Source organism: Microbacterium sp. SLBN-111 (assembly GCF_049739645.1).
Classification (GTDB): Bacteria; Actinomycetota; Actinomycetes; order Actinomycetales; family Microbacteriaceae; genus Microbacterium.
The window spans coordinates 2049884-2163992 of the sequence record NZ_JBMGQH010000001.1 but is presented as its reverse complement, the minus strand read 5'-3'; the positions used below and the strand labels follow the sequence as shown (position 1 = coordinate 2163992).

Annotated in this window: 106 protein-coding genes, 1 tRNA gene and 3 pseudogenes (2 of these 110 cut by a window edge); 50 read left to right on the top strand and 60 right to left on the bottom strand. The window is 72.0% G+C overall.

Annotation, left to right across the window (positions count from 1 at the left end; genetic code table 11):
• The 6 genes from resB to RKD05_RS09965 all read right to left on the bottom strand — a co-directional run.
• On the bottom strand, nt 1–1258 hold the 5' portion of the coding sequence (gene resB / locus RKD05_RS09990; protein ID WP_424709766.1) for a cytochrome c biogenesis protein ResB. Its footprint begins 443 nt before the window's first position; 1258 of the gene's 1701 nt are visible here — the first part of the coding sequence; its start codon is at nt 1256–1258; its stop codon lies off the left edge, out of view.
• A gap of 40 nt (nt 1259–1298) precedes the next feature.
• Entirely contained in the window at nt 1299–2048 is a 750-nt protein-coding gene (locus tag RKD05_RS09985; protein ID WP_424709765.1) for a cytochrome c biogenesis CcdA family protein, read from the bottom strand.
• Entirely contained in the window at nt 2045–2650 is a 606-nt protein-coding gene (locus tag RKD05_RS09980; RefSeq protein WP_082822727.1) for a TlpA family protein disulfide reductase, read from the bottom strand. The genes RKD05_RS09985 and RKD05_RS09980 overlap by 4 nt, the downstream gene beginning before the upstream one ends.
• Nucleotides 2650–3294 (bottom strand): histidine phosphatase family protein, encoded by a 645-nt coding sequence (locus tag RKD05_RS09975; RefSeq protein ID WP_424709763.1) that lies wholly within the window; start codon nt 3292–3294, stop codon nt 2650–2652. Before RKD05_RS09975 ends, RKD05_RS09980 begins: the two co-directional genes overlap by 1 nt.
• Nucleotides 3295–3391: 97 nt before the next feature.
• A complete protein-coding gene (locus RKD05_RS09970) occupies nt 3392–4081 on the bottom strand; it encodes a DedA family protein (RefSeq protein WP_424709761.1) in 690 nt (229 codons plus the stop codon).
• Between the two features lie 88 nt (nt 4082–4169).
• Nucleotides 4170–4562 carry a hypothetical protein gene (locus RKD05_RS09965; RefSeq protein WP_424709759.1) on the bottom strand — a complete coding sequence of 131 codons (393 nt, stop codon included), beginning with the start codon at nt 4560–4562 and terminating at the stop codon, nt 4170–4172.
• Nucleotides 4563–4630: 68 nt separating this feature from the next.
• Between RKD05_RS09965 and RKD05_RS09960 the strand changes: the two genes are divergently transcribed.
• The 5 genes and pseudogenes from RKD05_RS09960 to RKD05_RS09940 all read left to right on the top strand — a co-directional run bounded on the left by RKD05_RS09960 (nt 4631) and on the right by RKD05_RS09940 (nt 9298).
• Entirely contained in the window at nt 4631–5374 is a 744-nt protein-coding gene (locus RKD05_RS09960; protein WP_424709758.1) for a hypothetical protein, read from the top strand.
• Complete coding sequence (locus RKD05_RS09955) at nt 5371–6627, top strand: adenosylhomocysteinase (RefSeq protein WP_424709756.1); 1257 nt, start codon at nt 5371–5373, stop codon at nt 6625–6627. Before RKD05_RS09960 ends, RKD05_RS09955 begins: the two co-directional genes overlap by 4 nt.
• On the top strand, nt 6624–7937 hold the full coding sequence (locus RKD05_RS09950; protein WP_424709755.1) for an amidohydrolase family protein: 1314 nt from the start codon (nt 6624–6626) through the stop codon (nt 7935–7937). The genes RKD05_RS09955 and RKD05_RS09950 overlap by 4 nt, the downstream gene beginning before the upstream one ends.
• Nucleotides 7930–8400, top strand: a pseudogene (locus RKD05_RS09945) (LLM class flavin-dependent oxidoreductase); the annotation flags it as partial. The gene RKD05_RS09950 and the pseudogene RKD05_RS09945, both read left to right, overlap by 8 nt.
• Nucleotides 8401–8524: 124 nt before the next feature.
• Nucleotides 8525–9298 (top strand): LLM class flavin-dependent oxidoreductase, encoded by a 774-nt coding sequence (locus tag RKD05_RS09940; RefSeq protein WP_424709754.1) that lies wholly within the window; start codon nt 8525–8527, stop codon nt 9296–9298.
• A gap of 45 nt (nt 9299–9343) precedes the next feature.
• Here RKD05_RS09940 and RKD05_RS09935 read toward each other — a convergent pair whose 3' ends face one another.
• Nucleotides 9344–10339 (bottom strand): nucleoside hydrolase, encoded by a 996-nt coding sequence (locus tag RKD05_RS09935; RefSeq protein ID WP_424709752.1) that lies wholly within the window; start codon nt 10337–10339, stop codon nt 9344–9346.
• 179 nt (nt 10340–10518) lie between these two features.
• Between RKD05_RS09935 and RKD05_RS09930 the strand changes: the two genes are divergently transcribed.
• The 5 genes from RKD05_RS09930 to RKD05_RS09910 all read left to right on the top strand — a co-directional run bounded on the left by RKD05_RS09930 (nt 10519) and on the right by RKD05_RS09910 (nt 16089).
• Nucleotides 10519–11757, top strand: coding sequence for a sugar ABC transporter substrate-binding protein (locus tag RKD05_RS09930; RefSeq protein ID WP_424709750.1), 1239 nt, complete (start codon nt 10519–10521; stop codon nt 11755–11757).
• Complete coding sequence (locus RKD05_RS09925) at nt 11754–12701, top strand: carbohydrate ABC transporter permease (protein ID WP_424709748.1); 948 nt, start codon at nt 11754–11756, stop codon at nt 12699–12701. The genes RKD05_RS09930 and RKD05_RS09925 overlap by 4 nt, the downstream gene beginning before the upstream one ends.
• Nucleotides 12698–13579, top strand: coding sequence for a carbohydrate ABC transporter permease (locus tag RKD05_RS09920; protein WP_424709746.1), 882 nt, complete (start codon nt 12698–12700; stop codon nt 13577–13579). The genes RKD05_RS09925 and RKD05_RS09920 overlap by 4 nt, the downstream gene beginning before the upstream one ends.
• 41 nt (nt 13580–13620) lie before the next feature.
• Nucleotides 13621–14961, top strand: a complete 1341-nt coding sequence (gene aspS, locus RKD05_RS09915) for an aspartate--tRNA(Asn) ligase (RefSeq protein WP_424709744.1) — start codon at nt 13621–13623, stop codon at nt 14959–14961.
• Between the two features lie 72 nt (nt 14962–15033).
• The gene (locus RKD05_RS09910) at nt 15034–16089 is read left to right on the top strand and encodes an ABC transporter ATP-binding protein (RefSeq protein ID WP_424709743.1); all 1056 of its coding nucleotides are present in this window, start codon (nt 15034–15036) and stop codon (nt 16087–16089) included.
• 9 nt (nt 16090–16098) lie between these two features.
• On the opposite strand, the gene RKD05_RS09905 is transcribed toward RKD05_RS09910, so the two are convergent.
• From RKD05_RS09905 to RKD05_RS09880, 6 genes are all read right to left on the bottom strand, one after another.
• Nucleotides 16099–16401, bottom strand: coding sequence for a Dabb family protein (locus RKD05_RS09905; RefSeq protein ID WP_424709741.1), 303 nt, complete (start codon nt 16399–16401; stop codon nt 16099–16101).
• A complete protein-coding gene (locus RKD05_RS09900) occupies nt 16398–16676 on the bottom strand; it encodes a glutaredoxin family protein (protein WP_424709740.1) in 279 nt (92 codons plus the stop codon). The genes RKD05_RS09905 and RKD05_RS09900 overlap by 4 nt, the downstream gene beginning before the upstream one ends.
• A 29-nt stretch (nt 16677–16705) precedes the next feature.
• The gene (locus RKD05_RS09895) at nt 16706–16999 is read right to left on the bottom strand and encodes a rhodanese-like domain-containing protein (RefSeq protein ID WP_063255990.1); all 294 of its coding nucleotides are present in this window, start codon (nt 16997–16999) and stop codon (nt 16706–16708) included.
• 85 nt (nt 17000–17084) lie between these two features.
• On the bottom strand, nt 17085–17183 hold the full coding sequence (locus RKD05_RS09890; RefSeq protein WP_003792170.1) for a 30S ribosomal protein bS22: 99 nt from the start codon (nt 17181–17183) through the stop codon (nt 17085–17087).
• A gap of 83 nt (nt 17184–17266) precedes the next feature.
• Nucleotides 17267–17458 carry a helix-turn-helix domain-containing protein gene (locus RKD05_RS09885; RefSeq protein ID WP_022877899.1) on the bottom strand — a complete coding sequence of 64 codons (192 nt, stop codon included), beginning with the start codon at nt 17456–17458 and terminating at the stop codon, nt 17267–17269.
• A 139-nt stretch (nt 17459–17597) separates the two neighbouring features.
• The gene (locus tag RKD05_RS09880) at nt 17598–17993 is read right to left on the bottom strand and encodes an ArsR/SmtB family transcription factor (RefSeq protein WP_022877900.1); all 396 of its coding nucleotides are present in this window, start codon (nt 17991–17993) and stop codon (nt 17598–17600) included.
• Nucleotides 17994–18087: 94 nt separating this feature from the next.
• Between RKD05_RS09880 and RKD05_RS09875 the strand changes: the two genes are divergently transcribed.
• Both RKD05_RS09875 and RKD05_RS09870 read left to right on the top strand, forming a co-directional pair.
• Nucleotides 18088–19503, top strand: coding sequence for a potassium transporter TrkG (locus RKD05_RS09875; protein ID WP_051038606.1), 1416 nt, complete (start codon nt 18088–18090; stop codon nt 19501–19503).
• On the top strand, nt 19496–20167 hold the full coding sequence (locus tag RKD05_RS09870) for a potassium channel family protein (RefSeq protein ID WP_228161392.1): 672 nt from the start codon (nt 19496–19498) through the stop codon (nt 20165–20167). Before RKD05_RS09875 ends, RKD05_RS09870 begins: the two co-directional genes overlap by 8 nt.
• On the opposite strand, the gene RKD05_RS09865 is transcribed toward RKD05_RS09870, so the two are convergent.
• Together RKD05_RS09865 and proC are read right to left on the bottom strand one after the other, a co-directional pair.
• Nucleotides 20164–20451: a DUF1905 domain-containing protein gene (locus RKD05_RS09865; protein ID WP_424709738.1), complete on the bottom strand. Its 288-nt coding sequence runs from the start codon at nt 20449–20451 to the stop codon at nt 20164–20166. The two genes, RKD05_RS09870 and RKD05_RS09865, sit on opposite strands and share 4 nt — an antisense overlap.
• 1 nt (nt 20452) lies before the next feature.
• Nucleotides 20453–21298, bottom strand: a complete 846-nt coding sequence (gene proC, locus RKD05_RS09860) for a pyrroline-5-carboxylate reductase (RefSeq protein WP_424709736.1) — start codon at nt 21296–21298, stop codon at nt 20453–20455.
• 100 nt (nt 21299–21398) lie between these two features.
• On the opposite strand from proC, the gene RKD05_RS09855 reads away from it, so the two are divergent.
• A complete protein-coding gene (locus tag RKD05_RS09855; RefSeq protein ID WP_424709734.1) occupies nt 21399–22511 on the top strand; it encodes an alpha/beta fold hydrolase in 1113 nt (370 codons plus the stop codon).
• Between the two features lie 10 nt (nt 22512–22521).
• Entirely contained in the window at nt 22522–23451 is a 930-nt protein-coding gene (locus RKD05_RS09850; protein ID WP_424709732.1) for an LLM class F420-dependent oxidoreductase, read from the top strand.
• Nucleotide 23452: 1 nt separating this feature from the next.
• Here RKD05_RS09850 and tadA read toward each other — a convergent pair whose 3' ends face one another.
• Nucleotides 23453–23914 carry a tRNA adenosine(34) deaminase TadA gene (gene tadA / locus RKD05_RS09845; RefSeq protein ID WP_424711808.1) on the bottom strand — a complete coding sequence of 154 codons (462 nt, stop codon included), beginning with the start codon at nt 23912–23914 and terminating at the stop codon, nt 23453–23455.
• A gap of 86 nt (nt 23915–24000) precedes the next feature.
• Here tadA and upp point away from each other — a divergent pair, with 86 nt between their 5' ends.
• Nucleotides 24001–24633, top strand: a complete 633-nt coding sequence (upp, locus tag RKD05_RS09840; RefSeq protein ID WP_063255975.1) for a uracil phosphoribosyltransferase — start codon at nt 24001–24003, stop codon at nt 24631–24633.
• Nucleotides 24634–24654: 21 nt separating this feature from the next.
• Here upp and RKD05_RS09835 read toward each other — a convergent pair whose 3' ends face one another.
• Entirely contained in the window at nt 24655–28203 is a 3549-nt protein-coding gene (locus tag RKD05_RS09835) for a TM0106 family RecB-like putative nuclease (RefSeq protein WP_424709730.1), read from the bottom strand.
• Between the two features lie 107 nt (nt 28204–28310).
• Between RKD05_RS09835 and RKD05_RS09830 the strand changes: the two genes are divergently transcribed.
• The gene (locus RKD05_RS09830; RefSeq protein ID WP_424709728.1) at nt 28311–30371 is read left to right on the top strand and encodes an NAD(+) synthase; all 2061 of its coding nucleotides are present in this window, start codon (nt 28311–28313) and stop codon (nt 30369–30371) included.
• 10 nt (nt 30372–30381) lie between these two features.
• Here RKD05_RS09830 and RKD05_RS09825 read toward each other — a convergent pair whose 3' ends face one another.
• The gene (locus RKD05_RS09825; RefSeq protein WP_424709727.1) at nt 30382–30879 is read right to left on the bottom strand and encodes a DUF427 domain-containing protein; all 498 of its coding nucleotides are present in this window, start codon (nt 30877–30879) and stop codon (nt 30382–30384) included.
• A gap of 103 nt (nt 30880–30982) precedes the next feature.
• Here RKD05_RS09825 and RKD05_RS09820 point away from each other — a divergent pair, with 103 nt between their 5' ends.
• The 4 genes from RKD05_RS09820 to RKD05_RS09805 all read left to right on the top strand — a co-directional run bounded on the left by RKD05_RS09820 (nt 30983) and on the right by RKD05_RS09805 (nt 33076).
• Entirely contained in the window at nt 30983–31180 is a 198-nt protein-coding gene (locus tag RKD05_RS09820; RefSeq protein ID WP_424709725.1) for a hypothetical protein, read from the top strand.
• Nucleotides 31177–31326, top strand: a complete 150-nt coding sequence (locus RKD05_RS09815) for a hypothetical protein (protein ID WP_022880341.1) — start codon at nt 31177–31179, stop codon at nt 31324–31326. The genes RKD05_RS09820 and RKD05_RS09815 overlap by 4 nt, the downstream gene beginning before the upstream one ends.
• A gap of 71 nt (nt 31327–31397) precedes the next feature.
• Nucleotides 31398–32342 carry an aldo/keto reductase gene (locus RKD05_RS09810; RefSeq protein WP_424709724.1) on the top strand — a complete coding sequence of 315 codons (945 nt, stop codon included), beginning with the start codon at nt 31398–31400 and terminating at the stop codon, nt 32340–32342.
• 176 nt (nt 32343–32518) lie between these two features.
• Nucleotides 32519–33076, top strand: coding sequence for a nucleoside phosphorylase (locus RKD05_RS09805; protein WP_424709722.1), 558 nt, complete (start codon nt 32519–32521; stop codon nt 33074–33076).
• 15 nt (nt 33077–33091) lie between these two features.
• On the opposite strand, the gene RKD05_RS09800 is transcribed toward RKD05_RS09805, so the two are convergent.
• The 7 genes from RKD05_RS09800 to RKD05_RS09770 all read right to left on the bottom strand — a co-directional run bounded on the left by RKD05_RS09800 (nt 33092) and on the right by RKD05_RS09770 (nt 40065).
• On the bottom strand, nt 33092–34579 hold the full coding sequence (locus RKD05_RS09800) for an MFS transporter (protein WP_424709720.1): 1488 nt from the start codon (nt 34577–34579) through the stop codon (nt 33092–33094).
• Nucleotides 34580–34648: 69 nt separating this feature from the next.
• Nucleotides 34649–34831 (bottom strand): hypothetical protein, encoded by a 183-nt coding sequence (locus RKD05_RS09795; RefSeq protein ID WP_424709718.1) that lies wholly within the window; start codon nt 34829–34831, stop codon nt 34649–34651.
• Nucleotides 34832–34840: 9 nt separating this feature from the next.
• Nucleotides 34841–37897, bottom strand: a complete 3057-nt coding sequence (locus RKD05_RS09790) for an AAA family ATPase (RefSeq protein ID WP_424709716.1) — start codon at nt 37895–37897, stop codon at nt 34841–34843.
• Nucleotides 37894–39048, bottom strand: a complete 1155-nt coding sequence (locus tag RKD05_RS09785) for an exonuclease SbcCD subunit D (RefSeq protein ID WP_424709715.1) — start codon at nt 39046–39048, stop codon at nt 37894–37896. Before RKD05_RS09785 ends, RKD05_RS09790 begins: the two co-directional genes overlap by 4 nt.
• A gap of 102 nt (nt 39049–39150) precedes the next feature.
• Nucleotides 39151–39468: a hypothetical protein gene (locus RKD05_RS09780; RefSeq protein ID WP_424709713.1), complete on the bottom strand. Its 318-nt coding sequence runs from the start codon at nt 39466–39468 to the stop codon at nt 39151–39153.
• A 2-nt stretch (nt 39469–39470) separates the two neighbouring features.
• Nucleotides 39471–39680, bottom strand: coding sequence for a hypothetical protein (locus RKD05_RS09775; protein ID WP_022879687.1), 210 nt, complete (start codon nt 39678–39680; stop codon nt 39471–39473).
• Nucleotides 39681–39771: 91 nt separating this feature from the next.
• Entirely contained in the window at nt 39772–40065 is a 294-nt protein-coding gene (locus RKD05_RS09770; RefSeq protein ID WP_424709712.1) for a GNAT family N-acetyltransferase, read from the bottom strand.
• 427 nt (nt 40066–40492) lie between these two features.
• Here RKD05_RS09770 and RKD05_RS09765 point away from each other — a divergent pair, with 427 nt between their 5' ends.
• From RKD05_RS09765 to RKD05_RS09755, 3 genes are read left to right on the top strand one after another with little or no spacing between them, the layout of a single operon-like run.
• Complete coding sequence (locus RKD05_RS09765; RefSeq protein ID WP_424709710.1) at nt 40493–41251, top strand: winged helix-turn-helix domain-containing protein; 759 nt, start codon at nt 40493–40495, stop codon at nt 41249–41251.
• A 52-nt stretch (nt 41252–41303) separates the two neighbouring features.
• Nucleotides 41304–42287: a DNA-3-methyladenine glycosylase family protein gene (locus tag RKD05_RS09760; RefSeq protein ID WP_424709708.1), complete on the top strand. Its 984-nt coding sequence runs from the start codon at nt 41304–41306 to the stop codon at nt 42285–42287.
• A 31-nt stretch (nt 42288–42318) separates the two neighbouring features.
• The gene (locus tag RKD05_RS09755; protein WP_022879690.1) at nt 42319–42540 is read left to right on the top strand and encodes a hypothetical protein; all 222 of its coding nucleotides are present in this window, start codon (nt 42319–42321) and stop codon (nt 42538–42540) included.
• A 1-nt stretch (nt 42541) separates the two neighbouring features.
• Here the strand turns inward: RKD05_RS09755 and RKD05_RS09750 are convergent, their stop codons facing one another.
• Nucleotides 42542–43513 carry a GNAT family N-acetyltransferase gene (locus RKD05_RS09750; RefSeq protein ID WP_424709707.1) on the bottom strand — a complete coding sequence of 324 codons (972 nt, stop codon included), beginning with the start codon at nt 43511–43513 and terminating at the stop codon, nt 42542–42544.
• A 93-nt stretch (nt 43514–43606) separates the two neighbouring features.
• Between RKD05_RS09750 and RKD05_RS09745 the strand changes: the two genes are divergently transcribed.
• Nucleotides 43607–43897: a DUF4287 domain-containing protein gene (locus RKD05_RS09745; RefSeq protein ID WP_424709705.1), complete on the top strand. Its 291-nt coding sequence runs from the start codon at nt 43607–43609 to the stop codon at nt 43895–43897.
• A 3-nt stretch (nt 43898–43900) separates the two neighbouring features.
• Here RKD05_RS09745 and RKD05_RS09740 read toward each other — a convergent pair whose 3' ends face one another.
• Entirely contained in the window at nt 43901–44515 is a 615-nt protein-coding gene (locus RKD05_RS09740; protein WP_424709704.1) for a MerR family transcriptional regulator, read from the bottom strand.
• A gap of 71 nt (nt 44516–44586) precedes the next feature.
• On the opposite strand from RKD05_RS09740, the gene RKD05_RS09735 reads away from it, so the two are divergent.
• Nucleotides 44587–45096 (top strand): DUF4188 domain-containing protein, encoded by a 510-nt coding sequence (locus RKD05_RS09735; RefSeq protein ID WP_424709703.1) that lies wholly within the window; start codon nt 44587–44589, stop codon nt 45094–45096.
• Here the strand turns inward: RKD05_RS09735 and RKD05_RS09730 are convergent.
• The 10 genes from RKD05_RS09730 to RKD05_RS09685 form a co-directional block, all read right to left on the bottom strand.
• On the bottom strand, nt 45090–46400 hold the full coding sequence (locus tag RKD05_RS09730; RefSeq protein ID WP_424709702.1) for an FAD-binding oxidoreductase: 1311 nt from the start codon (nt 46398–46400) through the stop codon (nt 45090–45092). The genes RKD05_RS09735 and RKD05_RS09730 overlap by 7 nt on opposite strands.
• Nucleotides 46397–47446 (bottom strand): LLM class flavin-dependent oxidoreductase, encoded by a 1050-nt coding sequence (locus tag RKD05_RS09725; RefSeq protein ID WP_424709701.1) that lies wholly within the window; start codon nt 47444–47446, stop codon nt 46397–46399. The genes RKD05_RS09730 and RKD05_RS09725 overlap by 4 nt, the downstream gene beginning before the upstream one ends.
• The gene (locus RKD05_RS09720; protein ID WP_424709699.1) at nt 47443–48429 is read right to left on the bottom strand and encodes a ketopantoate reductase family protein; all 987 of its coding nucleotides are present in this window, start codon (nt 48427–48429) and stop codon (nt 47443–47445) included. Before RKD05_RS09720 ends, RKD05_RS09725 begins: the two co-directional genes overlap by 4 nt.
• On the bottom strand, nt 48426–49538 hold the full coding sequence (locus RKD05_RS09715) for an LLM class flavin-dependent oxidoreductase (RefSeq protein WP_424709697.1): 1113 nt from the start codon (nt 49536–49538) through the stop codon (nt 48426–48428). Before RKD05_RS09715 ends, RKD05_RS09720 begins: the two co-directional genes overlap by 4 nt.
• A 30-nt stretch (nt 49539–49568) precedes the next feature.
• A complete protein-coding gene (locus RKD05_RS09710; protein ID WP_424709695.1) occupies nt 49569–51188 on the bottom strand; it encodes a dipeptide ABC transporter ATP-binding protein in 1620 nt (539 codons plus the stop codon).
• A gap of 4 nt (nt 51189–51192) precedes the next feature.
• Nucleotides 51193–52041 (bottom strand): ABC transporter permease, encoded by an 849-nt coding sequence (locus RKD05_RS09705; protein ID WP_424709693.1) that lies wholly within the window; start codon nt 52039–52041, stop codon nt 51193–51195.
• On the bottom strand, nt 52038–53045 hold the full coding sequence (locus tag RKD05_RS09700; protein ID WP_424709692.1) for an ABC transporter permease: 1008 nt from the start codon (nt 53043–53045) through the stop codon (nt 52038–52040). Before RKD05_RS09700 ends, RKD05_RS09705 begins: the two co-directional genes overlap by 4 nt.
• 10 nt (nt 53046–53055) lie before the next feature.
• Nucleotides 53056–54702, bottom strand: a complete 1647-nt coding sequence (locus tag RKD05_RS09695) for an ABC transporter substrate-binding protein (RefSeq protein ID WP_424709691.1) — start codon at nt 54700–54702, stop codon at nt 53056–53058.
• 226 nt (nt 54703–54928) lie between these two features.
• The gene (locus tag RKD05_RS09690) at nt 54929–56071 is read right to left on the bottom strand and encodes an acyl-CoA dehydrogenase family protein (protein WP_424709689.1); all 1143 of its coding nucleotides are present in this window, start codon (nt 56069–56071) and stop codon (nt 54929–54931) included.
• A 156-nt stretch (nt 56072–56227) separates the two neighbouring features.
• The gene (locus tag RKD05_RS09685; RefSeq protein WP_424709688.1) at nt 56228–57103 is read right to left on the bottom strand and encodes a LysR family transcriptional regulator; all 876 of its coding nucleotides are present in this window, start codon (nt 57101–57103) and stop codon (nt 56228–56230) included.
• A gap of 180 nt (nt 57104–57283) precedes the next feature.
• On the opposite strand from RKD05_RS09685, the gene RKD05_RS09680 reads away from it, so the two are divergent.
• Both RKD05_RS09680 and RKD05_RS09675 read left to right on the top strand, forming a co-directional pair.
• Nucleotides 57284–57646, top strand: a complete 363-nt coding sequence (locus tag RKD05_RS09680) for a carboxymuconolactone decarboxylase family protein (RefSeq protein ID WP_022879704.1) — start codon at nt 57284–57286, stop codon at nt 57644–57646.
• The gene (locus RKD05_RS09675; protein WP_424709686.1) at nt 57639–58499 is read left to right on the top strand and encodes a sulfurtransferase; all 861 of its coding nucleotides are present in this window, start codon (nt 57639–57641) and stop codon (nt 58497–58499) included. The genes RKD05_RS09680 and RKD05_RS09675 overlap by 8 nt, the downstream gene beginning before the upstream one ends.
• Nucleotide 58500: 1 nt before the next feature.
• Here RKD05_RS09675 and RKD05_RS09670 read toward each other — a convergent pair whose 3' ends face one another.
• Nucleotides 58501–59826 (bottom strand): flavin monoamine oxidase family protein, encoded by a 1326-nt coding sequence (locus RKD05_RS09670; RefSeq protein WP_424709684.1) that lies wholly within the window; start codon nt 59824–59826, stop codon nt 58501–58503.
• A gap of 48 nt (nt 59827–59874) precedes the next feature.
• On the opposite strand from RKD05_RS09670, the gene RKD05_RS09665 reads away from it, so the two are divergent.
• A complete protein-coding gene (locus RKD05_RS09665) occupies nt 59875–60507 on the top strand; it encodes a LysE family translocator (RefSeq protein ID WP_424709683.1) in 633 nt (210 codons plus the stop codon).
• A 136-nt stretch (nt 60508–60643) separates the two neighbouring features.
• On the opposite strand, the gene RKD05_RS09660 is transcribed toward RKD05_RS09665, so the two are convergent.
• From RKD05_RS09660 to RKD05_RS09650, 3 genes are all read right to left on the bottom strand, one after another.
• Nucleotides 60644–62113, bottom strand: coding sequence for an amino acid permease (locus tag RKD05_RS09660; RefSeq protein ID WP_424709681.1), 1470 nt, complete (start codon nt 62111–62113; stop codon nt 60644–60646).
• A 72-nt stretch (nt 62114–62185) separates the two neighbouring features.
• Nucleotides 62186–63538, bottom strand: coding sequence for a type II toxin-antitoxin system HipA family toxin (locus tag RKD05_RS09655; protein WP_424709679.1), 1353 nt, complete (start codon nt 63536–63538; stop codon nt 62186–62188).
• Nucleotides 63531–63809 (bottom strand): helix-turn-helix domain-containing protein, encoded by a 279-nt coding sequence (locus tag RKD05_RS09650; protein ID WP_424709677.1) that lies wholly within the window; start codon nt 63807–63809, stop codon nt 63531–63533. Before RKD05_RS09650 ends, RKD05_RS09655 begins: the two co-directional genes overlap by 8 nt.
• 360 nt (nt 63810–64169) lie before the next feature.
• On the opposite strand from RKD05_RS09650, the gene RKD05_RS09645 reads away from it, so the two are divergent.
• Nucleotides 64170–64790 (top strand): histidine phosphatase family protein, encoded by a 621-nt coding sequence (locus tag RKD05_RS09645; RefSeq protein ID WP_424709676.1) that lies wholly within the window; start codon nt 64170–64172, stop codon nt 64788–64790.
• 13 nt (nt 64791–64803) lie between these two features.
• Here the strand turns inward: RKD05_RS09645 and RKD05_RS09640 are convergent, their stop codons facing one another.
• Genes RKD05_RS09640 through RKD05_RS09625 form a run of 4 tightly spaced genes read right to left on the bottom strand, consistent with a single transcriptional unit; the run spans nt 64804 to nt 71781 of the window.
• Entirely contained in the window at nt 64804–65484 is a 681-nt protein-coding gene (locus RKD05_RS09640; protein ID WP_424709675.1) for an ABC transporter ATP-binding protein, read from the bottom strand.
• A complete protein-coding gene (locus RKD05_RS09635) occupies nt 65481–66344 on the bottom strand; it encodes an ABC transporter ATP-binding protein (protein ID WP_424709673.1) in 864 nt (287 codons plus the stop codon). The genes RKD05_RS09640 and RKD05_RS09635 overlap by 4 nt, the downstream gene beginning before the upstream one ends.
• Nucleotides 66344–68839, bottom strand: coding sequence for a hypothetical protein (locus RKD05_RS09630; RefSeq protein WP_424709672.1), 2496 nt, complete (start codon nt 68837–68839; stop codon nt 66344–66346). Before RKD05_RS09630 ends, RKD05_RS09635 begins: the two co-directional genes overlap by 1 nt.
• The gene (locus RKD05_RS09625) at nt 68836–71781 is read right to left on the bottom strand and encodes an FtsX-like permease family protein (RefSeq protein WP_424709670.1); all 2946 of its coding nucleotides are present in this window, start codon (nt 71779–71781) and stop codon (nt 68836–68838) included. The genes RKD05_RS09630 and RKD05_RS09625 overlap by 4 nt, the downstream gene beginning before the upstream one ends.
• A gap of 312 nt (nt 71782–72093) precedes the next feature.
• Between RKD05_RS09625 and RKD05_RS09620 the strand changes: the two genes are divergently transcribed.
• The gene (locus RKD05_RS09620; RefSeq protein ID WP_424709668.1) at nt 72094–72519 is read left to right on the top strand and encodes a MarR family winged helix-turn-helix transcriptional regulator; all 426 of its coding nucleotides are present in this window, start codon (nt 72094–72096) and stop codon (nt 72517–72519) included.
• Nucleotides 72520–72627: 108 nt separating this feature from the next.
• Here RKD05_RS09620 and RKD05_RS09615 read toward each other — a convergent pair whose 3' ends face one another.
• Entirely contained in the window at nt 72628–74124 is a 1497-nt protein-coding gene (locus RKD05_RS09615; RefSeq protein WP_424709666.1) for an L-serine ammonia-lyase, iron-sulfur-dependent, subunit alpha, read from the bottom strand.
• A gap of 146 nt (nt 74125–74270) precedes the next feature.
• Between RKD05_RS09615 and RKD05_RS09610 the strand changes: the two genes are divergently transcribed.
• Nucleotides 74271–74343: transfer RNA gene (locus RKD05_RS09610), tRNA-Arg, on the top strand.
• Nucleotides 74344–74418: 75 nt separating this feature from the next.
• Here RKD05_RS09610 and RKD05_RS09605 read toward each other — a convergent pair.
• Nucleotides 74419–74787, bottom strand: coding sequence for a hypothetical protein (locus RKD05_RS09605; RefSeq protein WP_424709664.1), 369 nt, complete (start codon nt 74785–74787; stop codon nt 74419–74421).
• 1 nt (nt 74788) lies between these two features.
• Nucleotides 74789–75019, bottom strand: coding sequence for a hypothetical protein (locus RKD05_RS09600; RefSeq protein ID WP_424709662.1), 231 nt, complete (start codon nt 75017–75019; stop codon nt 74789–74791).
• A 245-nt stretch (nt 75020–75264) separates the two neighbouring features.
• On the opposite strand from RKD05_RS09600, the gene RKD05_RS09595 reads away from it, so the two are divergent.
• Nucleotides 75265–77691: a hypothetical protein gene (locus RKD05_RS09595; RefSeq protein ID WP_424709661.1), complete on the top strand. Its 2427-nt coding sequence runs from the start codon at nt 75265–75267 to the stop codon at nt 77689–77691.
• Between the two features lie 203 nt (nt 77692–77894).
• On the opposite strand, the gene RKD05_RS09590 is transcribed toward RKD05_RS09595, so the two are convergent.
• The 6 genes from RKD05_RS09590 to RKD05_RS09565 all read right to left on the bottom strand — a co-directional run bounded on the left by RKD05_RS09590 (nt 77895) and on the right by RKD05_RS09565 (nt 86648).
• On the bottom strand, nt 77895–78890 hold the full coding sequence (locus RKD05_RS09590) for a hydroxyacid dehydrogenase (RefSeq protein ID WP_424709659.1): 996 nt from the start codon (nt 78888–78890) through the stop codon (nt 77895–77897).
• On the bottom strand, nt 78887–82111 hold the full coding sequence (locus RKD05_RS09585) for a glycoside hydrolase family 3 C-terminal domain-containing protein (protein ID WP_424709658.1): 3225 nt from the start codon (nt 82109–82111) through the stop codon (nt 78887–78889). Before RKD05_RS09585 ends, RKD05_RS09590 begins: the two co-directional genes overlap by 4 nt.
• Before the next feature lie 152 nt (nt 82112–82263).
• A complete protein-coding gene (locus RKD05_RS09580; RefSeq protein WP_424709656.1) occupies nt 82264–83337 on the bottom strand; it encodes a LacI family DNA-binding transcriptional regulator in 1074 nt (357 codons plus the stop codon).
• A gap of 47 nt (nt 83338–83384) precedes the next feature.
• Entirely contained in the window at nt 83385–84344 is a 960-nt protein-coding gene (locus RKD05_RS09575) for a carbohydrate ABC transporter permease (RefSeq protein WP_424709655.1), read from the bottom strand.
• Nucleotides 84337–85284 carry a carbohydrate ABC transporter permease gene (locus RKD05_RS09570; protein ID WP_424709653.1) on the bottom strand — a complete coding sequence of 316 codons (948 nt, stop codon included), beginning with the start codon at nt 85282–85284 and terminating at the stop codon, nt 84337–84339. Before RKD05_RS09570 ends, RKD05_RS09575 begins: the two co-directional genes overlap by 8 nt.
• Nucleotides 85281–86648 (bottom strand): ABC transporter substrate-binding protein, encoded by a 1368-nt coding sequence (locus RKD05_RS09565; protein ID WP_424709651.1) that lies wholly within the window; start codon nt 86646–86648, stop codon nt 85281–85283. The genes RKD05_RS09570 and RKD05_RS09565 overlap by 4 nt, the downstream gene beginning before the upstream one ends.
• Before the next feature lie 133 nt (nt 86649–86781).
• On the opposite strand from RKD05_RS09565, the gene RKD05_RS09560 reads away from it, so the two are divergent.
• The 3 genes from RKD05_RS09560 (at nt 86782) to RKD05_RS09550 (ending at nt 89156) form a co-directional block, all read left to right on the top strand.
• Entirely contained in the window at nt 86782–87783 is a 1002-nt protein-coding gene (locus RKD05_RS09560; RefSeq protein WP_424709649.1) for a LacI family DNA-binding transcriptional regulator, read from the top strand.
• Nucleotides 87780–88709, top strand: a complete 930-nt coding sequence (locus tag RKD05_RS09555; RefSeq protein ID WP_424709647.1) for an alpha/beta hydrolase — start codon at nt 87780–87782, stop codon at nt 88707–88709. The genes RKD05_RS09560 and RKD05_RS09555 overlap by 4 nt, the downstream gene beginning before the upstream one ends.
• A gap of 111 nt (nt 88710–88820) precedes the next feature.
• A complete protein-coding gene (locus RKD05_RS09550; RefSeq protein ID WP_424709645.1) occupies nt 88821–89156 on the top strand; it encodes a hypothetical protein in 336 nt (111 codons plus the stop codon).
• Between the two features lie 7 nt (nt 89157–89163).
• Here the strand turns inward: RKD05_RS09550 and RKD05_RS09545 are convergent, their stop codons facing one another.
• The 5 genes from RKD05_RS09545 to RKD05_RS09525 all read right to left on the bottom strand — a co-directional run bounded on the left by RKD05_RS09545 (nt 89164) and on the right by RKD05_RS09525 (nt 94667).
• Nucleotides 89164–90276, bottom strand: a complete 1113-nt coding sequence (locus RKD05_RS09545) for an NAD(P)-binding domain-containing protein (protein WP_424711806.1) — start codon at nt 90274–90276, stop codon at nt 89164–89166.
• Nucleotides 90277–90342: 66 nt separating this feature from the next.
• On the bottom strand, nt 90343–90957 hold the full coding sequence (locus RKD05_RS09540; RefSeq protein WP_424709643.1) for an asparagine synthase: 615 nt from the start codon (nt 90955–90957) through the stop codon (nt 90343–90345).
• 48 nt (nt 90958–91005) lie between these two features.
• The gene (locus RKD05_RS09535; protein WP_424709641.1) at nt 91006–91434 is read right to left on the bottom strand and encodes a YdeI/OmpD-associated family protein; all 429 of its coding nucleotides are present in this window, start codon (nt 91432–91434) and stop codon (nt 91006–91008) included.
• Nucleotides 91435–91575: 141 nt separating this feature from the next.
• Nucleotides 91576–94005 carry a glycoside hydrolase family 2 TIM barrel-domain containing protein gene (locus tag RKD05_RS09530; protein ID WP_424709640.1) on the bottom strand — a complete coding sequence of 810 codons (2430 nt, stop codon included), beginning with the start codon at nt 94003–94005 and terminating at the stop codon, nt 91576–91578.
• A complete protein-coding gene (locus RKD05_RS09525) occupies nt 94002–94667 on the bottom strand; it encodes a TetR family transcriptional regulator (RefSeq protein ID WP_424709638.1) in 666 nt (221 codons plus the stop codon). The genes RKD05_RS09530 and RKD05_RS09525 overlap by 4 nt, the downstream gene beginning before the upstream one ends.
• Before the next feature lie 186 nt (nt 94668–94853).
• Here RKD05_RS09525 and RKD05_RS09520 point away from each other — a divergent pair, with 186 nt between their 5' ends.
• The 15 genes and pseudogenes from RKD05_RS09520 to RKD05_RS09450 all read left to right on the top strand — a co-directional run bounded on the left by RKD05_RS09520 (nt 94854) and on the right by RKD05_RS09450 (nt 113585).
• Nucleotides 94854–96380 (top strand): ABC transporter substrate-binding protein, encoded by a 1527-nt coding sequence (locus RKD05_RS09520; RefSeq protein ID WP_424709637.1) that lies wholly within the window; start codon nt 94854–94856, stop codon nt 96378–96380.
• A 62-nt stretch (nt 96381–96442) separates the two neighbouring features.
• Nucleotides 96443–97384 (top strand): ABC transporter permease, encoded by a 942-nt coding sequence (locus RKD05_RS09515; RefSeq protein ID WP_063258829.1) that lies wholly within the window; start codon nt 96443–96445, stop codon nt 97382–97384.
• A complete protein-coding gene (locus tag RKD05_RS09510) occupies nt 97381–99243 on the top strand; it encodes a dipeptide/oligopeptide/nickel ABC transporter permease/ATP-binding protein (protein ID WP_424709635.1) in 1863 nt (620 codons plus the stop codon). Before RKD05_RS09515 ends, RKD05_RS09510 begins: the two co-directional genes overlap by 4 nt.
• Nucleotides 99240–100073 (top strand): ATP-binding cassette domain-containing protein, encoded by an 834-nt coding sequence (locus RKD05_RS09505; protein ID WP_424709634.1) that lies wholly within the window; start codon nt 99240–99242, stop codon nt 100071–100073. The genes RKD05_RS09510 and RKD05_RS09505 overlap by 4 nt, the downstream gene beginning before the upstream one ends.
• Nucleotides 100074–100268: 195 nt before the next feature.
• Nucleotides 100269–102551 carry a beta-glucosidase family protein gene (locus RKD05_RS09500; RefSeq protein WP_424711805.1) on the top strand — a complete coding sequence of 761 codons (2283 nt, stop codon included), beginning with the start codon at nt 100269–100271 and terminating at the stop codon, nt 102549–102551.
• Entirely contained in the window at nt 102548–103672 is a 1125-nt protein-coding gene (locus RKD05_RS09495) for a serine hydrolase domain-containing protein (protein ID WP_424709632.1), read from the top strand. The genes RKD05_RS09500 and RKD05_RS09495 overlap by 4 nt, the downstream gene beginning before the upstream one ends.
• A complete protein-coding gene (locus RKD05_RS09490; RefSeq protein WP_424709630.1) occupies nt 103669–105183 on the top strand; it encodes a family 43 glycosylhydrolase in 1515 nt (504 codons plus the stop codon). The genes RKD05_RS09495 and RKD05_RS09490 overlap by 4 nt, the downstream gene beginning before the upstream one ends.
• Nucleotides 105180–105917, top strand: a pseudogene (locus RKD05_RS09485) (alpha-L-rhamnosidase N-terminal domain-containing protein); the annotation flags it as partial. The gene RKD05_RS09490 and the pseudogene RKD05_RS09485, both read left to right, overlap by 4 nt.
• A gap of 89 nt (nt 105918–106006) precedes the next feature.
• Complete coding sequence (locus RKD05_RS09480; protein WP_424709628.1) at nt 106007–107998, top strand: family 78 glycoside hydrolase catalytic domain; 1992 nt, start codon at nt 106007–106009, stop codon at nt 107996–107998.
• A 15-nt stretch (nt 107999–108013) separates the two neighbouring features.
• On the top strand, nt 108014–109804 hold the full coding sequence (locus RKD05_RS09475) for a DUF5605 domain-containing protein (protein ID WP_424709626.1): 1791 nt from the start codon (nt 108014–108016) through the stop codon (nt 109802–109804).
• Nucleotides 109801–110556 carry an SDR family NAD(P)-dependent oxidoreductase gene (locus RKD05_RS09470; protein ID WP_424709625.1) on the top strand — a complete coding sequence of 252 codons (756 nt, stop codon included), beginning with the start codon at nt 109801–109803 and terminating at the stop codon, nt 110554–110556. The genes RKD05_RS09475 and RKD05_RS09470 overlap by 4 nt, the downstream gene beginning before the upstream one ends.
• Nucleotides 110557–110689: 133 nt before the next feature.
• Nucleotides 110690–111097 (top strand): DUF4383 domain-containing protein, encoded by a 408-nt coding sequence (locus RKD05_RS09465; RefSeq protein WP_022880532.1) that lies wholly within the window; start codon nt 110690–110692, stop codon nt 111095–111097.
• A 2-nt stretch (nt 111098–111099) separates the two neighbouring features.
• On the top strand, nt 111100–111621 hold the full coding sequence (locus RKD05_RS09460; protein ID WP_424709623.1) for a hypothetical protein: 522 nt from the start codon (nt 111100–111102) through the stop codon (nt 111619–111621).
• A 124-nt stretch (nt 111622–111745) separates the two neighbouring features.
• Nucleotides 111746–112571, top strand: a pseudogene (locus RKD05_RS09455) (oxygenase MpaB family protein).
• Between the two features lie 465 nt (nt 112572–113036).
• Nucleotides 113037–113585, top strand: coding sequence for a DUF1992 domain-containing protein (locus RKD05_RS09450; protein ID WP_424709622.1), 549 nt, complete (start codon nt 113037–113039; stop codon nt 113583–113585).
• A 160-nt stretch (nt 113586–113745) separates the two neighbouring features.
• Here RKD05_RS09450 and RKD05_RS09445 read toward each other — a convergent pair whose 3' ends face one another.
• Nucleotides 113746–114109, bottom strand: the 3' portion of a protein-coding gene (locus RKD05_RS09445) for an aldolase/citrate lyase family protein (RefSeq protein ID WP_424709620.1). The gene runs 467 nt beyond the window's last position; 364 of the gene's 831 nt are visible here — the last part of the coding sequence; the start codon falls outside the window, past its right edge; its stop codon occupies nt 113746–113748.

Genomic DNA, 114109 nt, shown 5'->3' with positions numbered 1-114109 from the left:
GGTCGAGGGTGTACACCGAACGCGGGGTTCCGTTGTCGATGCCGAGGTCACCGGCGTACACGCGGAGCGTGAGCACGGGGTACTCGAGGTCGCCGTACGTCGAGGTCAGGGCGCCGGACGTGAGCGTGTCCATCGTGGGGTAGAAGAACCCGATGAGGCCCAGCTGCTGCGGCATCCCGTCGGCGACCTTGATCACGCCGAGCGAGGTCATGTTGGCATCCTGGGGAAGGAAGGCCACGGAGTCGTGGAACACCTCCACGCCCTGGGCGTTGCGGATCGTCACGGTCGGCGCGTAGCCGTTGCCGAGGAGGTAGACGCGGTCGCCCTGCACGTCGAGCGGGTGGTTGACGCGCACCTGCCCCTCCTGCTGCTGGCCGTCGGGCGTGAGGGTGGTGACGTTGGCCGCGAAGTCACCGGCCTGCCCCGAACCCGGCTGCCCCGGCGGAACGTACGTGACGTCGAAGCGGTCGAGCGTCATCGAGTACGGCGCGAGGGCGTTGGTGTTCACGAACCGGCCGGGGTTGAAGGAGGAGTAGTCGAGCAGGCTGTTCGTGAAGGCCTGACCCTCGACCAGGACCCGCTGCCCGGTGTACGTGAAGCCGCCGCCGACGCCCACCGCGATCAGCACGCCGACTAGCGCCGCGTGGAAGACGAGGTTGCCGGTCTCGCGCAGGTACCCGCGCTCCGCGGAGACCGAGAACGCGCCGCGCCCGTCGTACCGGGCGATGCGGTAGCCGCTCTTGCGCAGCTGCGTCGCGGCGGTCTCGACGGCGGATGCCGCGATCGAAGAGGCATCCTGCCCCTCGGGAACCGACACCGTCACGGAGCGGTGGTCGTCCAGACGCGAGAGCCGCGCAGGTGTGCGCGGAGGCTGCGAGCGCAGCGCCTTCCAGTGGTGCTTCGTGCGCGGGAGGACACAGCCGATGAGCGAGATGAACAGCAGGATGTAGATCGCCGAGAACCACGGCGACGAGTACACGTCGAAGAGGCTGAGCTTGTCGAGGACCGGCGCGAGGTCGGGGTTGTCGGTGAAGTACTGCGTGACGCCGTTCGGGTCGGCGCCGCGCTGCGGCACGATCGACCCGGGCACCGCCGCGATCGCGAGCAGCAGGAGCAGCACGAGCGCGGTGCGCATGCTCGTGAGCTGCCGCCAGCTCCACCGGAGCCACCCGATCACGCCCAGGCGGGGCGACGTGATGTCGTCGCCGGAGGGCGCGGCGGAATCGGCGTGATCGGACGGGCGCAGCGGGTCGGTCACGGTGGCTCCCCGATCGGGACGAGAACGGTCGGACGGAGAGTCAGAGCGGGAGTTGGACACCCTGCATCACCCCCTGCAGGCTCGACATCCACGAGCCCCACAGCCCGGTCACCATGAGGAGACCCAGCACGATGAGCAGTGCACCGCCGATGAGGTTGACCACGCGGATGTGCCGGCGGACGAACGCGACCGAACGCGTCGCCCACCCGAAGCCGATGGCGAGGAGCAGGAACGGGATGCCGAGCCCCAGGGAGTACGCCAGCCCCAGCAGCGCCGCCCGCCCGGGGTCGCCGAGGTTGTACGACACGGAGAGGATCGCGGCGAGCGTCGGGCCGATGCACGGCGTCCAGCCCACGCCGAGCGCGATGCCCAGCAGCGGTGCGCCGACGAGACCGAGGCCGCCGCGGGCCTGGAACCGGACGGTCCGCTGCGCGAGGCCGAAGAGCCCGATGAAGACGAGCCCGAGCACGATGATGACGACGCCCATGATCCGGGTGATGACGTCGGCGTAGCGGAGGAAGAACGCCCCGGCGGTCCCGCCGAGCACGTTGACCGCCATGAAGACGAGCGTGAATCCGGCGATGAACAGCAGCGTTCCCAGCACGAGGCGCGAGCGTCCCGGAGTGGATGCCGATCCCCCGCGCGGCGCGACGGCCCCGCCGATGAAGCCGAGGTATCCCGGCACGAGGGGCAGCACGCAGGGCGAGAGGAACGAGATCAGCCCCGCCGCGAGGGCGACGGGCAGCGCGAGCCAGAGCGCCCCGTCGAAGACGAGAGCTCCCGGGTTCACGCGCTCTCCGCGACCACGGTCTGCACCATCGCTTCGAGGATGGATGCCTCGGGCAGCTCGCCGATCACACGCGCGGCGACGCGCCCCTGGCGGTCCAGCACGAGCGTCGTGGGGGTGGCGTTGATGGGCGTCTTGTCGGCGAAGGCGAGCTTGAGCTCGGCGTCGCTCACGGCCATGAGGCTCGAATAGGACACGTCGTTGTCGCGCGCGAACGACAGCGCGGTGGCGGGCTGGTCGTACGTGTTGACGCCGAGGAAGGCGACGTCCTGCCCCTGGAACGACTGGTAGGCCTGCTCGAGGCGCGGGGCTTCCACGATGCACGGGCCGCACGTGGCGTACCAGAAGTTCACGACGAGCACCTTGCCGGCGTAGTCGGCGCTCGTGGCGGTCGACCCGTTGTCGAGGGTGCCCGAGAACTGAACCGGTTCCCCCCGCTGATCGGGGGCGATCTCCTGCGTCTGGAACCCGTTCGCGGCGATGTAACCCTTGTTGTCGCCGGCGCGGTACTGCTCGGCGAGCGGGTCGGCGCTGCACGCAGCCAGACCCGCCACGAGGGCGAGCGCGGCGGTGGCGGCCGCGGCGGCGGAGAGGATTCGGCGCATCAAACGGCTCCTACGTCGACGGCTCCGGCCGTGGCGGCCGGCTCGGCGTACGCTACCTCGACCCAGCGCGCGGAGCCGTCGGCGCCGTCTCGCCGTTCGAAGCTCGTCACGCTCGACAGCGCGCAGCGGCGCTTGCGGGGGTCGTGGCGGGTGGGCTGCTGGGAGAGCGCGAGGTGCGTCACCCAGATGGGGAGCTGGTGCGAGACGACGACCACGTCACCCGACGGCACGCGCTCCCACGCGTCGGTCATCGCCTCGGTCATGCGCGCGACGATCCGGTCGTACGGCTCGCCCCAGCTCGGCACGGCGGGGCGCGACAGATGCCGCCAGTTCAGCGGGTTGGCCAGGGCCTTCTTCATCCGCCGACCCTCGAACACGTTCGTCGGCTCGATGACCCGGTCGTCGATGAACGGCTCGATGCCGAACAGCTCCACGAAGGGCTGCGCGGACTCGCGCGTGCGCTGCAGCGGCGAGACGACGAGCGCACCGATCGGCCGCTCGAGGCCGTGGACGTACTCCGCGGCCTGACGGGCCATGCGGCGTCCGTCGACGCTCAGTCCGAATCCGGGGAGCCGACCGTAGAGCACGCGGCGGGGGTTGTGGACTTCCCCGTGGCGCACGAGAAGGAGGCGGTCGGCGGGCACCCGTCAAGTCTACGCGGCGGGTCTTGTGGGCCGGCTGAGCGAGGGATGCCGTTGGTTCGACGGTGTTCTACCCGGGATGGCCCCCGGATGCCCGGCGTCAGGCGTCGCGCCGCGAGGCCAGCAGCGACCGCACCCGCGCGTACAGGAACCACGCGATCCCCACCGCGACACCGCCGATGACGACGTACTGCAGGATGTCGGCGTACTGCTCGATGACGTGCCAGTTCTCGCCGAGCAGGTAGCCCGCGAGCACGAAGATCGTGTTCCAGATGAGGCTTCCGGCGGCGGTCAGCAGACCGAAGCGCCACAGCGGCATCTTCGCGACGCCCGCGGGGATGGAGATGAGGCTGCGGAAGATCGGCACCATGCGTCCGAAGAACACGGCCTTGCCGCCGTGCCGTTCGAACCACGCGACGGTGCGGTCGACGTCCTCGGGGTGCAGCAGCGGGACCTTCGCCGCGATCGCCCGCAGGCGGGCGGCGCCGAGCCAGCGCCCCAGCCCGTAGAGCGCGAACGCGCCCACGACGGAGCCGAGCGTGGTCCACAGCAGCGCCTCGAACAGCGTGAACGACCCGCGGCTGGCGGTGAGCCCCGCCATCGGCAGCACGACCTCGCTCGGCAACGGCGGGAAGAGGTTTTCGAGGGCGATCGCGATGCCGGCACCGATCGGGCCGATGATCTCCATGAGCGAGACGGCCCACTCGGAGAGCGACGTGAGCCACGACTGCTCGCCGGACGCGGAGCCGGATGCGGGCGCGGCCCGCAGGGTGAGGGTGCTGTCGGTCATCGGGTGCCTTCGCGCTCGGTGATCGGCCGCCCGTCCGGACGCCCGCCCGAAGCCTAGAGCCGCCGCCTCCGCGGGACCTGTGAACGGATCAGGATGCCGAGATCCCGGCGCTCACGATCGCCGCGGCGACGAACCAGGTCGCGGCCATGAGCACGATGCCGGCGAGCGGCACCCAGAACGTGATGCGGTGGCGGACGAGTCTGACGATCGAAATGACGACCGCGACCAGCAGCACGACCCACGGGGCGATCACCGCGGACCAGAACCCGACGTTCATGACGCCGTAGTCGCAGTTCATCGACCCGCACGCGTCCGCGGCGAACGCGAGGAAGAACCCGGCGTACGAGCACGCGAGCGCCGCGAGCGGTAGCAGCACGAGGAAGACGATCGTGAGAGCCAGGTCCCATCCCCGTCGCGCCGGTCGCGCCGCCGGTTCGGGCCGCAGCGTCCGGTACGAATCCGGGGAGAGGGAATAGGTCACGCGCGCCATCCTAGAGATCCGGCGTCATCGATTCGCGCTGCACCGACCTCGCGCCGTACGTTCGAGCCGTGCCGTCCTCCTCGTCCGCCCTTCCCGCCGGGCTCGACGGTGGATTCCCGATCACCCGCGGCCTGCTCGCCGCCCGGTCGGTCGAACCCTCCGTCCTGACCTACGGCGTGGCGCTGCCCGCCCTCCCGTCCGCGCTGCGCGCCACCCTGCGCGAGAGCTGGGGCCTCGACGTCTCCCCCGACGTCGACGGCCCCGACCCGCTCGCGTCGCGGGCGTTCGGCATCCTGTACGCGCACGTCCGCGCCGAGCAGGTCGTGCTCGCCGTCTCGGCCCGAACGAACCTCACGCTCGCCGGGAGCACCGTGCGGATCGTCGGCGACGGCCCGCTCGCGACGGCGCTCACGACGGTGCTGCGACGCCTGGGCACGGCCGTCGTGCGCGCGACGGACGACCCCGTCGAGCGGCTCGCCGCGCGGCTCGACGGCGTCCGCGTCGAAGCCGTCGCCGACACCGGCACCGCGCACCTCACGCTCCTCACGGGCGTCGGCCACGACGGCGTCGCACCGACGGCGGTCGCCGGCCTCGTCGCAGACGCCTCCCCCCGACCGGTGGATGCCACCGACCTCCCGTCCCCGCGCCCGCACGTGCGCACGACCCCGAACGGAGCGCTCGTGGAGATGCCCTCCCCGCTCCCCGTCGAGGGCGAGCACCCCACGGCGGCCCAGCTCCACCTCGCCGATGCTCTCGTCGCGGCCCTGATCGCCGACGACGAGCCCGCCTTCGCCACGGCGGTGACCCCATGAGCGGCCGGATCGCCGACCCGTCGCTGTGGCGCTCGGGCCACGACCGCATCGAGTGGGCGCGCGCCCACATGCCCGTGACGACCGCGCTCGCGGCTCGCCTGACCCGCGACGGCATCGTCGCGGGCGTCCGCATCGGCGTGTCCGACGTGCTCGAGCCGAAGACGGCGACGATCGCGCTCGCGCTCGCAGAGGCCGGCGCCGACGTGACGGTCACCTCCGCCGGCCGCAACACCGACGACGCCGTCGCCGCCGCCCTCGCCCACGCCGGACTCCCGGTCTACGCCCGCGCCGACGCCGACCGCGCCGAGGACCGCGCGAACGCCCTGGCCCTCCTCGACCACCGGCCGCACGTGATCGTCGACGACGGAGCCTCCACCATCCGTCTCGCGCACCTCGAGCGCCCCGACGTCGTCGACGGCATGCGCGGCGCGACCGAGCAGACGACGTCGGGCGTCCGGCCGCTGCGCCGGATGGAGGCCGAGGGCGCGCTGCGCATCCCGGTCGTCGCGGCGAACGACGCGCGCTCGAAGTCGCTGTTCGACAACATGCACGGCACCGGCCAGTCGGTCGTGTTCGCGGTGGCCGACGTCGCCGACCGCTCCTTCCGCGGGGCGACCGTCGCGGTGGTCGGGTTCGGACGCGTCGGCACCGGCATCGCGCAGCACGCGGCCGCCCTCGGGGCACGCGTGGTCGTGAGCGAGACCGATCCGGTCGCCGCCCTCCAGGCCGCGTTCGCCGGTTTCGAGGTGCAGACGCTCGCCGAGGCCGTGCGGCACGCCGACATCGTCATCTCGGCCACCGGCATCCGTCACACGATCGACGTCGCCCACCTCGACGCGCTCCGCAGCGGAGCCGTCGTCGCCGTGGGCGGCGGTGTCGGACAGGAGATCGCCCTGGATGCCGCCCACGCAGCGGGGGCCGTCGAGATCTCGCGCACGGGCGCCGTCTCGGTGCTCCGGATGCCGAGCGGCGCGGAGGTGCGCGTCCTCGACGACGGCAACTGCCTCAACGTCAGCGCGGCCGAGGGCAACCCCGTGGAGATCATGGACCTCTCCTTCGGCGTGCAGCTCGCCTCGGTCGCCCACGTCCTCGCGACGCCCGACCTCGCGCCGGGCGTGCACGAGCTCCCCCGCGCAGCCGACGATGAGGTGGCCGCGATCGCCCTCGCGTCCTTCGGCGGGACCCTCGACGCCCCCTCCGCGGCGCAGCAGGCGTTCCTCGCCGCGTGGAACCCCGACGGAGACGAAGAGTGACGGTCATCGTCCACCGCGCACCGGTCGTCCTCTCCCCCGGCTCGGCCGCGCGGGCGGACGGGCTCGCACTGAGCGACGGCGCCGTCGCCATCGAGGGCGACCGCATCCTCGCCGTCGGCCCCGCCGACGAGGTGCTCGCCGCCGCCGGCCCCGACGCGGTGATCCACGAGTGGGACGGCGCGCTCACGCCCGGCCTCGTCAACGCCCACACGCACCTGCAGTACAGCGACATGGCCGCCGTCGGGCTCGCCGCGCACGACGGCTTCGAGTCGTGGATGAGCGCCTTCATGGAGCTGTACCCCCTCCCCCGCGACTGGGGGACGTCGGCGGCCGCGGGCGCTGCCCTCGCTCTGCGCTCCGGCACGACGGCGGTCGCCGAGATCGTGACGGACGCCGCCGCCGGATCCGCGGTGCACGACGCGGGCCTGCACGGCATCGCGTTCTGGGAGGTCCTCGGCTGGACCGAACGCGCCTGGAACGTCGACGGCGAGCGCACGGTCCGCACGCAGCTCGCTGCTCTCCCGACGCCGCCGGCCACCGGCCTCTCGCCGCACGCGATGTACTCGCTCGACACCGCCGTCCTGCGCGAACTCTCCCGCCTGGCCCGGACGCTCGGCGTGCGCCAGCACATCCACGCGGCGGAGTCGGCGTGGGAGGACGCGTACGTCCGCTCGGGCACCGGTGACCTCGCCGAGCGCTGGCGCGCCAACGGCCGCGGCGAGTTCGCGCTGCTCCGCAACGGCGGCGCCGGCACGGGCGTCATCCGGTACCTCGACGACCTCGGCGCCCTGACCCCGTCGACGCACCTCGCGCACGGGATCTACGTGGATGCCGATGACCGGGCGCTCCTGCGCGAGCGCGGGGTCAGCGTGGCCCTGTGCCCGCGCTCGAACGCCGTGATCGGCCTCGACCCGGCGCCGGTCGCGGCGTACCTGCGCGAGGGCAACGCGATCGCGGTCGGCACCGACTCGCTGTCCTCCTCCCCCAGCCTGTCGCCGTGGCACGACGTGGCCGCGCTGTACGACATCGCCCGCGCCCAGGGCTACACCGACGACGACCTCCACGTCCGCCTGTTCGCCGCCGCGACGACCGGCGGTGCACACGCCCTCGGAATGGATGCCGACACCGGAGCGCTCCGTGTCGGAGCCCGCGCCGACCTCGCCGTCTTCCCCGTCTCGTCGGTCACCCCGCGCGACGCTCTCACCGAGCTCGTCGAAGCCGGACCCGCCGAGGCCTCCCTCACCGTCGTCGGCGGACGCGTCCGCTGGGCGACGACGATCGACCACGAACGGACCACCGCCCATGTCTGACCCCCGTCCCCTGCTGTTCGGCCTGTACGAGCAGGCCTGCGTCGGCAACGGCTCCTCCGCCGCGAGCCTGTGGACGCACCCCGCCGACGACCGGCTCTCCGCGACCTCCCTGCGGTATTGGCTCGACCAAGCCCGGCGGGTCGAAGAGGCGGGGATGGACCTGTTCTTCTTCGGCGACGTGCTGGGGCTCTACGACACGTACCGCGGAGGAGCGGAGACGGCGCTCCGGCACGGCGTGGAGATCCCGGCGCTCGACCCGATGCTGCACATCCCGGCGCTCGCGGCGGTCACCGACCGCCTCGCGTTCGGCACCACGGTGTCGACGACGTACGAGCACCCGTTCGCGCACGCGCGCCGCTTCTCCACGCTCGACCACCTGACCGCGGGTCGCATCGGATGGAACGTCGTGACCTCCTACCTGCCGGGTGCCGCGGCGAACTTCGGCCTCGACGTCCTCGCGCACGACAGCCGCTACGACCGCGCCGACGAGTTCCTCGACGTCGCGTACGCGCTGTGGGAGCGCAGCTGGGACGACGACGCGTTCGTCGGCGACAAGGCATCCGGGGTCTTCGCCGATCCCGCCGAAGGTGCACCGCATCGATCACGTCGGCGAGCACTTCCGCGTCGCCGGTCCGCACCTGGTCACGCCGTCGCCGCAGCGGACCCCGGTCATCATCCAGGCCGGGTGGTCGCCGCGCGGCCGCGAGTTCGCCGCGCGCCACGCCGAGCTGATCTTCGTGGGCGACTCCGACCCCGTCGCCGTGCGCGAGGGGCTGGCCGGCATCCGTCGGCGGGCCGAGGAACTGGGGCGGGATGCCTCCCAGATCCGCGCCGTGGTCGGCATGAACCTCGTGGTCGCCCCGACCGCGATCGCCGTGCAGGAGAAGATCGACTCGCTCCAGGCCCACTACGCCTCGGAGGCGCAGCTGGCCGCGTACGCCGGCTGGGGCGGGATCGACTTCTCGCTGTACGCCGACGACGAGCCGCTCGTGAAGCGCGCGACGAACGCGACGCAGACGAAGGAGACCCGCAGCGACGCCCCGGTGCTCACCGCCGGCGACGTCCGCCGCCAGTTCTCGCGGGTCACCGCGTTCGCGGACGACCGCTTCCTCGGCACGCCGGACACCGTCGCCGACGCGATCGGGGCGTTCGTCGAGGAGTCCGGCGTCGACGGCTTCCTGCTGCACCCGTTCCTGTCGCCCGGCTCCGTGGAGGACTTCGCGGGACTCCTGGTCCCCGCGCTCCGCGAGCGGGGGCTGTACGGCGGGTTCCCGCAGGACGGCACGTTCCGCTCGCGCCTGCGCAGCGACCGCCGCGACCGTCTCGGCGACGACCACCCGGCCCGCTCCGGCGCCCGGTGAGGGCCCGGCGCCGCGGTCAGCCCGGCGCCGACCGCGGCGCCGCGGTCAATCCTGCGGTGCGGGTCCCGTGGAGAGCGCCTGGACGAACCGGCGCAGGAACTCGGTGCCGTCGAACGCCGTGACCGCGCGGATCGTCGGCCCCTCCGGGCTGCCCCACACCAACGGCAGGCCGTCGTGCGTAAGGGCGATGCGGGTGGCGAGCGAGTCCGCGTAGGGCGTGAAGTCGACCGGCCCTTCGATCCAGCTCGTCACGATCTCCGGCCGGTGGAGCACGACGGTCGCGAGGCCGTCGTGGGCCGAGGAGATCCGACGCCCCCACTTGTACTGGTAGAAGTCGTTGTACGCGTCGAGCACCTCGCCGGCGAACGTCGCCCAGGGCGTCCCGACGCCGCGCAGCACCGCGAGGACGTGCTCGTCGAGGATCGCGGTGGCCGTGACGTTCACGCCGACCATGATGACGTTCCCCGCGTTGCGCGCCCCGAACACGATCTCGGCGGCGCGACGGTCGTTCGCGGTGTTCGCGTCCGTCAGTGTCGCCCCGCCCGGCGCCGGGTAGGGTCCCGCGCCGCCCATGATCACGACCGAGCGGAACTTCAGGAACAGGTCGGGGTCGCGCTCGAGGGCCCGCGCGATGTTGGTCAGCGGTCCGAGCGGGTGGAGGTCGACCTCCCCGGGGTTCTCCGCGGCGATGCGCACGATGGCATCCACCGCGCTCTCCTCCTCGACGCGCAGCTCCGCGCGCTCGAAGCGGTCGCCGAGGCCGTCGGTGCCGTGCACGAAGTCGGCGATCGATGCCTCGCCCTCGATCGGCGTGGCCTCGCCCAGGTGCACCGGGATGTCCTCGCGCCCGGCGAGTCGCAGCACGGTGCGGACGTTGCGCGCCGAGTCGACGACCGGCGTGTTGCCGTAGATCGTCGTGATGGCCTCGATCCGCACGTCGGGCTGGGCCAGCAGGTACATCAGGGAGTGCGCGTCGTCGAGACCCGTGTCGGTGTCCACGAGGACGCGACGGACGGAAGGGACGGAAGAAGGGGATGCCATGCTCTCACCCTGCCGGTTCGTTCCGTGCGACACGGCCGGGTGTTACACCGCGTGACACGTTCGTTCCCTGTTCGTCACGACGAGACCTCAGAGTGAAGGATGACGCGGGCGGCCCCGACCCGCGTCCACACAGCACATGTCGACCGACGCCTCCGGCGTCGTCGGGAACGGACACGATCATGGCATCCACGGCTCAGCGACTGCGTCGCGTCGCCCTGCCCGCGGCAGGTCTCACCGCGGCCCTCGCCCTCACCGCCTGCTCCGGCGGCCAGGCTGCTCCCGCGGCCACCGACGGCTTCGACGGCGTCAAGCTCACGGTGTGGAACAGCATCGACTTCGAGCCCTACCAGGGCCTGCAGAAGCAGTACTTCGAGTCGTGCGCCGCCGACCTCGGCATCACCGTCGACGTCGAGACCCAGTCCGGCGACTACACCACCAAGCTCCTCCAGGCCGCGGGCGCCAAGTCGCTCCCCGACGTGGCGCTCCTCTCCACCGACACGCAGCTCCCCCAGCTCGCCTCGCAGGGCGTGCTCGCCGACCTCGGCCAGTACGACATCACCACCGACGGGCTGGCCGACAGTGTCGCCGGCCTGGGCACGTACCAGGACACCCTCTACGGCCTCCCGGTGCAGGTCGAGGATTACGCGATCTTCTACAACAAGGCCGCGTTCGCCGCCGCCGGTGTGTCCGAGACCGCCCCCAAGACCTTCGACGACCTCGTCAAGCTCGCCGGCTCCCTCACCACCGCGGACCAGAAGGGCATCGTCCTCCCCGGCATCGCCGGCGACGGTTCGACCCCGGTCTACTTCCTGCCGTTCCTCCTCTCGGCCGGCGGCGACCCCGCCGACCCGACCGGTGCCGGATCCGTCGCGGCGGTCGACCTCTACAAGAACCTCGTGGCGAACGGCTCGCTGTCGTCCGAGTTCGTCAACTGGGGCTGGGACTCGATCGACCAGTGGACCTCGCAGAAGGCCGCGCTCACGGTCTCGGGTCCGTGGAACCTCGTCGACACCTCGATCCCGTTCGAGTGGGGCACGTTCCCCTTCCCCACCGCCAAGGCCGGTGAGTCCTCGAAGGTGAACCTGCTCGGCTACGTCTACGGTGCCGCAGCGAACTCGGACGCCAAGAAGGAGGCGGCCGCGGCGGCGCTCATCAAGTGCCGCGCCTCGGAGGAGAACCAGATCGACACCGCCGTGCAGGGCGGCTACATCCCCGCGCTGAAGACGGCGCAGGACGCCTTCGTCGAGAAGGTCCCCTCGGCCGCTCCGTTCGTGGACGCCGTCGACGGCGCCTACAACTCCGCGCAGCTCGGCACCGAGTGGAACACCCTGCAGCAGCAGTACGTCGATGCCATCCAGGCCGCGACGGTCGGCGGTCAGACGGCCCAGGCCGCGCTGGAGCAGGCCAGCGGCAAGTGACGGCGGACACGCTGACGACGACCGGCCGGCCGGGGGCTCGCACCCCCGGCCGGTTCCGGCGTTCTCTGGCGGCGCGTCAACGCGGTGAGCTGTGGGGCTTCCTCGCCCCGGCCATCGTGTTCTTCGTCGTCTTCTTCCTCTTCCCCCTCGGGTACGGCGTGTACATGAGCACGACGAACTTCACGACGGGGACCTTCATCACCGGCCGCGCCCCCTTCGTGGGGACCGCGAACTTCGAGGCCGTCCTCGCCGAGCCGGTGACCTTCCGCGCCCTCGCGAACACGCTCACGATCACAATCGTCTCGGTCGTCGTGGAGCTCGTGCTCGGTCTCCTCCTCGCGCTGCTGTTCGCGCGGCGCTTCCCCGGAAGCCGGTGGCTGCCGACGCTCATCCTCCTGCCGTGGCTGCTTCCCGCCGTGGTCGTCGCGACGGTCTGGAAGTCGCTGCTCGCGGGCGACGGCCCCATCAACGACGTCCTCGGGTCGATCGGCATCCCGGTCGAGGCGTGGCTCGCCAATCCCGCCACGGCCCTGCCCGCGGTCATCGTCGTCGCGGTCTGGGCGAGCCTGCCGTACTGGGCGACGATCCTCGGCGCCGCGCTCAAGCAGGTGCCCGCGGAGCAGCTCGAGGCCGCGCAGCTCGACGGCGCAGGGGCGTGGCGCCGCCTCGTCTCGATCGTGATCCCGACGATCTGGCCGGTGATCTCCGTGCTCGTCGTGATGAGCGTCGTCTACACGCTGCTCATCGTCGACCTCGTGCTCGTCCTCACCGCCGGCGGTCCCGCCAACAGCACCGTCACCCTCGGACTGCTGTCGTACCGGCAGGCCTTCCAGCAATTCCAGTTCGGACTCGGCGGCGCGTACGGAATGTTGCTGCTCGGCATCAGCATCCTGTTCGCGATCGTGTACACCGTGATGTCGATGCGCCGGGAGCGTGACGAATGACCGCGACCCTGCCCGCCGCCCCCGCCGTGGTCTCCGCCGAGCCCGCGGCCGCCGCCGTGACCGCGCGCCGCCGCCGTCGCGGCTGGACGTGGACCGTCGTCACGGTCGTCGTGCTCGCGGTGTACCTCTTCCCGGTCTACTGGATGATCTCGGCCTCGCTGCAGCCGTCCGCGAACTCGACCGACACCGCGTGGTTCCCCACCTCCCCGGGCCTCGGCGGATACGAGAAGGCGCTGGACGACGCCGGGATCGGGGGCCTGCGCGTCTCGGTGCTCGTGTCGCTCGGCTCCGTCCTCGTGACGCTGCTCGTCGCGATTCCCGCCGCGTACGCGCTGAGCCGTCTCCGCTCCCGCGCCGTGAGCATCGCGCTCATCCTGCTGCTGCTCGCGCAGATGATCCCGAGCGTGGTCCTGGCGACCTCGTTCTACGCGATGTTCAACTCCTGGGGTCTGCTGAACACGTTCATCGGACTGATTCTCGCCAACTCCACCGCGGGCGTGCCCTTCGCCGTGATCGTCATGCGGGCCTTCATGCTGCGCCTGGATGCCGAGGTCATCGAGGCCGCGACCGTCGACGGGCTGGGGCCGCTGGGCGTGCTGTGGCGCATCGTCGTGCCGCTCTCGCGCAACGCGATCGTCACCGCGGGCGTCTTCGCGTTCCTCTTCAGCTGGGGCGACCTGCTGTTCGGACTGACGCTCGTCAACCGCAACGAGATGTACCCGATGTCGGTGCTGATCCTCGCGCTGTCGAACTCGAACCTGAACACGTGGGCAGCGACCATGGCGGCATCCCTCATCGCGAGCGTGCCCGCGCTCGTCGTCATCCTCGCCGCTCAGCGGCACGTCAAGGAGGGTCTGACGGCCGGCTCCGGCCGCTGAGGCGCGGGCGCCCACCCGCCCCGCACGTAGACTGGCTTCTCGTGAGCGAACGCGTCCTCGTCCAGCAGCTGAAGTCCCTTCCCGCCGGCCCCGTCTCGGTGTCGGGGTGGGTCGAGACCGTCCGCGATCAGAAGAAGGTGCAGTTCGTCGTCCTCCGCGACGAGACCGGCGCCGTCCAGCTGGTCAACCCGGCGACGCGTCCGTCGGAAGAGGCGGGCGAGCAGGATGCCACGGCCCTGGCCCTCACGGAGACGATCGGCGGACTGGCCAACGGCACGTTCCTCACCGTCCACGGCGAGCTCAAGCACGACGAGCGCGTCAAGCTCGGCGGCGTGGAGATCAAGATCGGCGAGCTCGAGATCGCCGCCGCGGCCAACCCCGAGACGCCGATCGCCGCCGACAGCGGTCTGGACAAGCGCATGGACTGGCGCTTCCTCGACCTCCGTCAGCGCCGCAACAACCTCATCTTCCGGGTGCAGACGACCCTCGAGCACGCGATGCGCACCTACTGGGTCGAGCGGGACTACATCGAGATCCACTCGCCCAAGCTCATGGCATCCCCGTCGGAGTCCAACGCCGAGCTGTTCGAGGTGCCCTACTTCGAGGACAAGACGGCCTACCTCGCGCAGAGCCCCCAGTTCTTCAAGCAGATGGCGCAGGTCGCCGGCTTCGGCAAGATCTTCGAGATCGCGCCCGCCTTCCGCGCCGACCCCTCCTTCACGAGCCGCCACGCGACCGAGTTCACCTCGGTGGATGCCGAGATCAGCTGGATCGACTCGCATGAGGACGTCGCGCGCATGCAGGAAGAGCTCCTGCAGACCGCGTTCCAGGCGGTCAAGGACAAGCACGGCGACGAGATCCAGGAACTCTTCGGCGTCGAGGTCCAGGTGCCGACCCTCCCGTTCCCGCGCATCCCGCTCGCCGAGGCCCGCGAGATCGTCGCGGCCCGCGGCTACGACATCCCGCGCACCGACGGCGACCTCGACCCCGAGGGCGAGCGCCAGATCGCCGCGCACGTGCGCGAGGCGTTCGGTCACCAGTTCGTCTTCGTGACCGACTACCACCCGGAGATCCGCGCGTTCTACCACATGCGCGACCCCGAGACCGGGCTGACGAAGTCGTACGACCTGCTGTTCAACGGCGTCGAGATCACCACGGGCGCGCAGCGCGAACACCGCGTGGACATCCTCGTGGAGCAGGCGAAGGAGAAGGGGCTCGACCCCGAGCACCTCGACTTCTACCTCGACTTCTTCCGCTTCGGAGCTCCCCCGCACGGCGGGTTCGGCATGGGCCTCGCGCGCGTGCTGATGCTGCTGCTCGGCGAATCGTCGATCCGCGAGGTCACCTACCTCTTCCGCGGCCCGACGCGTCTCGCCCCCTGAGTTCGCCCCCGCGACGCCCGGGGTTCACTCGCCGGGCCGGGTGAGGTCACTCCGCTCGCCTACCGTTTCGGCATGGTCGTCGACAGCGCCGCGCTGACCGTCCCCGCGGACGGTTCCTCGGGCGCGGGCTGGAGCATCCGGCTCGACGACGTCGGGCGCGTACGCGGCGGGGAACGCGTCGTCGACGGGGTCGAACTCCACATCGCGGGGGGCACGATCCTCGCGATCGTCGGCGAGTCCGGCTGCGGCGCGACGACCCTCGCGAACATCATCGCCGGGCGCGAGCGGCCCGACGAGGGTGAGGTGCGCATCGACGGACGCGCACGACCCGACGCCCCCCGACTCGCCGCGGTCTTCACCGACGTCGCGCCCCGGTTCGGTCGGGTGCGCGACGTGGTCCTGCCTCGGGCCGGTGGGAACCCCCGCGTCGCCGCCGAGGTCGACCGGCTCCTCACGCTCGTGGAACTCCCCGACCCGGACGCCCCCGTCCGCCGGCTGTCCCGCGGCGACCGCCAGCGTCTCGCGATCGCCCGCGTCCTCGCGACGGAGCCCCGCGCTCTCGTTCTGGACGACGCGCTGAGCGCACTGCACACCTCGGCACGAGAGCGCCTCCGCGACGCCCTCGTGCGAGAGCTGCGTCGTCGCCGGACGACCACCGTGTGGGTGACGCGCGACACGGCCGAGGCGATCGCCGTCGCCGACCGCGTGATCGTGCTGCACCACGGCCGGATCGCCGCCGACGGCACCCCCGAGCAGGTCTACGCGCGCGCCGACGAACCGGCGGTGGCCGCGGTCCTCGGGCCGGTCGACACCGTACCCGGGATCGTGGAGGGCTCCGTGGTGGACGTCTGGGGGCAGCACCTGCCGCTCGCGGCCTCCGCGCACGACGGGCACTGCGAGGTGCTCATCCGTCCGGAGAACGTCGTGCTCGTCGCGCCGGAAGCCCCCGGGGTCGACGGCGTCGTCGAGGAGAGCACGTTCCTCGGGCACGTACGTCGATCTCGGGTACGCACGAGCGACGGCAGCCTCGTGCACGTGGAGCACGGCGCGCAGGCACGCCTCGACGACCACGCCCGCGTCCGGATCGCGCTCGCGCCCGTCCCGGTGACGACGCGCCCCCTCAGCTGAGGGCGGGCCTCAGGCGGGGAAGTCGATGCCGGCGCGCTCGGTGACGACGGAGCGGACGAACGCCGCGACCTCCTGGTGCGCAGGGTGCACCTGGTAGCGCTCGAGCGCATCCACGTCAGCGAACTCGCTGACGAGCACCACGTCCCAGTTGGTCTGCGGGTAGGCGACGTTGCGCCCCACCTCGAGGTGCTCGATCTCGGTGATCACGCCGCGGAGCGACAGCAGGCGCTCCTCGATCTGCTCCGCGTGCAGGGCACGGGTGTCGGCGTCATCCGCCGCGAGCTTCCAGAGGACGATGTGACGGATGCTCACGCAGAGGCTCCTTCGGGGTCGGCCGCGAGGAGCGCGGCCCGCAGACGGTCGGCGGAGACGCGCCAGTGCGTGTGCAGCTCTCCGTCGATGAGGACGACCGGGATCTTCTCCCACCACTGCTCGTACAGCGCGGCATCCTCGGCGATCGAGGCCCGTTCGACGACGACGTGGTCCGCGACGTCATCGGGGAGCTCGGCGAGGACCGTCTCGACGATCTGCTCCGCGACGTCGCAGAGATGACAGTCGGGTTTGGCGATCAGCGTGAGGGTCGTCACGCCACCCATCCTAGGAGGGCGGGCGCGGGTCAGGATTCGACGTCGTACCCCGCGGCGATCCACTCGCCCGTGCCGCCCTCGACGTTCGTGGCGTCGTGGCCGCGCGCCGTGAGCGCCTCGACGACCCGCGCGGAGCGGCCGCCGGCCTGGCAGATCACGTCGAACGCGCCGTCGGGCAGCTGGTCCAGGTTCTCGCCGAGCGTCGACATCGGCAGGTTCACCGCACCGGGCACGTGGCCGGAGGCGAACTCGTCGACCTCGCGCACGTCGATGAGCGGACGGTCGCGTCCCTCGTGCAGATCGTGGACCGAGATGGACTGCATGTGTGCTCCTCGAGAGGACGGGATGATCGGATGCCGCATACACGAAGCGCCCGTCGGATGACAGGCGCTCGGTGTGGTGGTCGCTTTACTTCTTGTTGCGACGCTGGTGACGAGTCTTGCGAAGCAGCTTGCGGTGCTTCTTCTTCGCCATGCGCTTACGGCGCTTCTTGATGACAGAACCCACGGAAAACCTCACTAAGTCGGGGTCTGGGTGCCGATGTCGGCTCCCGGGAACGGGCAGGCGTTGGAAAAAGGCCTCGGACTAGTCTAGCCGACGTCGGAGACCGGACGCTGCACAGCCTCAGCGACGGCGGATTCGGGCACCCGGTAGCTCCGGCCGAACCGCACGGCGGGCAGCTCCCCCGCGTGCACGAGCCGGTACACGGTCATCTTCGAGACGCGCATGAGGTCCGCGACCTCCGCGACCGTCAGAAACCGCACGTCGGGCAGCTCCGCCATCGATCACCCTTCGCCAGGGTGACCCTCACCCTCTGATGTGGGACACACTCTAGGGTCTGGCTGCAACGCGTGTAAACCTATGGGGCCTCTGTGACGGAAGTGTGTATGGGCTACCGCGTTCCGATGACCGAAAGGCCGCTCAGCGGCCGGGCAGCTTGCGGAACGCCGAGGTGACGGAATGCTTCACCGACGCCGCGGCACGACCCACGACCTCCGCGGCATGCACGGCGGACTCCGGAAGAGCCGGCTCGTTCTCGACGTCGATGGAGAAGAACGGCACGAGCCAGTCGTCGACCTCGTCGAGCGGGGCGACCGCGAGGCTGTAGTAGCGGTGCTGCCCCTCCTCGCGCACGGACACGAGTTCCGCCTCGCGCAGGACCTTGAGGTGCTTCGACACGGTGGGCTGACTCACCCCGAGCGCGTGCACGATCTGCGAGACGCTCGTACCCCGCTCGCCCCCGGTGGCGCGGTCCAGAAGAAGCTGAAGGATGTCGCGACGCGTTCCGTCAGCGATCACGTCGAAGATGTCCGCCATGGCATTAGGTTAGCCGCGAGCCCGCCCGAGTACCATGATTCGGGTTCCACCCCGAAGGGAGCGACGCATGGCGGCGACGCCCGAAGAGGTGAGTATGTCGATGCGGGTACGCCGCATCGCCTACCGGGCATGGGACGGACTCCGTGATCTGACCACCGCGTCGCCGGCTCGTTTCGCGGTGCTGGTGTTCGTCGTCCTGATCCTGCTGTTCACGGCGCTGTTCTCCCTCCCGGCCGCGGCCGCCGACGGCCAGCGGACCCCGCTCGCCGACGCACTCTTCACCGCGGTTTCGACGATCTGCGTCACGGGCCTGTCCACGGTGAACATGTACAGCCACTGGTCGCCGCTCGGGCACGTGATCACCTACCTCGGTGTGAACGTCGGCGCGCTCGGCGTCCTGACGCTCGCGTCGATCCTCGGACTCGTGATCTCCAAGCGCCTCGGCCTGCGCGCCAAGCTCATCGCGGCGGGCGACAGCAATCCGCTGCGCGCGCACGGCGGACCGGTGAACGAGGGCCAGACCATCCGCCTCGGCGAGGTGGGTCAGCTGCTCCGCACCGTGGCGCTGTCGACCCTCGCGATCGAGGCGGGCCTCACCGTCCTCATCTACCCGTCGCTCGTGGTCGGGGGCATCGACCCTCTCGTCGCGCTGTGGGAGGCGCCGTACTACGCCGCGATGGCCTTCACCAACACGGGGTTCGTGCCCAACGCGGACGGCCTGGCCCCGTTCGCGCAGGACTACTTCCTGCTCACGGTCCTCATGATCGGCGTCTTCCTCGGCTCGATCGGCTTCCCGGTGATCTTCACGCTGTGGCGGCACTGGTGGCGCTTCCGCCTGTGGTCGCTCCACGCGAAGCTCACGATCATCACCACCGTGGTGCTCTTCGTCGCGGGCGCCGGCGTCATTCTGCTGCTGGAATACGACAACCCGCTGACGTTCGGCCGCATGGACGCGTGGGACACGACGTTCCAGGCCTTCTTCCTCTCGGCGATGACGCGCTCCGGCGGGTTCTCGGTCGTGAACATCGGCGATCTCAACGGCGCGACGCTCATCGTCGGCTCGATGCTCATGTTCGTCGGCGGGGGCTCGGCATCCACCGCGGGCGGCATCAAGGTCACGACCCTGGCGGTCCTCGCCCTCGCGGTCTGGTCGGAGGCCAAGGGCCGCCCGTCCGTGCAGGCGTTCGGCCGCCGGATCCCCAGCGACGTGCAGCGCGTGGCGCTCTCCGTCGTGGCGTGGGGCGCGACGATCGTGGCGATCTCCACCGTCACGATCAGCCGCATCACCGACGCGCCGATCGAGTACGTCCTGTTCGACGTCATCTCGGGCTTCGCGACCGTGGGACTGTCCACGGGCCTCACGGCAGAACTCCCCGACCCCGCGGTCTACGTGCTCGCCCTGACGATGTTCATGGGGCGCATTGGTACTGTGACACTCGCCGCGGCCGTCGCGGCATCCTCCCGTTCGCAGCTGTACGCGCTGCCCGTCGAAAGGCCGATCGTTGGTTGAACGGATCCGCAGCGACGCGCCCGTCCTCGTCATCGGACTCGGGCGCTTCGGCGCGGCGTGCGCCGGCGAGCTCGACCGCCTCGACCGAGAGGTGCTCGCCGTCGACGGCAACCTCGACCTCGTGCAGAAGTGGTCGGAGCGTGTCACGCACGCGGTCCAGGCCGACGCGCGCAACATCGATGCCCTCCGGCAGATCGGAGCGCAGGACTTCCAAGTGGCGGTCGTCGCGGTCGGCTCGCTCATCGAGGCATCCGTCCTCATCACCGCGAACCTCGTCGACCTGAAGGTGCCGCAGATCTGGGCGAAGGCGGTTTCGCAGTCGCACGGCAAGATCCTCGCCCGCGTCGGCGCGAACCACGTCATCTACCCCGAGGCCGAGGCCGGCGAGCGCGTCGCGCACCTCGTCAGCGGCCGCATGCTCGACTTCATCCGGTTCGACGACGACTTCGTGCTGGCCAAGATGTACCCGCCGAAGCTCGTGCGCGGCGTGGGGCTGAACGAGTCGGGCGTGCGCACGAAGTACAACGTCACGGTCGTCGGCGTGAAGAGCCCCGGCCGCCCCTTCCGCTACGCCGAGGCGAACACCGTGGTGACCAATCACGACCTCATCATCGTCTCGGGCACGAACGGCGACATCGAGCGGTTCGCCGCGCTCGATCGCTAAACCGCGATCTCCAGCACCACGCTCACCGTGTCGTCGACGGCGAGGTGCTCGGCATCCTGGAGCGCCTTCTTGATGGGCACGACGTACGCGCCGTCCTTCGGCCAGAGCGATGTCGTCACACGGGTGGCGCCGATCGTCACGGCGACGGGGATCATCCCCCATCCGTAGGTGACGACGGGAGCGACCTCGGCAATGGCCTGGGCTTCGGCGGGCGGCACGGTGACGAAGTGGTACGGCGCGGGTCCGCGCCAATACCAGATCGTGCCCTCGAACCGCAGACGCATGTCAGGCCCCGGCGGCGAGTTCCTTGGCCCGGGCGAGAGCGGCCTCGGCCGCTTCGGTGAACGTGTCGTCGAGGTGGGCGGACTGGAGCACGGCGACCGCGCGCTCGGTCGTGCCCTTCGGGCTCGTGACGCGGCGGCGGAGTTCGGCAGGGTCCACATCCGAGGATGCCAGGAGCGCCGTCGCCCCGATGAACGTCTGCTCCGCCAGGAGGCGCGCGGCGTCGTCGTCGAAGCCCATGCGGACCGCGGCCTTCGTGAACTCCTCGATGAGGAGGAAGACGTACGCCGGGCCCGAGCCCGAGATCGTGGACAGCGCGTCGATCCGGGACTCCGGCACCTCGACGACCTGGCCGACCGTCTCGAACAGCGCGCGCACGAGCGCGACGTCGTCCGCGGTGGCCGCGGCGCCGGCGGCGAGCCCCGTGACGCCCTTCCCCACGAGCGAGGGCGTGTTGGGCATCGAGCGCAGCGTGGCGACACCGTCGCCGAGGTGCTTCGCGAACGTCGCGAGGGTCACTCCGGCCGCGAGGCTCACCACCACCGCGCCGGGGCGCAGGTGCGGGGCGATCTCGTCCAGCAGGTCGGGGACCATAGCGGGCTTCACGCCGATGAGGATGACGTCGGCGGATGCCGCGGCCGCGATGTTGCCGTCCGGGGCGGCCTCGAGCGCGACGCTCGTCACACCCTCGAGCTCCGCGAGTTCGGCGGCCTTCGCGATCGACCGGTTGGTCGCGGTGACACCGCCGCCGGTGAGCCCCGCCGCGACGAGTCCGCGGAGGATCGCCCCTCCCATGGAACCTGCGCCGAGGAAGGCGAGCGGGGGCAGCGTGGGAGTGGCATCCGTCATGCACGCAAGTCTACGAAGCCTGAGTGCGGCGGATAGGGGCGAGCGTTAGAGTCGGAGCGCGTCCGTACCGGGGCGGACGCGAGCGACACGGAGGACCACCATGACTCTCTTCGACGGCATCACTTCGCGGCTGATCGAGACCGGTCGGCTGAGCGTCAACGTGCTCGAGCGCGCGACCGACGATCCCGCCACGGCCCCCGAGCAGACGGTGGTCTTCGTCCACGGGAACGTGTCGTCCTCGCTCTTCTGGCAGGAGATCATGCAGGACCTGCCGAGCGACCTCCGGGTGCTCGCGGTCGACCTGCGCGGCTTCGGCGGCACCGAGCACGCCCCGATCGACGCGACCCGCGGCGTGCGCGACTTCAGCGACGACCTCCACGCGACCCTCGAGACGCTCAGCATCCCGACCGCGCACCTCGTCGGCTGGTCCATGGGCGGTGGCGTCGTGCTGCAGTACGCCCTCGACCACCCCGTGCTCTCGCTCACTCTGCAGGCGCCCGTCTCGCCGTATGGCTTCGGCGGCACGCGCCGCGACGGCTCGCGGCTCACCGACGACGACGCCGGCGCGGGTGCGGGCGGCGCCAACCCCGACTTCGTGCAGCGCCTCATCGACCACGACACGACGGACGACGCCCCGACCTCTCCGCGGTCCGTCTTCCGCTCCGGCTACGTCGCGCCCGGGTACACGAGCGACCACGAGGACGTGTGGGTCGAGTCGATGCTCACGACCTCGACGGCCGGCGGAAACTATCCCGGGGATGCCGTGGCCTCGCCGAACTGGCCCGGCTTCGCCGCCGGGACCATCGGCGTGCTGAACACCATGGCGCCGAAGTACTTCGACGTCTCGGGCATCGTCGACCTCGCCGAGAAGCCCCCGATCCTCTGGATCCACGGCACCGCGGATGCCATCGTCTCGGACGCCTCGTTCTACGACTTCAACCACCTCGGCGCCCTCGGCATCGTGCCCGACTGGCCCGGCGAGGAGGTCGCGCCCGCGCAGCCGATGGTGTCGCAGACGCGCGACGTGCTGGACGCGTACGCCGCCGCGGGCGGAGAGGTCACCGAGATCGCGGTGGAGGGCGCCGGGCACGCCCCGCACCTGGAGCGGCCGGCGCAGTTCCGCCAGGCGCTGCTGACGGTGATCGGCTACGTGGGCCGTCCCGCCGACCCCGCCCCGCCCACCGAGGCGATCATCCTGCGTTCGGCCGACTGAGAGGTCCCCCGTGGAGTACTGCCTGTTCACCGAGCCCCAACAGGGCTTCTCGTACGACGACCAACTCGCCTTCGCGCGCTCGGCCGAGACCCACGGCCTGGACGGCTTCTTCCGTTCCGACCACTACCTGCGGATGGGTGAGGGCGATCCGCTGCCCGGCCCCACCGACGCGTGGACGACCCTCGCCGGCCTCGCCCGCGAGACCTCCCGCATCCGCCTCGGCACGCTGGTCTCGTCGGTGACGTACCGGGTTCCCGGCATCCTGGCGATCCAGGTCGCGCAGGTCGATGCGATGTCGGGTGGCCGCGTCGAACTGGGCCTCGGTACCGGCTGGTTCGAGGCGGAACATGCCGCGTACGGCATCCCGTTCCCGCCCCGCCGATTCGACCTGCTGGAGGAGCAGCTCGCCGTCGTGACGGGCCTGTGGTCCACCCCGGCCGGGGAGACGTTCTCGTTCGAGGGCGAGCATTACCGCCTGGATGCCGCACCCGCGCTGCCGAAGCCCGTCCAGTCCCCCGTCCCGGTCATCGTCGGCGGCGGCGGTCCGAAGCGCACGCCGGCCCTGGCGGCGCGCTTCGCGACGGAGTTCAACATCGGCTTCGTCGCGGAGGACGTCGTCGCCGAGAAGTTCGCCGTCGTGCGCGCGGCGTGCGAGGACATCGGTCGCGACCCCGCGTCGCTGAAATTCTCGGTCGCGCTGCCCACGATCGTCGGCACGGACGACGCCGCGATCGAGCGCCGCGCGGCCGCGATCGGTCAGACGCGCGCGCAGTTCGACAACGGCGCCAACCTCATCGGGCGACCCGAGCAGATCGCCGAGAAGGTCGAGCGTCTGCGGGCCCTGGGTGCAGAGCGCGTGTACTTCCAGCTCCTCGACCTGCGCGACGTCGATCACGCCGACGAGGTCGGCGCCGAGCTGCTGCCGCTGCTGCCCCGCTGAGTCAGGGCGCCCCGTCGTGGCGGGGCGCTCCGTCGCGGCGGTGCTCGAAGAAGTCCCGGAGCAGGAGGGATGCCTCCGCCTCGGCGACTCCGCCGACCACCTCGACGCGGTGCGGCAGACGTCGGTCGCGCAGAACGTCGTACAGCGACCCGGCGGCTCCGGCCTTGGCATCCCAGGATCCGAAGACCACGCGCGGAACCCGCGCCTGCAGGACGGCCCCCGCGCACATCACACACGGCTCGAGGGTGACGACGAGCGTGCAGCCGGCGAGGTGCCAGGTACCCAGGTGCGCGGCGGCTTCGCGCAGCGCGACGACCTCGGCGTGGGCGGTCGGGTCGTTGGTGACCTCGCGGAGGTTGCGACCCTCGCCGATGACCTCGCCGGTGGGTCCGAGCACGACCGCCCCGACGGGCACATCGTCGTGGGTCGCGGCGTCGCCGGCGAGCGCGAGCGCGCGGCGCATCGCGGCGAGGTCGGCGTCGGTGGGGGTCACGGGGCTCCGGAAAGACGGGGGCGGAACGACGGGGTCGAGCGGCTAGCCTTGAGCCTATGCGTGTCCACGTCGCCGACCACCCCCTCATCACCCACAAGCTCACGGTGCTGCGCGACCGGCAGACCTCGTCGCCGGTGTTCCGTCAGCTCACCGAGGAGCTCGTGACGCTGCTGGCCTACGAGGCCACCCGGAACGTGCGAGTCGACCCCATCGAGATCCAGACGCCCGTCACGACGACGCAGGGCGTGAAGATCAGCGAACCGCGTCCGATCGTGGTGCCGATCCTGCGCGCGGGCCTCGGGATGCTGGAGGGCATGGTGAAGCTCCTCCCCACGGCGGAGGTCGGGTTCCTCGGCATGATCCGCGACGAGGAGACGCTGCAGCCGTCGACCTACGCCGAGCGCCTCCCCGACGACCTGAGCGACCGCCAGTGCTTCGTGCTCGACCCGATGCTCGCCACCGGCGGCTCGCTCGGTGCGGCGATCAAATTCCTCTTCAACCGCGGCGCGCAGGACGTCACCGCGATCTGCCTGCTCGGCGCGCCCGAAGGTGTCGCGGCGATCGAGAAGCAGGTCGAAGGACACGACGTCACGCTGGTGCTGGGTGCCCTCGACGAGCGCCTCAACGAGAAGGGCTACATCGTGCCCGGACTCGGCGACGCGGGCGACCGCCTGTACGGCACGGCCTGACACCGGGCCTTCGCCGGGCCCTCAGCCGTCCGATCCGGCTCCGGCGCCGACCAGGCGCGCGAAGGCGCTGAGGCGCGCCACGCCCTCGGGGGTGCGCGGGAGGTCGTCGAGGAGCGACGGCGAGTACAGGACGTAGGCGGCCTGCATCGCCCGCGAGATCGCGACGTTGATGCGGTTGCGCAGCAGCAGGAACTCCAACCCGCGCGGCGCCTCCCGACCGGACGACGCCGCGAGCGTGAGGATCGCCACGACCGCCTCCTTACCCTGGAACCGGTCGACCGTGCCCACCGGCACGTCGGCGTATCCCGCGGCGGCGAGCGCCTCCTCCACGGCGACCTGCTGCGCGTTGTACGGCGTGATCACGATGATGTCGTCGGCGCGCAGCGGACGCGGCGGGTGGATGACGGCGTCGTCGCCGGCCGCCCCGTCGGCTCCGACCCACTCCCGGCCGACGAGATCGGCTACCAGGGCGACCACGGCCGCGGCTTCCTCGGGCGAGGCCGTCGCGTTGCCGCGGTGGCGGACCGCGACGGGGTGCAGGCCGGGCTCGACGCCCGCGAGCGTCCGCAACGCCGTCGAGGGGTGGGCGGCGAGGCGCCCCTCGTACGACAGCCGCGACACCGGCCCGGCGACCGCCGGGTGCATGCGGCGCGTGCGGGCGAGGAAGTACCCGAACTCCGCGGGGACGACCTCGGCCCCGTCGATCACCCACCCGAGCGCCGACGTGTCGACGGGCTCGGGGTGCGTGCCCTGGCTCACCTGCGGCAGCTGCTGCGGGTCACCGAGGAGAAGCAGCCGCGTGGACGCGAGCGAGACGGCGATCGTGGATGCCAGCGAGAACTGCCCCGCCTCGTCGATGACGAGCAGGTCGAGGCTCCCCCGCGGGATACGGCCCTCATGGCTGAAATCCCACGCCGTCCCCCCGACCACGAATCCGTGCGCGGCGTTTTCGGCGGCGAAGGCGGGGACGCCGTTCTTCGGCAGAACCGTGAAGGAGTGTTCCGCACCCGGGTCTTTCGGGGCCTTGCCGACGCGCGCGGCGGGGACGCCGGCGGCGATGACCTGGTCGAGCATGTGCTCGACCGTGGCGTGCGACTGCGCCACGACCCCGACGCGGTAGCCGCGCTCGGCGACGAGTCGCGCGATGACGTGGGAGCCTACGTAGGTCTTGCCGGTCCCCGGCGGGCCCTGGACGGCGAGGTAGCTGTGGTCGAGGTCGGCGACGCTGCGGGCGATCGCGGTGACCTCGTCGTCCCCCGGTCTGCCGTCGACCGCGGTCACGGGGGCGAGCGCGCCGGACCGCGTTCGCGGCGGCCGCCGACGGAGGATGTCGGCCGCCGGTCCTTCGGGGAGCGTCGGGACCGCGGCGAGCACGGCATCCGCCCAGGCGTCGATGGCCTTCTGCTGGTTGTCAACACGAGGCGGGGCAGGCGGCGTCAGCGCGATGGGGAGGTAGTCCCAGGTGACGCCATCCACGGCCGTCTCCTCAATGATCGCGCCGTCGTCGAGAACCTCACGCACGGTGGCATTCCGCGCCGCATGAATCCATCGCGGACGGGTAGGAAGGGGAAATGTCACCGGTAGGTCATAAACGGCGAACGACTGCGTGTCGGTCCCCAGTCGGCTCCCGGGTGCGAACTCTCCGTGAAGCTCGATGAGACGACGTTCGAGCCCTCGCCCGGACTCCGGGAAGTGCCAGTCGCTGACGACACGCGAGCGATCCGGGTCGACAATCAAGACATCTCGGTTGTCTTCCCAGATCGACGTAGGCTCGCGCAACCTCAGATAGTGGGTAGCCCAGAACGACTTGGACTCCCGCGGGTAGTAGTCGATCGCGGCGGCGGCGAGGCGCAGGGCCGTCGCGTCGGGCTCGGCGGCATCGGCCGCCCACCGCTGCAGCGCGGTCGCGCGCGGCGACGGCTCGTACGCCTGCTCGTCGGGTTCGGCGCCGCGCGCGGGCATGGCCCCGCCCTCGCGCGCGCGCTCGACGAGCCAGTCGCGCAGGCGGCGGGTGGAGACGCAGTCGTAGCGGTTGTAGTCGGCCAGGTCGTCGAGCACCCGCTGCGCGGCCTCGACCTCGCCGTCGGCGGCGAGCGCCCGCGCCTCGACGTACTTCACGATGGAGTCGTCGCCGCGCTGCACGTCGCTCGTGCGCACCTCGTCGCCCATGTAGAGCGGCTCGAGCTTCTTGATGGAGTACGACCGCGAGCCCACGCGCAGTGCGCGGCGCACCACGGGGTACAGGTCGACGAAGACGCCGTCGCGCAGCAGGCGGTCGACATCGCCCTCGCGCACGCCGTAGCGCGCCGCCATCGTGAGCAGGTGCGTGGGCTCGTACGGCGCGTAGTGGTAGATGTGCATGTCGGGGAACTGCTCGCGACGCACCGCCACCATGTCGAGGAAGCGCTCCAGCGCCGTGCGTTCCTCATCGAACGTGTGCGCCCAGAGCGCTCCGTAGCGTTCGCGCGTATCCACCCAGCCGAACAGGTAGTCGATGCCCCACTGTTCGCGATCGCCCTCGGTGTAGAGCGGGTCGCCCTCGAAGTCGAAGAACAGGTCGCCGTGGTCGGGGCGGGGCAGGACGCCCAGCGCTTTCGGGGCGACGACCTCGAAGGTCGGCACGACGTGCTCGCCGGCGCCGCCGTCGCCCGCGGGGCTCTCCAGCTGCAGCCGCGCCTGCGTGCGGAGGGACACGAACGTGTCGACGCTCATGCCCTGCGGTGCCGCGGGCGCGTCCGCCAGCGCGTCGATCGTGTGGATGCCACCGGCCCGCAGCCGATCGCGCTGAACGGGGCGCATCCCGGCGACCAGCAGCAGGTCGCGGTGCGCGACCACCTCGATCTCGCACGTCGCGCACCGGCCGCACGCGACGACCGCGAGATCGCCGCGGGGATCGCCCCACGGTACGACGGGACCGGCCGCGCCGAGCTCGACGCGGCGATCGGCGATGAGGGCGCGGAGGCGCGCGCGGCGCAACTCGAACACCGGCAGGAGGTCGTCGACGCGGTGGGTGCTCGTGCCGCCGTCGCCGAGCAGCAGCTGCACCTCGTCGGAGCGCGTGACGCCGAGACGGTCGAGCTGGTCGACGTATGCCGCGAGCTGCAAGAGGGCGGTGACGCGGGCGCGGCGCGCGAGCTTGGTGTCCTGCACGATCCACGGCCGCGGGCCGCCGTCGCTCGCGTCGGGCTCCCGCACGAGGAAGTCGGCGAAACCGACGAACTCGCCGGTCGCGAAGGCCGCCTGGTAGACGACCTCGGCGGTCGGGTCGGCGAGCGCCGCGTCGGTGAGGCGCACGGCCTCGGCGAGCGCCGCGGCGTCGGAGGATCGGGCGGCGGGGATCTCGCGGACGGCCGCACCGAAGTCGCGACGGTAGTCGTCGAGCACGCGCAGCTCGTGCGCGGTGCCGAGGGCTGCGGCGCGTTCGAGCGTGGCATCCTCGGGGTCGGGCACGGCCTCGATGCGGCCGATCTTGGCGTCGATCGCCCGGAGCCAGGCGAACTCGCACTCGGCTGCCGCTTTGAGGTCGCTGGCGCTCCAGACGATCCGGGCTTCTTGCTCGATGTACCGCATGATGGTCAACGCTAATCGGGGCCGCCGACATCGCCGGTCGCACTGTCCACACCCCCTCCCCGCGCACGCACCGCCGCGGTGTCCGCGCCACCTGACAGACTGGAGCGGTGATCACCGAGCTGCCGTTCGAGAACGTCTACCGGCACGGCTTCGCGCGCGTGGCGGCGTGCACGATCCCCGTGGCCGTCGCCGACCCCGCCACCAACGCCGAAGCGGTGCTCGCCTCGGCGCGCGAGTGCGACGCCGAGGGGGTCGCGATCGCGGTCTTCCCCGAGCTCTGCCTGTCGGGGTACGCGATCGACGATCTCGTCATGCAGGATCCCCTGCTGGATGCCGTGGAGGTCGCCGTCGCGCGGGTGGTCGCGGCATCCGTCGATCTCCTGCCCGTCCTGCTCGTCGGGGCGCCCCTGCGCCACGGCAACCGCCTCTACAACTGCGCCGTCGTCGTGCACCGCGGGCGCATCCTGGGGGTCGCGCCGAAGTCGTACCTGCCGACGTACCGCGAGTTCTACGAGCAGCGCTGGTACGCCCGCGGTGACGACACCGCCGGCCAGCACATCACCGTCGCCGGTGAGACCGTGCCCTTCGGCACCGACCTGCTGTTCGACGCCGTGGACGTCCCCGGGCTGACGCTGCACGCCGAGGTGTGCGAGGACGTGTGGGTGCCGATCCCGCCGTCCTCCCCCGCCGCGCTCGCCGGTGCCACGGTGCTCGCCAACCTCTCCGGCAGCCCCATCACGATCGGACGCGCCGACGACCGCAGCCTGCTGTGCCAGTCGCAGTCCCTCCGGTGTCTCGCGGCCTACGTCTACGCCGCCGCGGGTCAGGGCGAGTCGACCAACGACGTGTCGTGGGACGGCCAGACGATGATCTACGAGGGCGGACAGCTCCTCGCCACGACCGAGCGGTTCCCCGACGGCCCGCGGCGCAGCGTCGCCGACGTCGACCTCGACCGCCTGCGCCAGGATCGCCTGCGCCAGGGCACGTTCGAGGACAACCGCCGCACGGCCGGGACCCCGTTCCGCACCGTGACGTTCGAACTCGCGCCCCCGGCCGCCGACCTCGGACTCCGGCGCGCGCTCGACCGCTTCCCTTTCGTCCCCGACGACCCCGCGCGTCTGGCGCAGGACTGCTACGAGGCGTTCAACATCCAGGTGTCCGGGCTCGTGCAGCGGCTCGAGGCGATCGGCCGCCCGCGCCCCGTCCTCGGCGTGAGCGGCGGGCTCGACTCGACCCACGCCCTGCTCGTGATCGCCCGCGCGATGGACCGCATGGGCCGCCCGCGCAGCGACATCCTGACGTACACGCTCCCCGGTTTCGCCACGAGCGAGAAGACGAAGCGCAACGCGATCGCCCTCGCCGAAGCGGTCGGCGCGACGATCGAGGAGATCGACATCCGCCCCGCGGCATCCGAGATGCTCTCCAGGATGGGCCACCCGTTCGCCGCGGGCGAGCCGGTGCACGACGTCACGTTCGAGAACGTCCAGGCGGGTCTGCGCACCGACTACCTCTTCCGCCTCGCGAACCAGAACGGCGGCATCGTCATCGGGACGGGCGATCTGTCGGAGATCGCGCTGGGCTGGTCGACCTACGGCGTGGGCGACCAGATGAGCCACTACTCCGTGAACCCGGGCGTGCCCAAGACGCTGATCCAGCACGTCATCCGGTGGGTGATCTCGGCCGGAGAGCTCAGCGCCGCGACGGTCGAGGTGCTCCAGGCCGTGCTCGACACCGAGATCAGCCCCGAGCTGGTGCCGGCCGGACAGGACGGCAAGATGCAGTCGACCGAAGACCGCATCGGCCCGTACAACCTGCACGACTTCACGCTGCATCACGTGCTGCGCTTCGGCTTCCGGCCGTCGAAGATCGCGTTCCTCGCCGCCAAGGCGTGGGAGGACCCGGATGCCGGAACCTGGCCCGCAGGCTATCCCGAGGGCGCGCGGCCGTCGTACGACCTCGTCACGGTCGCGCGGTGGATGGAGGTCTTCCTGCAGCGGTTCTTCGGGTTCGCGCAGTTCAAGCGCACCGCCATCCCGAACGGACCCAAGGTCTCCCCCGCGGGCTCGCTGTCACCGCGCGGCGACTGGCGCGCACCGTCGGACGGGAACGCCCGCGCGTGGCTCGCGGAACTCCACGCCGCGATTCCCGAGGCGTTCGCGAAGGACTGAGGCGCGCGCCTCACCAGCCCATCGAGCCGGGGATTCCTTTGAACGGCCCGGCGAGATCGTCGGTGACCCACCCGCCGTAGAACCCGCCGGGCTGCGGCCGCACGGTCTCCCCCGCGACGATGCACCGGTCCATCGGTGCGGCGTACACCGCGACGCGGTCCGCGAGCACCTCGTAGCCGGGCATCGGACTCGGATAGTTCCACGCGGCACGCTCGGCGACGACCCCGCCACCCCCGTGCACGTCGAAGTACCGCGCACCGCCCTTGAACTCGCAGAACGACGCGCCCTGACCGAGCGTCAGCGCCTCCCCGAAAGCGGCGATCGGAAGATAGTAGACGGGCGGGTGGCTCGTCTCGAGCACGCGCACGACATCGTCGGTGTCGACGATCCGGATGCCACCGAAGTCGATCTGCACGCGCTTCGGAACCCGCTCCACCCGGGGTGGCCGCGGATACTCCCACACGGATTCCTGGTCGGGTCGGACGGGGTCGGGAACGGGACGCGCCATGGATCCACGGTACGCCGCGCCGGCGTCGCGAGGGTCGGCCGTGATCGAAGCGTGGCTCGGACGGTCACAGCGGTTCGATAACCTAGGGCCAGGAGGGGCACGAGTGAGCGGCAAACACGGCACCGGAATCAGTCGGCGGTACCGCGTCTACCAGGTGGGCGGGATCGTTGTCGGCGTGCTGTTCCTCGGGCTCGGCATCGCCGCGCTCCTCGCGGGCGGCGGCCCCGTGATCGCCGCCATCGCCGGAATCGGAGGCCTCGCCGTGATCATCGTGTCGATCGTGATGATGGTGCGCTCGTGAGCGTCCCCGACGACAACGGGCAGGACGACAAGCCCCGCAAGTACCCGCGCGGGCAGGTCGTGATCTGGATCGCGGTGTCCGCGGTCGGCCTGTGGCTGCTCGGCAGCGGACTCATCGGCATCCTGTCGGGCGGCTCGGGCAACTGACGGCGCGGCGGGAATTCCCCGCGGATGGGGTCGTTGTCTCGAAGGCACCCATTCCCGAACGGAAGGCCATCATGACGCGCATCGGTCGCAGCGACCTCGACATCCGTCCCCTCTCCCTCGGAGGCAACGTCTTCGGCTGGACGGCCGACCGAGACACCTCCTTCGCCGTGCTGGACGCCTTCCACGCCGGTGGCGGCGACTTCATCGACACCGCGGACGGCTACAGCCACTGGGCGCCCGGCAACTCGGGCGGCGAGAGCGAGACCCTCATCGGTGAGTGGCTCGCGAGCCGGAAGCCCGAGAACGTCGTCGTGGCCACGAAGGTCAGCACGCACCCCGACTTCCGCGGTCTCTCCGCGAAGAACGTCCGCGCCGCCGCGGAGGCCTCCCTGAAGCGCCTCGGCGTCGACGCGATCGACCTGTACTACGCGCACTTCGACGACCCCGAGACCCCTCTGGAGGAGACGGTCGGCGCGTTCGCCGAGCTCGTGTCCGACGGGCTCGTGCGGTACGTCGCCGTGTCGAACTACACCGCCGAGCGCATCCGCGAGTGGATCTCCCTCGCCGAGGCCGCCGGCGCCGACCTGCCCGTCGCCGTCCAGCCGCACTACAACCTCGTGCACCGCACCGCGGTCGAGAGCGAGATCGTCCCCGTCGCCGAGGAGTTCGGCCTCTCGCTGGTCCCGTACTACGCGCTGGCCAGTGGCTTCCTGACGGGCAAGTACCGGACGACAGATGCCGCGGGCGATTCGCCCCGCGCCGGCGGGGCCGCGAAGCTCGCGACGCCCGCGGGTCTCGCCGTGATCGACGCGCTCGAGGAGATCGGGAACGCGCACGGCGCCTCGATCGCGACCACGGCACTCGCGTGGCTGCGCGCTCGCCCGACGGTCGTCGCTCCCATCGCGAGCGCGTCGCGTCCCGAGCAGGTGGCGGACCTCGTGGCGAGCATGTCGCTCGAGCTCTCGGGCGACGAGATCGCTCGCCTCGACGAGGTGTCGGCGGCCGCGCAGGACTGACTCTGCGACGGGGGCGGATGCCACTCCGCCCCCGTCGCGGCACATCCTCAGCGATCTGCGCCGTGTCAGCGGCATCCCGAGATTTCGGCTGACGTTGCGCGGATCGCGGAGAATGCGCGACCCGACCGCGGGGTCGCGCGTCGTCGCGCGGCCCCGCGGTCGGTCAGAATGGGGAGGTGAAGCTCCTCGTCGCCGCCCACGCGTCCGAATTCGTCGCCTTCGAACCCGACATCCCCGGTTTCGACACGCTGCTGACCGGCGTCGGCAAGATTCCCGCCGCGTACGCCCTGACGCGCGCGCTGTGCGAGGGCGCGTACGACGAGATCGTGGTCGTCGGCACCGCGGGCGCCATCGACCCCGACCTCGAAGGCGGCATCTACGACATCTCCGCGACGATCCAGCACGACGTGAAGGGCCTCGACGGCACCTTCGGTGAGCACGTCTGGCTGCCCGCGCGGGTCGACATCGCTCCCGAAGGCGTCGTGATCGCCACCGGCGATCACTTCGTCGACGACGCCGACGCCGTCGCCCTCATCCGCGGACTCGACGCGCGCATGGTCGACATGGAGTCCTACGCGCTCGCGTGGGTCGCGCAGCAGTTCGACGTGCCGATCCGCATCCTGCGCGCCGTCTCGGACCGTGCCCAGGACGGCGCGACCGAGCTGTGGGACGACGTCGTCGAGCGCTGCAGCCACGAGCTCCGCGCGAAGATCCGCGAGCTGTACGGGGTCTAACGGCTCCCGTGCTGCTTACGGCGTCTGCGAACCTCGGCGCGCACGACCGGCGAGGTCGACGACGCCGACGATGAGGGCGAGCCCCAGGAACACCCCGACGGCGATCAGGCCGCTGGCGTACGCGTCGTGGAACACCACGAGCGTGTCGCGGCCGTCCTGCTCGCGGTACACCGTCGCGTAGAACAGCGCGAGGGCGATCGCCGTCCCCACGGCCGTGCCGATCCGCTGCCCCAGCTGTCCTACCGAACCGGCGACCCCGCCGCTCGAAACCGGGATGTCGGCCAGCGTGAGCGTCTGATTTGGCGAAATGACGAGGCCGCCCGCGAGGCCGCCGAAGATCATGACGCCCGCCATCGCCCACGGCGTCCACTCGGACGGGGTCGTCAGCGCCACGACGGCCAGAGCGCCCGCGGTGACGACCATCCCGAGGATGCCGACGACCACGAGGGGACGCCCGAACCGGGTGACGAGGTTGCCTCCCACCCAGGAACTCCCCGCGGATGCCACGGCGAACCCGATCGTGACCATCCCGGCGAACACCGGCTCGAGCCCCAGCCCGCCCTGCAGGAACAGGGTGCCGAGCAGGAACATGGCCGGCACGGCCGAGAAGTATGCGGTCGAGATCAGGATGCCGTTGCGATATGAGCTGAGCGAGAAGATCGACAGCGGCATCAGTGGCATCCGTCCGCGATCGGCGTAGCGGCGTTCCCAGAAGATGAACGCCGCCGCGAAGACGACCGACACGACGAGCAGCCACCAGCGGCGCGGGTCGTCGTCGGGCGACCCGGTGGTGAAGAGGAACGGCCACATGAGCGCGACGATCGTGAGCCCGAAGAGGATCACGCCGATCGGGTCGAGATCGAGCGCGCGATGCGACTTCGTCCGGGTGCTGGGAAGCAGCCACGCCGCGAGCACGATCACGATCACCACGAGCGGGATGTTGATCCAGAAGATGAGCCGCCAGCCGTCGGTCGGGCCGCCGAGCGCGATGAGCAGTCCGCCGAGCGTCGGGCCGAGCGCCGTCGCGATGCCGATCGTCGCACCGAAGAGGCCGAACGCGCGCCCGCGTTCCTTGCCCTGGAACAGCTGCTGCACGAGTCCCAGCACCTGCGGCATCTGAATGCCGGCCGCGACGCCCTGCAGGAGGCGGGCGGTCAGCAGGACCGTGGTGTTGGGCGCGAGGGCGCACACGAGGCTCATCACCAGGAACAGCGACAGGCCGACGAGGAACAGCACGCGCCGCGACCGCAGGTCGCCGAGGCGACCCGCCGGAACGAGTACGAGACCGAAGGTGAGAACGTACCCCGAGACGACGAGCTGCAGCTCGGTCGGACCCGCGTGCAGCGCCGTCTCGATGGACGGCAGCGCGACGTTGACCTTCGTCAGGTCGAGGATCGTCAGCGCCGCGACGGAGACGGCGATCCAGTACGCCCGCCAACGGTGGCGGGGCGAGAGCTGGATGTCCTGTGTCGGTGGGTGGGGAGACGAAGGTTTCTCAGGCATCGTCCTTCACGCTACTCGCGCGCGAGGACGCGGGGGCGGGGTTGCGCCGGCGGGGTTGCGCCGACGCGGTCAGTCGTCGCCGCGCCGGGCGAAGACGGCTCGGAGGATCAGGAACACGATGACCGCGACGACCGCGACCACGACGAGCCGGAAGACGAACGCGATGAGCGAGAACAGGACGTTCACGAGGATCCAGGCGATGACGACGGCCGCGATGACTCCGAGGACGGTCCACAGCGTGCTCTTGCGCATGATCACAGCCTAGGCGAGCGCGCCCACCGCATCCTGGCGGATCACGCTCGGGCCGCGCGGCGTCGCGGTCACGCGCACCTGGGCCGGGAGCTGATCCTTCATCGACGCGACGTGGCTGATCACCCCGACGGTGCGACCGCCCTGACGCAGTTCGTCGAGGGTCCGCATCGCCAGATCCAACGTCTCGTCGTCGAGGGAGCCGAAGCCCTCGTCGATGAACAGGGTGTCGAGTCGGATGCCACCCGCCCGCGCCGTGACCACCTCGGCGAGCCCGAGCGCGAGTGCCAGGGAGGCGAGGAACGTCTCGCCGCCCGAGAGGGACTGCGGCGGGCGACACTGTCCGGTGAAGGCGTCCATGACCTCGAGCCCGAGTCCGCTCGCCGCACCGCGGGCGGCAAGGGCGTCTGTGTGCTGCAGGCGGTAGCGGCCCGCCGACATGTGGTCGAGGCGGAGGTTCGCGGCATCCACGATCTCCTCCAGCTCGGCGGCGAGCACGAAGGTCTCGAGCGTCATCCGGCGGGTGTTGGGGGCGCGCCCGGCCACCGTGTCGGCGAGGCGTGCGACGACCGCGTGTTCGTCCGACAGCCGAGCGACGGCGGAACTGCCCGCGTCGGCCCGCTCGGCGAGGTCGCGCACGTGTGTCGCCGCCGCCGTCGCCGCGGCATGCGCTGCGGCCGCCGACTCGACCGCGGCGCGCGCGTCGAGGACCGCGGCCGCCACGGGGGCGAGGTCGATCGGGTCGTCGGGCGCACCGACGAGGTGGAGCTCGAGATCGAGCAGGCGACGACGGGTGGCGGCCAGGCTCGCGTCGTGATCGGCGACGGCCGTCTCCAGGCGCCGGCGCTCCCCGGGCTCCCGCAGGGCCGCGCGCACCTCGGCCTCGTCGGAGAACGTGCTGGCGGCGAGCATCTCGTCGAACGCGGCGCGCGCCTCGACGACGGCACGGACGCGCGTTTCGTGCTCGGCCCGCGCGGCGATGACCGCCCGCACGGCATCGCGCCGCGCGCGCAGGTCGCGGCGACGGTCGTGGACCGTCGGGAACTCCGCGCGAGCCTCGGCCACCGCGGCGCGCAGCGTCTCGGCGCTCTGCGAACGCAGGGCGAGCTCCTGCCGGGCGTCGGCGAGCTCGTGGCGGAGTCGCTCGCTCTCCGCGGCATCCGTCGCCTCCCGTTCGAGGAGGGCGACGCGTTCCGCGGCGAGGCGTGCGTGCTCGGCCGCGTCGGCCTGGGCGCGGGCCGAGGCCTCGTCGATCCGGTCGCGACGCTCGCGCAGCTCGGCGACGGACTGGCCACCGGCCCGCGCTGCGGCCAGCGCGTGGGCGTCCCGCGTGATGCGCGCGGCGTCCGACGCGAGCCGGTCCTGCTCGTTCGCGGCGTCCTTGCGCTCCTCCGCCGCCGCGATCTCGGCGTCCGTGACGGGGTCGCCGGTACCGACCGCCGGGGCGGGGTGCTCCCTCGACCCGCACACGGCGCACGGCTCGCCGTCGACGAGGGCGTGGGCGAGTTCGCCGGCCGCACCCGCCAACCGGCGTCGCAACAGCGCGCTCCAGGCCTCGACCGCGCGCTGCAGGTCGTCGGCGCGGACGAGCGCCGCCAGGTCGGCGGTGTCGCGCTCCTCGGCGAGACGCTCGGCCTCGAGCGCCGCTTCGAGCCGACGGGCGACCTCCGCTTGCTCCGCGGTCGCGAGGTCGCGGCGCGCGGTCGCGTCGGCCAGGGCCGCGAGCCGTTCGTCCAGGGCGTCGCGCGCCGACGGAACCGCCGCGAGCCGGGCGGAGACCTCGTCCGCCTGGCGCGCAGCGCGGTCGACCGCCGCCTGCCGCGCGGTGACGTCGGTCTCGATCTCGGCGAGGTCGTCCTCGAGCGCGAGCGTTTCGTCCACCCGCGCGAGCAGCGCCGTGAGGTCGTCGTCGCGGGCGGTGAGGGCGACAGCGGAGTCGAGGCCCGTCTCGCCGACGCGCTCGGCGGCGGCCACCGCCGCGCGCCCCGCGGACTCCGCGGCGGGGAGCGCACGTTCGGCGCGGCCGACGGCGTCCAGGGACGCGCGGAGCTCCTCCGCGCGCGCGGCCGTGCCGAGCTCGGCGCGCGCGGCGTCGATTCGTTCGGTGTCGGCCTCGAGAGCCTCCAGCTGCGCGCGGGCGGCGCGGCGCTCGACCTGGCGTCCGTGCAGCGCGGTCGCCTCGCGCTCGGCCGCGAGAGCGGCATCCAGGGCGCTCTTCGCCGCCTCGCGCTCGTGGGCGGCCGCCTCGACCCGATACTCCATACGCTCGACGGCGCGGACCACGTTCGCGAGTCGTTCGTCGAGCGTCGGCGCGGGACCGTCGGTCGACGCGACCTCCGCGACGCCGACCGGCGCCCCATCCGTCCCGGCGACGGCATCGGACCCGCGCGCCGCGTCGAACGCCGCGATCATGCGCTCGGCTTCGTCGAGCAGCGTGGACACCTCGGTGCCCTCGGCCGCAAGGCGCTCGTGCGCGCGCTTGCGGCGATCGTCGAGGGCCGCGGCGTACTGCTCGTACGACCGCGTGCCGAAGAGCGTGCGCAGCAGCGCCTGGCGCTCGTCGTTCTTGGCGAGCAGGAAGCGCGCGAAGCGGTTCTGCGCGAGCAGGATCACCTGGAGGAACTGCTGCTGGGTGAGACCGAGGACCTCGTCGAGCCGCGCGGCCACGTCGACCGGTCGTGCGGCGACGCCCGTCCAACCCTCGGGTTCGAGCACTTCGAGGCTCGCGCGATGGGGTTCCTTCGTCGTGCCCGAGCCGTTGCGCTTGGGGCGCTCGTACTCGGGCGACCGCGTCACCCGCCACCGACGTCCCTCGGCGGTGAACTCGACCGTCACGTTCGTCGGGTCGTCGAGTCCGCAATGGTCGCTGCGCAGCCGCCGTTCGGCGCCGTCGTACCGCGGCACTCCCCCGTACAGGCCGTAGCAGACACCGTCGAGCACGCTCGACTTCCCCGCGCCCGTCCGCCCGGCGATGAGGAAGATCCCGTCGTCGGCGAACGCGTCGAAGTCGACCACCTGACGTTCCAGGAACGGGCCGAAGCCCTCGAGTTCGAGCCGGTGCAGCTTCACGACCGGGCCTCCGCCACGGTCCGGGCGTCGAGCACGTCGCGGATGAGGTCGCGCTCCGCCTCGGACGCCCCCTCGCCCTCACGGACGTGAGCGAGGAACGCGTCGATGATCTCGGTCTCGTCGCGCGCCGCCCGGACGCGGCGCGCGTAGCCGAGCCCGTCGTCCTTCCGAGACTCCGCGGGGTGATGCGCGACCGTGGCGCACCAGGGGAACCGCTCCTGCAGACGACGCATCGGGTCGATCTGCGGCGTGGCGTCGGTGTACTCCGCGCGCACCCAGTGATCGACGAACGCGTCGTACGCGGGGCCGCCGAGCAGCTCGTCGAAGGACGCACGCAGCGTGACGAGAGGGCGCGGCACCGGCAGGTCGAGCCACTCGACGGATGCCAGCCCCTCGGCATCCAGTTCGACGAGCCACGAGCCGCGCGGCTTGCCCGCCTCGCCGAAGCTGTAGTGCAGGGGCGCGCCGGCGTACCGCACGCGGTCGGAGAGCTGCTGACGCCCGTGGATGTGGCCGAGGGCGACGTAGTCGGGACCGTCGAAGGCGGGGAGCGGCACGTTGTCGAGGCCGCCCTGGCGGATCTCGCGTTCCACACCGGGAGTCGCCTCGACCCCCGCGGCGAAGCAGTGCGCCAGCGCGACCGAGCGCCCGCCGCGCGACGTGAGGTCGCGGCGCACGAGATCCATCGCGTGCCCCATCGTCTGGGCCTGGCTGCGGAGTTCGACACCCTCCCAGGAGTGCCGGACGATCGCCGGCTCGAGATACGGGATGCCGTAGAAGTGCACGGGTCCGTGTGCGTCGGCGATCGTCACCGGCGTCCCCACGGACAGCGGGTCGGTGAGGACGGTGATCTCTTCGCGCAGCAGCGCGGACTGGAAGCCCAGGCGTGCCGCCGAATCGTGGTTGCCGGACGTGACGACGACCCGCGCCCCGGCGTCGGCGAGAGCGACGAGCGTTCGCGTCAGCAGCGGATAGCACGCGGCGGAGGGGGCGGCGGAGTCGAAGACGTCACCCGCGACGAGGACGACGTCGACGTCGTTCTCGCGCACCTGCTCGACGAGCGCGTCAAGGACCTCGGCGAGGGCGTCGAGGGTCGAATGGCCGTGGAACGAGCGCCCGATGTGCCAGTCGGAGGTGTGCAGGATCCGCATGCACACACGGTACGTCGGGCCTCCGACATCGGTGCTCAGCCGGCGCGCGGGTCGCTCGCGCCGGCCGAGGTCGCCGAGGGCCGGACAGGCTCATCGACGGGGTCAGCCGCCGGAAACCTCCGCCGCGAGCGCGCGGATGCGGTCGTCGCCGAGATCGAGCCCGATGTCGGAGAAGCGCTGACGCAGGACGTCGGCGATACGTTCCTCGGAGGCGTCCCCCACGTCGGCGCGCGTCTGCACGACGACTCCGGCGATGCGTTCCTCGTCGGTCGTGGTGTGCGTGTCCATCGCGGGAGCGGACTGCTCGTCGGGGCGCGTGACCTTGCCGTCCTCGTGGACGGCGCCTCCGACGGAATCCGCGGGCGACGCGCCGCCTTCGGGGCCGTTCGCGGGTTCGGGGCTGTGCGTGTGGTCGGTCATGTTCACTCCTCCGTGCTCATGTCGGGATCGATGCCCTGGCTCGCGGCGTCCCCCTCGATGGGGTCGGACGGCTCGGCGTCGTTCAGGCGCGGGGAACCCTTCGCGTGGTCGTTCTGCTCCGCCGTCTCGGTGTCGGCGACGTCGCCGCTCTCCCAGCCGCCGGGCGGGTTCGCATCGATGACACCTTCGGGAAGGTCGTTGTCGTGGGTCATGCCATCCCCTTTCACCCGGTCCAGCCTGGTCGCCGGGCGCGCCGGATCGCCGGGGGTTGACGGCCCCGGGGCGCGCGGGTAGCGCGACGCGTCAGCTGCGGGCGTGGAGGAGGTGCGCGCGCTCGGGGTGGGCCTCGAACCACTCGCCCACGTACCAGCACACGGGCAGGATCTCGCGGTCGCCCGCCTGCTCGATGGCATCCACCGCGTGCTCCACCACGACGGCCGCGTAGCCGCGTCCGCGGAACGTCGGGATCGTGAAGGCACGGGTGAGGGCGATCGTGCGCCCGTCGTCGCGGTAGTCGAGAACGGACACCAGGTCGTCGCCGTCGTGCAGGGTGTAGCGCGAGGCGTCCCGGTCGTCGGCGAAGCGCAGGTCGGTCATGGCACCACGGTACGCCGCTGCAGCCCACCCGGCGCCGAGAGCGCAATGTGCTCGGTCCGGAACCGATATGTGACGAAAGATGAAGCAGGATGCCACATTCCTCAACGTCATCATTTGACGCCGAACGGCACGGTAGGTCATAATCAGCCGCATGACTGTCAACGCGCTTGCTCTGTCCGCCCGGGAGGCGAACGGGACTGCCGGCATGATGATGCCCGGCCGCGTTGTCATGTGTTGTCGAATGTGCCGCTAACAGCGACCCTCGCTCTGCCGACCTCGAGCTTCTGAACGCTCGCGTCGACACCCGGTCGTTCGCGGCACGCGTCGATCACGCGTACCCGGACACCGCGCTCTGGCCCTCGGCCACACACCTCCCGCAGAACCCCGCATCTGACGCCCGGGTTCACCACTGAAGGACACCTTCCTCATGTCGATCTCCGCCGTTCTCGACCGCCCCGCCCCCTCGACCACCGCCGCTGCCGCCGCCGTCCGCCCGCAGCCGGTCCGCCGCCCCGTCGCACAGCCCGCCGCCGCGGCCGCCGTTGCGACCCCCGCGGCCCCCGCCCGCCCCGCGCTTCCCGCCGGAACCGCGCCGCGCGGCTTCGCCCTCTACGTCGGCATCGACGAAGCCAAGGCCGCCGAAGCCGGCGTGAGCCTCGGCACGCTCGTCGAGGCCCTGCGTCGCACGCTGAGCGAACTCGCCCCGGCCGCCGAGACGTACGCGACCGTCGCCCTCGCTCCCGCCGGTGCCGGTGGCCGCGACGTCGACGTCGTACGCCTCGCTCTGCACGAGCCCTCCGCGGTCGCCCGCACGAAGGAGGAGCCGGCCGAAGAGGACCGCGCCCCCCGCGGCGTCGTCGTCGACATCTCGCGCAAGCGCGTGCTCATCGACGGCGAGTCGGCCGCCTTCACCTTCAAGGAGTTCGAGCTGCTGCAGTACCTCGTCCTCCGCGAGGGCCGCACCATCGAGCGCACCGAGCTCGTGTCGTCCCTGTGGGAGGGAACGACCGACGACGAGGCTCCCGGTGAGCGGACGATCGACGTGCACGTGCGCCGCCTGCGCGCGAAGCTCGGCATCTACGAGGACATCGTGCGCACGGTGCGCGGCGTCGGCTACCGCTTCGACCGCCACGCCGACGTCTCGATCCGCTACGGCCACGGCACGCCCTCGCCCGACCGCTTCTGATCATCGCGCCCCGTCCGGCCGCGATGTCGGTGGGGCGACGTAGGGTGTCGGCATGAGGTCGACCCGGGTACGTGCGCACCAGCGCGACCCGCGCCCGCCGGTCACCGACCCCCTCCGCACCGAGTACCGTCCCCGCACCCCGGTCGATCTCGATCGCACGATCACCGCGCAACGCCACGGCCGCAACGACCCCACCTTCGTGGCGACCGGAGCGCTGAGCGCCGGCGGCGTCGTCTGGCGCGCGAGTCGCACGCCGACGGGCGTCGCGACCCTGGCCCTCCGCTGCCGAGCGGACGGCACGGTCCTCGCCGCCGCGTGGGGCCCGGGCGCCGCGTGGGCACTCGACCAGTTGCCCGCGCTCTGCGGCGCGCACGACGACCCCGACGGCTTCGACGCGTCGCGGCATCCCTCCGTTGCCGAGTGGCACCGACGGCATCCCGACCTCCGGATCGGTCGCACCGACCTCGTGTTCGAGGCGCTCGTCAGCGCAATCATGGAGCAGAAGGTCACCGGGCTCCAGGCGTTCTCCGCGTGGCGCAGCATCGTGACCTGGTACGGCGAGCGCGCTCCCGGGCCGACGCCGCAGCCGATGTTCGCCCCGCCCGACATTGAGGGATGGCGACACGTGCCGTCGTGGGCGTGGCACCGCGCGGGTCTCGAGCCACCCCAGTCCCGCACGATCGTCGAGGCCGCGCGACGCGGCGCCTCCCTCGAGCGCGCTGCCGCCGAAGCCGCCGACGGCGAGGCGCGCGACCGCGTCTTCATCAGCCTGCGCGGCGTCGGCGTGTGGACGAGCGCCGAGACGCGCATCCGCGCGTTCGGAGATCCGGATGCCGTGAGCATCGGCGACTATCACCTCGCTCACCAGGTGGGCTATGCCCTCACCGGCCACCGCACCGACGACGACGGCATGCTCGAGCTGCTCGAGCCGTTCGCGGGGCACCGCCAGCGCGTCATTCGGCTGATCTACGCGGGAGCCGCGCTGGAGCCGCGGCGCGGCCCTCGGCTTCACCCCGAAGACCACCGCGATCGCTGACGAGATCCAGGCCACCCCTAGGCTGAAGCGCATGACGCAATCCGGAACCGGCTGGCCCCGCGGACGCACCTACTGGCTGTTGGGTTCGGTCGTCCTCTTCGCCGGGGGCGTGCTCTTCGGCCTGGTGTTCCAGAACGTCTGGCTCGGGGTGATCCTCGCCGCGGTGGTGTCCCTCGGGTGGCTCATCGCGTTCGAGTCGAGCCGCGGCCGCAACGTCGGAGTGAACGACCCCGACAACGGCGTCGAGCTCTGAATCAGGACGCCCACTCCGAGACGAACAGCGCGCAGGTCGTGTCGTAGTAGTCGTCGGTGAACCCGGCGGGCTGCATCCCGATCCGGGTGGCCACCGCCTGGGACGCGACGTTGTCGGGGTGGGTCACGGCCACGACACGGCGGATGCCGGTGTCGTGGGCCAGCGCGAGCACCGCCGCGGCGGACTCCGTCGCGTAGCCCCGACCCCCGGCATCCGGGTGGAAGTGCCAGCCGATCTCGATCTCCTCCGGCGCTCCCCTGCCCGCGCCCGCCGACCACGGGATCGGCTTCAGGAGGATCGCCCCGAGCCGCGTGCCGTCGAGGGTCGTGACCGCCCGGATGCCGAGCACCCCGTCGGCGCGCGCCGCCCAGCGCTCGAGCAGGTCGTCGACCTCGTCGGCATCCGTCATCGTCCGCCCGTCGCCGATGTACCGGCGCACCTCGGAACGGCGGTACAGATCGAACAGGAACGCGCGGTCGTCGGCGGAACGCGTCCACTCGCGCAGCACCAGGCGCTCGGTCGCGAGGTGCGTCCGCCGCATCGGGAGGTGCGGGATGCCGTCCTCGGCGAACGGCTCCCCCGCGACGACGAACCCGAACCGGCCGTACCAGCCCGCGAGCTGCGCCTGCGCGTCCAGGAGGATCGGGATGCCGGGCGCCTCGGCGTCGAGGACCTCGATCGCGGCGCGCATCAGGTCGCCCGCCAGCCCGCGTCCGCGCGCGGCCGCGGCCGTCGCGACGCGGCCGATCCGGTTGTTCCGCTCCTCGCGCAGGATGCGCAGGGTCGCGAGCACGGCGCCCGCGGTGTCCTCGGCCCACATCAGCTCGGCGCCGGGCTCGATGTCACGGCCGTCGATCTCGGGGTAGGCCGCCTCCTGCTCGACCACGAAGACGCTCACCCGCAGCCACAGCAGGCGGTACAGGGTGAGCGGGGTGATCTCTGCGACGGGCGCGCGGTGAAACGTGACGGCCATGCCTCGACGCTATCGCGCCGCCTCGCTAGCCTGGCCCCGAGCGCCGCTCGCTTCCCCCGACACCGCCGTCCCCGCACCGACACAGGAGAAACGATGTCCTTCCAGGCCTACCTCGACGCGGTCGAGAAGAAGACCGGACTCACCCCGCGCCAGCTCGTCGACCTCGCGCAGGACCGCGGGTTCGGCCCGGGCACGAAGGCGACCCCGATCCTGGAGTGGCTCAACGAGGACTACGACCTCGGGCGGGGCCACGGCATGGCGCTCGTGCACGTCATCACCAAGGGACCGCGGATCAGCGACACCCACGTCGGCTCGGGCGGGACGCACAGCGATCCGAGCGACACGCTGTGGCTCGATGGCGCAGCGACGAACCCGAACCGCTGACGGTCAGTCGTGGCCGAAGCGGCGTGACGCCGCGATCTGCTCGGCGACGCGACGCAGCGCGAGGATGAGCGGCTCGACGAGGGCCGTGCCCAGGACGACGTAGCGGAGGGCCGCCTCGGCGGAGTCCGTGGGGGTCGCGTCGAGTTCCGCGGCGGCGATCGCCCCGAGGTGTTCGACGTACGCGTCGAGCACCGACTCGGGGACCGTGAACCCCGCACGATCGAGAGCGTTCAGCGCTCGCGCGACCGCGGCGACCTGCGCGGGGAAGCAGTCCTCGGGGTCGCCCCCGAAGCGTCCCAGGAGCGCCCGGGCGGGTCCGAGGTCGAGCGCGTCGTCGTCGAGGCCCGGAGGATTGACGGCCGCACTGGCGGCGCCGAGCAGGTCGTACGGGTGCTCGGGTGGACTCTCGAGCACCGCGACGACATTGCGGACCCCGGCGATCCCCACCCCGGCATCCACGAGGGCGCGGATGACCCCTAACCGCCGGACGTGCTCCTCGCCGTACGTCGCCTGGGTCGCCGAGGTGCGCTCCCCCTCGGGCAGCACCCGCTCGCGCAGGTAGTACTTGATCGTCGCGACCGAGACGCCGCTGCGGGCGGAGAGTTCCGAGATCCGCATGGATTCCCCCTTGACTGGATACCTGCACTATCCAACACTAGATAGTGACACTATCGAGTGAGGACGGAGCCATGGCATCCATCAATCCGGGGCGGATGACGCACCGACACGACGGCGAACTCGTCGTCTTCCACATCGGCATGACCATCAACAAATGGTGGCGGCCCGACGCCTGGCTCCCCGTTTTCGGGGAGATGGGCCCGATGCTCCGCGAGTTGAGCATGGACCCCGAGTCCGGACTCCTGGGTTTCACGATGCTGGTCGGCGCGCGGGGCCCATACCTCGTGCAGTATTGGTCGTCGCTGGAAAAGCTGTACGCCTACGCGTCGGCGCCCACCCAGGCGCACAGGCCCGCGTGGACGCGCTTCAACCAGCGCGCGCGGAAGGCGGCCGGGGCCGTCGGCATCTGGCACGAGACGTACCTCGTCGACCGCGCCGAGTCGATCTTCGTCGCCACTCCGCCCATGGGGCTGCCGCGGGCAACCACGATCGTTCCCGTGGGCTCGCGGCACGATCGCGCGGCGGCGCGGGCGGCCGACGGGCGCACCACCGCGCGCCCGTCGGCCGACCAGGCTCAGTAACCGCTGCCGGGATTCAGGATGCCGAGCGGATCGAACACCCGCTTGATCTCGTCGTGCAGCCGCACCACGTCGTCGCCGAGCTCCCGTCGCGCCCACTCACGCTTGAGGCGGCCGACGCCGTGCTCGGCCGTCACGGTGCCCCCGAGCGACAGGGCCAGGGCGAAGATGTCGTCGGCGGCGCGGACGGCGGCCACGGGGAGTTCGCCGTCCCCGTGCTCGACCACGATGATCGGGTGCAGGTTGCCGTCACCGGCGTGGCCGAAGACGAAGATCGGAACCGCGTGCCGGTCGGCGATCGCCCGGATGCCGCTAATCGCCTCGGCGAGCCGGCTGCGGGGCACCGCGATGTCCTCGATCAGCGGGCGGCCGATCCGCTCGAGGGCGGGCAGGGCCTGACGTCGCGCGTTGAGCAGGTCGGCGGCGCGCTCGGCATCCTCGGTCCACTCGTGGTGCGCGGCGGTGGGGGCGATCGCCTCGATCACGACCGCCATCTCCTCCGCCGCGCCGAAACCGTCGGTCTGCGCGAGCAGTAACGCTTCACCCCGGGCGCGGAGGTCGGTGCCCTCCGCGGCGTCGATCGCGGCGAGCGTCGCCCCGTCGAGGATCTCCAGCACCGCGGGGCGCGCACCGCTCACGGCGATCGCGGCGACCGCGTGCGCGGCGTCCTCGAGCGAAGCGAAGAACGCCGAGGCCGTGGCCAGGCGTCGGGGCGCGGGGAGCAGCCGCACGCGCGCGGAGACGACGATGCCGAGCGTGCCCTCGGACCCCACCACGAGCCCCGCGAGGTCGTAGCCCGTGACGCCCTTGATGGTCGGGCGGCCGAGCCGCACGAGCGAACCGTCGGCGAGCACCACGTCGACGGAGAGCACCGCGTCGCGCGTCACGCCGTACTTCGCTCCGCGCAGGCCCCCCGCGTTCGTGGCGATGTTGCCGCCGATCGTGGAGATGCCGACACTGCCCGGGTCGGGCGCGTACAGCAGGCCGTGGTCTCGGGCCGCGGCATCCAGGTCGGCCGTGATGACCCCGGCTTCGACCTCCGCCGTGCCGTCCACCGGGTCGATCGCCCGGATGCGGTTCAGCCGCGACAGGTCGAGCACGATCGCACTCTCCCCCGCCACGGCTCCCCCGGCCAGGCCCGAGCCCGCACCGCGCGTGATGAGCGGGACGCCGGATGCCGCCGCCCGGCGCACCGTCTCCTGCACCTCCGCGACGTCGCGCGCCACGACGATCTCGGCGGGCTGCCCGACCGGGCGCAGTCCCGAACGGTCCAGGGCGCGGTCGATGTCGGTCGCGGGAACGCTCATGCGGACACCTTTCGTTCGGCGCGGAGGGCGGGGAGGACGTGCTCGGCGATCTCCTCGAGCACGCGCGTGCTCTCGGCGAGCGCGAACTCGGGCGGCAGGAACGCGATGAGGTCGTCCGCCTCGGCGACCGCCGGGTCGGCGAGCAGTGTATCGATGACCGCCGACGGATCGCCGTGGATGACGGGACTCATCGTGTACGCGCCGGGCGGAGCCGCCGTCGGGGCGACCGCACCCCGCGGCCGGGAGGCGGCGGGACCATTCGCGCGCCGATCAGCGTCGTACGCGGCGTAGCGGCGTGCCCGCTCGGGCGACGTGGTCGGCAGGATCGACCGGCTCACCGAGACTCGCGCGCGCTCGACGCTGGGGTGGAGGGCACGGAAGACCTCGATCGCCGCACGCTGCTCGGCCTCGTACTCGGCGATGTCGCCGGTGAGGATCGTGCTGAGCATGAGGTTGATCCCGCGCTGCCCGACCCGCTCGGCCGAGGCGACCGAGCCCGCGCCGTACCAGGTGCGCGCGAGCAGGTCGGTGCTCGCGCCGCGCACGGTGAGGGGATCGCCGTTGGGCGCCGTTCCGACGGCTTCGCCGCGCAGCGCTCGGAGGAAGGCATCCAGTCGGGTGAGGGACTGCTGACGTCCGTCGTTCGGCTCCTGTCCGAACGCGCGATCGAATCCCCCGAGCCCGGTTCCGAACCCGAGTTCCAACCGGCCACCGCTGAGGTGGTCGGCGGTGGAGGCGGCCTCGGCCAGCAGGATCGGGTCTTCGTACCGGATGCCGATGATGGCGGTGCCGAGTCCGATGCGGGCGGTGTGCTGGGCGACGACCGGCAGGAACACCAGCGGCGCCGCCAGGTAGTTGTCGAAGTGCCGCTGGTATACCCAGCCCCGATCGAAGCCGAGGTCCTCGGCCTCACGGAACAGCGTGATGCCGTCGCGGAGGCCCTCCGCCGTACGCCCCGACGCGAACGGGACGCGGGTGTGGAAGCCGATGTTCAGCTCGCGGGCGGACGTGCCCACGGACGGCACCGAGACCGTGGGGGCGCTCACGAGGCCACCCCCGTCCGGGTGGCGTGGGCGACCTCGGCCGGCAGGGGCACGCTCCCGGGACGGTCGCCGCGCGCGGCCAGGATGCCGAGCGCGCGCTGGAGCGCCTCGGCCAACGGCACCGTTCCCCCCGCCTGGCGGGCGAGCAGCACGAGGTCGCCGACGAGGTAGTCGCTCTCGACGCTCGTCCCGCGCTCGAGGCTCTGCCACGTCGACAGGCGTCCGGGCACGTGGCCGGGGACGTCGTCGATGGGGAGGAACCCCTGCTCGGCGGGGGCGACGGCCAGGTCGAGCCGCGCGAAGAGCGCCTCCGCTTCGCGCCGCAGCGCGTCGGTGGCGGCATCCCGCTCTTCCGCGTCAACGGCGAAGACCTCGACGACGTTGCGCAGGTTGCCGAGGAGCTTGCGCCGTTTCGTGGCGGCGATGTCGTCGACGAGGGATGCCGCGAAGCCCGCGCGGGCGAGATCCTCCCGCACGGCCTCGACGAGCGGGGCACCCTCGACCGTCGCCGCGCCCACGCGCGCGACCCCGATCGTCGGCCACGAGGGCGAGACGACCTCGCCCGGACGCAGGTGGCTCGCGGCGATCCCGACGGACACGCCGACGACGGCGGCCGACCGCCGGGCGGCGATCGCCTCCGCGGACAGTCCGTTCTGGAGCGTGACGACCGGGAGGTCTGCCACCGCTCCGCCGCCGCTCAGCGGCCTCCACGCGATCGCGGCCAACGCCTGCTCGGCATCCTGCGCCTTGACGGCGAGCACCACGGAGTCACCCTCGGCCGGCTCGGCCTCGTCGATCGACCCGACGACGTCGACCCGGACCGTCTCGTCACCTCGCGGGCGGCGGACGGTCACGCCCCGCTCGCGGATGACGTCGAGCGCGGCGCCCCGGGCGACGAGCACGGCCGGGAGCCCCGCCGCCTGCCACTGGGCAGACAGCAGGGCCCCGAGCGCACCCGCGCCGACGATCAGTCGGCGGCCGGTCACGCGACGTTCCGTCGCCCGAACACGATCTCGGGGTCGATGCCGCGGCGCGCGACCTCTTCGCGCACGAGCGGGATCACCAGGCGACCGGCATCCACCGCGTCGTTCAGGTCGCCGAGGGTCGGCAGCGACACGATGTCGGCGCCGAGTTCGACGTACCGGACGATGGCCTCCGCCACCGTCTCGGGCGAGCCGACGAGGAGCGACGACGCGCCACCGGATCCGGCGACCCCGCGCGGGGTCCAGAGGACGCCGCCGTCGTGCTCCTCGGCCTGCTCCGAGATCTCGCGCAGGCGCACGGAGCCGATGTTCGTCCGGTTGAGGTCCTGCACCTTCTCGTAGAACGGGCGGGCGGCCTCGAGGATGCCACGGGCCTTCTCGCGCGCGAGCGCGTCGGTGGCCGCGACCACGGGGCGGAACGTGACCCAGAACCGGAGGCGGTCGGTGCGCCCCGCGGCGCGGGCGTGCGCGTAGACGCGGTCGATCTGCTCGGCGGTCTGCGCCAGCGGCTCGCCCCACAGGGCGAAGATGTCGGCGTGCGCTCCGCCCGACGCGTAGGCGAACTCGCTCGAGCCGCCGAGCGACACCGGGAGGGCACCGCCGGAGAACGTCTGGTAGCCGGGGCCGAAGTCGTCGAAGCGGTAGAACTCGCCCTCGTGCGAGAACGGCGCCTTCTCCGTCCACACGCGCCGCAGCAGCTGGATGAACTCGGACGAACGGCGGTAACGCGCCTCCTTGTCGAGGTAGTCGCCCTGCCGCGCCTGCTCGTCGTCGCTGCCACCCGAGATGACGTGGATGAGCGCGCGACCGCCGGAGAGCTGGTCGAGGGTCGACAGCCCCTGTGCGGCCACCGTCGGGAACGCCGAGTTCGGGCGCACCGCGACGACGGTCTTCAGCTTCTGGGTCGCGGCGAGGACCGTGGCGGACAGGGCGTACTGGTCGGCGCTGGCCGAGGCGTACGGGATGAGCGTGTAGTCGAAGCCGTACGCCTCGATCGTGCGGGCGTAGTGGCGGAGCCAGTCCACGTCGATGGGCGTGGTGAAGGTGTTGCCGCCCGGAGCGACGGACCCCGGGGGGCGGCTGCCGACCATGTTGACGAATTCGACGGGCATGAGAGTTCCTTTCTCGCGGGAGCGAAGGGTTCAGACCGTGACGGGCACGGCGCGTCGGATGCCGCTCGGGTCGGGGACCGCGGCGACGAGAGAGCGGGTGTACGGGTGCTGCGGGTTCTCGAGCACCTCGGCCGCGGCGCCGTGCTCCACGACGCGGCCGTGACGGAGCACCGTGACGGTGTCGGCGATCTGCCGCACGAGCGCGAGATCGTGCGACACGAACAGGTAGGTGAGCCCCCGCTCGACCTGCAGTCGTGCCAGCACATCGAGGATCTCGGCCTGCACCGTGACGTCGAGCGCGCTCGTCGGCTCGTCGAGCACGAGCACGTCGGGTTCGAGGACGAGAGCGCGGGCGATCGCGACGCGCTGGCGCTGACCGCCCGAGAGCGCTGCGGCGCGGCGACCCCACAGGTGCTCGCGCAGGCCCACCGCGGTCAGCGCCGCACGGGCTGCCTCGCGTCGCTCGCGCCGGTCGACGACGCGGTACCGGTCGAGGGGCTCGCGGACGAGGGTCTCGACGTGCCACGACGGGTCGAGCGACGTGAACGGGTTCTGGTACACCAGCTGCAGGTGGCGCCGCACCGCGCGGAGGTCCGCGCGGGACCGCCCGTGCACCGACTCTCCCGCGACGCGGAGGTCACCGGCATCCGGGGTCTCGAGCCCCAGGAGGAGCCGCACGGTCGTCGTCTTGCCCGAGCCGGACTCGCCCACGAGCGCGTGCGTGCTGCCGGCCGCGACCTCGAACGAGACGTCGTCGACGGCGCGCAGCTCCTCCCCGCCGACGCGGAACGTCTTCACGACGTCCGACACCCGCACCGCGGGGCGGGCCGGATCGATGCGGCGCCCGGCGAGGACGGCGCGGTAGCGATCGGGCGACAGGGCGGGGACATCGGCACGCAGCGCGGCGGCGTACTCCGAGCGCGGGGCCGTGAAGACCTCGGCCACGGGCCCCGACTCCTGGATGACGCCGTCCCGCAGCACGACGAGATCGTCGGCGCGCTCGGCGGCGAGGGCCAGGTCGTGCGTGATGAGGAGCAGACCGATGCCGAGAGACGTCCGCAGCTCGGTGAGGAGATCGAGGATCCGCTTCTGGATCGTCACGTCGAGGGCGCTCGTGGGCTCGTCGGCGACCAGCAGCGCGGGTTGCGGCAGCACGGCGAGCCCGATGAGCACACGCTGGAGCATGCCGCCGGAGAGCTGATGCGGGTACGAACGGTACACCCGCTCGGGGTCGGCGAGACCCACGCGTGCGAACACGTCGAGGATGGCGGCCCGGCGGCGCGCGGCATCCCGTTCCCCGGTGAGGGCGGCGGCCTCGTGGGCCTGCGAGCCGATCGTGCGGACGGGGTTGAGGGCGGATGCCGGATCCTGGGGCACGAAGCCGAGCCGGCGCCCGCGCAGCGGACGGAACCGGGCGAGCGAGAGCGCGAGAACGTCGTCACCTTCGAGCAGCACGCGCCCCTCGGCGCGACCGGAGTCGCGCGGGAGCAGACGCAGCACGGCCTTCGCGATGGTCGACTTGCCGGAGCCGGACTCGCCGATGAGGGCGAGACTGCGGCCGCGCTGCAGGTCGAACGACACGTCGCTGACGACGCGACGCCCGCCGTACGACACCGACAGGTCGCGAACGGAGAGGAGGGGTTCGGTCACGGCTTCAGTCCTTCGCTCGCAGCCAGCGGCTGACCCGGTTGATCGAGAGCACGACGACGACGATGACCGCCGACGGGGCGTAGACGAGCCACGGGCTCGACACGAGGTAGTCCTTGCCCGCCGACACGAGCAGTCCCCAGTCGGATGCCGGGGGCGGGTCGCCGTAGCCGAGGAAGGCGAGCCCCGCGATGACGAGGATCGACACCCCGAACTGCAGCACGGCGAGCGACAGCACGGACCGCGAGGCGTTGGGGAGGACGTGCGTGAGCAGCACGTGCCACCGCGATCCGCCCTGCAGCTGTGCGGCCTCGACGTACACGGTGCCGCGGACCTTCAACGCTTCCGACCGCATCACGCGGGCGAAGACCGCCACGGCCGAGACGCCGGTGGCGATGGCGGCGTTGATGGTCTCGAAGCCGAGCGAGCTCACGACCACGACCGCGAGGAGGAAGCTCGGGATCGCCAGCAGCACGTCCACGACGCGCGCCGTGACGACGTCGACCAGCCCGCCGAAGAACCCGGCGACGAGTCCGAGCAGACCGCCGACGACGACCGCGATGCCCACGGCCACCAACGCGCTCAGCACCGAGGAGCGCGTGCCGTAGATGATGCGCGCGAGGAGGTCGCGTCCGAGGTTGTCGGTGCCGAACCAGTGCGCCGCACTCGGCCCGAGGAGTTTCTCGCTCGTGTCTCCGACGGCGGGGTCGTAGCCGGTGAAGAGAGAAGGAGCCACGGCCCACGCCGTGGCGATGAGGATGACGAGGAACGCCACCGCCACGGCGACGGGGACGCCGCCCCGGCGACGTCCGGCGGAGTCCGCGCCCGCGAGCACGGGTGAGAGGACGGCGGTCATCGGACGCTCGCTTTCTCGGGGAGGGCCGCGTCCCCGGCGGGGGCCGGAAGGGCGACGCGCCGCGGCTGCAGGAGCGAGACGCGCGGGTCGAGGAGGGGGTAGAGGAGGTCGGCGATGAGGTTCACGGCCACGAACACGACAGCGGCGAGCGCCACGACGGCTTGCAGCACCGGCAGGTCCTGCGTCGTCACAGCCGTCTGCACGACGCTGCCGATCCCCGTACGGCCGAAGACCGTCTCGGTGATGAGGGCGCCGCCGAGCAGCTCGCCCACGGTGAGCGCGATGATCGTGACGACCGGCAGCGCCGAGGGCTTGAGCAGGTGCGCGAAGAACAGCCGCGCCCGCCCGAGCCCTCGGGCGTAGGCGACGACCGCGTAGTCCTCGCCGAACTCGTGGTCGAGTCCGGTGATGAGCACCTGCGCGATCTGGGCCGACACCGGGATGCCGAGCGCCACCGCCGCGAAGAACGTGGCGACCGGGGCATCCGGGTCGATCACCGAGAACAGGCTGAGCTGGAAGGCGAAGACGTTCAGCAGCAGCAGGCCGATGACGAAGTTCGGGACCGAGAGGAAGAGGGCCGGAACCGAGCGCAGCAGCTGCGCCGCCCGGCGCGGGAGCACCTGGGTGCCGTACGCGACGGCGAACGCGAGCACCAGGGCGACGCCCAGCGCCGACGCCGCCAGAGCGAACGTCGACGGCAGGGCGTCTCCCACGATGGTGGCCACCGGCTGGCTCGACCTCAGCGAGATCCCCAGGTCGCCGCGGACGAAGCGCCCGAGCGCCTCGACCAGCTGCACCCACACCGGGCGGTCCAGTCCATAGAACTCCACCATCTTCTGGATCTGGTCTTCGGTGAAGCCGTTCTCGGGGTTGCGCAGCGTGCTCGTCAGCGGATCGCCGGGGAGCACGCTGATCACCACGAAGGTCAGCACGTAGGCCAGCAGCACCACCACGACCGCTTGGCCGAGGCGCTTGGCCGCGAAGACCGGATAGGCGGAGTTCATCGGGCTCGTCCTACTTCTGCAGCCAGGCGGTCGCGTAGTCGGCGATCGCGACGCCGTTGTACGTGACGCCCTGCAGCTTCGGGCTCTGGACGTAGATGCGCTGCACGATCTGCGTGATGGGCACGAACAGGCCCTGCTGGAGCACGTACGTCTGCAGCTCGTCGACCGCCTTGGCGCGGGTGTCCTTGTCGGTCGCGCGGGCGATGCGGTCGCGCAGGTCGTTCAGCGTCGTGTCCGTCTGGCCGAGACCGAACCAGTTCTCGCCCTTGTTGGCGTCGGTGAGGATGCCGGCGACGGTTCCCACGTCGATGAAGGACCGGGTGACCTCGTACAGCGGCGTGTTGGCACCGACCTTGACCTTCTCGCCGAAGGTGGCCACGTCGTACGTCTGCACCGTCACGGCGAAGCCGAGGTCGCCGAGCTGCTGCGACACGAGTTCGTCGATCGACGCGGATGTCGCGAGGTAGGGGTTGGCGTAAAGGGTCACGGCCAGGGGCTGCCCGTCCTTGGTGCGCTTGCCGTCGGCGCCCTTGACCCAGCCGGCCTCGTCGAGGAGGGCGGCTGACGCTTTCGGGTCGTACGCGAAGTCGGACGAGTGGTCGGTCGCCTCGGGGACGCCGCTCTGGATGAAGCCCGTCGCGGCCTCCCAGCCGTCGGTGTAGACGGTGTCGAGGATCTGCTGGCGGTCGATGCCGTGCTGGAGCGCCTGGCGCACCTTGACGTCGCCGAACGGTGCCGCCTGCACGTTGACGGCGTACCCGTTCGTGAAGCCGAGGTAGCGCGGCAGGCCCGCGACGAACCCCTTGTCGGTGAGGCTCGCGATCTCGCTCGGCTGGACGTTGTAGATGACCTGCGCCTGGTTCGCGCTCAGCGCGCCGATGCGGGTGCTGGACTCGGCGACCTGCTTGTAGGTGAGCGTGTCGAGGTAGGCCGGGCCCGTGTGTCCGAGGGCTTCGGGGCCCCAGTTGTAGTCGGCGCGCTTCTCGAGCACGACGTCGTCGCCGTCGGCCCAGCTCTTGATCGTGAACGGACCCGAGCCCGAGAAGTTGTCGAGGTTGCCCTGGTCCTGCTTGCTCAGGGCGAGCGTCTTCGGGGAGACGAGGATCGAGCCGTGGTACCCGAGGGTCGGGATGAACCCGAGGGTCGAGGCGGAGAAGGTCACCGTCACGGTCTTCGCGTCGACCGCGGTGGCCTTCTGGTAGGTCTTCGGGAACAGGCCGATCGGCGCGATGCCCTTGTCGGGGCTGCCGAACGCCCAGTAGTCGAGGTTCGCCACCACCGCGGCGGCGTCCAGCGGCGTGCCGTCGGAGAACGTGACGCCGTCCTTCAGGTGCAGCGTGAACTCGGTGGCATCCGTGTTCTGGTCCCAGCTCTCGGCGATCCAGGGCGAGACGGCGCCCTTGTCGTCGACGTAGACGAGCTTGTCGGTGACCTGGCCCCAGATGTTGCCCTGGTAGCTGGAGATCGAGCTTTCGTTGGGCACCCAGCTCGTCCCGAGCGAGTTGATGAGGAAGACGACGTCGCCGCCCTCGGTGGGAGCGGCGCTCGTGGGGGCGGCCGCGGTGGTCGTGCCGGCGCATCCGGCGAGGAGGGTCAGGGACAGGGCGAGGGCGGCGCCGAGGGCGGCACGCCGTCGGCGCTTCAGGGGCTGTGACATGGGCTGTGTTCCTTGGTCGGGGCCGACCGCCGGGCGCGGTCGGGAACTCTCCAGCGAGTCTCAGCGGGCCGCGCGGGAGCGTCCAACGACGAGGGCGGATGAGAAACGATCGGTGCGGATGATGGATGCCGAAACCCCCGGGATCCGCGGGATTCCGGGGGTTTCGAGGGTTCCGGGGCCGGTCGTGCGCCCGTGCGGGCGGCGGCTCCGATGACGCCGTGTTGCGTCAGACGCCGAGGACCTTCCGTCCGGCGCCGAGCAGCGCCTGGTCCTCCTGGGGCGGGTGCACGCGCGAGGACAGCACGTCGCGCAGGTGACGCTCGAGGGGGTTGTGGCGGCTGAGGGCCGGATTGCCGAGCGCAGCGACCGCGGCTTCGACGGCGGCGATCGCCGAACGGACGATGAGGACCTTCGCCAGCGGGACGCGAGCGACGGCGTCGGGGTCTCCGGCCACCGCCTTCTCGGTCACGCCGTACAGGAGCGTCTCGGCCTGGACGAGCTGAGCCTCGATCTCACCCGCGACGGTCTGGATGCGCTCCGTCGTCGCGATCGGCCGCCCGAGACCCGCGGGGACCCGGTCGTGGGCGAAGCGCGTGAAGAAGTCCTGCGCGGCACGGGCGACGCCCACGTACAAGGCGGCGTGCGTGAGGCCGAGGGCGCTGGCCTGAGCGGCCGGGTCGCGGTAGACCCCCGTGTACGGGATCTCGAGGAAGTGGTCGGCGGGAGCCTCGACGTCGTCGTAGACGACGTCGTGCGTGGAACTGGCGCGGAGTCCCAGGTGGTCCCACGTCGGGATGATCGTGATCCCGGGGGCGTCGCCGCGGACGATGAGGTGGCCGACGCGCGGCTCCGGGTCGTCGGTCTTCGCCCAAACGAGGTGGTAGTCGAGACCGGTGCTGGCGGTGACGTAGGCCTTCCGCCCCGTGAGGGACCAGCCCGTGGCGGTGCGCCGGACGGTGGTCGCGGGGAGTCCGCCGCGCGCGGGGGCGCCGAGCTCGGGTTCGGCGCGCGCGGTGTTGATCGAGACGGGACGCTCGGCCGTCTCGGCGATGACCCGCTCGTACAGGTGAGCGGGCCACACGTCTCGGTCGATCTGCGCGATGTGGGTCGCGAGCGTGTTCGCGACGATGAGGGCGACCGAGGGGTCGCCGCGACCGATCGCCTGCAGGATGCGCAGGCGCTCGAGGGCGTCGACCTCGTCACCGCCGAAGCGTGCGCCGATCACGGCCTGGAACACGCCCGCCCGGTGGACGGCGTCGAGACCCTCGGCGGGGAAGCCGCCCGAGCGGTCGTAGCGCTCGGCGGTTTCGGCGACGGCGGAGGTGAGGGCGTCGAGGTCGACGCGCGAGAGGGTCGGGGAAGCAGTCATGCTCCCCATGCTCCGCGCGCGGGAGCGGTCGCGTCCAACAGCGATCCGCGAACCGCATCCATCGGGGTTTCCGATGAGCGGGAGGCGGTTGCCGGGGGCGCCGGCCGGGGCGCGGGGCGGGGTGCCTGTGCGAGGGCGTAGTTCCGGTTCCGTGCTTCAGGCCGGGATGGCGTGGATGTGCCGGCGGACGGCGAAGAACCCGTCGAGGGATGCCAGAGCCGCCTGCTCCACGTCGGGTTCCAGCCCGCGCCGCGTGATGAGCCGCACGAAGATGCGGCCGAGGTCGGGGAAATCGCGTCGGACGACGAGTCCAGCGGGAGCGCGGCCCGCGGTGGGGAGCACCGCGACGCCGAGGCCCGCACGGGCGGCGGCCATGACGCCCTCGAGGCTGCCGGACTCCGCCGCGATGTCGACGCGCGCGCCGATGTCGCCGAGCTCCTGCAGCGCGCGCTGACGCATGCCGCACGGCTCGACGTACGCCACGAGCGGCACGGCCTCGCCGTGAGCCGGCGGCTGCCACGACGGCGACGCGTACCAGTTGAGCGGAAGCTCCCCCACCTCGACGCCCGCGACGGTCGAGCCCGTGTCGAGCACGACCGCGAGGTCGATGGTGCCCTTGGTCACGGCATCCGTCATCTTGGTGGAGCGGTCGATGTGGAACTGCACCTGCCGGTCGGGGAACGCGCGGCGGAGGGTCCCGAGGAGTTCGGGCAGGATCTGCTCGGCGGCCGTCTCGGTCGAGCCGACGACGATCGTCCGGGCGCGCGTGACGTCCAGGCGCGCAAGCGCCTCGTCGTGCACCGCCAGGATGCGGCGGGCCTCGGCGAGCAGCTTCTCGCCCGCGAGCGTGAAGCGGGCACGGCGGCCGTCCCGCTCGACGAGCGGCTGCTGCAGTCGCTTCTCGAGCGACCGGACGTGCTGGCTCACCGTCGGCTGGCTCATGTGGAGAGCCACCGCGGCACGGCCGAATCCTCCGCACTCGTCGATGGCGACGAACGTGCGGAGTTGGATGATGTCCAGAGTCTCGGCCATCCCTGGACGATAGACGCGCGCACGCCTCGCGCGCTCGCGCGAGGTCACGCGCGTTCACATGGCATCCATCGCGCCCGGCGATGAGTGGTCATCACGGACCCGGCATTGCTCGATCGCGGGCGCGGTTCCTAGGCTCGGACGGGTGCGCGCCCACGGAGCGGCGCGCGACAGGAGTGAGAGATGAGCGACTTCTTCGACCGCGAGGGAGACCGCGCGTACACGCGGGACTACAAAGAAACGACGCCGGACGTGCTGGCGGCGTTCACGGCCTTCAACGACACCGTCTTCGCGCCCGAGGGCCGCGAGATCCCGCTGAAGTTCCGCGAGCTCATCGCCCTCGCCGTGGGCATCACGACGCAGTGCACCTACTGCATCGACGGTCACTCGCAGGCTGCGGTCCGCGCGGGCGCATCGAAGGCCGAGCTCGCCGAAGCCGCCTGGGTCGCCACCGCGATCCGCGCCGGTGGGGGGTTCGCGCACGGTCGTCTGGCGTTCAAACTGTCCGGCATCCACGACCACGACTCGGTGCACGCGCATGTCTGACGTCCTCGTCACCGCGACCGAACTGCGCGACGCCCTCGCGGCGGGGCGCTTCGCCGACGGCGGTCCCGCGCGGGTGCTCGATGTGCGCTGGCGCCTCGACCGTCCGGACGGGCTGCCCGAGTACCGCGACGGGCACATCCCCGGCGCGCAGTACGTCGACCTCGACCACGAGCTCGCGGCGCACGGCGCGCCCACCGAGGGTCGGCATCCGCTTCCTCCCGTCGAGGCGCTGCAGGAGGCGGCCCGGCGCTGGGGCATCGACGACGGCGACACGGTCGTGGTCTACGACGACCTGAAGAACCTCTCGAGCGCGCGCGCCTGGTGGCTGCTGCGCTACGCCGGCGTCGCCGACGTGCGCCTGCTCGACGGGTCGCTCCGGGCGTGGACCGACGCCGGGTTCGAGGTGGAGACGGGGGATGCCACGCCCCCCGCGCCCGGGTCCGTGACGCTGACCTACGGCGCGCTGCCCGTGCTGCCGCTCGACGACGTGGCCGGGTTCGCCGACGGCGGCCTGCTGCTCGACGCGCGTGCGGGCGAGCGCTACCGCGGCGAGGTCGAGCCGATCGACCCGCGGGCCGGCCACGTACCTGGGGCTGTGAGCGCCCCGACGACCGAGAACGTCGGCGCCGACGGGCGCTTCCACGACCCGGAGGCGCTGCGCGCGCGCTTCACCGAGCTCGGTGCGCTGCCGGGCGTCGAAGTGGGCGTGTACTGCGGTTCCGGCGTGACGGCGGCGCACCAGGCTGTCGCGCTCACGCTCGCCGGCTTCACGCCGAGGGTGTTCCCGGGGTCGTGGAGCCAGTGGTCCAACCACCCGGAACTCCCCGTCGCGACGGGCCCCGAGCCGCGCTGAGTCAGGCCCACAGCTCCTCGATCGGCACCGCGCGGCCGAGCACGTGCTCGGCGGCGCGGTGCCCCGAGAGCAGTGCGCCGGGAACCGTCGCGGGGTCGTCGCCCCACGTCGCTTCGCCGGCCAGGTGCAGGACGCCGCCGACCGGTGCGGCGAGTTCGTCGTGGTCGGGGCCGACCGACCCGGGCTTCATGTAGCTGTAGGAACCGCGCGCGAACGGATCGTCCTGCCACCGCGTGACGACGACGCTCTCGGGCTCGGGAATGCCGTCGCCGAAGAGGCGCCGCAGTTGCGCCATGGTGGACGCGGCGATCTCCTCGTCGGTCCAGTGCCGTGTGGCGACCGCCGCCGGGCCGGCGGCGAAGGTCAGCAGCGCCGCCTCGTCGTGGATGCGGCCCAGGTCGTACCAGGAGTGCCACCACTCCCCCTCGTCCCCGAACTGGCGGATGCCGTACACCCCGGCATCCCAGAACCGCTCGGGGAAGCGCAGCACGACCTTCTCGAAGGCGTTGGCCGCGAGAACGCCGAGCACGCGCTGGTGCGTGTCGGGGAGCGGGGGTGTGATCGTGACGTCGCCGGATTTCAGGACGCCGATCGGGAGCGTGACCACCGCCGACGCGCCGGAGAACGTGCCGCGATCGGTCGTGACGGTGACCCCCGCGTCGGACCAGTCGATCGCGGTCACGACGTGCTCGAGGCGGACGTCGAGGCCCGCGGCGAGGTTCGTGGCGAGTTCGTCGTAGCCGCGCGGGAAGACGACCTCGATCCCGTTGACGGTGTCGTCGTCGAGGCCGTGCGCCCCGAGCACCGACATGTGGACGCCGTATTGCTCCTCGGCGCGGCGGCCGTTGTACTCGCGCACGCGCTGAGCTCGGTCGGGGGCCCAGTCGCGGGCGGCGAGCGCCTCCTCGACGACGTCGGCGTAGGTGGCATCCGGAGCCGAGCGAGCGATGACGTCGACGAGGTCGGCGTTCAGGGCGCGGACGTCGTCGGCGAAGGCGCGGATCTCGTCGGGGTCGAGTCGCTCGCCGTCCGGGCCGAAGTAGGTCAATGGCCGACTGTCGGGCTGGTAACCGCCGACGGTGAACTCGGCCATCGGCATCCCGAACGCGCGGGCGGCCGCCTCCACGGGGCTGTCGTCGATGCCGTGGATCCAGGACGCGCCCCGGTCGGTGACGTGGTGCCCGTCGCGCTGCGAATGGACGCGACCGCCCACCCGGTCGCGGGCCTCCAGGACGATGACGCGCTGCCCCGCGCGGGTCAGGAGCCGGGCGGCCGACAGTCCGGCGATGCCCGCTCCCACGACGACGGTGTCGAATCGGTCTTGCATGACGGCTCCCTCGGGTAGACGACCGTGTGACGAGGCTAGTGTGAGCGCATGATTCCGTGGGAGAACCTGGTGGCGTTCGTGCTCGCCTCGGCCGTGATCATCGTGATCCCGGGACCGAGCGTGCTGTTCGTCATCGGCCGGTCGATCGCCCTCGGGCGCCGGGCCGGGGTGCTCAGCGTCGTCGGCAACTCCCTCGGCACGATCCCCGCGGTCATCGCCGTCGCGTTCGGCGTCGGGGCGATCGTGGCGTCGTCGGTCGTCGCCTTCACGGTCGTGAAGATCGTCGGCGCGGTGTACCTGGTGTGGCTCGGCATCCAGGCTATCCGGCACCGCCGGGACGGCGCCGCCTTCGCCGCGGTCGGGACCCGCTCGACGTGGACGCTGCTGCGTCAAGGGATGGTCGTCGGGGTGACGAACCCCAAGACGATCGCGTTCTTCGTCGCCGTGCTGCCGCAGTTCGTGTCCCCCGCAGCCGGACCGGTCTGGGCGCAGATGCTCGCGCTCGGGCTGCTGTTCCAGGCCATGGCGCTGATCTGCGACAGCACGTGGGCGCTCGCGGCCGGGACGGCCCGGGCGTGGTTCGCGCGGTCGCCGCGGCGGATTTCGGGGCTGGCCGGGGCCGGTGGGGTCATGATGATCGGACTCGGCGGCGCGCTGGCGCTGACGGGGGCGAAGAGCTAGCGATGCGCGTGCCGCACACGCCGAGGCGGCCGCGGCACGAACTCAGCGATTCGCGCAAACTCAGCGGCATCCGCAGAAATCGCACGGAGTTTGTGCAGATCACTGAGATCGTGCGGATCACCGAGCCTGTGGAGCGTCAGTCGACCTCGTCGACCGGCGCCTCCTCATTGACCGGCACCGGCCGCACCCCGCGTCGCCCGTAGCGCACCCAGAAGTACCCGTAGCAGAGCAGGACGAACGGGATGCCGAAGTACAGCGCCGGAGCCTGATCGGGGTCGAACGCGATCGCGACGATGGATGCCGTCAACAGCACGAACGCGAGGATCGGGACCGCCGGGTAGAACGGCGTCCGATAGGCGAGAGTCGCCGGATCTCCCCCGCCACGCACGAACGCCCGGCGGTGGAAGAACTGCGCCGCGACGATCGACATCCACACGGCCACCGCCGCGAACCCGGCGATCGACACGAGCACGAGGTAGACCGTCTCGGCCGCGATCACGCTGGAGATCAGCGACACGAGCCCGATCGCCAGGCTCACGAGAAGCGCGACGATCGGGATGCCACGCCGGGTGAGGCGCGTGAACGTGCGCGGCGCGTACCCCTCCTCGGCGAGAGAGAAGAGCATGCGCGCGCACGAGTACAGCCCACTGTTCCCCACCGACAGCAGCGCCGTGATGACGACGAAGTTCATGATGTCCGCCGCGTAGGGGACGCCGACGTACTCGAAGACGTCGACGAACGGGCTCGAGCTGAGGCCCGCCTTCTCGTACGGCAGGAGGGCGGCGATCACAGTGATCGACAGGACGAACAGCACGAGCAGCCGCAGCACGGTCGAGCGCAGAGCGCGGGGGATGTTGCGGCCGGGATCCTTCGTCTCGCCCGCGGCCACACCCACGAGCTCCGCGCCGCTGAAGGCGTAGAACACGGCGAGCGAGGTGATGAGCACGCCCCCGAGCCCCGCGGGGAGCAGCCCCTCGGGGGTCAGGAAGTTGCTGAACAGCACCGCCTCGTGCGGCGACGACGACAGCGGGGTGAACCCGAAGATCGCCAGTCCGCCGAGCACGATGAGCGCGACGATCGCCAGCACCTTGATGAGCGAGAACCAGAACTCGGTCTCGCCGAACACGCGGGCCGAGATGGCGTTGAGGGTGAACAGCACTGCCGCGAAGACGAGGCACCACACCCACACGTCCACGCTCGGGAACCAGCGCTGCATGAGGATCCCGGATGCCGTGAACTCCGACCCGAGGGCGACCACCCAGCACAGCCAGTACAGCCACGCGGTGGCGAACCCCGTCGCCGGACCCATGGTGCGCGCCGCGTAGATGTGGAGCGATCCCGAGACCGGGTAGACCACGGCGAGCTCGCCCAAGCACACCATGACGAGCCACACGACGAACGCGCCCAGCAGGTACGCGAGCACCGCGCCGAGGGGTCCGGCCTGGTGGATCGTGTAGCCCGAGCTGAGGAAGAGCCCCGAGCCGATGACACCGCCGAGGGCGATCATCACCAGGTGTCTGGCATCCATCGCCCGACGAAGGGAGCGCGGCGGCGCCGTTGCGCTGGTGTCGGTGGGCAGGGCGGACGAACCCGGGGAGGTTGTCATGGGGGGACTCGCAATCGTGGAGAGGCCGGGAGCGGGGGCTCGCACGGCCGACCGTTCGGCTCTCGGACCGAATCACGGCGCACGCCAGGGTAACGGATGCCGGGGGCGTCGACGCGAGTCGTCGATCGAGGTCACGCGTCTCGATGTACGGGATTGTCCCAGCGCCACCCGCCGGGACCACCCGATGCCGTGACACTCGGATCGAAGGTTCCGTCGCCGGCGTCTCCGGCGGCGCGGCCGGCGAGCAGATTCTCCGTGTAGCCCGTCACCAGATGCTGGAGGCCGGGGTGGGCGGCGGGAGAGGGCCGCTCCGCAGCAGCGATGGCGCGAATCTCCTCGAGCGCGTCGGTGATGGTCCGCACGGGGCTGCGCACGCCCCAGGAGGCGAACTCGCTCACGAGGTGGGGCGCTCGTCAGCAAGCGATGCGAGAACTCCCCGCCCACTGCCAACGCCATCTCCCCATCGAGGTCGAGGTGGAACGCTTGGGGCACCACGTCATACATCGGCGCGAGACGGGAGGTGCCGTCAGGAAGGTGAATGAGGGAGATGTTCTTCAGGTGCATGTCGAGGTTGCCGACGGCCACCGACAGCACGACCATCCTCATCAGCCGTGTCCGGTCGCCACGGCTGAGGTCCTTCGCGACGTCCCGGAGGGGTGCGCCTCGATACCTCTCGTACTTTTGTCGGCCCGACAAGCCGAGGATCTGGTTGAAGTCCTCCTGGTGAATGCGACCGGTGGGCGCCCGCGGATCGCGGTCGTAGCGCTCGATGACCAGGGCGGAGGTGTCTCCGAAGGTGGTCAAGGAGGTTTCAAAATCAGCGAGGCCCATCTGCCGGGCGAACCGTGAACCGTACTCCTCGTCGAAGATCACCGTCGGGCGTTTCCGCACGATCGGCTTGATGATGTGCGTACTGGGGTATCCGTCCAGCGCGCGCCCCCAGCCGTTCTCGGTGCGCACCAGGACGATCTTGTTCTGCACGCCGGCCAGAGACGACTTCCCTCGTCGTGGCACGTTGCCCAGCGGCGCCGTACTCACGTCGGCGAGCATCCGCTCGATCTCCATCTCATCGACGGACTCGACCGCCGGCGTCTTGGGCTCTCCTGGGAGGGTGGGATCCCAGATCTGCACCGCGCCGGCGACATCCCGGCCGTAGACACGCAGCATGCCGATCACATCGTCCGGAGAGAGCCCTGCGAGGGCGGCGAGCTCATCGCGCAGGTCCCCCTCCGGCAGCAGCTCTGCGAAGAAGTTCCGCTCGGTGGCGCGCGAACGCGATCGCGGGACGCCCAGAGGGATCGCACGGGAGAGGATCGTGCTTCCGAGGCCGTGCTTCGCGACGGCGGCGGGGGCGGCGTGGAAGGAGCCAGCCTCGTCCAGCGTGCCGATGAGCTCGCCATAGAGCTCGACGTTGAGATCAGCCATCGTCGCGCCCCGAAGCGCTCGCATCGAGGTCGAGCGTGGTGCCACGCTCGGGAATGTCGATGTAGAGGGTCGCACCGAGCTCGTCCACGGTCTCCAGCAGCCGCACGATCGCGGTGACCCGCTTGCCCGACTCCATTTCCGAGATGTAGCGCTGGCTCGTCTCCAGCCGTTCGGCCAGCTGAGTCTGGGTCAGGCCGGACCGCTCGCGCGCAGCGCGCAGGACGATACCCAAGATCGTGGGGTCGCTGATGCGGGAGAGCGTCATCGCCATTACCTTTCTGTAATACGGCGAACTCTACTACGTTTTCGTTATATCCCCGCGCTATGCGGAAAACGTAGTACCCCCGCACGGCAACGCCCTTCGGCGGTCCAGGCTCACGCAGCCTCCCATGCCACGCCTGCGACCGAACTGATGAGGACGCTATGAAATCACGAAAAGATAACGGCGCCTCTTCCGCTCCGTTATCTCACCGTTATAGAGTGCTCGCACGGTAGTTGTTTTGCTGTGGCAGCTACCGGACATGTGATTGCAGGACACTCTGGTGCAGGGAAAAGGGCCGGTCGACACTCCTCGACCGGCCCTTCGTCCGTCTCCGGCCGCTGATCCCCTCCCGCGAGGGAGGATGGGTGAGTGAAAGATGAGGATCTGACCGACCCCGACGGGCGCCTCGTGCTCGTGCGCCACGGCGAGACCGAATGGAGCCGCACGGGCCGGCACACCGGACTCACCGACATCCCGCTCACCGAGACCGGTGCGTACAAGGCCGAGCTCGCCGGCACGCTCCTGGCGACACGGCACTGGGACCTGGTGCTCACGAGCCCGCTGCAGCGGGCGGTCGAGACCGCCGCTCGCGCCGGATACCCGCGAGCTGAGATCGAGCCGCGCCTGGTCGAGTGGGACTACGGCGCGTACGAGGGGCTCACGACTCCCGAGATCGACGCGCAGCTGGGTCGTCCGTGGACGATCTGGCAGGCCGGCGCCCCCGCGGGCGCGACGCCCGGCGAGACCGTCGAACAGGTCACCGCCCGCGCGGAGTCGCTCCTCGACGAACTGCGTCCGCGCGTCCGCGCCGGCGAGCAGGTGCTGCTGTTCTCGCACGCGCACTTCCTGCGGGCGCTCGCGGGCGTCTGGCTGGGCCTCACCGCCGGCGGCGGACGCTACTTCGTGCTCGGCACCTCGGCCGTCAGCGAGCTGGGCTTCGAGCACGGCTCCGAGGTCATCACGCAGTGGAACCACGTGCGCGGACGCTGAGCCGGCGCCGCGATCAGGCCCCGGCGAGCCGGCCGTCGTGGATCGCGACGACCCGGTCCGCGGCGTCGGCCACGGTCGGATCGTGCGTCGCGACGAGCGCCGTCATCCCGTCGCGCCGCGCGCGTTCGCGGATCAGGGCGACGATGGATGCCGCGGTCACGCTGTCCAGCTGCGCGGTGGGTTCGTCCGCGAGGAGCACGCGCGGACGGTGCACGAGCGCCCGCGCGACGGCGACGCGCTGCTGCTGACCGCCGGAGAGTTCGTCCGGACGCTGACCCGCGTGGTCCGACAGGCCCACGGCCTCGAGCATCTCGGCGACCCGGAAGCGCCGTTCGCGCGCCGCCGCTCCGCGAGCGCGCAGGGGCAGCTCGACGTTCTCGGCCGCCGTCAGGAACCCCACGAGCGGGAACTCCTGATCGACGTAGCCCAGGGTCGTGCGCCGCAGCTCCGCCACCTCGCTCTCGGGCGCGCCCGTCACCCGACGGCCGCCGACCCACGCCTCCCCCGCGTCGGGATCGTCGAGGCCCGCGGCGAGCCGCAGCAGAGTGGTCTTGCCCGAGCCCGACGGTCCGCGGAGCACGACGAATTCGCCCGCCCTCGCTGTGACGTCCGCGTCGACGAGCGCCGTCGTCCGCGCGGCGCCGACGCCGAAGGTCCGGGTGAGCCCCGTCAGCCGAATCGTCTCGTCGCTCATCTCTCCTCCTCCGCCGGCTCGACCCGGACGTGATCGCTCTCGAGTTGCAGGCGGACCCGGTCCCGCATGCCGAGGCGGTCGATGTGCTCCCGCGGCAGCTGCAGCCGACCCGCGCGGTCGAGCACCGCGTATTCGCGCGCATGGTCGCCGACCTCGCCCCCGCGCCAGACCTCGACCGCCGTCCGCCCGTCCCGGATGCCGACCGTCCGGCGCACGTGGTCGGCGACACCGGCGTCGTGCGTGACGATGAGCACCGTCACCCCCGACTGCTCGTTCACCTCGCGCAGCGCCTCCAGCACCTGCGCGGAGTTCGCGTCATCCAGCTCGCCGGTCGGCTCGTCGGCGAAGAGCACGCGGCATCCATTCGCCAGTCCCAGGGCGATGGCGGCGCGCTGCCGCTCGCTGCCGGTCACCTGCCCCGGCCGCCGGTCCGCCACGGCGGTGACGCCGAGCAGGTCGAGCACCTCCGCCGCCCGCGCCGCGCGTCGGGAGCGCGGCACGCGCCCGACCGACAGCGTCAGGTCGAGGTTCTCCGCGATCGTGAGGTGCGGAAGGAAGTTGCGGCCCGTCTGCTGCCACACGAAGCCCGCCGTCGTCCGGCGGTACTCCGCGCGCTGCCGTGCGGACATCGCCAGCAGATCGTGACCCGCGACGCGCGCGGTGCCGGCGCTCGCGACGTCGAGGGCCGAGAGGATCGCGAGCAGCGTCGACTTGCCGGAGCCGGACGCACCGACGATCGCGGTGAGCTCCCCGCGCTCCACCCGCAGGTTCAGTCCCTGCAGCGCCTGCACCTCCACCCCCGCCCCGCGGTAGATGCGGACCAGGTCGATGCATTCGATCTCCGGTGCCGTGTGCTCCATCAGTCCTGCCCCTCTCTGCGTCGGCGACCGTGTCGCGCGGCGATCGCCGCGACCCCCACAGACACCCCCACCACGACGGCGGCCACGGCCGCCGCCGTACCCACCGTCGTGAGCACCACGAGCGGCGGGATCTCCGCCGCGATCCCGAGCCGTTCCCCGAGGCCGCCCGCCCCCGCGATCACGACGATCGCCGCCCACCCGACGCCCCCGCCGAGCAGCGCGGCCGCCGCGGCCAGCGGAACCGACTCGGCGAGCACGAGTCCGCGCGCCCGCGTCACACCGATCATCGACAGCACGGCGGCCGTGCGTCGCCGTTCGGCACCCGCGGCGAGCACGTCGAAGACCGCCAGCGCGAGCGCGGCCAGCACCGCCACCGCGGACGCGCCTACGAGCACGTGCGACAGAGCGGATGCCGTGGGGAGAGCGGCGCGGAGGGCGGCCTCGCTCGCGACGTCGACGATGTAGGCATCCGGCCGGGCGGCGCGCAGGTCGGCGGCGAAGCCGGCGATGTCGACGCCGGGCTGCACGCGGATCAGGTCGCACACGGAGTCGGCCGGCGCGTCGAGGGCGTCGGCGACCACGGCGTCGACGAGCACCCACGCCGGATCGGCGGTCGGCAGGGCGTCGTCGGGGGCGACGGCCGCGGAAGCCACCGGGCGCCCACCCACCTCGAGGGCGCCGGCCAGCACCTCCGCGGCCGAGGCGGACAGGATCACCGGAGCCCCGTCCCCCGCCCCCGACGGCGCAGGGATCGTCGGCTGTACGCGGCGGAGGTCGTCCGTGTCCGCCGCGAGCACCGTCACGGCGCGCAGCCGCCCGTCATCGGTCACGGGGATGCCGGACAGCGTGCGCAGCGACACGGACGCGGCCGCTCCCGCCGGGAGGGCACCTCCGGTGCCACCGCACGCGCGCACATCGGCGCCGATCGTCCGCTCGGACGCCTCCGCGATGCCCGCGTCCGCGACCTGGAGCAGACCGACGGCCGAAGTCAGCGTGGCCACGGCGATGACGACGCCGGTGATCGAGAGCACTCGTGCGCCGCCGCGCGCGAGGCGCGAGATCGCGAGGGAGACGCCGATCCGGTTCCCTCGCCACGCGCGACGCGCCCCGGGGGCGAGGACGAGCCCGATCACGCGGGCGAGTACGACGCTCGCGGCGAGCGCGATCAGCAGGGGCGTCGCCGCCAGCAGCGTGTCGGTTCCCGACTCCGGCAGACCCCGCGTGACCGTGAGAGCGACCGCCGCCGCGGCGAGCGCGACGAGCATCCCCTCCGCGGCGATCCGCACGATCGGCGGGACGGTGCGCGGTTCCACGCCGAGCACGGCGACGCCGGCGGCGAGCGCGGCTGCCCCCGTGGCGGCCCCGAGCGCGACGAGGAACCCCGAGGGAGTGGCATCCGGGGTGAGGACGAGCGCCAGCGCCCACCCCACCGCCGCACCCGGAACGGAGGCGAGGAGCATCTGCCCGCCCGCGGTCCCCGCCGTCCGCGCCCGGCCCGACCCGCGCGCCGACAGCAGGACGCGCTCGGATCGGCGCCGGCGCTCGGCCGTGGTGACCGCGACCGCGCTCACGAGGACGGCGGCACCCCACGGGGCCGAGACCAGCACCGCGGTGAGGGTCTCGAGCGCGCGCTGCTGCGCTTCGAGGTCGTGCAGCAGGGCCGAGAGCCGGGTCGAGACCGTGACCGGATACCCGTTCGGGAGAGTGGCTCCCTGCGCCGATGCCTTGTCGGCGGCACGCGCGAGAGCGGACTCGTCGACGGCCGTGACGGACCCGCCTTCCACGGGGAACGAGGCGACCAGCTGGACGCGAGCGAGGGCTCCGGCGAGCGCCGGGACGGATGCCGGGTCGACGTAGGCGCCGCCGGTGAGCAGGTCGTCGGTGGCGTTCACGCGCTCCGACGTGGGTCGAGCGAACACCCCCTGGGTCGCGGGAAGCGCCCGGTCGGAGTCCACGATCGCCGTAACCTTCGCGGTCACCTCGGTCCCCGCGAAGGTGCTGCCGGGGACGGCCCCGAGCCGGTCCGCCACATCGCGTTCGAGCGCGATCTCGACCGGCCCCTGACCCGACCACGCGGCCGGCGCGACGCCCTGGACGACGGTCCACGATGCCTGCAGCACCGGCGCGGAGCCGAAGCGCAGCCGGACGAATCGCCCGTCGGCCGCGGCGGCGGTCACGTCGGGAAAAGCGAGGATCCACCTCGGTTGACCGAGAGCCGACCGGAGCGGCTCGTCGACGCGACCCGGGTAGTCGCCGAGCGCGGAGGCGATGTCGTCGACGGACCCGGCGTCCAGGAACTCCGCGTCGAGGTCCGAGCTCCACACCACCGTCGCGGCTTCCGAGCCCTCCGCCAGCGCCAGGTCGAGACGCCGGTCGGCGACGCCGTCGAGGTAGCGCGGGACGAGGACGAGGGATGCCACGACCACCGCGACCGCGAGGCACACGAGGCTCCACGCGACGAGGTGCGGGCGGAGGAGCCGCCGACCCAGCCTCATTGCCCGGCCTCCCCGGGCGCGGTGCCGCGGCGGACCGCGACGGCGAGGGTGACGCCCGCGGCCGCGGCGACGAAGCCAGCACCGAGAACGACGGCGACCCACGGGTCGACGCTCACGGTGATCGCCACCGGCTTCGGGAGCGCACTCGTGACCATCGCCGGCAGCAGCGTCGCTGCGGTGAGGGCGGCGGCGAACGCGCCGACGACGAGACCGCCCGCGACACTCGCCGTCGCTTCACCGACCCGGAGACGGCGGCGGGCCGTGGCATCCAGTCCCGCCGCGCGCAGGGAGGCGGCCTCGGTCCGGCGCGAGCGTCGCGCGGCCACGGCGGCGGCCGCGAGCCCGGCAAGCGCGAGCACCGCCATCCCGGCCGCACCGCACCACAGCATCACGACGGCCGTCGAGAGGACGCCGCGTCCGTCGTCGGCCGCGGTCCCGCCGAGCCGCGCCCCGTCCGGGAGCACGGCGGCGAGCTCGTCGGTGGTCGCCCCCGGAGCCGGGGCGAGCCACGCGTCGTCGGTCGCGGGGAGGTCCGCGCTCACCGTCAGTCGGCTCGCCACGACGACCGTCGCGTCGAGGAACACGGCCGAATCCAACGGGGCGCCGGGGATCGCGGGGACCACCGCGGCGATGCGAACCGCGGACGACCGACCGTCGGGCGTCAGGGCGAGCGGAAGGGTGTCGCCCTCGGCGACGCCGGCGGACTCCGCGAAGCTCTGCGACACGACGGCCGGTGGCGGGGATCCCTGGGGGACGAAGCGCACGCGCGTGGTCGCGGCGTCCACCGTCGCCACCGGCGGTCCCGGATCGGCCTGCAGCGCGAGCGCATCGCCGCTGACATCGACCGGGAGGACGAGCGAGCCGAGGGCGACGGGGGCGCCGTCGACGGACACCGAGGCGATCGTGACCTGCCCGCCGGCATCCCCTGTTCCGCGGAGCGTCACCTCCACGGCGACCAGCCGCCAGGCCCCGCCGACCGCGGCCGAGACCGCCGGCACGGAGAACCCTCCGTGGGGGTCCGGCTCCACCGCCACCGTCCGGGCCCAGGCATCCTCGAGCACCAGCGCGGCGGCGGACGCGGTCGTGCCGCGCGCCTCCAGCGCAATCCGCACGCCCCGGGCTCCCTCGGGGAGGAGCGGCCCGGGAGCGTCGCCCTGGGCGGCATCCACGAGTCGTCCGATCTGCTCGAGCGCGGGATCGCCGAGCGCGGCGACCGCCGCGGGCGCGGCCAGCGTCACCGTCGCGGGGCGGGCGGCGATCGACGTGTTCTCGTTCCAGACGGGGGCGACGCCCTCGATGGCGGGGGCCGCCGCGAGCCGGGCGAGGGTGTCGGACGTGAGGTCCGGGGCGTCGGTCGTGACGCGGTACGCCGTCCCCTCCTGCGCGGCGAGCGCGGACCCGTAGGCGTGCTCCCAGGTGCTCTGGTACGCCGCCGCGATGCCGAGCTGCCCCACCGCCGCACCGACGAGGATCGCGGCGGCGAGCGCCGCCAGCGGCTGCCGGGCGGTGCGCGTCGCCCAGAGCATCCGCCCCACGCCGCCGCGCCGCGCGAGCCTCTCCCAGCCACGGCGCGACGCGATCACCGGCACGACCACGAGGATCCCGACGAGCGCGAGCAGCACCGCGGCCGGCGCAACGACGGCGATCGGATCGGGCGCGGTCCCGCGGCTGGAGCCCGAGGCAGGCGCGGGAGAGAGCAGGCGGACGGCGGAGAATCCGGCGAAGACGACGAAGACGGATGCCACGACCCCGACCGCCCACGGGCGAGATGCGACGCCGGGCCGACCCACGCTCTGCAGCGCGCGGACATCGGCGGCGGCGAGGAGAGCCACGAACAGCCCCGGAGCGAGACCGCCCGCCAACAGGATGATCCCCGCCGGCGCGATGAGCGGCAGCGGCTCCGGTGAGAGGGCGAGCACCGCCGCGACGCCGACCGCGGCCCCGATCACGCCCGGCGCGAGCCACCGCACCGCCTCCCCGGCGACGATGCGGAGCGCCGGGGCGCCCCGCGCCCAGCGCAGGCGTCGTTCCGCCGCCGTCGCACCGACGACGAGGATCGCGAACAGGACGATCACGGCCAAGGCCGTGAGCAGCGCCGACGCGAGCGCGACGGGTTCGGTGGCATCGAGGACGGCGGCGCGCGCCGCCGCGATCTGCGCGGTCGGAAGGAGACGCCCGGTGGTGACGACATCGTCCGTGGACACGCCCGCCGAGGCCACGGCATCCGGAAGCTCCTGAGCGGCGCGCACCGCGGCGCCGAGCGTCGCGAGATCCAGGCCGTCGGGGCGGGGATGCAGCGTCCAGTGCAGGCGCCGGTCGGCTCCCTGCGCGTCGGCGACGGCGGCGAGCGTCTCCGGCGCCACGAGGATCAGCCCCGAGCCGCCGCTGCGTGCGAACTCGTCGCGCACCCCGAACCAGCGGTCGGCGGCGGCGGTGGACGCGCGCCACACGCCGACGACGGTGACGGACCGCGTCCCGAGGTCGATCGTGTCGCCCACGGCGACGCCCCACTGCTCGGCCAGGGACGCCGGGACCGCGGCCTCCCCCGCGCCGACCGGCCATCGCCCCGCGACGAGCGGAAGCTCGTCGGCGCCGCCGAGGTCCGCGGCGAGATACGCCCGGCGGTCAGCGGCATCCACGAGTCCGGCCGTCTCGGTGACCGCGAGGTCGACGGAGGCGCGCGCCGGGAACGTCTGCTCGATGACCTGACGGACCGCGGCATCCTGACTCCGCGGGTCGGCGGCGCGGGGCAGCGAAAGGTCGAAGCCGGTGTCCTGCCCGGAGCGCGCGGCGATCAGGCTCCGCGCCCCCGCATCGGCCGCGCCCGCGGCGAGCGCCGGCATCGCCAGCGTCAGCGCGGTCGCGAGGGCGACCACGATCGCCACCGCGACGCCGAAAGCGGCACGCGGAGCCGCACGCGGAGCGGAGAGAGGAAAACGCACGAAGCCCCCATCGGCGGTCGTTGTCGCGACCCTACCCCGCCCTCGGCATCCGTCCTTCCTACAGTTTCCGAACGCACCGGTGGCCTCCCGACGCGCATCACGAAAAGGTCACGGAAACCTCTTCCCTTCCGTTACCTCACCGTTATAGAGTCGTCGCACGGTAACCGTTTTGCTGTGGCGGTTATCACATGTGATTGCAGGACACTCTGGTGCAGAGGGCCGGTCGGATGCCGCTTCGACCGGCCCTTCCTGTATTCACGGACATGGACGTGGCGCCGCCCCCGCCGGGTCGGGACGCCCTACCCTGAGTGCATGACCGATCGTCGTCTCGCCGTCCAGGCCTGGGAGAGCCTGTTCCGTGCGCAGCACGAGGTCTTCGAGGATCTGCGCACCGACTTCGAGTGCTCCGAGCTCTCGCAGGCCGAGTACGACGTGCTCCTGACCGTGACCCGCCGCCGCGGCATGACAGCGCGCCTGCGCGATGTCACGGCGAACATGCTGATCAGTCAGCCGAGCGTCTCGCGCCTGGTCGACCGCATGGTCGCGAAGGGTCTGCTGACGAAGTGCTCCGACCCCGAGGACGGCCGCGGCTCGCTCGTCACCGCGACCGAGGCCGGCGCGGTGGCGTTCCGTCGCCTCGCCGCCGCCCACGCGACGTCGATCGCCGACCGCATGGCGCGCCTCGACGACGCCGAGCTCGCACAGCTCGAGGCGCTGACGGCGAAGCTCCGCGGCTGACGCGCCCGGGCTTTTCCCGGGTTGGGTGTCCACAACACGCGGTTCGGCGTGAGTCGCATCCGCGTGTCTTGGACACTGAATCCCCAGAAGAACGGCAGCTGCCGCACCTCAGCACTCGATGACGTTCACCGCGAGGCCGCCCTCGCTCGTCTCCTTGTACTTCGTCGACATGTCGATGCCGGTCTGCCGCATCGTCTCCACCACGGTGTCGAGCGAGACGTAGTGGGTGCCGTCGCCGCGCAGCGCGAGGCGGGCGGCGGTCACGGCGGTCGAGGCGGCGATCGCGTTCCGCTCGATGCACGGGATCTGCACGAGCCCGCCGACCGGGTCACACGTGAGGCCGAGGTGGTGCTCCATCGCGATCTCGGCAGCGTTCTCGATCTGCCGGTTCGTTCCGCCCATGACGGCCGTCAGCCCGCCCGCGGCCATGGCGCACGCGGAACCTACCTCGGCTTGGCATCCGCCCTCCGCTCCGGAGATCGAGGCGTTGTTCTTGAACAGCGACCCGAGGGCCGCGGCCGTCAGGAGGAAGCGACGGATGCCACGGCGCCGGTTCGCCTCGGCGACTTGGGCGTCGTCCCAGCCGGCGGCTTCCGCGGGTGTCGCGGCGTGGCCGTGGAAGCCGAGCAGCGCGCTGCCGACCAGCTCGCCGTGCGGCGTGACGGCGTTGCCGACGCCGAGTCCCGAGTCGGCGAGGAACCGCCACCAGTACATCGCGACGGCGGGAAGGATGCCGGCCGCACCGTTCGTCGGAGCGGTGACGACGCGACCGCCCGCGGCGTTCTCCTCGTTCACGGCGAGCGCGAACGCCCCGAGCCACTCCCCCGGGAGCTCACGGTGCCCCTCGGCTTCGATCTCCTCGAGCTGCGCGCGGATGACCGACGCGCGCCGCTTCACCTTCAGGATGCCGGGCAGCACCCCGTCGTGGCTCAGTCCGGCGTTGACGCAGGAGGCCATGGCATCCCAGATCCGATCCAGGCCCTCGGCGATCTCCTCGTCGGACCGGAGCGCCTCCTCGTTGCGGCGGGCGGCCTCGGCGATCGTGATGCCGTGCTCGTCGCACAGCGCGAGGAGCGTCGCGGCGTCGGTGTAGGGGAACGGCACGGGCGCGGCGGCGACCCGCGGCGGCTCGCCCTCGCGCCGGATGAACCCGCCGCCGACGGAGTAGTACGTCTCCTCCGCGAGGACCGTGCCGTCCGCTGCCCGCGCGGCGAGCGTCATCGCGTTCGGATGCCCCGGCAGGCGCGTGCGCGGCGCCAGCACGATGTCGTCTCTCGAGAACGGGATGCCATGGCTCCCGGCGAGCGCGAGCGTCTGCCCGTCGGGCCAGTCCGACCACGCCCGGCGCACGGCATCCGGATCCACCGTCTCGGGTTCGAGCCCCTGGAGGCCCGCGACCACGGCATCCGGGGTGCCGTGCCCGATCCCGGTCGCGCCGAGCGACCCGTACAGGGCGCACGAGACGGATGCCACGTGCTCGAGCGCTCGGGTGGAACGCAGGCGTGCGGCGAATTCTGCGGCGGCCCTCATGGGGCCGACCGTGTGGGAGCTCGAGGGTCCTACACCGATGGAGAACAGCTCGAACGCCGAGACATAGGCGCTCATGCGTCCAGCGTACGTCGCGCCCGCGTCACCGCCCGGACACTCGCGCGCCACGCCCGGGATGCCCTGCCGTCGGCGCCGATTAGACCTCTGCACCGATCCCGTCTATGCTGGACCACGGCCTGCGCGCCGTTTCGCGCGGAGGCCCTGCGCCCGTAGCTCAATGGATAGAGCATCTGACTACGGATCAGAAGGTTAGGGGTTCGAGTCCCTTCGGGCGCACACTGTGTTGAGACAGTGATAAAGCCCCGGCCGTGAGGAAACTCCGGCCGGGGCTTTATGTCTGTCGCGGTGACGTCAGAGATGCGCGCGCAGGTGCTCGCTGAAGGCCCTCAGAGTCGGGTACGCCGGAGCCTGCCACGGGGACACCGGGATGAAGTAGATCGTGTCCCGCGTGCGCAGCACATTGTCGATGCGGAACCGGACGAGCGTTCCCCCCTCGGCGACGGGCGTGACCCAGACGGAGAACTCGGCGTGGGTCACGCGGATCCAGTTCTTCGCGACACCGTCGATGCGGTCGGAACCCGACCTGCTCAGCGTGAGCTTCTCCCCGCCGGCGCTGGCGAACTCGGCTGCGTCGTCGACGATCCGAGCGACTTCGTCGACAGCGCGCGCCGTCGTGGTCTCGAACTGGATCGCCGCGATTTTCTCGTCGATCGCAGCCACGTCAGTCGCGCCCCGCGTTGCGCTCAGCGATCCGGCGCTCGGCCTCGGCTCGCTTGAAAGCTGTGGTCTGTCGCTGCCCGATGTACGCGAGGATTCCGCCGACGACGAGGAGACCCAGGAGCAGCGGGAGGTCGCGGGGATAGAACCCGACGACAGCACCCCAGATCAGGCCGATGACGACGAGGAGACCTCCCACTGCCGTGAGCAGGTAACCGGGGACGGGCGAGTTCATGGCGATCCTTTCGCGGGGAGGCGGGCACCGAAACGGTCGTCCGAGGGCCCCCACCTCAGTGTGTTCGCGACGCTAATGCGCTCTCGCCGTCACGACGATGGGCCACATTCCCCATCGCCCTCCCGCTCCCCGGGTCTCCCGCGCACCTCGGATGCACCCTTGACCCGCGCGGCGTGTTCGCGCTAGTTTGCGCAACAAATCCCTATTGTTTCTGCGACTAAGGACTTGATGTGACAGAGCCGTCCATGCCCCTTCCCCGTCGTGCCTTCTCGCGGCGCTCCATGCTGCTCGGGTCGCTCGTCGGCGCCGCTGCCGCCGGCGCCGCGCTCGGCGGGGGCCTCACCCGTCCCGCCGTGGGCACCGTTCCCGCCGCCACCGGGCTCATCGACCCGGCCCTGGCGGGCGTGCATCCGCGCCTGATCCTGGGCACGCGGGTGTCCCTCACCGAGTTGGCGCGCCGGGCCGCCGCGCCCGCCTACGCCCCGTTCGTCAGCACCCTCCTCAGCTACGCCAACGGCCGCGCCGCCCTGCCGACGATCACCGGCAACGGCGACGACAATCAGTGGCAGTCCGTGTACTGGGCCCTCCCCGAGCTGGCGATGGCGTACCTCATCACCGGCAACTCCACGTACTCGACGAAGCTCCGCAACTGGACGCTCTACGTCTGCGACCCGGCCACCCGCCCCCAATGGGGCGGCGAGAACGGCGGCTCGATGGGCAACGCCGCCGGCCTCATCGGCGTCTCCGTCGCCTACGACTGGTGCTATGACCTGTTCTCGCCGGCCGAGCGCGCCACGATCCGCGACAAGCTCGCGCTGCAGGCCGATCGTCTGATCGGCCAGTTCGGCAACACCTCGGTCGCGACGGATGCCTACTGGAAGAACGACCCGCAGCCCAACCACCGCCACTTCCGCGTCGACGGAATCACGGCGGCCGCCGCCGCGATCCACGGCGACGGCGCGGCGGACTCCGGCGAGAGCGACGACTACCGCCTCGAGTTCGCGCGCTCCCAGCTGCGCCACGTGCTGAACTGGATCTCGCCCGACGGGTCGCAGCACGAGAGCATCACCTACGCGGTCTACGGCAACGAGCACATCATCCGCGCCGTCGACGTCCTCGACGGCATCGGCGGGGGCGATCTGTGGGCCGAGCCGGAGCTCCCGGGCATGGGCTCGTTCAAGGTCGACATGTCCCTGCCGGGCTTCCCGGCGCAGTTCTGGTACGGCGACACCGACGGCAGCCAGTACTACTTCAACCCGTTCCTGTGGCGGATCGCCGGCAAGTACGGCGACGGGGAACTGCAGGACTTCCTGCACCGGCTCTACACGTCCGGCAGCGCGGGGGCGACCTCCTTCTTCTACAACGCCTGGAACCTGCTGTGGTTCGACGACTCGCTCGCCGCCACGGGCCTCGACGACCGCCCGACCACACGCCTCTACAGCGACCTCGGGATCGTGGCATCCCGGTCCGGATGGGCGAGCACCGACGTCTCGCTCCACGTGAAGGCCGGGGTCATGGGCGGTCGGCGCCTGAACCAGTGGCGCGACCGGCTCGGCCCCAACGCCACGTACATCAACGTCGGCCACGACCACCCCGACGGCGGGCACTTCAGCATGTCCTTCGGCGGGGCCGTCTTCGGCGCGTACGCACCGTACGGTGCGTACCTGACGAAGCAGACGAACGCGATCGTCGCGGGCGCCGACGTCGGGCAGGCCGGTGAAAAGTCGAGCGGATTCACACAGCCGTACACCGACATGCGCGACCGCGCGTCGATCCCCGCGGTGAGCAGTCTCGGGGCCGACACAATCATCGTGGCCGACGTCTCCGGGCTGTACGCCTCGCCGAGCACGTCCGGGATCACCCGCGCGCGCCGGACGATCGCGTTCCTCGATCGCCAGGCCGCGATCGTGCTCGACGACGTGACGGCCGGAACCGCGAAGGACATCCACTCGCTGTTCCACAGCAAGGGCACGGTCACCGACGTCACCGGCGGGTCGGACATCGCACAGACGATCGGCTCGAGCACGGTGACGGCGAGGTACCTGCAGTCGTCGCCCGACAGCGGCGCCACGTTCTCGCACGCGGCCGACACGCTGGCCGTGCTCGGGACGACGTGGCGGTCGACGGTCCCGTCCACCACCGCCGCCCACTTCGCCGCGGCGCTCGTCCCGCAGCGGTCCGCGGCCGACGCGGCCACACTCGCCTCGGCCACCGCGACCGGTCAGCTGAGCGCCGACCTCACCCGCCCCGGGCGGATCGACACGGTCGCCGTCGCGTCGACCACCGACGGCCGCGGCACCCTCACGGTTCCGGGAGCCCAGGCGGACGCCCGCGCGCTCGTCGTCCGCCGCGCCTCCACCTCGGCGGACCCCAGCGTCGCGACCGTCGTGGATGCCGCTTCCGCCGTCGTCGCGGGAGTCAGCGTCGCCGTGCAGGGCGGGCGTCGGAACCTCCGCCTGACGGTCGAGACGGGCGACCTCCGGATCGCGCTCGTCGGGGTCCTGCCGGACGACCTGCCGGGGGCCGACCTCGTGCTCGGGCAGCTCACGCCCGGCGCGATCGATGTCGAGGTCGATGGAACGGTCCGTCACCTCACGGTGGGCGGCGACGGCAAGGTCACCGTCACGCTGACGCCGGCCGACCGGCACGAGGTCGTCGTCCCGCTCCCCTGACCCACGGACCGGAACTCCCGCCCGCGCCGAACCGGGGGTGCGCGGGCGGGAGTTCCTCCGTGTGCGGGACGGATGCCGGGAGCCGAGTCCCCCCTCTATCTCCGCGATAAACGCGATCCACGGCGGGAAACACGTTGGCACGCCGTTTCCTGGCGTCGATCGCGTTTATCGGTGAGGGGCCCCAGCCGCTCGGAAGCCCCGACTCAGGCCAGCGTCGGCAGCAGCCCCGGATCGACCGCCCCGGTGAGGGGCTGGCCAGCGCGGTAGCGCTGCACCTCCTCGAGGATGAACGCCCCCATCTCGCCGATCTCGCTGCCCTGCACGCCCGCGGCGTGCGGTGTGCACACGACGTTCGGGAGGCTGAGCAGCACGTCTCCCGGCTCCAGCGGCTCGGGTTCGGTCACGTCGAGGACGGCATCCAGGCGTCCGCTGAGACACTCGGCGCGGAGAGCGTCGTGGTCGACGAGGGCACCGCGCGCGGTGTTGATGAGCGTCGCTCCGTCGGGCAGCAGCGCGAGGCGCCGCGCGTCGATCATGCCGCGCGTGGCGGGGAGGCTCGGCGCGTGGAGCGTGAGGATGTCGCTGTGCGCGCAGAGCTCGTCGAGCTCGAGCTGCCGCGCCCCGAGCGCCTGCACCAGCGCGGGATCGACGACCGGGTCGTACACGGCGACGTCCCAGCCGTCGGCGACGAGCCGCTGGATCACGCCACGGCCGATCGCGGACGCGCCCACGACGCCGATCCGCAGACCGAAGCGCCCACGGCGGCCCCGCACGGCGGGGAACCCGGCGACGCGGTACTCCTGGGCGAGCGGCAGCGCGCGGTGAGCGCTCAGCATCACCATCGCGACCGTGTAGTCGATGACCGGCGCCGCTCCGATCCGCACGGCCGAGGTCACGTCGAGCCCCGCGCGCCACGCGGCCTCCCCCATGACGCTCTTCACGGAGCCTGCCGCGTGGAACACCCCGCGCAGCCGGGGCGCCCGCGCGAGCAGGGCCTCGTCGACGTGGACGGCACCCCAGCTCGTGATGAGCAGCTCGGCGTCGGACAGGTGCTCGGCGACCGGGTCGTCGAGGGAGTGCAGGGGCCGCTCGTCGAGCAGGTCGACGGTGCGATGGAGCGCGGCCTGGAGGCGCGGCGGGAACACCTCCGGGACGACGTTCTCCCACATCGACAGCAGGACCCGAGGGCGCCGGCTCACGCGCCGGCCCCCGTCACGACGCTGCCGAGCGCGGTGCGCACGGTGGGCTGCACGCGTCCGGTCCAGCGCAGGTCCTCGGCCGAGAAGCCGAGCGACACCGTGAACTCCCCGGGTTCCGTCATCCATCCGGCATCCGAGGACCAGTGCGCGAACGCGCGCGGCGGGATCTCGATGCGGACCGTGCTGCGGACCCCCGCGTCCGCCTCGACCGTGGCGAACGCCGCGAGCCACAGCGGCGGGCGCTGCACGTCGGATTCGCCGCGGGACAGGTACGCCTGGAGCACGTGCCGGCCGCGTCGGCGCCCGGTGTTGGTCAGGTCCGCCACGAGGAAGAGACGGCCGCGGACCTCCTCCACGCGCACGGCGCCGAGCGCCCACGCCGTGTAGCCGAGTCCGTGCCCGAACGGGTAGGCGGGGGCCGCGTCCGCGGTCGCCCACGCGCGGTACCCGATGTTCAGGCCCTCCCGGTAGCTCAGGATGCCACCGCGCGGGACCACGTCCGAAACCGGAGCGTCCTCGAGGCGCGCGGGCCACGTGGTGGGGAGGCGACCGCCGGGCTCCTCGCGACCGAGGAGGACGTCCGCGAGCGCGGTGCCGAGCTCCTGTCCGCCGAACCACGTCAGCAGCACCGCCGCCGCGTCGTGACGCCACGGCGTCTCGACCGGCGCGCCCGCGGCCACGACGACGATCGTGCGGGGGTTCACCGAGAGGGTCGCGGCGACGAGCGCGTCCTGCTCGGGCGGCAGCTTCAGGTCGGTGCGGTCGTGCCCCTCGGACTCTCCCCCGGCGGGGGTGCCCACGCACACGATCGCGACGTCGGCATCCCGCGCCGCGGCCATCGCCGCCTGGAGCGCGGACGCGGAATCACCCTCGTACGCGCGGCCGAGGCGGACATCGAGGATGCGCAGCGGCAGATCCTCCGGCGCCTCCGCCGAGACGCGGACGCGGATGGCCTGCCCCGCGACGGCGTCGACCACAGCGGCGAGCGGATCGGCGTGCGCGATGTGCGCCCCCTCGACGCGTGCTCCGCCGTCCGCAGCGTCCACGGGCACGCCGTCGATCGAGAGCGTGCCCGCGGCCGGGACGTCGATCCCCAGACGCAGCCTCCCCGAACGCGACGGGACGACGTCGAACTCGATCTCCAGCGCTCGCGCGGCGTCGGGCAGATCGCCCAGCCAGATGACGCGCGCCGTCGACCGTCGTTCGTCCGACAGCACCGCGCCGTCGCCGTCGAACAGTCGCGCGCGCACGGCCCCGGCGGTCCCGTCGGGAGCACGCAGCTCGCCCGCCTCGAACGGTTCCACCCGATCGGGCACGGTCCCGTCGACGACGGTGAGATGGATGCCCGCCTCCCCCGCGAGCGCCTCGGCCGGTGTCGACACGCGCACCGGGAACACCTCGGAGCTCCCGCCGCCCTGCACCCGCGGACGCGTCGCGCCCGGCCCGAGAAGGGCCACGCGCAGCGGTGCGTCGGGAGTCACGGCGAGGGGAAGGATGCCGTCGTTCTGCAGCAGCACGGCGCCGCGGGTCAGCACGGTGCGGGCCAGGATGCCGGGATCCAGCGGCGAGAGCCGCGGCCGGAGTCCGCCCCCGAGCGCACCGGTGCGCTCGGCGAGACGCAAGATGCGCCGCACCTTCTCGTCGATGAGCGCTTCGGGCACATCTCCCGCCTCGACCGCGGCGCGCAGCGCGTCGCCCCACGCGCCGCGCGGCCCCGGCATCTCGAGGTGCTGCCCCGCCGCGGCGGCGGCCACCGACCGCACCGCCGACCAGTCGGAGACGACCACGCCGTCGAAGCCCCAGGCCGTCACGAGCGGGTCGTCGAGCAGTCGGTTCTCGCTCATCGTGACCCCGTCGACGGCGTTGTACGCGCTCATGATCGCTCCCGCGCCCGCCTCCAGAGCGACGCGGAATGGCTCCAGGTAGAGCTCGTGGAGCGTGCGCTCATCGGCATCCACGGAGACGGTCATGCGCTCGGTCTCGGAGTCCCCCAGGACGTAGTGCTTGGGGCAGGCGACCACCCCGCCGTCCTGCAGCCCCCGGACATAACCGGCCGCGATCTCGCCCGACAGCACCGGGTCCTCGGAGAACGACTCGAACGTGCGGCCGCCGAGCGGGCTGCGGTGCAGGTTGACGGTGGGGCCGAGCACGACGTCGACACCGTGGCGCACCGCCTCGTCCGCGAGGGCGCTCCCGGCGTCGCGGGCGAGCGCGGGATCCCACGTCGCCGCGAGGGCGCCCGCGGACGGGAACACGACCGACGGCTGGCGCTCGTCCATCGTCGGGCCGCGCACCCCGACGGGCCCGTCGGACAGGACGAGCGGCCGCAGGCCGATCCGCGGCACCGCGGCGGTGGACCAGAAGTCGCGGCCCGTGACGAGCGCGATCTTCTCGTCGAGCGTCAGGGCGGCGAGCGCTCCCTCGACACCGACGACCGGCATCCGCTCGGGCACGGGATGGGCGTCGAGCCACGAGGTCGCCGCCGCGAGGGCATCGCGCAGGGGCGGCAGCTCGGGATGCCACCGCCGCTCCCACTCGAGACTCAGATAGCCGTCGTATCCGCGGGCGTCGAGTTGCAGCAGGATCTCGTGGAGCGGGATGCCACCCTGCCCGGGCAGCACGGGCCGTCCGTCGCCGCGCCCGACGACGTCCTTCACCTGGACGTGCCGCAGCCACGGCGCGAGGAGCGCGACGGTCGTGGAGACAGGCTCCCCCGCGACCCACGGGTGCGCGATGTCCCAGATCGCGCCGACGTGCTCGTCGTCGACGGCGTCGAGGACCCGCGCCACGGCGAGGCCGGTCGGGTGCGAGTCGTGGGTCTCGAGCCAGACGTCCACCCCGGCCTCGCGCGCGACGCTGGTCGCCGCGCGCAGCCGGCGCACCAGCACGGCATCGTCCTCGCCGCCCGGGAACACGCGGATCGCGGGGAAGCCGAGGTCGCGCGCGAGGGCGGCCTCCGCGCGCACGCGCGCGAGCACGTCGGCATCCGTCGCGGCGGAGTCGGCGACGTTGACGTAGGTGGCGAGGCACACCCGATCGACCTCGGCGAGGACGGCGCGGGCGTCCGCGCGCTGCGCGGCGGAGAGGTGGACGTTCACGGCTCGGTCCTCGGCGGAGCCGACCTCGACGCCGGTCCAGCCGGACTCCATCGCGACCGCGACCACCTTGACGAGGGAGGCCTCGGTCATTCCGAGCGTGGAGAAAGCGCGTCGTCGCATCATCGAGGACTCCTTCGGCAGCCGGCGAGACAGCAACAATGCTGCTCTCGCGTAGCAACATTACAGAAACAAGTTGCGAACGCAAGCGCGGACAGGCCACGAAACGGCAACGAGCCCCGCCGGGACGGCGGGGCTCGTGTCCGAGTGAGGGGGTGTCAGCGGCGCGGGGCGGCCACCGAATCGCGCACGACGACGTGCGTACCGAGCTCGACGACCGAGCCGGCGTGGCCGGGGAGCGGCTTCTCGACGGCGAGGCGCGCGGCCTCCCACCCGAGGTCGAACACCGGCAGGTGCACCGTGGTCAGCGGCGGGTGCAGGCGCTGCGCGACGCGGTCGTCGTCGTAGCCGACGACCGACATGTCCTCGGGCACCGACAACCCGGCATCCGTCAGCGCACGCACCACATCGAGGGCGTGGAAGTCGCTGTTGGCCACGATCGCGGTCACGTCGGGGTGCTCGCGGAGCAGCGTCACGGTGTGGGCGTACGCCTGATCGGGCGCGGGGCTGCGACGCGACCGCCGCGGCGACGGGTCGGTGTAGACGGCGGCCGGATCCAACCCGTGGGCGGCGAGCGCGGCGCGCATACCGGCGATGCGCCCCTCGGTCGTGGAGTACTCCTCGATGCCGCCGACCCACGCCACGCGCGTATGACCGCGCGAGAGCAGGTGACTGGTGATCGCGAACGCCCCGCCGGAGTTGTCGTAGCCCGCCGCGAGCGCGCGCTCCGCCGGCATCGGGCCCGGGCGCGCGCACATCACCAGACGCGCGTCGATCTCCTCGAGCATCGTCGCGTAGTCGCCCAGCCGGTCGGCGTAGTCGGCCGAAGCGTAGACGCCGCCGACGAACACCACGGCATCCAATTCCCGTTGACGGGCGACGAGGCGGACGATGTCGCGTTCGCGATCCACGTCCCCCTCGGTCGGGAAGATCATGCTGATGCGCCCGTGCTCGACCGCCGCGGCGTCGATACCGCCCAGCACCCCCGAGACCAGCGACGAGCGCACGTCCGGGACGATGACGCCGATGGTCCGTGTCGCCTCGCGCCGACGGGCCCGTGCCTCGGAGTATCCGAGCTCGCGCATCGCGGCGACCACGCGCCCGCGGGTCGCCTCGGCGATCGGGTACGTCCCCGACAGCACGCGGGATGCCGTCGACACCGACACCCCGGCCAGTGCCGCGACCTCGCGGAGATTCGCCCGGCGGACACCCGTGTCGTCCGGCGCACTCATCGAGTCTCGCGCTCCATACCTCCGAAGATAGCTCAGGGCCGTCTCCGTCAGCCCTTGATGCCGTTGGCGAGACCGACCGACCGCAGGAACTGCCGCTGGAAGATCAGGAACAGCCCGATCGGGACGACCATCGACAGGAACAGCGCCGCCATCATGACCGAGTACTCCAGCGCGGGCTCGATGCGGGGCAGGGCGACCGAGATCGGCTGCACCCCCGGGTCCTGCAGGACGAGCAGCGGCCACAGGTACTCCTTGTACGCCGCGACGGCGCTGAGCAGCGCCAGTACCGACAGGATCGGGCGCGACAGCGGGATGACCAGCGACCACAGCACCCGCACGGGACCGGCGCCGTCGATGCGCGCGGCCTCGATGAGTTCGCGCGGGATGGAGTCGAAGAAGCGCTTGGCGAGCACGAGCGAGAAGGCGCTCGCCCCGGCCGGGAGCCAGACCGCCCACAGCGTGTTGAGGAGGCTGATCCCGAGGCCCGGGAGGTCGAGCACCGTCAGGTAGAGCGGCACGAGCGAGACGATCCCGGGGATGAACAGCGTCGCGAGGACCGCCCAGTAGACGACGTTGCCCCACCGCGGGCGGAGGATCGACAGCGTGTAGGCGCCGGTCACGCAGACGAACAGGGTGACGGCCGCGCTGCCGAGCGCCATGAGGAGCGTGTTCAGCAGGTAGCGCCAGATCCCGAGGTCGTTCCAGACCGCGGCGTAGTTCGACCAGTCGAAGACCGAGGGGATCAGCGTCAGCGGGTCGGTCACGAGTTCGGTCGTCGTGGAGACGGATGCCTTGGCCAGCCACACCAGCGGAAGCACCGCCGCCACGATCAGGCCGATGAGGACGAGCGTCTGGACGATCCGCAGCGTCCAGCGCACGACGGGGCGGCGACGGTCGCCCCAGGAGGAGACCGAGCGCGGGACCTCTTCGGGCTCTTCCTGTCGGCGGAGGCGCCGCCGCGACGACGGCGACACGGGAGGCTGCGTGAGGGTGTAGGTGTCAGTCATTGTCGTTGAGCCTGCGCGTCGCGAACTGGTAGACGATCGACACGATCGCCAGGACCACGGCGAGCATCACGCTGAGCGCGGCCGCCGCTCCGTAGTTCGAGTTCACGAACCCGTACTGGTAGATGAGCATCAGGATCGAGATCGAGGCGTTGTTCGGGCCGCCGCCGGTGAGGAGCTTCGGTTCGTTGAACACCTGCATGGTCCCGATGAGCTGCAGGAGGATGAGGACGAGGATGACGCCGCGGATCTGCGGCAGCGTCACGTGCCACACGCGCCTCCAGACGCCCGCGCCGTCGAGTTCGGCCGCCTCGTAGAGGTCGGGACGGACGCCGCCGAGTGCGGCGAGGTAGATGATGACCGACGTGCCGGCACCCGCCCACGTCGCCGTGAGCACCATCGACGGGATGACGAGCTGCTCGGAGTCCAACCACGCGAACGGGCCGAGCCCCACCGTCCCGAGCAGCGAGTTCAACAGCCCGCTGGGGCCGGGCATGTAGAGCACCTTCCACAACAGGATCGCCACGACCGGGGGGATGACCACGGGGAGATACGCGAGCGCGCTGTAGAGACCCTTCCAGCGGCGCAGCTCCGACATGACGACGGCGAGCGCGAGCGGCAGCGGGGCACCGACGAGCAGGCCGATCGCGGTGAAGAGCACCGTGTTGAGGATCGCGCGGGGCAGCACGGGATCGGTCAGCACGTACTCGAAGTTCGTCAGGCCCACCCACTTGCTGGTGAGGAAGTTCGTCTTCTGGAACGACAGCACGAGACCGCGCACGATCGGGCCCCAGGAGAAGTAGGCGAAGACGAGCACGAGGGGTGCGCCGAAGGCGATGGACCACAGCCCCCCGCCGCGCACCCAGCGCTGCACACGCGGGAGGAGGCCCCCGCGCGCCTGGCGCGCGGGGACCCCGACCGGTACCGAGAGGACTCGAGTCACTGCGAGATGATCCGTTCGATGCGGGAAGCGGCATCCTTCACGAGCGGCTCGATCGGCGCCGAGGGATCGCTCAGCACCGCCTGCACGGTCGACGCCAGGTCGGCGTAGACCTCCTGAGCCCGGGTGGTGGGCTCGGGGATCAGCGGGATCTTCGTGAGCGAGTCGACGTAGTTCGTGAAGTGCGACGGGTCGACGTTGATGTCGTCGGCGATCCACTCGCGGTATTGCTTGTAGGCGTCCGCGCTGAGGGGCGACAGGCCCGGGAGACCGACGATGCCGCCGTCCTTGACCAGGGCCTGAGCGTTCGCTGTGGCCGTGTCCTTGCTGGTGAACTTGCCGAAGTAGTAGAAGTCGACCCACTTCGCCGCCGCGAGCAGCTGCTCGGGCGTCGACTTCGGGTTCGTCATCTGCACCGTGCCGAGGAGCGGCGTGCCCGCCCCGGTCGTGTCGCCCTGCGGGAGGTGCGAGGCGCCGATGACGGACAGGTCCATGTCGTAGACGTTGTTCAGCCACTCGTACGACGCCACGGGGGCGACGAACATGCCCGCTCGCCCGGCGGCGAACTCCTGCATGATGGTCTTCAGGTCCATGATCACGGAGGATCCCATGGACTTGTCGGTCGAGAACATGTCGCGCAGGCTCTGGAGCGCCTCGACGGACGCCGGGTTGTCGATCGTGACCTGGTCACCCGCCTCGTTCTCGATCGTGCCGCCGCGCGAGTACACCGACGCGGTGTAGATCCAGCCCGCCTGGCCTTCCTGCGTGATCTGCAGGTAGCCGGGGTTGCCCGTGGCCTTCGTGATGGCCTTGGCCGCGGTGCGGACCTCGTCCCACGTGGCCGGCGGCTTGTCGGGGTCGAGGCCGGCCTTCTTGAAGAGATCGCGGTTGTACATCAGCGCGACGGTGTCGACCGTGGTCGGGATGCCATAGGTCTTGCCGTCGGCCTGCGCGGGCTTGAGCGTGTCGGGGTTGAGCCGGTCCAGGATGCCGAGCTGATTCACGACGTCCGTGAGGTCGGCGACCTGCCCGTTGGCGATCACCTGCTGCGTATTGGTGAACGGAACACCCATCACGGTGGGCATGGTGCCGCCGGCGACGAGGGCGGAGAACGACCCGTTGTCCCAGCGCGTCTCACTGGGCTCGACGGTGATGTTGGGGTTCGCCTTCTCGAATTGGTCGACGGCGTCGAGGAAGTTCTTGCGAGCCGCCTCGGCCTTCGTGCTGGGCAGGTCACCGACGGTGATGGTGACGCTGGCGCTGGGATCGATGGTCGGCTGCTGCTGTGCGCCGGCGCACCCCGTGGCGGACACGGCGAGCGCGCCCACGACGATCGCGCCGAGACCGACGCGGGTACGGAGATTCATCATTGAAACCTCGAGCTCTCTCTAGTGCTGGATCGGATCTTCGGATCGCGACGCTGCGATGCTAGTTGAAATATTTCAATTCGTGCAAGGATGAACATAATGGATCTCAGCCACCAAGGAAGGAGGGCGAGCGATGACAGACCAGGACTTTCCGTCGATGCACGACGTAGCCCGCGTCGCAGGCGTATCGATCGGGACGGTTTCCAACGTCTTGAACAAACCTGAAATCGTGGCCCCGCCGACGCTGCGTCGCGTCCGATCGGCGATCGACGAGCTCGGGTGGCGCCCGACCGGACGCGGGCGGCGCGCCCCCGCGGGTCCCGACCTCGTCGGCATCGTGCTCGCGGGCGCGGAACCGCACCGGGCGGCGCTCCTGGATGGCATCCGTCGCCGGCTGGCCGTCGGCGGCGCACACCCGCTCGTGACCTTCCCCAGTGACGAGCCCACCGGACTCGACGATGCCGTACGCGCCCTCGAGCGGGCCGGCGTCCGCAGCGTCCTGCTCGAACTGACCGCCGGCGCCGAACCCGTCGCCGTGCAGGCCGCGGAACGCGGTGTGGCGGTCGCCGTGATCGGTTCCCCCACGACCTCCGAACTGAGCTCCGTCGCCGCCGACCACGAGGCCGCGGTCGCCCTCGCGGTCGCGCACGCCCTCGACAGCGGGCGTCGGCGAATCGTCCTGGTCCACCCGCCGCACGACCGGACCGGCGCCGAGCTGCGCCGCACGGCCGCGCGGGACGCGGTCCGCGCGGCCGGGTTCGACCCGGCCGAGGTGCTGGCGGAGCACGACGCGCTGGGTCACGACAGCGCCGCCGGACGCGCGGCGGTGGAGTTCCTCGGGGAGCGCGGGATGAGCTTCGACGCGATCATCCTGCCCGACGACCGCACCGCCGCGGGAGCCTGGCGGCGACTGGCCGAGGACGGCGACGGCAACGGCGGGCGACGCGCGCTGGTGATCGCAGGTCACGACTCGGACGTGGCCGAGGCCCTCGGCATCCCGGCCATCCGGACGCCGCTCACGGCGATCGGCTACCAGGGTGCCGACATCCTCCTCGCCGAGCGCAAGGACCCCCGCCGCGCCCGCGTGCGCCAGGTCTTCCCCGTGGAGCTCGTCGCCCGGGGGCCCCGCTCATGAGCCTGGATGCCGTCATGGCCCACGCCCTGCGGGACGTGCTCGACTGGGACGACTACGCCGTCGCCGTCGCCGAGCTGACCTCCGCCTACGTCCCGCGGTCGGTCGACGTGTCCGAGCACTCCGCCCCGGGTCCGCTCGGACCCGTGCGCGTCCGCGTCTACCGTCCACTCGACGCCCCGACCGATGCGCCGGGACTGCTGTGGGTGCACGGCGGCGGCTTCACCGCCGGCGACGTCGACATGGCGGAGTCCGACGTCGTGGCGCGCGAGCTCGTCGCCCGGGCGGGCGCGGTCGTCGCGAGCGTCGACTACCGTCTCGCCGGCCCCGCCACGCGGTTCCCCGCCTCGCTCGACGACGTCGAGTCGGCGTGGACCTGGCTCTCCGAACGGGCGCGGGAGTTCGGCATCCATCCGGCACGTCTGAGCCTCGGCGGGTGCTCCGCGGGCGGCAACCTCGCCGCCGCGACGGCCTCCCGACTCGTCGATCGGGGCGCTCCGCAGCCCGCCGCCCTGGTGCTGGGGTACCCGCTCCTCCACTTCCCCGTCCCGGGCGTCGAGATCGACGGGGTCGACGACCTGCCCGACATCCTGCGCTTCGGCCTCGCGCACAACATCGACGTGATGCGCGGATACGTCGGGCGCATCGACGACCTTCCCGGGGATGCCGCGCCGGGAAGCCGGCATCCCCGGGGCTTCCCGCCCACTCTCCTCGCGCTCAGCGAGATCGACGAGCTGCGCGGCTCGGGCGAGTTGTTCGCGGTGCAACTCCGCGACGCCGGCGTTCCCGTGCGCGTGGAGGTCGCCGCGGGGATGCCGCACGGGCACCTCAACATTCCGCCCGTCGCCAGCCTGCCCGAGGTCGCGCGCACGCTCGACTCGATCGCGAGCGTGCTCGCCGAAGCGAGGTCGTCGACGCCGGTGCCCTGAGCGGCGACTTTCGGCCGATTCGCGCAGAAGGGGACTTTGGTCCCTCCCCCTCCCCGCCGCGTCCCGGTATCTTCTCGGTCACGTTCCCACGGGTCGGCAAAGGGGCTCCCGATGTTCGGTTTCACACGCACCACGTCAGAGATCACCTGGAAGTCCATCGACGGCGATTTCCTGCTCGGCAGCTGTTCGCGCCGCATCTTCGGCTACGCCACGCGAAGCGCACGGGGCTCGTGGTCCGCCTTCGACGACGAGGCCCGGCCCCTCGGCGTCTTCGCCGACGTCGAGGACGCGAAGCGGGCGCTGTGGCGGGCGCACCGCGAGGGTCACGAGGCCGTGTGCACCGCCCCTCCCGAGATCCTGTCGCGTCGGGGGGAGAAGACGCGGGCGATGCGGGCCTCCGCCGAGGAACGATCGCGCACCGTGGCCGCGCAGCCGGCGTCCTGGTAGGCCACTCTCAGGCCGCGGGCGCCGGGGTCAGGCGCTTCCGCAGGGCGCGGACCGCGTCGCGACCGGCGCGGTTGGCGCCCACCGTCGACTGCGAGGGACCGAACCCGATGAGGTGGACGCGCGGCTCCTCGGCGACCTGCGTCCCGGTCATCCGGATGCCGCCCCGTGCGTTCCGGAGGTGGAGCAGGTCCAGGTGGCGGAGGTCCGCCCGGAAACCCGTCGCCCAGAGGATCGCGTCGACCGCCGTGAACGAGCCGTCCGCCTCTCGCACACCGTCCGGTTCGATCGCGGTGAACATCGGACGACGCACGAGAGCACCGCGCTCCCGCGCTGCGACCGCGTACGGCAGCCAGGACAGTCCCGTGTAGGAGACGACGCTGCCGGAGGGATTACCGGCCTCGACGTCCGCGACCACCTTCGCGATGACGTCCCGCCCCGTCTCCGGGGTGAATTCGCCCTCCCAGAACACGGGCTCCCGCCGCGTGTACCAGAACACCGTGGCCACGCGGGAGATCTCCTCCAGGAGCTGTACCGCCGAGATGCCGCCGCCGACGACCGCCACGCGGAGCCCGGCGAATTCGTCGAGCGAGACGTAGTCGCGGGTGTGCAGTTGCCGGCCTCGGAAGGTGTCCTGCCCCGGGTACCGCGGGAGCACGGGGTTGTTCCAGGTGCCGGTCGCGTTGATCACCGCGCGCGCCTCCCACACCCCCGCGCTCGACTCCACGAGCAGGTCGCCGTCGGGGTCGGCATCCGCGAACCGCACCGCGGTCACCGCGACGGGGCGCAGGATCGGCGGCCGCAGGTGCGCTTCGTAGGCGGCGAAGTACGCGGGCACCGCGTCGCGGCTCGACGCGGTCGAGTCGATCGGCGGCTTCGGGAACCCGGGCAGGTCGAAGATCCCGTTGACCGTCGACATCGTCAGCGATTCCCAGCGGTGCCGCCACGCGCCGCCCGGCTCGGGCTCGGCATCCAGGACGACGAACGACGGTGCGTCGACGTCACGCGAGGGGTCCAGGGCACTCACGAACCCGGCCCGGGCGAGGTGGTACGCGGCCGAGAGCCCCGCCTGCCCCCCGCCGATGACCACGACGCTCGCTCGACGCCGATCATCCGCGGAAATCGTCACCCTCGATTATCGGCACCGATCGCCCCGAGTCGGCGCGGGGCGCACCCGCGGTCGACCCGCTCAGGCCGAGGAGGACTTCTTCTTCTTGGGCGCCGGGGTCTCCGCGTCGTCGCCCGCGGCCGCGGCCTGCTCCTTCGCCCGCTTCTTCGCCTGGGAGGCGAGACGCGCGAGGTCGACCATGCGCAGCGCGTCCATGCGCGCGCGCCGCATCGTGGCGTAGTCGGGGTCGGCATCCGCCGTCATCCCCTCGACGTCCAGACGCTGCGACAGGTTCGCCTCGACGTCGCCCCACGCGGCCTCGCGCGCCGCGGCGACCAGGACACCGACGCGCTCGGGGTCGGCCGCGAACTCGCGCAACTCCTTCGCGACGCCGCGGGACTGGCGGGCGCGCCGGCGCAGGTTGCGCGTGTCGCGGTCGCGGTAGTCGTGGGTGCCCGACGAGTCGGAGAACCGCCCCCACGCGCGCTTGCGCTGCGCCGTCACGCGGTCGGCGGCCTGGTCCTGCTCGGTCGCGAGGGCGCGCAGCGTCTCGCGAGCGAAGTCCGCGAACACCTCACCGTCGAACTGCCCCCCGCGCGCGATCGTCTCGACGAGGATGCGGTTGCGTACGGTGAGCCGCGCCGCGGCCGTCGCGATCGACAGCCCCTCGGCGATGGCATCCTTCGTCCGGCCCACGCGACCTCCCTCTCCAGGCTATCGGTCGCGCCGCGCGAGCGACCCCGCTCAGACCAGGGCGGCGACGATCTTGTGGATGCGACGGGCCCGCGTCTCGGCCGCCTTCGCCTCCGCCACGCTGCCCGCGTGGGCCTTGCGAGTGCTGGGGGCGAGCGCGTCGAACGCGGCGCGCACACCCGCCTCGTCGAGGGCGGCGGCGAGGTCGTCGGGAAGCTCGACGGTGCGCTCGGTGGTGTCGAGGGTCAGTTCCACGGTGATCGGGTCGCCGGCCGCCAGCCCCGTGGCCTTGCGCTTGTCCGCCGCGAACGGAATGAGCTGTCGCCCACCCATCACCGCCAGCGTGCTGGTGTAGACGTACCCGTTGACGTTGACGGTGACCGCCGCGCGTTTGCCGCCGCCCAGCCCCTCGACGACCTCGGGCGGCACCTCGATGCCGGTGTTGTTGCCCATCTGGAACAGCGTCGTCTCGAACCTCATGCGGTGAGTGTGCCAGAGACGCGCGTAGGGGAACAGCGCCGGTTCCGCAATCCCCCCGTCACGCCCCGTTCGTCTCCGTATGGTCGGATTCGTTGCGGAGGGCCTCGGAGAGTACTCGGGGGCCTTCTGTCGTATCCGGCGTCAGTACGCTCGGACGACGACCTCTGCGTGGTCGTACCCCTCGGCCGACACCCGCACCCGGATGTCCCCGGCGCCGGTCGGACGCACGATCGCGAGCGCCCGCCCGTGGAACAGGGTCACGGATGCCGCGGAGAACGGCTCCTCGGTCGCCGCGCGGCCGGTGCCGAGACCGGCGAGCGTCGCGGGACCGTCGACGTGGACGGTGACGCGGACGTCACGATCGCACGGGACGATGCCTGCGGCATCCTCCAGGGTGATCGGCACGAACCATAGGGCGTCCGGACCCGTGACGAGGGTGTCGCCCTCGACGCGAGCGGCGAGCGCGACCTCGGCCGCCGCCGTCCGCAGGGTCGTGCGTCCGATCTCGGCGCCGCCGCGTCGCGCGATCGCGACGAGTTCGCCGGGGACGTACGCGGTCTCGAAGCGCGCGGTGTACTCGCGCGCGGTCCCCACGGGTGCGACGCCGAGCGAGACGCCGTCGAGGAACAGCTCGACCTCGTCGGCATCCGCGTAGACGTCGACCGTCACCGGTGCCCCCGACGCCGCGTCCCAGGTCCAGGAGGCGACCGAGTCGTCCCACGACCACGGCGTCACCGCGACGGGCCGCCCGTGATGGCGCGGCGGGTGGACGGCGAGGAACGGCTCCGTGCGAAGGCCGTAGACGATCTCGCGGAAGTACGACACGGTGCGCCGGTGGCCGGTGATGTCGAGATCGCCGGACTCGGCCGCGAGGTACGGGTACGGTCCCGCCGTGCCGGTGGGGACGTACCCCGGCGCGTCGGTGTAGTCGACCCGACCGATCCCGGCCTCGCCGAGGTAGTCCCAGCCGGTCCAGGTGAAGTCGCCGATCACGTGCGGCAGCCGCGAGACGAGCGGCCACAATGCGCCGATGCGCTCGGGGAACGTCTCCGACCCGACGATGACCCGGTTCGGGAACCGTTCGGCATCCAGGACGTACCGCGAGTCCGCGTAGTTGAAACCGACGACGTCGAGGACGGCGGCCGACTCCTCGATGGACCGGGTCACGAGTTCCGACGCGTTCATGAGCGCCATCTGCTCGCCCATCGTGGCCATGAGCGTGTTGGGGTCGGTCGCCTCGGCTTCGGCCATCGCCTCGGTCATCCGATCGAGGTTCGCGATGATGCCGTTGATGCCGTTGGTGACGAACCGGGTGTCGTCGAGCCCGCGCACGGCCTCCGCGAGCCGGCGGCTCCACACGGCGCCGTGGGCACTGCCCAGCTCGAGGATCTCGTTGCCGATCGAATACAGCACGACACTGGGGTGATTGGCATCCTTCGCCACCATCGCCTCGACGTCGCGACGCCAGTGGTCAGCGAAACCGACGGAGTGGTCGAAGCCGCTCTTCGCGCGCGTCCACACGTCGCCGAGCTCGTCCATCACGACCATGCCGTGGCGATCGCACGCGTCCAGCAGCGCACGGCTCGCGGGATTGTGGGAGCTGCGGATCGCGGTGAACCCGGCCTCCTTCAGCAGTCGCACCCGCCGATCCTCGGCGGCGGGGAGCGCCACGGCACCCAGGGGACCGTTGTCGTGGTGCACGCAGGCGCCGCGCAGCGTCACGGTCTCGCCGTTGATCCGCAGGCCGTGCACCGGGTCGAGCCGGAGCGAGCGGATGCCGAACGCCATGGCCTCCTCGTCGAGCGGCTCCGCGCGGCCCTCGTCGAGGAGCGTCGTGCGCAGGCGATACAGCTGCGGGTCGTCGATCCCCCACCGGCGCGGGTCGCGCACGAGGAGTCGCTGCCGGGCGACGGCGCTCTCCCCCGGCAGGACGGACACGGGCGAATCGCCCACGGCCACGACCTCGCCGTCAGGACCCTCGACCTCCCACCGCACGCGGACGGTGCGGGTATGGCGGGTGCCGTTCTCGACCGTCGAGGAGACCGCGACGATCGCGCGTTCGTCGTCGATGTCGGGGGTGCCCACGCGCGTGGCATCCAGCGCCAGATGCACGGGATCGGCCACGACGAGGTGCACCGGACGATGGATGCCGGCTCCCGTGTACCAGCGCGAGTCCTTGTGCACGCGCGCCTCGACGGTGATGCGGTTCGTCCGTCCGAAGCGCAGGTAGGGGTCGAGGCGCACCGCGAAGGCGGCGTACCCGCTCGCCTCGTGCGCCGCGCGGTCGCCGTTGACGAAGACGACGGCGTCGCGGTAGACGCCCTCGAACTCCAGCAACACCGTCTTCTCGCGCCACTCGTCGGGCACGTCGAGCTCGCGGAGGTACTCGAACACCCCGCCCGGGTAGTACCCCGAGGTGACGCCCTGGGGGCTCGCGGGATCGCGCGGCAGATCGCGGAGCGCGTCGTGCGGGAGCAGCACGGGAACGAAGGCGGTGGCCGCGTCCCGCCGTTCGAAGGCGCCGAGCTTCGGCCCGACGGTCCAGCCGTCGAGCAGGGGTTCGCGGATCACCGGGCGTCCTCGGCCACGGTGTCGAGAAGGTCCTCCAAGGCGGTCAGATCGAATCCGCGGACCATGGTCCGGAAGTACTCCGCAAGCGCCTCGGCCATGTCGGTCGACGCGGGTTCGAGCAGCCACTGCACCTGCAGACCGTCCATGAGCGCGATCGTGGCGACCGCCGCACGCCCCGGGTCGAGGCCGGGGGCCAGGCGACCGGCGGCCTGGATGCGCTCGAACGCCTCGCGGGTGCTCTGGCGCACCTGTTCGTAGCGCCGGCGGAAGTAGTCGTGGGCGGGGTGATCGGGCGCGGTGGCCTCGGCCGACACGGTGCAGTAGAGCTCCACGACCCCGGGAACCGACGCGTTGTGACGCGCGAGGTCGACGAGATTGCGCAGGGTCTCGACCCCGTCGTCCGTGGTGAAGTCGACGATCGCCCGGGCGAGGTCGTCGCGGTGGTCGAGCACCGCCTGCAGCAGCGCGCTCTTGCGCGGGAAGTGATGCAGCAGACCCGCTTCGCTCATGCCGACCCGCTGCGCGATCTCGCGCAGCGATCCCGAGCGGTACCCGGCCTCGGCGAAGACCTCGAGGGCGGCATCCAGGATCGCCTGCCGAGTCGCCTCGGATTTCGCATACTCGCCCCGCTGCCGGCGGGGAGTCTGCGCCGTCTCCGTCATCGCATCACCGTAACGCCCCACCGGCGCGGTCGCGACGTATGGGAGCCCTCTCACGAACCGTTCTACAACGAATTTCTAGTGGTCGCTAGTTTTTTGATCCAAAAATCTAGCGACCGCTCGGATTTGGTGTTACGTTCTCGCGGCAGGGCCACTCACCCGAGCCCAGCCAGAGAGAAGAGGACAAGGATGTTCCGATGGAAGGCCACAGCAGCCCTCGCCGTCGCCGCCGCGCTGACCCTGAGCGGATGCGCCGCTGACAACACCGGCGGCGGAAGCGGCAACGGAAGCGGCGGACAGCTGACGCTCGGCGCGATCGCCGCGCCGACCAGCTACGACATCGGCGCCGGCGCCGAGTACGGCAACCGCAGCCCGTTCTTCCAGGCCGTGTTCGACACGATCCTGCAGAAGAACGCCAAGGGCGAGATCGAGCCGTGGCTCGCCACGAAGTGGGAGTACAACGCCGACAACACCGTCCTGACCCTCACGCTCCGCGACGACGTGACCTTCTCGGACGGCACCAAGCTCGACGCCGACGCCGTGGTCAAGAGCCTCGAGCGCTTCCGCGACGGCACCTCGCCGCAGGCCGCGACGCTCGCCGGCAAGACCTTCGCTGCGCCGGATGCCACCACGGTGACCATCACCCAGTCGGCGCCGGACCCCTCGCTCATCAACCTGCTGTCGATCGCCCCCGGTCTGGTCGAGGCGCCGTCCTCGTTCGACAAGTCGGACGTGTCGACGAACCCCGTCGGCTCGGGCCCCTACATCCTCGACACCGCCTCCTCGGTGACGGGCACGACGTACAACTACACGGCGAACCCCAACTACTGGAACAAGGACGCCGTCAAGTACGACAAGCTCACGATCAACGTCTTCGACGACACCACCGCCATGATCAACGCGATCAAGGCCGGCGAGCTCAACGGCGCGAAGGTCGCGGACAACAACACCATCACCGAGGTCGAGGGCGCCGGGTGGACCATCGAGTCCAACGAGCTCGACTTCCAGGGACTCCTGCTGCTCGACCGCGCCGGGACCATGGCCCCCGAGCTCGGCAACGTCAAGGTGCGCCAGGCCATCAACATGGCGTTCGACCGCGACGCGCTGCTGAAGTCGCTGCAGACCGGCTACGGCACCGTCACCGAACAGGTCTTCCCGGCGACCTCGGTCGCGTACGACGCGTCGCTCGATTCGACGTACACCTACGACCCCGCCGCGGCGAAGAAGCTCCTCGCCGACGCCGGCTACCCGAACGGGTTCACGCTGAACATGCCGACCACCCCGGCGTTCCAGCAGACGTTCGACCTGATCGCGCAGCAGCTGTCCGACATCGGCATCACGGTGAACTACACCGACCCCGGTGCGGCCAACTTCATCGCGGACATGCTCGCGCCGAAGTACCCGGCGACGTGGATGGCGCTCGAGCAGAACCCGGACTGGCAGCTGATCAACTTCATGATCGCGCCCAACGCCACCTTCAACCCGTTCAAGTCGGAGGACCCGAAGGTCGACGCGCTCATCTCGACGATCCAGACCGGCTCGCAGGCGGAGTCCGACGCCGCCCTCAAGGAGCTCAACAAGTACATCGTCGACCAGGCCTGGTTCGCCCCGTTCTTCCGCGTCCAGGGCACCTTCGCCACCGACCCGAACACGAACCTCGAGTTCTGGCCGACCAACGCCTACCCGTCGATCTTCGACTTCTCGCCGAAGAACTGACCCACCGACCGGGCCCACCCCGCACGCGCCGGGTGGGCCCGGTCCGCCCCGAGGGACCACACATGTTCGCATTCATCGTGCGCCGGCTCCTGTCCGGCGTCGTCCTCGTCGCCGTCATCTCCCTGCTGGCCTTCACGCTCCTCTACGCCGCGGGCGGCGACATCGCCCGTCGCATCCTGGGCGAGACCGCCACCGCCGAGACCGTGGCCAAGAAGACCGCGGAGCTCGGCCTCGACCGGCCGCTGTGGACGCAGTACACCGATTGGGTCGGCTCCGCGCTCACCGGCAACCTCGGACGGAGCTGGTTCAACGGCGAGCTCGTCTCGACGAGCGTCTCCGGGCGCCTCGGGGTGACGCTCTCCATCGTCATCGGCGCCACGCTCGTGTCCGCCATCCTCTCCGTTCTGTTGGGCGTCCTCGCCGCGCGCCGCGGAGGAGCGGTGGATGCCACGGTGCAGTTCCTCTCGCTCGTCGGTTTCGCTGTCCCGGGCTTCCTGATCGCCCTCGTCCTGGTCCTCGTCTTCGCGGTGAACCTCGGCTGGTTCAAGGCGACGGGCTTCACGCCGATCACGACCTCCGTGACCGGCTGGCTCTCCTCCGTGATCCTCCCCATCGCCGCGCTCTCGATCGGCGCGATCGCGACGGTGGCTCAGCAGGTCCGCGGGTCCGTCCTGGATGCCACGTCGCGCGACTACGTCCGCACGCTCCGCTCCCGCGGCCTCAGCGAGCGCTCCGTCATCTACACGCACGTGCTCCGCAACGCCGGCGGCCCCGCGCTCGCGGTCCTCGCCGTGCAGTTCGTGGGACTCCTCGGCGGCGCCGTCATCGTCGAGCAGATCTTCGCGATCCCGGGCATGGGGCAGCTGAGCGTCCGCGCGACGACCCTCGGCGACATCCCGGTCGTCATGGGCCTGGTGATCGCCTTCGCGATCATCGTCGTCGTCGTCAATCTCCTCATCGACCTGGCCCAGGCGGCCCTCAACCCGAAGGTGCGACTCGCATGACCGCCATCGCCGTCCCTCCCGCCGTCCCCGTCGCCCCCGTCCGGGTCGCGCTGTTCCGTCGGCTCGTCCGCCGGCCGGTCGGTCTGGTGTCCCTGGTCTTTCTCGCGATCATCGTCGTCCTGACCTTCATCGGTCCGCTCGTCGCGCCGCAGGACCCGAACTTCGCCGACATCCGCAGCATCCTGTCCGGGCCGAGCCCCGCGCACCTCCTGGGCACCGACGGGAGCGGTCGCGACGTGCTGTCGCGCCTGCTCGCGGCCACGCAGACGAGCATCGCCGCCGCGCTGGTCGCGGTCGCCGTGGCCGTCCTGATCGGCGTGGTCAGCGGCCTCGTCGCCGGGTACTACCAAGGCTGGTTCAACACCGCTGCGACGTGGGTCACCGAGCTCACCATGGCCCTCCCCGGCATTGTCGTGCTGCTCGCCGCGCGCGCCGTGCTCGGACCCTCGGTGTGGCTGTCGATGGTCATCTTCGGCATCCTGCTCTCCCCCGGTTTCTTCCGTCTCGTCTTCGCCTCGGTCACGGCCGTGCGCGGCGAGCTCTACGTCGACGCGGCTCGCGTGTCGGGACTCAGCGACGCGCGCATCATCGGTCGGCACGTGCTGTCGGTCGTGCGCGCGCCCATCATCATCCAGGCGGCGATCGTCTCGGGCATCGCCATCGCGATCCAGTCGGGGCTCGAGTTCCTGGGGCTCGGCGACGCGAACGTCCCCACGTGGGGATCGATGCTCACCGACGCGTTCAAGAACATCTACAAGAACCCCGTCGGCCTGGTGTGGCCCTCGCTCGCGATCGCCCTCACCTGCATCGCGCTGACGCTGCTGGCCAACGTCCTCCGCGACGAACTCGAGCGCACGGTCGCGGTGCGTCGGCGCCGCCGTCGCGCGGTGTCGAGCCGCACCGGCTCGATCGCGGCCGTCACCACCTCGGTCTCCCTCAGCGGCGGCGACGTCGTCGACCCGGACGAACTCCCGATCGTCGAGAGCGACGTGATCGTCCACGCCGACGACACGCGGAGCAAGGCGACCGACACGCTTCTGCGCGTCCGCGATCTCCACGTCGGGTACGACCAGGCGGACGGCTCGCACATCGAGGTCGTGCATGGCGTCTCGCTCGACGTCCGCCGCGGCGAGGTCCACGGCCTGATCGGCGAGTCCGGTTCGGGCAAGTCGCAGACCGCGTTCGCCGTCCTCGGTCTCCTGCCGCGCGGCGGCTCGGTCACCGCCGGCTCGATCCTCTTCGACGGCACCGACCTCGCGGATGCCGACGAGAAGGTCTACGGCGGCGTACGCGGCAAGCGCATCGCCTACATCCCGCAGGAGCCGATGAGCAACCTCGATCCGTCCTTCACGATCGGCAGCCAGCTCGTCGAGCCGCTGCGCAAGAATCTCGGGCTGTCGAAGAAGGAGGCGCGCGAGCGCGCCCTCGCGCTCCTCGCCCGCGTCGGCATCCCCGACCCCGCCCGCACGTTCGACGCGTACCCGTTCGAGGTCTCCGGCGGCATGGCGCAGCGCGTGCTGATCGCCGGTGCCGTCTCGACCGATCCCGAGCTGATCATCGCCGACGAGCCCACCACCGCCCTCGACGTCACCGTGCAGGCCGAGGTCCTCGACCTGCTGCGCGACCTCCAGAAGGAACGGCACATGGCGATGCTGCTCGTCACGCACAACTTCGGTGTCGTCGCCGACCTCTGCGACCGCGTGACGGTCATGCAGAACGGCGTGTTCGTCGAACAGGGCCCGGTTCGGGCGATCTTCACCGAAGCGCAGCACCCGTACACGCGGGCGCTGCTGGACGCGATCCTCGACGAGGGTCCGGCACGGCCGCCGCTGGGCGCCGAGGAAGGAGTACGGGCATGACCGCTCCGCTGCTCACGGTCGACGACCTGGTCGTCGAGTACCCGGGCAAGGGCTTCCGCGCGCAGCCCTTCCGGGCGCTCAAGGGAGTGTCGCTCGACATCCTGCCCGGCGAGACGATGGGCCTGGTCGGCGAATCCGGCTCGGGCAAGACCACGCTCGGGCGGGCGGTCCTCGGACTCGCCCCGGTCAGCGGCGGCACCGTCACGTACGACGGCCGCGACATCTCGCACCTCGGTCGCTCCGCGCGGCGCGCGCTGAGCTCGGAGATCCAGGTCGTCTTCCAGGACCCGTACTCGTCGCTCAACCCGTCGATGACGATCGAGCAGATCCTCGCCGAGCCCCTCACGGCGTCGGGCGTGGCCGGGTCGGAGGCACGGTCCCGCGTGCGCGACCTGCTCGATCAGGTGGGTCTCCCCTCGGATGCGCGCAGCCGCCTCCCGCGCGAGTTCTCCGGCGGACAGCGTCAGCGCATCGCGATCGCCCGCGCATTGGCCCTGCGTCCCAGGCTCATCGTGTGCGACGAGCCCGTCTCCGCTCTCGACCTGTCGACGCAGGCGCGCGTGCTCGACCTGTTCATCGACATCCAGAACCGCACCGGGGTTGCCTACCTCTTCGTCACGCACGACCTGGCCGTCGTGCGGCACATCAGCCACCGCGTCGCCGTGATGTACAAGGGCGAGATCGTCGAGACCGGCCCCGCCGACCGCGTGACGTCCCAGCCTGAGCACCCGTACACGCAGCGCCTCTTCATGGCCGCCCCCGTCCCGGACCCCGACCGGCAGGAGGAGCGCCGCGCCGCCCGCCGCGCGCTCCTCGCCGCATCGGCCTGACCGCCCCGGCATCCTGCCCGACTCGCCCCCTTCGCACCCGGAAAGAACATCGTGACCCTGCCTTCTGTCGCCGCGCCCACGACCGCCCACCTCCTCCCCCTCCTGGAGAAGCTGACCCTCGACCAGAAGGCGGCCCTCGTGCAGGGCGCCGACTTCTGGACGACGGTTCCGCTGCCGGAGATCGGTCTGCGGGCCATGACCCTGTCGGACGGTCCCGCCGGGGTGCGCGGCCCGCGGTGGGACGAGCGCGAGCCGTCGCTGAACATGCCCTCCGGCTCGGCCCTCGCGGCCTCGTGGGACGTCGAGCTCGCGTACCGCTACGGCGCGGCCGCTGCCGCGGAGGCGCGCCGCAAGGGCGTCGACGTGGTGCTCGGACCGACCATCAACCTGCACCGCTCGCCGCTCGGCGGCCGGCACTTCGAGTGCCTGAGCGAGGACCCGGAGCTCTCCGCGGAACTGGGTGCGGCCTACGTCCGCGGCCTGCAGGACAACGGCGTCGCCGCCACCCCGAAGCACTACGTCGCGAACGACTCCGAGACCGACCGCTTCACGGTCGACGTGCAGGTCGACGAGCGCGCTCTGCGCGAGCTGTACCTCGCGCCGTTCGAACGTGCCGTGGAAGCCGGCGCGTGGTCGATCATGAGTGCGTACAACTCCGTCGACGGCGTGACGATGACCGAGAACGACCTCCTCGAGACGCCGCTGAACTCCGAGTGGGGCTTCGACGGCGTCGTCATGAGCGACTGGACCGCGGTGCGCTCGCTGGATGCCGCCACCGCCTCGCAGGACCTGGCCATGCCCGGACCCGCTCCGGCGTGGGCGGATCTCGCCGGCGCCGTCCGCGACGGACGCGTGTCCGAGGCCGACCTCGACCGCAAGGTCCTGCGCATGCTGCTCCTGGCCGAGCGCGTCGGAGCGCTGGGCGACGCCCCCGCGATCGAGCCCGCTCCCCTGGATGCCACGGCCTTCGCGCGCGAGTCGGCGGTCGCCGGCACGGTGCTGCTCGCCAACGACGGCATCCTGCCCCTCGAACCGTCCACGGTCGGCTCGATCGCCGTCATCGGCCAGAACGCCCGCGACGCCCGCACCCAGGGCGGCGGCAGCGCGACGGTCGTGCCCGAGCGCATCGTCTCGCCCCTCGAGGGCCTGCGCCGCGCCTACGGATCCGACCGCGTCACCTACGAGCTCGGCGCCGTCGTGCAGGAGGGCGTGGCCGAGATCCCGCTCGCACAGCTGCGCAACCCCGCGACCGGGGGCCCCGGGATGCGCGTGACGTTCGTCGGCGAGGACGGTCGCGACCTCTACGCCGAGGACCGCCGGGCGACCGCGCTGGTGTGGTTCGGCGGCGACGCCCCGATCGCGCAGTCGCGCACCGTCGTCCTCGAGACCGTCTACACGCCCGAGACGAGCGGCGAGATCCAGCTCGGTTTCGCCGGCGCGAACGCGGGCCGCCTCTTCCTCGACGGCGCCCTCGTGCTCGACGACGCCCCCGTCCTCGCCGGGACGGATCTCGGGGCCGCGTTCCTGAACCCGCCGTCCCTCACCGTCGCGGTCCGCACGGAGGCGGGGCGCGAGATCGCCGTCCGCGCCGAGTTCACGCGGAACGACGAGGCCGGTATCCCCGGCGCGATGAGCGTCACGCTCGGCATCGCCCCCGAGAACACGGATGCCGACGAACTCATCTCGCGCGCGGCCGCCGCGGCCGCCGCCGCCGACGTCGCCGTCGTCGTGGTCGGCACCAACTCCAAGGTCGAGTCCGAGGGCTACGACCGCGAGTCGCTCGACCTCCCGGGGCGGCAGGACGACCTCGTGCGCGCCGTGCTCGCCGCCAACCCGCGCACCGTCGTGATCGTCAACGCCGGCTCCCCCGTCGTACTGCCGTGGGCGGACGAGGTCGCGGCGATCGTCCAGGGCTACTTCGGCGGCCAGGAGTTCGGCACCGCACTCGCCGACGTCCTCACCGGTGCCGCCGAGCCCGGCGGACGCCTCCCCACGACGTGGCCCGCCACGCTCGCGGACGTCCCCGTCCAGGACGTGACGCCCCGGGACGGCGTGCTGCGCTACAGCGAAGGCATCCACATCGGATACCGCGCGTGGCTGAAGTCCGGCGCTCGTCCCGCCTTCCCGTTCGGTCACGGCCTCGGGTACACCACCTGGGCGTGGGACGGCGTCGAGCGCGACGGCGACGACGTCGTCGTGACGCTCACCAACGCCGGGGAACGCGCGGGCGGCCAGGTCGTGCAGGTGTACGCCGAGCGCGCGGCATCCACCGTCGACCGTCCCGTCCGGTGGCTCGTCGGCTTCGCCGCCGTCCGCGCGGATGCCGGTGAGACGGTGACCGCGCGCGTGTCCGTGCCCCGTCGCCGACTCGCCCACTGGGATGCCGGGTGGGAGGTCGAGTCCGGGACCTACACGCTGCGCGTGGGAGCGTCCGTCGCGGAGACGCCGCTCTCCGTGGAGTGGGCGGTCGAGGGATGACCGCCCTCCTGCACGGCTCGATCGACCCGCGCCTCGCGGACGCGGGCGACCGCCTCGAGACGGCGCTCGCGGCCGACCCGGACCTGTCGTTCCAGGCGGCGGCGTTCCACCGCGGCGTGCCCGTGCTGGACGTGTGGGGCGGACCGCACCTCGGCGAGGACAGCGTCCTCGTGCCCTACTCGGTGTCGAAGAACACGATCGGGATCACCGTCGGCCTCCTCGTGGAACGCGGCCTGCTCGACCTCGACGCCCCCGTCGCGCGGTATTGGCCGGAGTTCTCCGCGGCCGGGAAGGCCGCCGTCACGGTGCGCCAGCTGCTCTCGCACCAGGCCGGACTCCCCCAGGCCACCCCGGCACTCGACTTCGTCGACATGCTCGACCAGGAATCCGCGGCGGCGAGCCTGGCGGCGAGCGTGCCGTTCTGGCATCCGGGAAGCGCCTTCGGCTACCACGCCACGACGATCGGGACGCTCGGTGCCGAACTCGTGCAGCGCGCCACCGGCCGGTCGATGCACGCCTTCTACGAGGAGGAGATCCGCGCGCCGCACGGTGTCGACTTCTTCCTCGGCCTCCCCGCCGATCAGGAGGCGCGCCGCGTCGACGTCCTCCCGATGATCCCGCCCGCGACCGGTGCCGGCGAGCGTCGCGCGACGCCCCTGGGCGCCCTCGTGTTCGGCCCTGGGCGCTCCAGCGTCGACATGGCGAACGACCGCCGCAGCTGGGGCTACGGGCACCCCGCGACCTCGGCGACGGGCAGCGCCCGCGGCATCGCGCGCCTCCTCGCGGCCGCCGTCACGGGCGTCGAGGGAGGGGCGCCGTTCCTCTCCGCGGAGACGGTCGCGGCGATCGGGCAGCAGCAGGTGCGCGGTTTCGACGAGGTGCTCGGCCAGCAGGACCGCGCCCACGCGATCGTGTTCCAGAAGCCCTCGGCCGCGATGCCGTTCGGCGGACCGCGGGCCTTCGGCCACGACGGGGCGGCGGGCTGCTTCGCGTGCGTCGACCCCGACAGCGGCGTCGCGTTCGCGTGGACGATCGTGCGCGGTCCGTGGCCGGGCGGCGGGGATCCGCGCGCGATCGCCCTGGCCGCGGAGATCGGGAGCATCCTGGGGGCCGACGCATGACCGACTACCCGAACCCCCTGATCCCCGGTTTCCACCCCGACCCCTCGGCCGTGCGCGTCGGCGACGCCTGGTACCTGGCGACCTCGACGTTCGAGTACCTTCCCGGCATCCCGATCCACCGGTCCACCGATTTCGTGACGTGGGAGCTCATCGGCCATGTCGCCACGCGTCCCGGACAGCTCGGCGTCGAGGACGTGCGCACGGCGGGGGGCGCGTGGGCGCCGACCCTGCGCCACCGCGACGGCGTCTTCCACCTCGTCGTGACGGATGCCATGGGCCGGGGCATGCTGCACTTCACCGCGATCGACCCCGCGGGGCCGTGGAGCGACGGCGACCTCATCACCGACTCCGCGGGGCGGGCCTCGCTCGACGGCATCGACCCCGACATCGCGTGGGATGCCGACGGCACCGCGATCATCACGTACTCGGGGCTGATCCTCGGCGGCGAGGGGGCCGGCCGGCACCTCGGCATCCTGCAGGCCCGGGTCGACCTCCGCACGCACCGCGCGCTCGAGGAGCCGCGGTCGCTGTGGTCGGGCACGGGCGGGCAGTTCCCCGAAGCGCCGCACCTGTACGAGATCGACGGGCGCTGGTACCTGCTCATCGCCGAGGGCGGCACCGAGCGCGGACACGGCGTGTCCATCGCCCGCGCGGACCGCCCTGAGGGGCCCTTCGAGACCGGACCCGCGAACCCGATCGTGTCGGCACGATCGACGATCCGCCCCGTGCAGAACACCGGCCACGGCGACCTCGTGATCGGTCCCGACGGCGAGTGGCTGTGCGTGCTGCTGGGCGTGCGCCCGCGCAGCATGACGCGGGCGTTCTCCGCGCTCGGGCGCGAGACGTTCGTCACCCGCGTGCGGTGGCACGAGGACGGCTGGCCCACGATGGAACCGGTCGCGCTGAACCCGCGTCCCGGAACGCACGTCGAGGCGACGTTCTCGCCCGATGCCCCGCTGGACGGCGAGTGGATCACCCCGCGCCGGCTGCCGGAGCAGGTCTCCGACCGCGCGACCCGCCCCGGGTGGCTCGTGCTGCGCGCCGACGGGTCGACGCTCGACGACCCGCGACCGGTGTTCGTCGGCCGCCGCCAGGAGCACCTGACGCAGTCGACCTCCGTCGACCTGGACTGCACCGCCGGAGTCGGCGGGCTGGCCGTCCGCTACGACGAGGACTTCCACGTCGAGGTCGAGGCGGGCGGCGGTCGCGTCGTCGCCCGCGCGAACGTCGCGGGTCTCGTCCAGGAGTGGGCGGCGGCTCTCGACTCCGACCACGTGACGCTGCACATCGACTCGCGCCGTCCCGAGATCGAACGGGGCTTCGCCCGCACGAGCGACGTCTTCCACCTCGGGGCCACGGTGGCGGGCCGCCGCATCGATGTCGCCGAGGTCGACGGCAGATTCCTGTCGTCGGAGACGGCGGAGTCCTTCACCGGCCGCGTCGTCGGCGTGTACGCCCGCGAGGGCCGAGTGGATGCCACGAACTGGATCTCCGAGGGGAACGACGAATGAGCGAGGCACAGGTGACGCTCCGTGCGGAGCTGCGCGAGGACACCGAGTTCGTCGCGGTCGCCCGCCCCCGCCTGTCGTGGCGCGTGCGGACGGAGGCGCCGGACTGGCGTCAGGTCCGCGCCGAGCTGACGGACGGCATCGACACGGTCGCGGTCGAGGGCGACGCCTCGGTCCTCGTGGACTGGCCGTTCCGCCCGCTCGCCCCGGGCGAGCGCCGGGACGTGCGCGTCCGCGTCACGGGAACCGACGGCGGGACGAGCCCGTGGAGCGCGCCCCGGCCGGTGGTCGCGGGGTTCCTCGGCGACGGCGAGTGGGTCGCGGAACCGATCGGTCTCGCGGACGCCTCGGCGCCGGCACAGCCCGCCCTCGTGCGCACGACGTTCCACCTCGAGCGGCCGGTGCGCAGCGCGGTGCTGTTCTGGACGGCGCTGGGGGTGGCCGAGCCCGAGATCAACGGGACGCCCGTGAGCGACGACGTGCTGTCGCCCGGGTGGACGTCGTACCGCGACCGGCTCGTGCACGAGACGGTCGACGTCACCACCCTCGTCAGCGCGGGCGAGAACGTCCTGGGCGCCACGATAGCGGGCGCCTGGTACACCGAGAAGTTCGGCTTCTTCACCTTCACCGATCGCGTCTACGGCGACCAACCGTCGTTCCTCGCGCAACTGCGCGTGACGTACGAGGACGGCGAGGTCGCGACGCTCGCCGCGACCGGCGCGGGGTGGGAGGCCTCCCCGGACGGACCCGTCCGCGCGAGCGGCATCTACGCCGGTGAGGAGCAGGACCTCGGCCGAACCGGCGAGACGGTCACGGCGGGCTCGCGGTGGACACACCCGCCCGCGTGGGCGCCGTCGCGCGCCCGGACTACGAGACCGTGCCGGTGCCCGAGGCGCGGATCGCCCCGCCGGTCCGTCGCACGCAGACGCTGCGCGTCGCGACGCGCCTCACCGCGCCGTCGGGCGGCACGATCCTCGACTTCGGGCAGAACCTGGTCGGTCGCCCGCGGCTGCGGGTGCGCGGCACCGCCGGCACCCGCGTCACGATCCGCCACGCCGAGGTGCTCGAGGACGGCGAGCTTGCGCTCCGCCCGCTCCGCAACGCCCGGGCCGAGGCATCCTTCGTCCTCTCCGGCGGCGACGACGTGCTCGAGAGCCGGTTCTCGTTCTACGGCTTTCGGTACGCGCAGATCGACGGCCTCGACGTCGACGACGCCGAGGTCGAGGCGGTCGTGCTGCACACCGACCTCGTCCGCACGGGCTGGTTCTCGTCGTCGCACGCGCTGCTGGACCGCCTGCACGAGAACGTCGTGTGGGGCATGCGCGGGAACTTCCTGTCGATCCCGACCGACTGCCCGCAGCGCGACGAACGCCTCGGGTGGACCGGTGACCTGCAGGTGTTCGCGCCCACGGCGAGTTTCCTGTATGACAGCGCGGGGTTCCTCACGTCCTGGCTGCGCGACCTCGCGCTCGAACAGGAGCGCCACGACGGCGTCGTCCCCCTCGTCATCCCGGCGGCGCTGCCGTCGTTCGCCGGCGGCGGTCCCGTCGCGGCGTGGGGCGACGCGGCCACGGTCGTCCCGTCGGTGCTGCACGACCGCTTCGGCGACCGCGCGGTGCTCGCCGCGCAGTACCCGAGCATGCGCGCGTGGGTCGAAGCCGTCCGCCGCGACGCCGGCGAGAGCGGTCTGTGGGCGGGGCACATGCAGTTGGGCGACTGGCTCGATCCGGCCGCCCCGCCGGACAAGCCGGGCAAGGCGAAGGTGGATGCCGACATCGTCGCGACCGCGTGCTTCGCGCGGTCCCTGCGGCTCGTCGCCGAGGCGGCGTCGCTGCTCGGGCACGCCGCGGACGCGGAGCTGTACCACGGGCTCGCCGAACGCAGCCGTCGCGCCTTCGTCTCGGAGTACGTCACGCCCGCGGGGCGCATGATGAGCGACGCACCGACCGCGTACGCGCTCGCACTCACGTTCGACCTCGTCGACGACCCCGCCACCCGGCAGGCCCTGAGCGACCGTCTCGCCGCCCTCGTCCGCGAGGGCGGGTACCGCATCGGCACCGGCTTCGTCGGGACGCCGCTCGTCGCCGACGCGCTCACCGACGGCGGCCACCTCGCCGCCGCCGAACGGCTGCTGCTGCAGACCGAGTGCCCGTCCTGGCTGTACCCCGTGACGATGGGGGCGACGACCGTGTGGGAGCGCTGGGACAGCATGCTGCCCGACGGGTCGGTGAACCCGGGCGAGATGACCTCGTTCAACCACTACGCCCTGGGCGCCGTCGCCGACTGGCTGCACCGCACCGTGGCGGGCCTCGCCCCCGCCGCCCCCGGCTACCGTCGCGTGCGGATCGCCCCGCGTCCGCTCGCGTCGCTCGAGCACGCCTCCGCGCGGCACGAGACGCCCTACGGCGAGACCGCCGTCGAGTGGCGTCGGGAGGGGGATGCCGTGCGCATCACCGCCGTGGTGCCGCCGAACACGACCGCCGACGTCGACCTCCCCGGCATCCCGGCGGACGGGACGACCGTGCCGGCCACCGTGGGTTCGGGAACGCACCACTGGACCGTGGTCTTGCCCGCCGCTCCACCCGCGCCCCCGCTGCCGGGCCTCGAGGCGCCGCTCGCGGCCGTCATCGACGACCCGCGCGCGTACGCCGCGCTTCTGGAGACGCTCGCCGAGAGCGCACCCGAACGCGTCGCGGCCGTGCGCACCGACACCGTCTGGGGCGCGAACCGACCGCTCGCCAGCGCCCTCATGTTCACCCCGCAGGACGTGCTCGACCGCGTCGATCACGCCGTACGCGCCGCCACCGGCGCCGCCTGACCCTCGAGGACCGATATGTTCGACCGCCGCTCCACCTTCGGCGAAGCCCTGGACCACCCCGGCGCCCGTGCCGTGCTCGAGCGATTCCTCCCCGGCGTCGCCGCCTCCCCGATGGCGACGCAGTTCCGGGGCGGACGCCTCGGCCAGCTCGTCGCGATCGTGCCGAGCCTCGAGGATCCCGACCACCGCGCGCGGTTCTGGGCGGCGCTCGCCGAGATCGGCGACGGCGACGAGCGGGCGCCCTACGCCCCGGCGATCGCGCCCTCGGCGAGCTACGAGGGCGACGAGGTCGCGCGCGGCTCCGCGCGCGTGCGGCCGGTCACCGCGACGCCCCGGTGGGGCGTCCTCGAGGTGCGGGTCGACGGTCCGTCGCACGGCAACCCGTTCGTCGACGTCGACGCGCACGCGACCTTCCGCCGCCCCGACGGCTCGACCGTCCGCGTCGGCGGGTTCTACGACGGCGACGGCGAGTGGGTGTTCCGGGCGCTGGCGGATGCCGAGGGCACCTGGTCGTTCGAGACGGATGCCACGACCCCCTCGCTCGACGGCCTCACCGGAACCGCGCACGTCGGGGTCGCGGCATCCGGCGCCCACGGTCCGGTCCGCGTGGACGGCTTCCACTTCCGGCACGCCGACGGCGAGCGCCACCGGCCGTTGGGCACGACCGCGTACGCGTGGACGCACCAGCCCGAGGCCCTGCAGGAGCAGACGCTCGAGACGCTCGCCGACGGACCGTTCCGCAAGCTCCGCATGTGCCTGTTCCCGAAGTCGTACCTGTTCAACGCCAACGAGCCCGACGACTTCGTCTTCCCCGGGTCGCTGGCCGAGGGCTTCGACCTCGAACGCTTCGATCCGGCGCACTTCCGCCGGCTCGAGCGCCGCATCGCCCAGCTCGGCGCCCTCGGGATCGAGGCCGACCTCATCCTGTTCCACGCCTACGACCGCTGGGGATTCGCCGACCTCGGTCCCGCCGTCGACGACCGGTACGTCCGGTACGTCGTGCGCCGGCTCGCGGCGTTCTCGAACGTGTGGTGGTCGCTCGCCAACGAATACGACCTCGTGTGGGGCAAGGACGAGGACGACTGGGAGCGCCTCGCCGCGATCGTCGGCGAGGAGGACCCTTTCGGTCACCTGCTCTCGATCCACAACTGCCGCCCGTTCTACGACTACACCCGGCCGTGGATCACGCACGCGAGCGTTCAGCGCGTCGACGTCTATCGCACGGCCGAGAACACCGACGAGTGGCGCGAGCGGTGGGGCAAGCCCGTCGTCATCGACGAGTGCGCGTACGAGGGCGACATCGACCAGGGCTGGGGCAACGTCACCGGCGAGGAGATGACCCGCCGGTTCTGGGAGGGCGCGGTCCGCGGCGGGTACGTCGGCCACGGCGAGACGTACCTGCCCGCGCCGGTCGGCGAGGCGGTCATGCCCGCCGCCGCGGGCACCGACGACGAGGTGCTGTGGTGGGCGAAGGGCGGCGTCCTGCACGGCTCCTCCCCCGCGCGGATCGGGTTCCTCGAGCGCGTCCTCGCCGACGTCCCCGGGGGCGTGCTGGACCCCGCGCCCTCGGACTGGGACGTGCCGTGGGCGCAGTCGGCGGATGCCACGGTGCGCGTGGCCTACTTCGGTTTCAACCGCCCGCGCTTCCGCTCCGTCCTGCTCGGCGAGGGCGAATGGGTCATCGACGTCATCGACACGTGGAACATGACGATCGACCGGGTGGACGGCATCCATTCCGGGACCGTGCGCGTCGACCTGCCGGGGCGGCAGTACATGGCCGTGCGGGTGACGCGGGTGGACGCATGACTCGACTGGAGGGCAAAACCGCGCTCGTCACGGGCGCCGCCCGCGGGATCGGGCTCGCGGTCGCGACTCGATTCGTCGCCGAGGGCGCGCGTGTCGTGCTCGCCGACCGGGATGCCGCGGGGGTCGAACGGGAGTCGGTGCGCCTGGGTCCGCGGGCTCGGGCGGTGGCGATGGACGTCACGGCCGAGGACGACGTCGCGGCGGCGTTCGCCGACCTGACCGCGGCAGGATGGACCCCCGACGTGGTCGTCGCGAACGCCGCCGTGCAGCTGTTCGGCAGCGACGCCCCCATCGCCGACCTCGACCTGGCGGTGTGGCAGCGCACGGTCGACGTGAATCTCACCGGCACGTTCCTCACGGTGAAGCACGCCGTGCGCGCCCTGCTCGCTCGCGGGGGCGGCGCCGTCATCCTCACCGGCAGCCCGACGGCCGTCAGCGGCGAGGGCAAGGACTTCACGGCCTACAGCGCGTCGAAAGCCGGAGCGCACGGACTGGTGCGTGCCGTCGCCGCGGCATATGCCGACCGTGGCATCCGCGTGAACACCGTCCAACCCGCCTACACCGAGACCCCGCTGGTGAGCGCGATCTCCGACGATCCGGCCGCGCGGTCGGCGATCGTCGGACGTATCCCCGTCGGTCGGGCCGGCACCGCCGACGACGTCACGGGCATCATGGTCTACCTCGCGAGCGACGAGGGGGCGTTCGCCACCGGCGCCACGTTCGTCGTGGACGGCGGAATGACGACGCTCTGATTCCGGGCAGCGCGCGCACGCCTCCTAGCGCATGGCATCCCGGCGTGCAAAGCCCAATCCGAAACACCCAGTGTCTCCGAAGATGTGTGGAAGGCGGCCGAGTGGCCGCTGCAAGAACTCTGGGAGGTTCATCATGAGCTCGTCACCGAACCGCATCGTCGCCACCGTCTTCGGTGCCGTCTACCTGCTCGTCGGTCTGCTCGGCTTCGCCGTCACCGGCGGCGTCGGATTCATCAGCAACGAAGGCGGCCTGCTGCTGGGCATCTTCGAGGTCAACCCGCTGCACAACATCGCGCACCTCCTGATCGGTGCCGCGCTGCTGGTCGCCGGTCTCGCCAACGCGCGTGCTGCCAAGGGCGTCAACACCACCGTCGGTGCGGTCTACCTGCTCCTCGGTATCGTCGGCTTCTTCCTCACGGGACCGGCCAACATCCTCGCGCTCAACGTTCCCGACCACTTCCTGCACCTCGCGAGCGCCGTCGTGCTCCTGGGTGTCGGCCTCGGCGCCGAGCGCAACATCCCGCGCACCGCGGCGGTCTGACCGTGAACGCCGCGACCTTCGTCCGGTCGTGGCCCTCCGTGTCCGCATGGGGGGCCGGGCTGATCCTCGCTGCCCTCGGTGCGGGCGCGATCGTGGGACCGAGCTCCGGGGCCGCCTCGCGCGGCCTCGGAGCGGGTCTGGTCGTCCTCGGGGTCGGCGCGCTGGTCTGGGGCGGGGCCGTCCTCGCCCTCGGCCGGCTCATCGCTCCCCGGACGACGCTGGTGGGCGTCCTCGCCGGCATCGTGCTGGCCGCCGCCCTCATGTTCGTGCTGCCCGCGCACACGAGCGTCATCGCGATCGCCGCGGCAGCGCTCCTCCTCATCGTCGTGGGCGCCTCGGTCGCCGGGCGGGTGCGGCGAGCCGACACGGCCCCGCGCACCGCACAGCCGATGAGCGTCATCGGGCTGCTGCTCGCCGCGTCGATCATCGCGGTCGTCGTCACCCCCGCCCTCGGCGCGACGCAGGATGCCGTGCTGATCCGCGACGACGGAACCGTTCCGGTCATCACCCACGAGGGCCACTGATCCGGCCCTTCCCCCGACCGGAGATGGCACGCTGGAGAGCGTGACGTCCTCACCTCCGGTCCCGGCGCCCGTCGCACGGTTGCGTGCGAAGCTCCTCACCGCCCTCGCCGGCGACCCGACCGGTATGGCCCCGTACGTCCGGGCGATCGCCGAGGGCGACGACGGCGGCTACTTCGTCGAGAACGGTCCCGCGTGGACCGTCCATGCCGGAATGGGCACCCTGGTCGCCGGCATCCGGGCCCTTCTTCTCCAGGCGCTGCACCCCGGAGCGCTCGCGGGCGTGCACGACTGGTCGCGCTATCGCGAAGACCCGATCGGGCGTCTCACCGGCACGGTCCGGTGGGTCATCACGCTCACGTACGGATCGAGAAGCCAAGCGGATGCCGAGACCGCCCCGCGTCGGCCGCTTCCACCAGCGCGTGCAGGGGTCGTACGTCGCCGGCGACGGCGCCGAGCGCAGCTACACCGCCGAGGACCGCGACCTCGTCCGGTGGGTGCACATCGCCTTCACGGACGCGTTCCTCCGCAGCCACCAGGCGTACGGCGGACCGATCCCCGGCGGCGCCGACGCGTACGTCGCCGACTGGGCCACGGCCGGGCGGCTCATGCGCATCCCCGACCCGCCGCTGACCGAGGCCGCGCTGCGCGCCGAGCTCGAGGGGTTCCTCGACCGCGGAGAGCTGCGCCGCGACGAGCGCGTCGACGACGTCGTGCGGTTCCTGCGGAAACCCCCGTTCACCGGACTCATGGGTGTCGCGTATCGCGTGCTGTTCGCCGCCGCCGTGGCGGCGTTCCCGCCACGCCTGCGCCGGCTCCTGGGGGTGCGGCGTTCGTGGCTGCCGGTGAAGACCGCGACCCGCCTGATCCTCCGCATCACCGAACGGGCGCTCGGCTCCGGCCCGCGCGCGCAGGACATGGCGCGGCTGCGCCTGCGGCGCCTCGGGCTGTAGCCCGCGGCGGGGGCGCGCGTTCCGCCTCGTTCAGTGTCCAGAACACGCCGACTCGCGGCCGGGTGGTCGCCTGTCCCTTCGCGTTCAGTGTCCAAGACACGCGGACGCGCTCGCGTGGCATCCGCGTGTCTTGGACACTCAACCGGGGCGGGCGCGCCGCACAACTCCTGCAGAACCCCGGGGCTGCGGCATCCGCGCCCGAAGAGCGGCGGGTCTGCCGGAGTTGCGCGCCCTGCTCTCCCCGCGTTCCGTGTCCAGAACACGCGGACGCGCGGTGGGGTGGTGCGTGTGCATTCTCGTTCAGTGTCCAAGACACGCGGACGCGCTCGCGTGGCATCCGCGTGTCTTGGACACTCAACGTCGGGGCGCCGCGGCCGGAGGCCCTGGCATCCATCCCTCGGCTCCGGCGCCACCCGCCCCACCCCGACGTAGCCTGGAATCACCCGAGCACACGGCGGAGGCGACATGGGCGACGACCCGAGACAGGCGGCGGAGCAGTACCGCCTGGACCGGCGGATGCGGGATGCCGGTCTGGAACCGGAATCCGCAGAGGCGCCGGCGCGCGGCTCGACGGCCGCCGAACGGGCCGCGTTCGTGGAGACGTCGATCCAGCAGGCGATCCGGCGCGGGGAGTTCGAGAACCTCCCCGGGGCGGGGAAACCACTCCCCGACCTGGGCGGAAGTCACGACCCGGACTGGTGGATCCGCCGCAAGATCGAGACGGAGAAGCTGTCGGGGCTCGGGCCGCCCGCGCTGACGCTGCGGGTCGAACACGCCGAACTCGCGCAGCGGATGGACGCGATCTCGCGCGAAGCCGACGTCCGTGAGGCGCTCGAGGACTTCAACCGCCGCGTCATCGAAGCGCGCCGGCAGTTGCTCGGCGGACCCCCCGTGGTCACGCCGACGGTGGACGTGGATGCCGAGCTCTCGGCGTGGGCGTCCCGTCGCCGCGCTCGCGAGGCAGCTTCCGCCGCTGCGCCCCCGCCGCGTCGCCGTCGGTGGTTCGGGCGCTGAGCCGCGGCCGGTTCACGTGATCTCGCCGAGGTCGCTCCCGGTCGCGCCCACCCGGTGAGTGTCCGCCAGTTCACGTGATCTCGCCGAGGTCACCCGTCGCTTCGGGCCGTACCGGGTGACCTCGGCCAGCTCACGTGATCTGGCGACACCGCGGCGGGCGTCAAAGCCGCGCGAGCGCCTCGGCGCGGGCCACCAGCGCGCGGGCGCGCGCGAGGGCGGGGGCGTACGAGCCGTCCACCGGGCCGTCGGGAACCTCCGACAGCAGCGTCCGGGCCGCCTCCACCTCGGCCGGCGCGGGCGTGAAGCCGGCGTGGGCACCCGGGATCGCGGCATCCCGGAGCGCGAGCGTGCCCGTGAACCCCATCGCGGCGGCGTGCTCGGCGGCATCCCGAGCCTGCTCGACCGAACCGCATGGGCCGTCGATCGGCCCCGCGATCCGGGCGGCCGCCGACGCCACGACCAGCTGTGCCCGGGGCCAGGACAGCGCGGTGCGGTCATCCGCCATGCCGGTGTCGCGGCGGAAG

Bases quoted from the DNA above. Each gene is read 5' to 3' on its own strand.
- RKD05_RS09865 (WP_424709738.1), bottom strand. From the start codon at position 20,451: ATGCGTCTGCGGTTCGAGGGCACGATCTGGTATTGGCGCGGACCCGCG.
- RKD05_RS09510 (WP_424709635.1), top strand. From the start codon at position 97,381: ATGACCGCCATCGCCGTCCCTCCCGCCGTCCCCGTCGCCCCCGTCCGG.
- RKD05_RS09740 (WP_424709704.1), bottom strand. From the start codon at position 44,515: ATGCGGATCTCGGAACTCTCCGCCCGCAGCGGCGTCTCGGTCGCGACG.
- RKD05_RS09875 (WP_051038606.1), top strand. From the start codon at position 18,088: ATGTCGATGCGGGTACGCCGCATCGCCTACCGGGCATGGGACGGACTC.
- RKD05_RS09500 (WP_424711805.1), top strand. From the start codon at position 100,269: ATGACCCTGTCGGACGGTCCCGCCGGGGTGCGCGGCCCGCGGTGGGAC.
- RKD05_RS09560 (WP_424709649.1), top strand. From the start codon at position 86,782: ATGACAGACCAGGACTTTCCGTCGATGCACGACGTAGCCCGCGTCGCA.
- RKD05_RS09770 (WP_424709712.1), bottom strand. From the start codon at position 40,065: ATGACCGACCTGCGCTTCGCCGACGACCGGGACGCCTCGCGCTACACC.
- RKD05_RS09665 (WP_424709683.1), top strand. From the start codon at position 59,875: ATGATTCCGTGGGAGAACCTGGTGGCGTTCGTGCTCGCCTCGGCCGTG.
- RKD05_RS09795 (WP_424709718.1), bottom strand. From the start codon at position 34,831: ATGCGCAAGAGCACGCTGTGGACCGTCCTCGGAGTCATCGCGGCCGTC.
- RKD05_RS09505 (WP_424709634.1), top strand. From the start codon at position 99,240: ATGACCGCTCCGCTGCTCACGGTCGACGACCTGGTCGTCGAGTACCCG.
- RKD05_RS09755 (WP_022879690.1), top strand. From the start codon at position 42,319: ATGACGCAATCCGGAACCGGCTGGCCCCGCGGACGCACCTACTGGCTG.
- RKD05_RS09565 (WP_424709651.1), bottom strand. From the start codon at position 86,648: ATGAATCTCCGTACCCGCGTCGGTCTCGGCGCGATCGTCGTGGGCGCG.
- RKD05_RS09640 (WP_424709675.1), bottom strand. From the start codon at position 65,484: ATGAGCGACGAGACGATTCGGCTGACGGGGCTCACCCGGACCTTCGGC.
- RKD05_RS09520 (WP_424709637.1), top strand. From the start codon at position 94,854: ATGTTCCGATGGAAGGCCACAGCAGCCCTCGCCGTCGCCGCCGCGCTG.
- RKD05_RS09630 (WP_424709672.1), bottom strand. From the start codon at position 68,839: ATGAGGCTGGGTCGGCGGCTCCTCCGCCCGCACCTCGTCGCGTGGAGC.
- RKD05_RS09910 (WP_424709743.1), top strand. From the start codon at position 15,034: ATGGTCGTCGACAGCGCCGCGCTGACCGTCCCCGCGGACGGTTCCTCG.
- RKD05_RS09650 (WP_424709677.1), bottom strand. From the start codon at position 63,809: ATGGCGATGACGCTCTCCCGCATCAGCGACCCCACGATCTTGGGTATC.
- RKD05_RS09980 (WP_082822727.1), bottom strand. From the start codon at position 2,650: ATGCGCCGAATCCTCTCCGCCGCCGCGGCCGCCACCGCCGCGCTCGCC.
- RKD05_RS09690 (WP_424709689.1), bottom strand. From the start codon at position 56,071: ATGACTGCTTCCCCGACCCTCTCGCGCGTCGACCTCGACGCCCTCACC.
- RKD05_RS09705 (WP_424709693.1), bottom strand. From the start codon at position 52,041: ATGACCGCCGTCCTCTCACCCGTGCTCGCGGGCGCGGACTCCGCCGGA.
- RKD05_RS09595 (WP_424709661.1), top strand. From the start codon at position 75,265: ATGCCCCTTCCCCGTCGTGCCTTCTCGCGGCGCTCCATGCTGCTCGGG.
- RKD05_RS09880 (WP_022877900.1), bottom strand. From the start codon at position 17,993: ATGGCGGACATCTTCGACGTGATCGCTGACGGAACGCGTCGCGACATC.
- RKD05_RS09920 (WP_424709746.1), top strand. From the start codon at position 12,698: ATGACCGCGACCCTGCCCGCCGCCCCCGCCGTGGTCTCCGCCGAGCCC.
- RKD05_RS09670 (WP_424709684.1), bottom strand. From the start codon at position 59,826: ATGCAAGACCGATTCGACACCGTCGTCGTGGGAGCGGGCATCGCCGGA.
- RKD05_RS09490 (WP_424709630.1), top strand. From the start codon at position 103,669: ATGACCGACTACCCGAACCCCCTGATCCCCGGTTTCCACCCCGACCCC.
- RKD05_RS09660 (WP_424709681.1), bottom strand. From the start codon at position 62,113: ATGACAACCTCCCCGGGTTCGTCCGCCCTGCCCACCGACACCAGCGCA.
- RKD05_RS09525 (WP_424709638.1), bottom strand. From the start codon at position 94,667: ATGACGGAGACGGCGCAGACTCCCCGCCGGCAGCGGGGCGAGTATGCG.
- RKD05_RS09470 (WP_424709625.1), top strand. From the start codon at position 109,801: ATGACTCGACTGGAGGGCAAAACCGCGCTCGTCACGGGCGCCGCCCGC.
- RKD05_RS09885 (WP_022877899.1), bottom strand. From the start codon at position 17,458: ATGGCGGAGCTGCCCGACGTGCGGTTTCTGACGGTCGCGGAGGTCGCG.
- RKD05_RS09855 (WP_424709734.1), top strand. From the start codon at position 21,399: ATGACTCTCTTCGACGGCATCACTTCGCGGCTGATCGAGACCGGTCGG.
- RKD05_RS09715 (WP_424709697.1), bottom strand. From the start codon at position 49,538: ATGCCCGTCGAATTCGTCAACATGGTCGGCAGCCGCCCCCCGGGGTCC.
- RKD05_RS09780 (WP_424709713.1), bottom strand. From the start codon at position 39,468: ATGACCGACCACACGCACAGCCCCGAACCCGCGAACGGCCCCGAAGGC.
- RKD05_RS09935 (WP_424709752.1), bottom strand. From the start codon at position 10,339: ATGGCATCCCCTTCTTCCGTCCCTTCCGTCCGTCGCGTCCTCGTGGAC.
- tadA (WP_424711808.1), bottom strand. From the start codon at position 23,914: ATGCGCCGCGCGCTCGCGCTCGCCGGCGACGCCGCGACCCACGACGAT.
- RKD05_RS09585 (WP_424709658.1), bottom strand. From the start codon at position 82,111: ATGATGCGACGACGCGCTTTCTCCACGCTCGGAATGACCGAGGCCTCC.
- RKD05_RS09765 (WP_424709710.1), top strand. From the start codon at position 40,493: ATGTCGATCTCCGCCGTTCTCGACCGCCCCGCCCCCTCGACCACCGCC.
- RKD05_RS09750 (WP_424709707.1), bottom strand. From the start codon at position 43,513: ATGGCCGTCACGTTTCACCGCGCGCCCGTCGCAGAGATCACCCCGCTC.
- RKD05_RS09895 (WP_063255990.1), bottom strand. From the start codon at position 16,999: ATGCAGTCCATCTCGGTCCACGATCTGCACGAGGGACGCGACCGTCCG.
- RKD05_RS09685 (WP_424709688.1), bottom strand. From the start codon at position 57,103: ATGGCCGAGACTCTGGACATCATCCAACTCCGCACGTTCGTCGCCATC.
- RKD05_RS09680 (WP_022879704.1), top strand. From the start codon at position 57,284: ATGAGCGACTTCTTCGACCGCGAGGGAGACCGCGCGTACACGCGGGAC.
- RKD05_RS09615 (WP_424709666.1), bottom strand. From the start codon at position 74,124: ATGAGCGCCTATGTCTCGGCGTTCGAGCTGTTCTCCATCGGTGTAGGA.
- RKD05_RS09825 (WP_424709727.1), bottom strand. From the start codon at position 30,879: ATGGCGCGTCCCGTTCCCGACCCCGTCCGACCCGACCAGGAATCCGTG.
- RKD05_RS09700 (WP_424709692.1), bottom strand. From the start codon at position 53,045: ATGAACTCCGCCTATCCGGTCTTCGCGGCCAAGCGCCTCGGCCAAGCG.
- RKD05_RS09475 (WP_424709626.1), top strand. From the start codon at position 108,014: ATGTTCGACCGCCGCTCCACCTTCGGCGAAGCCCTGGACCACCCCGGC.
- proC (WP_424709736.1), bottom strand. From the start codon at position 21,298: ATGACGGATGCCACTCCCACGCTGCCCCCGCTCGCCTTCCTCGGCGCA.
- RKD05_RS09555 (WP_424709647.1), top strand. From the start codon at position 87,780: ATGAGCCTGGATGCCGTCATGGCCCACGCCCTGCGGGACGTGCTCGAC.
- RKD05_RS09600 (WP_424709662.1), bottom strand. From the start codon at position 75,019: ATGAACTCGCCCGTCCCCGGTTACCTGCTCACGGCAGTGGGAGGTCTC.
- RKD05_RS09775 (WP_022879687.1), bottom strand. From the start codon at position 39,680: ATGACCCACGACAACGACCTTCCCGAAGGTGTCATCGATGCGAACCCG.
- RKD05_RS09675 (WP_424709686.1), top strand. From the start codon at position 57,639: ATGTCTGACGTCCTCGTCACCGCGACCGAACTGCGCGACGCCCTCGCG.
- RKD05_RS09655 (WP_424709679.1), bottom strand. From the start codon at position 63,538: ATGGCTGATCTCAACGTCGAGCTCTATGGCGAGCTCATCGGCACGCTG.
- RKD05_RS09580 (WP_424709656.1), bottom strand. From the start codon at position 83,337: ATGAGTGCGCCGGACGACACGGGTGTCCGCCGGGCGAATCTCCGCGAG.
- RKD05_RS09930 (WP_424709750.1), top strand. From the start codon at position 10,519: ATGGCATCCACGGCTCAGCGACTGCGTCGCGTCGCCCTGCCCGCGGCA.
- RKD05_RS09745 (WP_424709705.1), top strand. From the start codon at position 43,607: ATGTCCTTCCAGGCCTACCTCGACGCGGTCGAGAAGAAGACCGGACTC.
- RKD05_RS09955 (WP_424709756.1), top strand. From the start codon at position 5,371: ATGAGCGGCCGGATCGCCGACCCGTCGCTGTGGCGCTCGGGCCACGAC.
- RKD05_RS09620 (WP_424709668.1), top strand. From the start codon at position 72,094: ATGACCGATCGTCGTCTCGCCGTCCAGGCCTGGGAGAGCCTGTTCCGT.
- RKD05_RS09575 (WP_424709655.1), bottom strand. From the start codon at position 84,344: ATGACTGACACCTACACCCTCACGCAGCCTCCCGTGTCGCCGTCGTCG.
- RKD05_RS09735 (WP_424709703.1), top strand. From the start codon at position 44,587: ATGGCATCCATCAATCCGGGGCGGATGACGCACCGACACGACGGCGAA.
- RKD05_RS09515 (WP_063258829.1), top strand. From the start codon at position 96,443: ATGTTCGCATTCATCGTGCGCCGGCTCCTGTCCGGCGTCGTCCTCGTC.
- RKD05_RS09730 (WP_424709702.1), bottom strand. From the start codon at position 46,400: ATGAGCGTTCCCGCGACCGACATCGACCGCGCCCTGGACCGTTCGGGA.
- RKD05_RS09760 (WP_424709708.1), top strand. From the start codon at position 41,304: ATGAGGTCGACCCGGGTACGTGCGCACCAGCGCGACCCGCGCCCGCCG.
- RKD05_RS09800 (WP_424709720.1), bottom strand. From the start codon at position 34,579: ATGCCTGAGAAACCTTCGTCTCCCCACCCACCGACACAGGACATCCAG.
- RKD05_RS09810 (WP_424709724.1), top strand. From the start codon at position 31,398: ATGACGCGCATCGGTCGCAGCGACCTCGACATCCGTCCCCTCTCCCTC.
- RKD05_RS09970 (WP_424709761.1), bottom strand. From the start codon at position 4,081: ATGACCGACAGCACCCTCACCCTGCGGGCCGCGCCCGCATCCGGCTCC.
- RKD05_RS09635 (WP_424709673.1), bottom strand. From the start codon at position 66,344: ATGGAGCACACGGCACCGGAGATCGAATGCATCGACCTGGTCCGCATC.
- RKD05_RS09835 (WP_424709730.1), bottom strand. From the start codon at position 28,203: ATGCGGTACATCGAGCAAGAAGCCCGGATCGTCTGGAGCGCCAGCGAC.
- RKD05_RS09695 (WP_424709691.1), bottom strand. From the start codon at position 54,702: ATGTCACAGCCCCTGAAGCGCCGACGGCGTGCCGCCCTCGGCGCCGCC.
- RKD05_RS09450 (WP_424709622.1), top strand. From the start codon at position 113,037: ATGGGCGACGACCCGAGACAGGCGGCGGAGCAGTACCGCCTGGACCGG.
- RKD05_RS09535 (WP_424709641.1), bottom strand. From the start codon at position 91,434: ATGAGGTTCGAGACGACGCTGTTCCAGATGGGCAACAACACCGGCATC.
- RKD05_RS09465 (WP_022880532.1), top strand. From the start codon at position 110,690: ATGAGCTCGTCACCGAACCGCATCGTCGCCACCGTCTTCGGTGCCGTC.
- RKD05_RS09785 (WP_424709715.1), bottom strand. From the start codon at position 39,048: ATGCGGATCCTGCACACCTCCGACTGGCACATCGGGCGCTCGTTCCAC.
- RKD05_RS09495 (WP_424709632.1), top strand. From the start codon at position 102,548: ATGACCGCCCTCCTGCACGGCTCGATCGACCCGCGCCTCGCGGACGCG.
- RKD05_RS09550 (WP_424709645.1), top strand. From the start codon at position 88,821: ATGTTCGGTTTCACACGCACCACGTCAGAGATCACCTGGAAGTCCATC.
- upp (WP_063255975.1), top strand. From the start codon at position 24,001: ATGCGTGTCCACGTCGCCGACCACCCCCTCATCACCCACAAGCTCACG.